Source organism: Miniimonas sp. S16, assembly GCF_057748195.1.
This window is the reverse complement of sequence record NZ_CM173242.1, coordinates 2,992,736-3,106,147: the sequence shown is the minus strand read 5'-3', so window position 1 is coordinate 3,106,147 and position 113,412 is coordinate 2,992,736. Positions and strand designations below refer to the sequence as shown.

98 protein-coding genes, 1 tRNA gene, 2 pseudogenes and 1 riboswitch (2 of these 102 only partly in view) are annotated in these 113,412 nt (G+C 74.2%); of the genes and pseudogenes, 65 read left to right on the top strand and 36 right to left on the bottom strand.

Annotated features, from left to right (window positions below):
• From AC3AQ1_RS13615 to AC3AQ1_RS13595, 5 genes are all read left to right on the top strand, one after another.
• Positions 1 to 280, top strand: the 3' portion of a protein-coding gene (locus AC3AQ1_RS13615; RefSeq protein WP_159096558.1) for a matrixin family metalloprotease. Its footprint begins 206 nt before the window's first position; the window shows 280 of its 486 coding nt (coding positions 207–486); its start codon lies beyond the left edge, outside the window; the stop codon is at positions 278 to 280.
• Between the two features lie 13 nt (positions 281 to 293).
• Positions 294 to 890, top strand: coding sequence for a hypothetical protein (locus AC3AQ1_RS13610; RefSeq protein WP_139987958.1), 597 nt, complete (start codon positions 294 to 296; stop codon positions 888 to 890).
• A 379-nt stretch (positions 891 to 1,269) separates the two neighbouring features.
• Positions 1,270 to 2,877 carry an IS1634 family transposase gene (locus AC3AQ1_RS13605; protein WP_234417972.1) on the top strand — a complete coding sequence of 536 codons (1,608 nt, stop codon included), beginning with the start codon at positions 1,270 to 1,272 and terminating at the stop codon, positions 2,875 to 2,877.
• An 84-nt stretch (positions 2,878 to 2,961) separates the two neighbouring features.
• Positions 2,962 to 4,386 carry an IS1380 family transposase gene (locus AC3AQ1_RS13600; RefSeq protein ID WP_108719423.1) on the top strand — a complete coding sequence of 475 codons (1,425 nt, stop codon included), beginning with the start codon at positions 2,962 to 2,964 and terminating at the stop codon, positions 4,384 to 4,386.
• Positions 4,387 to 4,929: 543 nt separating this feature from the next.
• Positions 4,930 to 5,442: a hypothetical protein gene (locus AC3AQ1_RS13595; RefSeq protein ID WP_159096557.1), complete on the top strand. Its 513-nt coding sequence runs from the start codon at positions 4,930 to 4,932 to the stop codon at positions 5,440 to 5,442.
• A 144-nt stretch (positions 5,443 to 5,586) separates the two neighbouring features.
• Here the strand turns inward: AC3AQ1_RS13595 and AC3AQ1_RS13590 are convergent, their stop codons facing one another.
• Together AC3AQ1_RS13590 and AC3AQ1_RS13585 are read right to left on the bottom strand one after the other, a co-directional pair.
• Positions 5,587 to 6,699 (bottom strand): toprim domain-containing protein, encoded by a 1,113-nt coding sequence (locus AC3AQ1_RS13590; protein ID WP_159096556.1) that lies wholly within the window; start codon positions 6,697 to 6,699, stop codon positions 5,587 to 5,589.
• The gene (locus AC3AQ1_RS13585) at positions 6,609 to 7,169 is read right to left on the bottom strand and encodes a hypothetical protein (protein WP_159096555.1); all 561 of its coding nucleotides are present in this window, start codon (positions 7,167 to 7,169) and stop codon (positions 6,609 to 6,611) included. Before AC3AQ1_RS13585 ends, AC3AQ1_RS13590 begins: the two co-directional genes overlap by 91 nt.
• A gap of 1,071 nt (positions 7,170 to 8,240) precedes the next feature.
• Between AC3AQ1_RS13585 and AC3AQ1_RS13580 the strand changes: the two genes are divergently transcribed.
• From AC3AQ1_RS13580 to AC3AQ1_RS13570, 3 genes are read left to right on the top strand one after another with little or no spacing between them, the layout of a single operon-like run.
• Complete coding sequence (locus AC3AQ1_RS13580) at positions 8,241 to 8,465, top strand: FeoA family protein (RefSeq protein ID WP_139986465.1); 225 nt, start codon at positions 8,241 to 8,243, stop codon at positions 8,463 to 8,465.
• Between the two features lie 22 nt (positions 8,466 to 8,487).
• Complete coding sequence (gene feoB, locus AC3AQ1_RS13575) at positions 8,488 to 10,488, top strand: ferrous iron transport protein B (protein WP_108719418.1); 2,001 nt, start codon at positions 8,488 to 8,490, stop codon at positions 10,486 to 10,488.
• Positions 10,485 to 10,763 (top strand): hypothetical protein, encoded by a 279-nt coding sequence (locus tag AC3AQ1_RS13570; protein ID WP_108719417.1) that lies wholly within the window; start codon positions 10,485 to 10,487, stop codon positions 10,761 to 10,763. Before feoB ends, AC3AQ1_RS13570 begins: the two co-directional genes overlap by 4 nt.
• Positions 10,764 to 10,999: 236 nt before the next feature.
• On the opposite strand, the gene AC3AQ1_RS13565 is transcribed toward AC3AQ1_RS13570, so the two are convergent.
• Together AC3AQ1_RS13565 and AC3AQ1_RS13560 are read right to left on the bottom strand one after the other, a co-directional pair.
• Positions 11,000 to 12,166 carry a pyridoxal phosphate-dependent aminotransferase gene (locus AC3AQ1_RS13565; protein ID WP_234417522.1) on the bottom strand — a complete coding sequence of 389 codons (1,167 nt, stop codon included), beginning with the start codon at positions 12,164 to 12,166 and terminating at the stop codon, positions 11,000 to 11,002.
• Positions 12,167 to 12,175: 9 nt separating this feature from the next.
• On the bottom strand, positions 12,176 to 13,126 hold the full coding sequence (locus AC3AQ1_RS13560; RefSeq protein WP_108719416.1) for a DUF808 domain-containing protein: 951 nt from the start codon (positions 13,124 to 13,126) through the stop codon (positions 12,176 to 12,178).
• A gap of 130 nt (positions 13,127 to 13,256) precedes the next feature.
• On the opposite strand from AC3AQ1_RS13560, the gene AC3AQ1_RS13555 reads away from it, so the two are divergent.
• The 8 genes from AC3AQ1_RS13555 (at position 13,257) to AC3AQ1_RS13520 (ending at position 19,479) form a co-directional block, all read left to right on the top strand.
• The gene (locus AC3AQ1_RS13555) at positions 13,257 to 14,294 is read left to right on the top strand and encodes a hypothetical protein (RefSeq protein WP_108719415.1); all 1,038 of its coding nucleotides are present in this window, start codon (positions 13,257 to 13,259) and stop codon (positions 14,292 to 14,294) included.
• A gap of 269 nt (positions 14,295 to 14,563) precedes the next feature.
• The gene (locus tag AC3AQ1_RS13550; RefSeq protein ID WP_108719414.1) at positions 14,564 to 15,820 is read left to right on the top strand and encodes a TadA family conjugal transfer-associated ATPase; all 1,257 of its coding nucleotides are present in this window, start codon (positions 14,564 to 14,566) and stop codon (positions 15,818 to 15,820) included.
• 29 nt (positions 15,821 to 15,849) lie between these two features.
• The gene (locus AC3AQ1_RS13545) at positions 15,850 to 16,713 is read left to right on the top strand and encodes a type II secretion system F family protein (protein WP_108719413.1); all 864 of its coding nucleotides are present in this window, start codon (positions 15,850 to 15,852) and stop codon (positions 16,711 to 16,713) included.
• A 10-nt stretch (positions 16,714 to 16,723) separates the two neighbouring features.
• Positions 16,724 to 17,647 carry a type II secretion system F family protein gene (locus AC3AQ1_RS13540; RefSeq protein ID WP_108719412.1) on the top strand — a complete coding sequence of 308 codons (924 nt, stop codon included), beginning with the start codon at positions 16,724 to 16,726 and terminating at the stop codon, positions 17,645 to 17,647.
• Between the two features lie 107 nt (positions 17,648 to 17,754).
• Complete coding sequence (locus AC3AQ1_RS13535; RefSeq protein ID WP_108719411.1) at positions 17,755 to 17,982, top strand: hypothetical protein; 228 nt, start codon at positions 17,755 to 17,757, stop codon at positions 17,980 to 17,982.
• A gap of 101 nt (positions 17,983 to 18,083) precedes the next feature.
• Positions 18,084 to 18,431, top strand: a complete 348-nt coding sequence (locus AC3AQ1_RS13530) for a TadE/TadG family type IV pilus assembly protein (RefSeq protein ID WP_234417521.1) — start codon at positions 18,084 to 18,086, stop codon at positions 18,429 to 18,431.
• Positions 18,428 to 18,970, top strand: a complete 543-nt coding sequence (locus AC3AQ1_RS13525; RefSeq protein WP_234417520.1) for a pilus assembly protein — start codon at positions 18,428 to 18,430, stop codon at positions 18,968 to 18,970. The genes AC3AQ1_RS13530 and AC3AQ1_RS13525 overlap by 4 nt, the downstream gene beginning before the upstream one ends.
• Positions 18,967 to 19,479: a glycosyltransferase gene (locus tag AC3AQ1_RS13520; protein WP_108719410.1), complete on the top strand. Its 513-nt coding sequence runs from the start codon at positions 18,967 to 18,969 to the stop codon at positions 19,477 to 19,479. Before AC3AQ1_RS13525 ends, AC3AQ1_RS13520 begins: the two co-directional genes overlap by 4 nt.
• 91 nt (positions 19,480 to 19,570) lie before the next feature.
• On the opposite strand, the gene AC3AQ1_RS13515 is transcribed toward AC3AQ1_RS13520, so the two are convergent.
• Positions 19,571 to 20,326: an SDR family NAD(P)-dependent oxidoreductase gene (locus tag AC3AQ1_RS13515; protein ID WP_108719409.1), complete on the bottom strand. Its 756-nt coding sequence runs from the start codon at positions 20,324 to 20,326 to the stop codon at positions 19,571 to 19,573.
• Between the two features lie 482 nt (positions 20,327 to 20,808).
• On the opposite strand from AC3AQ1_RS13515, the gene AC3AQ1_RS13510 reads away from it, so the two are divergent.
• Both AC3AQ1_RS13510 and AC3AQ1_RS13505 read left to right on the top strand, forming a co-directional pair.
• Complete coding sequence (locus tag AC3AQ1_RS13510) at positions 20,809 to 22,788, top strand: phosphatase PAP2 family protein (RefSeq protein WP_108719408.1); 1,980 nt, start codon at positions 20,809 to 20,811, stop codon at positions 22,786 to 22,788.
• A gap of 90 nt (positions 22,789 to 22,878) precedes the next feature.
• Entirely contained in the window at positions 22,879 to 23,343 is a 465-nt protein-coding gene (locus tag AC3AQ1_RS13505) for a hypothetical protein (RefSeq protein ID WP_108719407.1), read from the top strand.
• Between the two features lie 40 nt (positions 23,344 to 23,383).
• On the opposite strand, the gene AC3AQ1_RS13500 is transcribed toward AC3AQ1_RS13505, so the two are convergent.
• Complete coding sequence (locus AC3AQ1_RS13500) at positions 23,384 to 23,815, bottom strand: WapI family immunity protein (protein ID WP_108719406.1); 432 nt, start codon at positions 23,813 to 23,815, stop codon at positions 23,384 to 23,386.
• A gap of 12 nt (positions 23,816 to 23,827) precedes the next feature.
• Complete coding sequence (locus tag AC3AQ1_RS13495; RefSeq protein ID WP_108719405.1) at positions 23,828 to 24,265, bottom strand: DUF4258 domain-containing protein; 438 nt, start codon at positions 24,263 to 24,265, stop codon at positions 23,828 to 23,830.
• Positions 24,266 to 24,500: 235 nt separating this feature from the next.
• Between AC3AQ1_RS13495 and AC3AQ1_RS13490 the strand changes: the two genes are divergently transcribed.
• Complete coding sequence (locus tag AC3AQ1_RS13490; protein WP_159096554.1) at positions 24,501 to 26,144, top strand: phytoene desaturase family protein; 1,644 nt, start codon at positions 24,501 to 24,503, stop codon at positions 26,142 to 26,144.
• Positions 26,145 to 26,168: 24 nt separating this feature from the next.
• Here AC3AQ1_RS13490 and AC3AQ1_RS13485 read toward each other — a convergent pair whose 3' ends face one another.
• Positions 26,169 to 26,951: an esterase/lipase family protein gene (locus AC3AQ1_RS13485; protein WP_108719403.1), complete on the bottom strand. Its 783-nt coding sequence runs from the start codon at positions 26,949 to 26,951 to the stop codon at positions 26,169 to 26,171.
• A gap of 274 nt (positions 26,952 to 27,225) precedes the next feature.
• Between AC3AQ1_RS13485 and AC3AQ1_RS13480 the strand changes: the two genes are divergently transcribed.
• From AC3AQ1_RS13480 to AC3AQ1_RS13455, 6 genes are all read left to right on the top strand, one after another.
• Positions 27,226 to 27,966 (top strand): ester cyclase, encoded by a 741-nt coding sequence (locus tag AC3AQ1_RS13480; RefSeq protein WP_159096553.1) that lies wholly within the window; start codon positions 27,226 to 27,228, stop codon positions 27,964 to 27,966.
• On the top strand, positions 27,963 to 28,352 hold the full coding sequence (locus AC3AQ1_RS13475) for a hypothetical protein (protein ID WP_108719400.1): 390 nt from the start codon (positions 27,963 to 27,965) through the stop codon (positions 28,350 to 28,352). Before AC3AQ1_RS13480 ends, AC3AQ1_RS13475 begins: the two co-directional genes overlap by 4 nt.
• A gap of 92 nt (positions 28,353 to 28,444) precedes the next feature.
• Complete coding sequence (locus AC3AQ1_RS13470) at positions 28,445 to 29,701, top strand: acyl-CoA dehydrogenase family protein (RefSeq protein WP_108719399.1); 1,257 nt, start codon at positions 28,445 to 28,447, stop codon at positions 29,699 to 29,701.
• 125 nt (positions 29,702 to 29,826) lie between these two features.
• Positions 29,827 to 30,816 (top strand): hypothetical protein, encoded by a 990-nt coding sequence (locus tag AC3AQ1_RS13465; RefSeq protein ID WP_108719398.1) that lies wholly within the window; start codon positions 29,827 to 29,829, stop codon positions 30,814 to 30,816.
• A gap of 56 nt (positions 30,817 to 30,872) precedes the next feature.
• Positions 30,873 to 31,919, top strand: a complete 1,047-nt coding sequence (locus AC3AQ1_RS13460; protein WP_108719397.1) for a HesA/MoeB/ThiF family protein — start codon at positions 30,873 to 30,875, stop codon at positions 31,917 to 31,919.
• Positions 31,916 to 34,246: an MMPL family transporter gene (locus tag AC3AQ1_RS13455; protein ID WP_108719396.1), complete on the top strand. Its 2,331-nt coding sequence runs from the start codon at positions 31,916 to 31,918 to the stop codon at positions 34,244 to 34,246. Before AC3AQ1_RS13460 ends, AC3AQ1_RS13455 begins: the two co-directional genes overlap by 4 nt.
• Here AC3AQ1_RS13455 and AC3AQ1_RS13450 read toward each other — a convergent pair.
• The 4 genes from AC3AQ1_RS13450 to AC3AQ1_RS13435 form a co-directional block, all read right to left on the bottom strand.
• The gene (locus AC3AQ1_RS13450; RefSeq protein WP_108719395.1) at positions 34,239 to 34,988 is read right to left on the bottom strand and encodes an energy-coupling factor transporter transmembrane component T family protein; all 750 of its coding nucleotides are present in this window, start codon (positions 34,986 to 34,988) and stop codon (positions 34,239 to 34,241) included. The genes AC3AQ1_RS13455 and AC3AQ1_RS13450 overlap by 8 nt on opposite strands.
• Positions 34,985 to 36,670: an ABC transporter ATP-binding protein gene (locus AC3AQ1_RS13445; protein WP_108719394.1), complete on the bottom strand. Its 1,686-nt coding sequence runs from the start codon at positions 36,668 to 36,670 to the stop codon at positions 34,985 to 34,987. Before AC3AQ1_RS13445 ends, AC3AQ1_RS13450 begins: the two co-directional genes overlap by 4 nt.
• Positions 36,639 to 37,265: an ECF transporter S component gene (locus AC3AQ1_RS13440; RefSeq protein ID WP_234417519.1), complete on the bottom strand. Its 627-nt coding sequence runs from the start codon at positions 37,263 to 37,265 to the stop codon at positions 36,639 to 36,641. The genes AC3AQ1_RS13445 and AC3AQ1_RS13440 overlap by 32 nt, the downstream gene beginning before the upstream one ends.
• Before the next feature lie 83 nt (positions 37,266 to 37,348).
• Positions 37,349 to 38,131 (bottom strand): YkoF family thiamine/hydroxymethylpyrimidine-binding protein, encoded by a 783-nt coding sequence (locus AC3AQ1_RS13435; protein WP_108719392.1) that lies wholly within the window; start codon positions 38,129 to 38,131, stop codon positions 37,349 to 37,351.
• 35 nt (positions 38,132 to 38,166) lie between these two features.
• A riboswitch (TPP riboswitch) is annotated at positions 38,167 to 38,275 on the bottom strand.
• A gap of 50 nt (positions 38,276 to 38,325) precedes the next feature.
• Between AC3AQ1_RS13435 and AC3AQ1_RS13430 the strand changes: the two genes are divergently transcribed.
• The 5 genes from AC3AQ1_RS13430 to AC3AQ1_RS13410 all read left to right on the top strand — a co-directional run bounded on the left by AC3AQ1_RS13430 (position 38,326) and on the right by AC3AQ1_RS13410 (position 45,966).
• Positions 38,326 to 39,642: an aminotransferase class I/II-fold pyridoxal phosphate-dependent enzyme gene (locus AC3AQ1_RS13430; protein WP_108719391.1), complete on the top strand. Its 1,317-nt coding sequence runs from the start codon at positions 38,326 to 38,328 to the stop codon at positions 39,640 to 39,642.
• Between the two features lie 10 nt (positions 39,643 to 39,652).
• On the top strand, positions 39,653 to 40,417 hold the full coding sequence (locus tag AC3AQ1_RS13425) for an SOS response-associated peptidase (RefSeq protein WP_108719390.1): 765 nt from the start codon (positions 39,653 to 39,655) through the stop codon (positions 40,415 to 40,417).
• A gap of 52 nt (positions 40,418 to 40,469) precedes the next feature.
• Entirely contained in the window at positions 40,470 to 41,780 is a 1,311-nt protein-coding gene (locus AC3AQ1_RS13420) for a sensor histidine kinase (protein ID WP_234417518.1), read from the top strand.
• On the top strand, positions 41,777 to 42,478 hold the full coding sequence (locus AC3AQ1_RS13415; protein ID WP_108719389.1) for a response regulator: 702 nt from the start codon (positions 41,777 to 41,779) through the stop codon (positions 42,476 to 42,478). Before AC3AQ1_RS13420 ends, AC3AQ1_RS13415 begins: the two co-directional genes overlap by 4 nt.
• A 191-nt stretch (positions 42,479 to 42,669) precedes the next feature.
• Entirely contained in the window at positions 42,670 to 45,966 is a 3,297-nt protein-coding gene (locus AC3AQ1_RS13410) for an FtsK/SpoIIIE domain-containing protein (protein ID WP_159096552.1), read from the top strand.
• 13 nt (positions 45,967 to 45,979) lie between these two features.
• On the opposite strand, the gene AC3AQ1_RS13405 is transcribed toward AC3AQ1_RS13410, so the two are convergent.
• Positions 45,980 to 46,426, bottom strand: coding sequence for a hypothetical protein (locus AC3AQ1_RS13405; protein WP_139986443.1), 447 nt, complete (start codon positions 46,424 to 46,426; stop codon positions 45,980 to 45,982).
• Between the two features lie 470 nt (positions 46,427 to 46,896).
• On the opposite strand from AC3AQ1_RS13405, the gene AC3AQ1_RS13400 reads away from it, so the two are divergent.
• The gene (locus AC3AQ1_RS13400; RefSeq protein ID WP_108719386.1) at positions 46,897 to 47,145 is read left to right on the top strand and encodes a WhiB family transcriptional regulator; all 249 of its coding nucleotides are present in this window, start codon (positions 46,897 to 46,899) and stop codon (positions 47,143 to 47,145) included.
• 202 nt (positions 47,146 to 47,347) lie between these two features.
• On the opposite strand, the gene AC3AQ1_RS13395 is transcribed toward AC3AQ1_RS13400, so the two are convergent.
• A complete protein-coding gene (locus AC3AQ1_RS13395; RefSeq protein WP_108720227.1) occupies positions 47,348 to 48,829 on the bottom strand; it encodes a sensor histidine kinase in 1,482 nt (493 codons plus the stop codon).
• Between the two features lie 127 nt (positions 48,830 to 48,956).
• Here AC3AQ1_RS13395 and AC3AQ1_RS13390 point away from each other — a divergent pair, with 127 nt between their 5' ends.
• Positions 48,957 to 49,730: a glycerophosphodiester phosphodiesterase gene (locus AC3AQ1_RS13390; RefSeq protein WP_159096551.1), complete on the top strand. Its 774-nt coding sequence runs from the start codon at positions 48,957 to 48,959 to the stop codon at positions 49,728 to 49,730.
• Between the two features lie 81 nt (positions 49,731 to 49,811).
• Here the strand turns inward: AC3AQ1_RS13390 and AC3AQ1_RS13385 are convergent, their stop codons facing one another.
• Positions 49,812 to 53,174, bottom strand: coding sequence for a bifunctional proline dehydrogenase/L-glutamate gamma-semialdehyde dehydrogenase (locus tag AC3AQ1_RS13385; RefSeq protein WP_108720226.1), 3,363 nt, complete (start codon positions 53,172 to 53,174; stop codon positions 49,812 to 49,814).
• Between the two features lie 135 nt (positions 53,175 to 53,309).
• On the opposite strand from AC3AQ1_RS13385, the gene AC3AQ1_RS13380 reads away from it, so the two are divergent.
• The 14 genes from AC3AQ1_RS13380 to AC3AQ1_RS13315 all read left to right on the top strand — a co-directional run bounded on the left by AC3AQ1_RS13380 (position 53,310) and on the right by AC3AQ1_RS13315 (position 64,484).
• Positions 53,310 to 54,089, top strand: a complete 780-nt coding sequence (locus AC3AQ1_RS13380) for a helix-turn-helix domain-containing protein (protein WP_234417517.1) — start codon at positions 53,310 to 53,312, stop codon at positions 54,087 to 54,089.
• Between the two features lie 175 nt (positions 54,090 to 54,264).
• Positions 54,265 to 54,789, top strand: coding sequence for a GNAT family N-acetyltransferase (locus AC3AQ1_RS13375; protein WP_108720224.1), 525 nt, complete (start codon positions 54,265 to 54,267; stop codon positions 54,787 to 54,789).
• Positions 54,790 to 55,115: 326 nt separating this feature from the next.
• On the top strand, positions 55,116 to 55,637 hold the full coding sequence (locus AC3AQ1_RS13370) for an OsmC family protein (RefSeq protein ID WP_108719384.1): 522 nt from the start codon (positions 55,116 to 55,118) through the stop codon (positions 55,635 to 55,637).
• A gap of 38 nt (positions 55,638 to 55,675) precedes the next feature.
• Positions 55,676 to 55,849, top strand: a complete 174-nt coding sequence (locus AC3AQ1_RS13365; RefSeq protein ID WP_159096550.1) for a hypothetical protein — start codon at positions 55,676 to 55,678, stop codon at positions 55,847 to 55,849.
• 65 nt (positions 55,850 to 55,914) lie between these two features.
• Positions 55,915 to 56,724: a thymidylate synthase gene (locus AC3AQ1_RS13360; RefSeq protein WP_199916479.1), complete on the top strand. Its 810-nt coding sequence runs from the start codon at positions 55,915 to 55,917 to the stop codon at positions 56,722 to 56,724.
• 19 nt (positions 56,725 to 56,743) lie between these two features.
• A complete protein-coding gene (locus AC3AQ1_RS13355) occupies positions 56,744 to 57,247 on the top strand; it encodes a dihydrofolate reductase (RefSeq protein WP_139986439.1) in 504 nt (167 codons plus the stop codon).
• 6 nt (positions 57,248 to 57,253) lie between these two features.
• Positions 57,254 to 58,012 carry a DUF4129 domain-containing protein gene (locus tag AC3AQ1_RS13350; protein ID WP_108719381.1) on the top strand — a complete coding sequence of 253 codons (759 nt, stop codon included), beginning with the start codon at positions 57,254 to 57,256 and terminating at the stop codon, positions 58,010 to 58,012.
• Entirely contained in the window at positions 58,009 to 58,467 is a 459-nt protein-coding gene (locus AC3AQ1_RS13345; protein ID WP_108719380.1) for a hypothetical protein, read from the top strand. Before AC3AQ1_RS13350 ends, AC3AQ1_RS13345 begins: the two co-directional genes overlap by 4 nt.
• Positions 58,464 to 59,573 carry an AAA family ATPase gene (locus AC3AQ1_RS13340; RefSeq protein WP_108719379.1) on the top strand — a complete coding sequence of 370 codons (1,110 nt, stop codon included), beginning with the start codon at positions 58,464 to 58,466 and terminating at the stop codon, positions 59,571 to 59,573. Before AC3AQ1_RS13345 ends, AC3AQ1_RS13340 begins: the two co-directional genes overlap by 4 nt.
• Before the next feature lie 4 nt (positions 59,574 to 59,577).
• Positions 59,578 to 60,906 (top strand): DUF58 domain-containing protein, encoded by a 1,329-nt coding sequence (locus tag AC3AQ1_RS13335; protein ID WP_108719378.1) that lies wholly within the window; start codon positions 59,578 to 59,580, stop codon positions 60,904 to 60,906.
• Positions 60,903 to 61,616 (top strand): hypothetical protein, encoded by a 714-nt coding sequence (locus AC3AQ1_RS13330; RefSeq protein WP_108719377.1) that lies wholly within the window; start codon positions 60,903 to 60,905, stop codon positions 61,614 to 61,616. Before AC3AQ1_RS13335 ends, AC3AQ1_RS13330 begins: the two co-directional genes overlap by 4 nt.
• Before the next feature lie 56 nt (positions 61,617 to 61,672).
• Positions 61,673 to 62,593: a DNA-formamidopyrimidine glycosylase family protein gene (locus AC3AQ1_RS13325; RefSeq protein ID WP_108719376.1), complete on the top strand. Its 921-nt coding sequence runs from the start codon at positions 61,673 to 61,675 to the stop codon at positions 62,591 to 62,593.
• A 203-nt stretch (positions 62,594 to 62,796) separates the two neighbouring features.
• The gene (locus AC3AQ1_RS13320) at positions 62,797 to 64,077 is read left to right on the top strand and encodes a S1 family peptidase (RefSeq protein WP_108719375.1); all 1,281 of its coding nucleotides are present in this window, start codon (positions 62,797 to 62,799) and stop codon (positions 64,075 to 64,077) included.
• On the top strand, positions 64,077 to 64,484 hold the full coding sequence (locus AC3AQ1_RS13315; RefSeq protein ID WP_108719374.1) for a hypothetical protein: 408 nt from the start codon (positions 64,077 to 64,079) through the stop codon (positions 64,482 to 64,484). The genes AC3AQ1_RS13320 and AC3AQ1_RS13315 overlap by 1 nt, the downstream gene beginning before the upstream one ends.
• A gap of 227 nt (positions 64,485 to 64,711) precedes the next feature.
• On the opposite strand, the gene AC3AQ1_RS13310 is transcribed toward AC3AQ1_RS13315, so the two are convergent.
• Positions 64,712 to 64,960, bottom strand: coding sequence for a type I restriction-modification system subunit M N-terminal domain-containing protein (locus AC3AQ1_RS13310; protein WP_108720223.1), 249 nt, complete (start codon positions 64,958 to 64,960; stop codon positions 64,712 to 64,714).
• Between the two features lie 486 nt (positions 64,961 to 65,446).
• Here AC3AQ1_RS13310 and AC3AQ1_RS13305 point away from each other — a divergent pair, with 486 nt between their 5' ends.
• From AC3AQ1_RS13305 to AC3AQ1_RS13295, 3 genes are all read left to right on the top strand, one after another.
• Complete coding sequence (locus tag AC3AQ1_RS13305) at positions 65,447 to 66,739, top strand: FAD-binding protein (protein WP_108720222.1); 1,293 nt, start codon at positions 65,447 to 65,449, stop codon at positions 66,737 to 66,739.
• Positions 66,740 to 66,746: 7 nt separating this feature from the next.
• Positions 66,747 to 68,054: an AI-2E family transporter gene (locus AC3AQ1_RS13300; RefSeq protein ID WP_234417515.1), complete on the top strand. Its 1,308-nt coding sequence runs from the start codon at positions 66,747 to 66,749 to the stop codon at positions 68,052 to 68,054.
• Between the two features lie 145 nt (positions 68,055 to 68,199).
• Positions 68,200 to 70,794 (top strand): MMPL family transporter, encoded by a 2,595-nt coding sequence (locus AC3AQ1_RS13295; protein ID WP_108719373.1) that lies wholly within the window; start codon positions 68,200 to 68,202, stop codon positions 70,792 to 70,794.
• A gap of 114 nt (positions 70,795 to 70,908) precedes the next feature.
• Here the strand turns inward: AC3AQ1_RS13295 and AC3AQ1_RS13290 are convergent, their stop codons facing one another.
• The 5 genes from AC3AQ1_RS13290 to AC3AQ1_RS13270 all read right to left on the bottom strand — a co-directional run bounded on the left by AC3AQ1_RS13290 (position 70,909) and on the right by AC3AQ1_RS13270 (position 76,416).
• Positions 70,909 to 71,682, bottom strand: coding sequence for a TetR/AcrR family transcriptional regulator (locus AC3AQ1_RS13290; RefSeq protein ID WP_108719372.1), 774 nt, complete (start codon positions 71,680 to 71,682; stop codon positions 70,909 to 70,911).
• Positions 71,683 to 71,689: 7 nt separating this feature from the next.
• On the bottom strand, positions 71,690 to 73,159 hold the full coding sequence (locus AC3AQ1_RS13285) for a glutamate synthase subunit beta (protein WP_108719371.1): 1,470 nt from the start codon (positions 73,157 to 73,159) through the stop codon (positions 71,690 to 71,692).
• A 143-nt stretch (positions 73,160 to 73,302) separates the two neighbouring features.
• Entirely contained in the window at positions 73,303 to 74,112 is an 810-nt protein-coding gene (locus AC3AQ1_RS13280; RefSeq protein WP_159096549.1) for a GDSL-type esterase/lipase family protein, read from the bottom strand.
• Positions 74,113 to 74,116: 4 nt separating this feature from the next.
• A complete protein-coding gene (locus AC3AQ1_RS13275) occupies positions 74,117 to 75,247 on the bottom strand; it encodes a glycosyltransferase family 4 protein (protein WP_108719369.1) in 1,131 nt (376 codons plus the stop codon).
• The gene (locus tag AC3AQ1_RS13270; RefSeq protein ID WP_108719368.1) at positions 75,244 to 76,416 is read right to left on the bottom strand and encodes a glycosyltransferase; all 1,173 of its coding nucleotides are present in this window, start codon (positions 76,414 to 76,416) and stop codon (positions 75,244 to 75,246) included. The genes AC3AQ1_RS13275 and AC3AQ1_RS13270 overlap by 4 nt, the downstream gene beginning before the upstream one ends.
• A 224-nt stretch (positions 76,417 to 76,640) precedes the next feature.
• Between AC3AQ1_RS13270 and fucO the strand changes: the two genes are divergently transcribed.
• Positions 76,641 to 77,792, top strand: coding sequence for a lactaldehyde reductase (gene fucO / locus AC3AQ1_RS13265; RefSeq protein ID WP_108719367.1), 1,152 nt, complete (start codon positions 76,641 to 76,643; stop codon positions 77,790 to 77,792).
• Positions 77,793 to 77,896: 104 nt separating this feature from the next.
• Here the strand turns inward: fucO and AC3AQ1_RS13260 are convergent, their stop codons facing one another.
• The 3 genes from AC3AQ1_RS13260 to AC3AQ1_RS13250 all read right to left on the bottom strand — a co-directional run bounded on the left by AC3AQ1_RS13260 (position 77,897) and on the right by AC3AQ1_RS13250 (position 82,416).
• Positions 77,897 to 78,778, bottom strand: coding sequence for a fumarylacetoacetate hydrolase family protein (locus AC3AQ1_RS13260; RefSeq protein WP_234417514.1), 882 nt, complete (start codon positions 78,776 to 78,778; stop codon positions 77,897 to 77,899).
• Positions 78,779 to 78,964: 186 nt separating this feature from the next.
• Positions 78,965 to 79,038 (bottom strand) — tRNA-Met (locus AC3AQ1_RS13255).
• A gap of 390 nt (positions 79,039 to 79,428) precedes the next feature.
• Positions 79,429 to 82,416, bottom strand: coding sequence for a UPF0182 family membrane protein (locus AC3AQ1_RS13250; protein ID WP_108719366.1), 2,988 nt, complete (start codon positions 82,414 to 82,416; stop codon positions 79,429 to 79,431).
• Between the two features lie 164 nt (positions 82,417 to 82,580).
• Between AC3AQ1_RS13250 and AC3AQ1_RS13245 the strand changes: the two genes are divergently transcribed.
• Complete coding sequence (locus AC3AQ1_RS13245; RefSeq protein WP_108720219.1) at positions 82,581 to 83,234, top strand: PPA1309 family protein; 654 nt, start codon at positions 82,581 to 82,583, stop codon at positions 83,232 to 83,234.
• Positions 83,235 to 83,272: 38 nt separating this feature from the next.
• Here the strand turns inward: AC3AQ1_RS13245 and AC3AQ1_RS13240 are convergent, their stop codons facing one another.
• Positions 83,273 to 84,403 (bottom strand): YlbL family protein, encoded by a 1,131-nt coding sequence (locus AC3AQ1_RS13240; protein ID WP_234417513.1) that lies wholly within the window; start codon positions 84,401 to 84,403, stop codon positions 83,273 to 83,275.
• Between the two features lie 117 nt (positions 84,404 to 84,520).
• On the opposite strand from AC3AQ1_RS13240, the gene AC3AQ1_RS13235 reads away from it, so the two are divergent.
• Both AC3AQ1_RS13235 and AC3AQ1_RS13230 read left to right on the top strand, forming a co-directional pair.
• Positions 84,521 to 85,891: a zinc-dependent metalloprotease gene (locus tag AC3AQ1_RS13235; protein ID WP_108719365.1), complete on the top strand. Its 1,371-nt coding sequence runs from the start codon at positions 84,521 to 84,523 to the stop codon at positions 85,889 to 85,891.
• 90 nt (positions 85,892 to 85,981) lie between these two features.
• Complete coding sequence (locus AC3AQ1_RS13230; RefSeq protein WP_108719364.1) at positions 85,982 to 87,028, top strand: ThiF family adenylyltransferase; 1,047 nt, start codon at positions 85,982 to 85,984, stop codon at positions 87,026 to 87,028.
• Between the two features lie 63 nt (positions 87,029 to 87,091).
• On the opposite strand, the gene AC3AQ1_RS13225 is transcribed toward AC3AQ1_RS13230, so the two are convergent.
• The 5 genes from AC3AQ1_RS13225 to AC3AQ1_RS13205 form a co-directional block, all read right to left on the bottom strand.
• Positions 87,092 to 87,496 (bottom strand): WhiB family transcriptional regulator, encoded by a 405-nt coding sequence (locus tag AC3AQ1_RS13225; protein ID WP_108719363.1) that lies wholly within the window; start codon positions 87,494 to 87,496, stop codon positions 87,092 to 87,094.
• A gap of 111 nt (positions 87,497 to 87,607) precedes the next feature.
• Positions 87,608 to 87,733, bottom strand: a complete 126-nt coding sequence (locus tag AC3AQ1_RS13220; protein ID WP_255421199.1) for a hypothetical protein — start codon at positions 87,731 to 87,733, stop codon at positions 87,608 to 87,610.
• Between the two features lie 137 nt (positions 87,734 to 87,870).
• Positions 87,871 to 89,505: a UxaA family hydrolase gene (locus AC3AQ1_RS13215; protein WP_108719362.1), complete on the bottom strand. Its 1,635-nt coding sequence runs from the start codon at positions 89,503 to 89,505 to the stop codon at positions 87,871 to 87,873.
• Between the two features lie 252 nt (positions 89,506 to 89,757).
• On the bottom strand, positions 89,758 to 90,822 hold the full coding sequence (locus tag AC3AQ1_RS13210) for a LacI family DNA-binding transcriptional regulator (protein WP_108719361.1): 1,065 nt from the start codon (positions 90,820 to 90,822) through the stop codon (positions 89,758 to 89,760).
• 39 nt (positions 90,823 to 90,861) lie between these two features.
• A complete protein-coding gene (locus AC3AQ1_RS13205) occupies positions 90,862 to 92,376 on the bottom strand; it encodes a Gfo/Idh/MocA family protein (protein ID WP_108720217.1) in 1,515 nt (504 codons plus the stop codon).
• Between the two features lie 266 nt (positions 92,377 to 92,642).
• Between AC3AQ1_RS13205 and AC3AQ1_RS13200 the strand changes: the two genes are divergently transcribed.
• Positions 92,643 to 93,590, top strand: coding sequence for a carbohydrate ABC transporter permease (locus AC3AQ1_RS13200; protein WP_108719360.1), 948 nt, complete (start codon positions 92,643 to 92,645; stop codon positions 93,588 to 93,590).
• Between the two features lie 16 nt (positions 93,591 to 93,606).
• Positions 93,607 to 94,527 carry a carbohydrate ABC transporter permease gene (locus AC3AQ1_RS13195; protein ID WP_108719359.1) on the top strand — a complete coding sequence of 307 codons (921 nt, stop codon included), beginning with the start codon at positions 93,607 to 93,609 and terminating at the stop codon, positions 94,525 to 94,527.
• A gap of 40 nt (positions 94,528 to 94,567) precedes the next feature.
• On the opposite strand, the gene AC3AQ1_RS13190 is transcribed toward AC3AQ1_RS13195, so the two are convergent.
• Positions 94,568 to 94,888 (bottom strand): hypothetical protein, encoded by a 321-nt coding sequence (locus AC3AQ1_RS13190; protein ID WP_234418005.1) that lies wholly within the window; start codon positions 94,886 to 94,888, stop codon positions 94,568 to 94,570.
• On the opposite strand from AC3AQ1_RS13190, the pseudogene AC3AQ1_RS13185 reads away from it, so the two are divergent.
• The 6 genes and pseudogenes from AC3AQ1_RS13185 to AC3AQ1_RS13160 form a co-directional block, all read left to right on the top strand.
• A pseudogene (locus tag AC3AQ1_RS13185) lies at positions 94,833 to 94,988 on the top strand (carbohydrate ABC transporter substrate-binding protein); the annotation flags it as partial. The gene AC3AQ1_RS13190 and the pseudogene AC3AQ1_RS13185 sit on opposite strands and share 56 nt — an antisense overlap.
• Positions 94,989 to 95,101: 113 nt before the next feature.
• Positions 95,102 to 96,007, top strand: a complete 906-nt coding sequence (locus AC3AQ1_RS13180; protein WP_255421198.1) for an ABC transporter substrate-binding protein — start codon at positions 95,102 to 95,104, stop codon at positions 96,005 to 96,007.
• A 97-nt stretch (positions 96,008 to 96,104) separates the two neighbouring features.
• A pseudogene (locus AC3AQ1_RS13175) lies at positions 96,105 to 96,869 on the top strand (glycoside hydrolase family 88/105 protein); the annotation flags it as partial.
• 91 nt (positions 96,870 to 96,960) lie between these two features.
• Positions 96,961 to 97,452, top strand: a complete 492-nt coding sequence (locus AC3AQ1_RS13170; RefSeq protein ID WP_370445358.1) for a glycoside hydrolase family 88 protein — start codon at positions 96,961 to 96,963, stop codon at positions 97,450 to 97,452.
• Positions 97,452 to 98,933, top strand: a complete 1,482-nt coding sequence (uxaC, locus tag AC3AQ1_RS13165; protein WP_108719358.1) for a glucuronate isomerase — start codon at positions 97,452 to 97,454, stop codon at positions 98,931 to 98,933. The genes AC3AQ1_RS13170 and uxaC overlap by 1 nt, the downstream gene beginning before the upstream one ends.
• Complete coding sequence (locus tag AC3AQ1_RS13160; RefSeq protein ID WP_108719357.1) at positions 98,930 to 100,387, top strand: tagaturonate reductase; 1,458 nt, start codon at positions 98,930 to 98,932, stop codon at positions 100,385 to 100,387. Before uxaC ends, AC3AQ1_RS13160 begins: the two co-directional genes overlap by 4 nt.
• Before the next feature lie 13 nt (positions 100,388 to 100,400).
• Here the strand turns inward: AC3AQ1_RS13160 and AC3AQ1_RS13155 are convergent, their stop codons facing one another.
• Positions 100,401 to 102,422, bottom strand: coding sequence for an ATP-dependent helicase (locus tag AC3AQ1_RS13155; RefSeq protein ID WP_108719356.1), 2,022 nt, complete (start codon positions 102,420 to 102,422; stop codon positions 100,401 to 100,403).
• Between the two features lie 132 nt (positions 102,423 to 102,554).
• On the opposite strand from AC3AQ1_RS13155, the gene AC3AQ1_RS13150 reads away from it, so the two are divergent.
• On the top strand, positions 102,555 to 102,821 hold the full coding sequence (locus tag AC3AQ1_RS13150) for a mycoredoxin (protein ID WP_108719355.1): 267 nt from the start codon (positions 102,555 to 102,557) through the stop codon (positions 102,819 to 102,821).
• Positions 102,822 to 103,066: 245 nt separating this feature from the next.
• Here AC3AQ1_RS13150 and nudC read toward each other — a convergent pair whose 3' ends face one another.
• Positions 103,067 to 104,068: an NAD(+) diphosphatase gene (gene nudC / locus AC3AQ1_RS13145; protein WP_234417512.1), complete on the bottom strand. Its 1,002-nt coding sequence runs from the start codon at positions 104,066 to 104,068 to the stop codon at positions 103,067 to 103,069.
• A 96-nt stretch (positions 104,069 to 104,164) separates the two neighbouring features.
• Here nudC and AC3AQ1_RS13140 point away from each other — a divergent pair, with 96 nt between their 5' ends.
• On the top strand, positions 104,165 to 105,091 hold the full coding sequence (locus tag AC3AQ1_RS13140) for a phosphotransferase (protein ID WP_108719353.1): 927 nt from the start codon (positions 104,165 to 104,167) through the stop codon (positions 105,089 to 105,091).
• Here AC3AQ1_RS13140 and AC3AQ1_RS13135 read toward each other — a convergent pair.
• Positions 105,088 to 108,378: an ATP-dependent DNA helicase gene (locus tag AC3AQ1_RS13135; RefSeq protein WP_159096547.1), complete on the bottom strand. Its 3,291-nt coding sequence runs from the start codon at positions 108,376 to 108,378 to the stop codon at positions 105,088 to 105,090. The genes AC3AQ1_RS13140 and AC3AQ1_RS13135 overlap by 4 nt on opposite strands.
• A complete protein-coding gene (locus AC3AQ1_RS13130) occupies positions 108,375 to 111,782 on the bottom strand; it encodes an ATP-dependent helicase (RefSeq protein ID WP_234417511.1) in 3,408 nt (1,135 codons plus the stop codon). Before AC3AQ1_RS13130 ends, AC3AQ1_RS13135 begins: the two co-directional genes overlap by 4 nt.
• A gap of 109 nt (positions 111,783 to 111,891) precedes the next feature.
• Here AC3AQ1_RS13130 and AC3AQ1_RS13125 point away from each other — a divergent pair, with 109 nt between their 5' ends.
• On the top strand, positions 111,892 to 112,113 hold the full coding sequence (locus tag AC3AQ1_RS13125) for a DUF3107 domain-containing protein (RefSeq protein ID WP_108719350.1): 222 nt from the start codon (positions 111,892 to 111,894) through the stop codon (positions 112,111 to 112,113).
• 23 nt (positions 112,114 to 112,136) lie between these two features.
• Here AC3AQ1_RS13125 and AC3AQ1_RS13120 read toward each other — a convergent pair whose 3' ends face one another.
• Complete coding sequence (locus AC3AQ1_RS13120) at positions 112,137 to 112,844, bottom strand: ferritin-like fold-containing protein (RefSeq protein WP_108719349.1); 708 nt, start codon at positions 112,842 to 112,844, stop codon at positions 112,137 to 112,139.
• Between the two features lie 303 nt (positions 112,845 to 113,147).
• Between AC3AQ1_RS13120 and AC3AQ1_RS13115 the strand changes: the two genes are divergently transcribed.
• On the top strand, positions 113,148 to 113,412 hold the 5' portion of the coding sequence (locus AC3AQ1_RS13115) for a DEAD/DEAH box helicase (RefSeq protein WP_108719348.1). It continues 1,721 nt past the right edge of the window; 265 of the gene's 1,986 nt are visible here — the first part of the coding sequence; its start codon is at positions 113,148 to 113,150; its stop codon lies beyond the right edge, outside the window.

The following is a 113,412-nucleotide window of genomic DNA, read 5'->3' as shown; positions in this document are numbered from 1 at the left end:
CTACAGCGCGACTGATGGTCTAAACGGCAAAGCGCAGTGGACTACCTCGAACGGCTACTTCACCGGCTGCTACGCATCGGTAAACCGCTCCAACGTCGCCAGTTGGGCCGTAAACAAAATCCGGGCGGTTTGGACCCATGAGTTCGGACACTGCCTGGGCCTCGGTCATACCACCAGCATCGCCATCATGACCGGCAGTGGTACGAACGTCCAGTACGACGCGTATGGAATATACACCCCCCAGACAGATGACCGCAACGGAATCAATGCTCGCTACTAAGGGGTTGACAACCATGAGGAACTTCGGGACCGCTGCTGTTGGTTCAATAAGCGTCTCACTACTCCTAACCGCGTGCGCATCTCCCACTGTGGAGTACGGCATCACCGGAGATCGCGCCGAGTTCTATCAGAGCATTGACGAGCTCGTCGCTGCCTCAACGAGTGTCGCCACTGTTCACGTTACCGCGCGCGAAGAGGTCGGTGACGAAATCAAAGACACCATTGTGACCGCCTCCGTAGACTCCGTCTATGAGCCACAGAACCTGGGATCGGGAATAGAGTGGGCGCTCACCCCTCTCGCGCCTGGGGAAGAAGTCCGTATCTACCAGTATGGAACAGCCGACACAGCGTCACTCGCCCCCATTCTAGAGCCGGGCCAGCATTACCTGCTGTTTCTGGTGAGAGCATCAGACGAGGAGAACGGCTACAAGGCCGACAACCCTCGCGCCGGCACCTTCGACATTGTGGGCGTAGAAGCCGGAATCTACGAAGCAAGCTCCGATCTCGCGCGCAGCGCGCCCCAAGCGGAAGACTCTGCCTACACGCGAGCAAACTCGGAAAGTGGTGACAACCTCCCGGAGGAGCTGAACCCGGCAGAGGACCTCGACTAGAGCAGGCCGGGGGATGAGAACTCCGCGATCATCGTGATCGCCCGGCCTCAGCCGTGGCGAAGACTCCGGACTGGTCAGGTGCGGATGACGGGTCGTGAGAGCCGGGCGCTCCCGTGACCAGCGAGCATGGGGCTTCCGGATCTCTGACGCAACAGGAGCACCCCTGGTACCCCGAACCGGCACTCCTCCTGACGTCTTGCCCGGTGTGCGCCCAGTCCGGGCAGCCTGCACCAGGTCGCGCCGCACGTGCAGCAGGGGTAGACCCGACTTCGCCCAGTGTGGTTGGCTGAGTCGGGTTGTAGGGCTGTGACCTGCGGGTTCGTGTGCTGGGTGTTGTCGGGGACGGCACTAAGTATTCGGCGGGTAGCGTCGTGGGGTGGTGTCGCGGCGGATCCGGGAGGTGCGCACGGCCTCGGGTGCGGTCGCCGTTCAGGTGGTCACGTCGCGCGGGGACGTGGTCGTGGAGATCGAGCACGTCGGCTCGGCGCACACCGATGCGGAGCTGGAGCTGTTGTGGTCCGTGGCCCGCGAACGCCTCCACCCCGGGCAGCAGGCGTTCGACCTGGGTGAGGTGCCGCGCGTGGCGGCACGGGTGGACCGGATCGCTGACTGGACGAGCTCTGGCAAGTCCGAGCGGTCGGCGACGGGTGAGCGGGGCAGGCCCCGTCATCACGCCGGTGATGCTCATACGGTCGCCACCACCGCGCAGGTGTTGTGGGACGCCCTGGGCTGGGTCTACACGCATCTCGGGTTCGACCAGGTCGCCGACGAGGCGTTCCGGGTGATGGTCCTGGCCCGGTTGATCGAGCCGACGAGCAAGGCCGACACGATCCGCGTCGTGAGGTCGCTGGGGGTGAAGCCGCCCGGGCTGAACACGCTCTACCGATCGTTGAAGCGCTGTCAGGCGCGTGACTACCGCGACCGGCTCGCGAAGGCGTGTCTGGCGTACTCCGCGCGCACCAGTGGGCGGGCGTGCCTGGTCTTGTACGACGTGACGACCCTGCACTTCGAGAACGAGCACGAGGACGAGCTGCGCAAGGTCGGGATGAGCAAGGAGCACCGCGTCGACCCGCAGATCCAGGTCGGGCTCCTGGTCGACCCGGCCGGCTTCCCCCTCGAGGTCCACCTGTTCGAGGGGAACAAGGCCGAGACCACCACGATCGTGCCCGTCCTCCAAGCGTTCCAGGCCCGCCACGGCGTCACGGACATGGTCGTCGTGGCCGACGCGGGGATGCTGTCGGCGGGGAACCTGAACGCCCTCGAGGACGCCGGGTTCTCCTTCATCGTCGGCTCCCGCCTGACGAAGGCGCCCTACGACCTGGCCGAGCACTTCGAACGCAAGGGCGACTACTTCACCGACGGGCAGATCCTGGAGTCGGTGCGGACCATGGGCACCGGGCGGCACGCCCGGGCGCGGCGGATCGTCTACCAGTGGTCGTTCAAGCGGAGCAAGCGTGATGACCGCACGATCAACGCGCAGATCGCGAAGGCCGAACGCGTCGCCGAAGGCACCGCCCCTCTGAAGCGGACCCGGTTCCTGAAGGTCACCGGTGCGACCAAGACCCTGGACGAGGCCACGATCGCCCGGGCCCGTCAGCTCGCCGGCCTGAAGGGGTACGTCACGAACCTGCCCCTCGAGACCATGACCAGCGCCGCGGTGATCACCGCGTATCACGACCTGTGGCAGGTCGAGGCCTCGTTCCGGATGACGAAGAACGACCTACGAGCCCGGCCCGTGTTCCACCACCAACGCGAGGCGATCGAAGCGCACCTGACCATCGTTTTCGCCGCCCTCGCCATGACGCGCTACCTCACCCGCGCGACCGGCCAATCCCTCAAGACGATCGTGAACCAGCTCCGCGAGACCCGCACCTCAATCATCGAGATCAACGGCGCCACCACCACAATCCCACCCAAGCTCACCCCCCAGACCACAGACCTGCTCGCCGCCATCCACGGCACTAACCTCGTGATTTCACCGGGGTAGCGCGTCTGGGACGGCGAAAGTGCTCCTGACCTGGGATGATGTGTCTTGCGACGGACAGATCAGACCAGAACGAGGAGCACCTTCGTGGTGAACGCTACCCGCCCGTATCCGAGTGTTCGAGTCGATGCAGCGCCCGTTTCGGCGGTGGGGTCGGCGGGCGGGGTGCTGCTGACCGAGGTCCTCGCGGTCAGCGGCCTGTCGACGATGTTGTCGGTGGGGTTGGAGCGGTGGCGCAAGTCGACCGCCAGGCATGACCCGGCCAAGGTCCTGACCGATCTCGCCCTGACGCTCGCCCTGGGCGGGGACTGCCTCGCGGATGCTGCTCTCCTGCGCAACGAGCCGGAGCTGTTCGGCCCGGTGGCCTCGGAGGCGACGGTCTCACGCACGATCACGGCCCTGGCCGCTGATGCTGGCCGTGTGGTGCGCCAGATCGCCAGGGCACGCAAGCAGGTCCGGGCCCGGGTCTGGGAGCTGGCTGGCCAGGCCTCCCCGCTCCACGGGATCAGCGAGATGAACCCGTTGATCATCGATCTGGACGCCACGATCGTCATCTCCCACAGCGAGAAGGAAGCGGCCGCGCCGACGTTCAAACGCACCTTCGGCCACCATCCCCTGCTCGCCTTCCTCGACCACGGCCAGGGCGGGAGTGGCGAGCTCCTCGCCGCCCTGCTGCGGCCCGGGAACGCCGGGTCGAACACCGCCGCCGATCACATCGAGGTGACCCGGGCTGCGTTGGCCGCGGTGCCGGGGATCAACGCCTCCCGGCCCGGGCGGAAGGTCATGATCCGAACCGACGGCGCCGGCGCGAGCAAGGCATTCGTGGACTTCCTGACTCGTCGGGGGGTGTCCTTCTCGATCGGGTGGACCCTGCCCTGGGCCGAGATGGGCGAGATCTACGACACCGTGACGACCGGTGGCGGGTGGAGCCCGGCATTGACCGCGACCGGTGAGGTCAACGAGCACGCCGACGTCGCCGACATCACCATCCTGCTCACCCAGCGGGGGCACCTGACGGGCTGGCCGACCGGGATGCGCGTCATCGTGCGTCGCGAGCGGCCCCACCCCGGCGCGAGGGTGGCCCAGGACCGGCTCGATGACGCCGAGGGCTACCGCCTCACCGCGTTCGCCACGAACGCCCGCCGCGGACAGCTTCAAGTCCTCGAGCTACGCCACCGCCGCAGGGCGCGCTGCGAGGACCTGATCCGCTGCGCGAAGGACACCGGGCTACGCAACCTCCCCTTGAAGACCCTCGCGCAGAACGAGCTCTGGCTCCAGATCGTCGCTCTCGCCACTGATCTCCTGGCCTGGCTCGCCCTCCTCGGACTCGACGAGAAGAGCGCCCGGGTCTGGGAGCCCAAGCGACTCCGGCTACGCCTGTTCACCGCCCCGGCCGCGATCGCACGTCACGCCCGCCGCGTCATCCTGCACATCAAGGAGACCCACGCCTGGGCAGACGTCGTCATCGCCGCGCACCAGCGCCTCAGGGCCCTGGCGGCAGCACCGACCTGACCCCCGCGCCTCTACCCACCCACGACCCCAGGAACCCCACCGGCCGGAACCCGCGCCCACCGCGACGACACGCGGCACGACGTCACACCCCGATGCCACACTCACTCCGCGAGACCGGCAACGACGCCGACAACCTCGCCAACCCCGCCCGACGAAACATCGAGGCTAAGCCCACTGGGTGAAGTCAGGAGCATGGGGCTCCCGGATCTCTGACGCAACAGGAGCACCCCTGGTACCCCGAACCGGCACTCCTCCTGACGTCTTGCCCGGTGTGCGCCCAGTCCGGGCAGCCTGCACCAGGTCGCGCCGCACGTGCAGCAGGGGTAGACGACGCCGACGAAACCCTCCGGCCTGGTGAGCACACGCCCGTCTCCTCGCCCAATGCCGGCGTAGCTGGCAGGTTCGGTGCGGCCATGCGCTTTGGAGGACTCCGCCGTCGTCGACCACTCGACAACACTCACATCTGCACGTCGACGAGACGAGCGCGATTCGAGGGAGACGATGCAGCAGCTCGGTGTCACCCCTGCATGGCAGAGTGACAACATGAGACTCTCAGACATACGCGACACGATCATCAACAGCGAGACGGAGGACTGGCACAGCATCCCTGCCGGTGCCTACTTCACCGACGCACCTAACATCGACACCGACTCGTTCGAGCAGCACGACTCGCTGCTCGTCTACCGCGATGACGTGAGTCTGACCGTCCAGTGGGGCATGAGGGCTCGCGGCTACGACCACGTTCAAGAAGTGCAACAGATCTGGCCCTCTGCCGCGTACCCCGACCCATCCGTACGTGTCTTTCACATCGACGTGTTTTGGTGTGGCGTTCTTGTCGACCGAGAGAGCCTCGTTTCTGTCGACGGGGGTCGTGCGTACCTGCCGATCGGCAGCAAACGATGCACGAACTGGCAGGGCTTCGGCCACCCTAAGCCGGAGACGTACGAGTTCGATTACACCGCCACGGCGTGGCAGACGGGACTCGCCCGCCTCATCGCGAGCAATAGCGAACTCGACTCCTATATGGCGCGGGCGCACGTAATTATCCGCGACTAGACCTACCACGACCGTCCGAAGACGTTCACTCGGGCCTTCCGCGGGCGGTCAGTGACCAAGGTTGTGGGTATAGCTGCGGTGTATCCGACGGCTTGCCCGCCGCGTGCAGTACCGCAGCACGATGGGGGTCGGACGAGCCGTGCGCTAGACCCCGATCTCGGGTCCCGATGGGTGAGGGTCCTGCGGGTAGATCGGGCGTTCGGTCGGCCTCGTGCGTGTCGTTTGCTCGTGGGTTCGGCGTGCGGCCTCGAGTGCTCGGGCGGCTTGGGTACGTGCGAGCCCGCGTCGACGGTGCAGGGCATCGAGTGCGGAGTCGTCCGCGGTGGAGGGTCCAGAGGTAGGCGGCGGTGTGATTCGGGAGAGAGCGGCCGCGGCGACGCGGTGGGCGCGTTCTTGCACGCCTGCGTCCCGGTCGGAGTCGGGCCCGAGGGGGTCGGTGCCGGTGATGGCGTAGCGGTCACGGTAGGCCGCAACGTCTCGCACGCTGGCCCGCCACACGGCGAGGGTCTTGGCGTCTGGGGGTGGCCGGTACAGGCGACGCGCCCACAGGGGCGGGGTGGGTCCTTCCACGTCGGCCACGAGGGCGTCGAGTCGGTCGCTGATGAGGTCGGCCTGCCGCTCGAGCCATACCTGGACGTCACCGTTGACGAACGGCGCGCGCGGTGCCAACTCGCGCGTCGGCGCGTCAGCGGTCGACGCGTCCTCAGCCATCGACGGGGCGGGGGTGCGCGCCTCGGCGAGGATCTCCCGCACGGTCTCCTCGGCGAGGTGACGGCTCAGGACAGCGGCGAGGTACCCGCGCGTGTCGGGGTCTTCGGGCAGCCGCGTGACCGCGCCAGCCAGGCGCCGGGCCAGTGCGACCGCCAGCGCGGGCGTGACGTCGCCATGGGTGTTGGAGGCTACGACGTGGTCGATCACGTCATAGGTGAGGGGCCCAGGGTAGCGAAGCGCGCGGTTGAGCTCCTCCGCACGCCCGACCTCGACCAGCTCGCCAGGGTCCTTGACCCCGGGCAGGCGGGCGCCGGCCGCCGACGCAGCCTCGCGGGGAGTAAGGCGCTCCCAGGCGCGAACTGTCGCTTCGCGGCCGCTGGTGTCGGAGTCGAACAGGAACACCGCGTGGCCCAGGTCGCCGCCGGCGGTGCGGACGAGCTCGAGCTGCTCCTCGGTCAGGGCCGTGCCACATGGTGCGAGGGGGACGAGGTCCTCGCGCTCGAGTGAGGCGACTGCGGCGACGTCGAGGGGGCCTTCGACGAACACCGGTCGGGCCCGCCGGCCAGGCGGGCGGCGGCTTCGGTGCTCCAGCCGTGCAGGACCTGGCGCTTGTGGAACGTGTCTCGTTCGGGGGTGTTGAGGTACTTCGGTGCCCGTTCGTCGACGACGCTCGGGTTGGCGCGGGCGGTGAAGCCGACGACCGCGCCGCCGTGGTCGCGGATTGGCATGACGAGCCGGTCGCGGAACAGGTCGATCGTGCGCCCGTTTCTGGTCCTGGCCGCGACGCCGGCAGCGATCATGTCCTCGTCGCGGTGACCGAGCTCGCGCAGGTGCGTGCTCAGCGCGTCCCAGGACGAGGGCGCGTACCCGTGCTCGCACGCTCCCGCCAGGCCACGACGGGTCAGGTACTCCCCCGCCCACGACCCCTCCGCCTGCTGTTGCCACCACCGCCAGGACTCCTCCGCGATCGCCACCGCGCGCTCGCGCACCGCGTCGGCCGCTGCTGCGGCCGGCACCCCCTGAACCCCCACGTCGTCGCCACCGTTCGCCTCGGTGGTGATCGAGACGAGCGGGTCGTCGACGCGCGCGGGCGCCTCGCCGCGCTCCTCGACCGCGTCGAGGTTGCCGGGGTGGGCGGACGTGGGCGGGGCGGTGGTGGGGTCGGGGTCGATCTCGGGGGGTTGGGTGATCCAGTCCGGCAGACGGGACTCGGCTGCGGCCGGTTCACCCAGACGGGCGCGGAGAGCGCGGGCTGGCCACTTGGCCTGCTCGATCGGGCGCTCGTCGGAGGCGATCGCCTCAGCCAGCGCGGCGGCGACATCGCGGTGCTCGGTGCGCTCGACCTCGAGCAGGCGTGCACGCAGCTGGGGGTAGGCGGGTCGGCCAGGACAGCGGCCGCAGCCGGGTCGGGGAGCACCTGGCGCACGATGTGGTCCAGGCGTTCGTGGACGGCGGGCTCGAGCAGGCGCTCGTAGGCGTCCTCGTAGGCGGGGACGAGCTGAGCGAGGGAGTGGGCCTGGTCCCACTCGGTGACCATGGCTTGCAGCGCCGCGGGCGCCTCGTCGACCCTCGCCAAGACCCGTTCCAGGGCCTGGCGTACGGCGCGCGCCGGGTCGGGCTGGTGATGCAGGTCGACGTCGAGGACAGCTTCGGTGACCGTGTACAGCCGGTTCATGTACCGGCCGCGGGTGGCGCCGGTGTACAGGTGGTTGCGCGTCATGGACTCATCGACCAGGACGTGTCCGGCGTCCACGGTCATGCCCTGGACCCGGTGGACCGTCGCGGCGTACCCGAGCTCGACCCACTCGGCCACGTACGCGGCGGGCAGCCGCACCCTCGCCTTGGTCTCCCGGTGGGTCACGCTGAGGGACCCCCCGGACTGGACCCCCGAACACGCCGCCGAAGCCGGCCTCCGCCTGCTCGCCCAGAGCGGCCTCGACGAGATCCCCCACCACGCCAGCGCCTGACGCGAGCGTGGGTGCCCGTGTCGACCGGCCCGTACCAGGGACGGAATCGCCTCGCGGGCGCCCCCGCTCGGGACGTAGGGCCCATGAGGTTTGGCTGTCCTGACTTCTAGCGTGACGAGCGTGAACCTCGACGAGTGGCCGGTGGGCAGGGACGCGCTGATCCGGAACGTCGAGGGGCCGCCGCGGCTGGCCGAGCTCGGCGTCCGCCCGGGCGGCGCCATCCGCGTGGTCCAGGCCGCCGCGCACGGGGCGAAGGTCGTGGCGCTCGGCGCCGACCGGTTCGCCCTCGACGGCGCCACGTGCCGCGGCATCGAGGTCGCCGCCGCCGGCCAGGTGACGCCGTGACCCCGCGCGTCGGGGTCCCGCGATGAGCTGTCACGGCGACCCCTCGGCTGCCTCCACCGCACCAGCCGCCACCGCGACGCTGACCCGGTCGCCGCACGTCGCGCTGCTGGGCAGCCCGAACGTCGGCAAGTCCACGCTGTTCAACGCCCTCACGGGTGCGCGCCAGCGGGTCATGAACGCGCCGGGCACCACCGTGGAGCTGCAGACCGGGACGTGGCGCCTGACCCGGCGTACGGCCGCCACCACCGCCACCCTCGTCGACCTGCCGGGCACGTACAGCCTCCTTGCTCGCTCCGCCGACGAGCAGGTCGCCGCCGACGTCGTCACCGGCGCCAGCACCCTGCCCGCCCCCGACGTCGTCATCGTCGTGCTCGAGGCCGGTGCGCTCCCGCGCTCGCTCTACCTCCTCGGGCAGGTGCTGGCCGCCGAGACTGCGCACGGCGAGTCCGCACACGCAACCCGGCCGCGCGTCGTCGTCGCCCTCACGATGGTCGACGTCGCCGACGCCCGCGGTATCCGGCCGGAGGCCGCGCAGCTCGCCGCGACCCTGCGGGTCCCGGTCGTGGCGACCGACCCCCGAACGGGCGCCGGCCTCGAGGAGCTGGCGCTCGCCGTCGTGCACGCTCTCGACGGCGAGCAGCACCCCCACGCCCCGGCCGACGCCGAGGCGGAGGCCGTCTTCGCCTGGGTCGAGGACGTGCTCGCCTCGCTCGGCGCGCTGCGCGCCGACCACGCGGCGGCGGCGACCCGGGTGACGCGGTCGGACCGGATCGACCGTGTGCTGCTCAACCCGTGGGTGGGCATCCCCGTGTTCCTTGCGGTCATGTGGGGCCTGTTCCAGCTGGCGACGGCGGTCGCCGCGCCCGTCATGGACGCGGCGGACTCGCTGGTCTCCGGCGGCCTCGCCCCCTGGGTGGCGAGCGCGCTGGAGGCGGTGGGCTCGCCGTCGTGGCTGGTCTCGTTCGTGGTGGACGGCGTGCTCGCCGGGTTCGCGACGGTCCTGTCGTTCGTGCCGCTGCTCGCGATCGTGTTCGGCGCGATCGCGCTGCTGGAGGACTCCGGCTACCTCGCGCGGGCCGCCGTCGTCGCCGACCGCGCGATGGCCGCGCTCGGCCTGGACGGGCGGGCGATGCTGCCGCTGGTCATCGGGTTCGGGTGCAACGTCCCCGCGCTCACCGCGACGCGGACGCTGACCCGCGCGCGCTCGCGGCTGCTGGTGGGACTGCTCATCCCGTTCACCTCGTGCCCCGCGCGGCTGACGGTGTACCTGCTCATCGCCTCGGCGGTGTTCCCCGACCAGGCCGGCACCGCGGTGTTCCTCATGTACGTCCTCAGCATCGCGCTCGTGGTGCTCGGCGGGCTCGTGCTGCGGCACACGCTGTTCCGCGACGTGCGACGCGAGGGCCTCGTGCTCGCGCTGCCGGCCTACCAACGGCCGCGGGTCGGGATGCTCGCGCGCTCGGTGTGGAGCCGGTGCGCGTCGTTCGTGCGCAAGGCGGGGGTCATCATCGTCGGGACGCTGTCGGTGGTCTGGGTGCTCATGGCCGTGCCGGTGACGCCGGGCCACGCGGTGGCCGACGTGCCGGTGGCGGACTCGCTGTACGGGGCGGCCGCGCACGCCGTCGCGCCCGTGTTCGAGCCTGCGGGCTTCGCGGACTGGCACCTCTCCGCGGCGCTCGCGACCGGGTTCGTGGCCAAGGAGGTGGTGGTCGGCTCGTTCGCGCAGACGTACGCGGTCGCCGAGCCGGAGGACCCGAGCGCACCCGGCGACCTCGGGGCGCAGATCGTGGCGACGCTGGAGCGCACGTCGGGTGGTTTCCCGGCGTTGGCGGGCGCCGCGTTCATGGTCTTCGTGCTCGCCTACACGCCCTGCCTGGCGACGCTCGGCGAGCAGCGCCGGCTGTTCGGCTGGCGGTGGACGCTCGGGGCGACGGCGGCGCAGCTCGCGCTCGCGTGGGTGCTCGCCGTCGCGGTGTTCCGCGTGGGTGTGCTGGTGGCCGGGCTGCTCGGGGGCGGGTCGTGAGCCTGCTCGGGGCGGTGCTGGACTCGACGCGGTCCGGGCTCACGCCGGCGCGGACGGCCGACGCGCTCGGCGTGCCGGTGGGGCTGGTGGAGGCGGCGCTCGATCACTGGGTCCGGCTCGGCGTCGTCACTCCCGCGGGGACGCTCGTGGGGCTGTGCGCGGGGTGCGGCGTGGTTGCCGTCGGTGGCTCGGAGGGCGGTGCGAGTGCGGCGGGCGCGGGCGGCGCTGACGCGGCATCCGGCGCGGTCTGCGCCACCTGCCCCTTCGCGAGGTGATCTTCGTCCTTTCGCGAGAGGAAGTCCGTCCCTTCGCGAGAGGAAGTCCGTCGTCGCGAGAGGAAGTCCGTCCCTTCGCGAGAGGAAGTCCGTCCCTTCGCGAGAGGAAGTCCGTCGTCGCGAGACGACGGACATCGCCTCATCAAAGGACGGGGATCCTCTCGAGAAAGGACGAAGATCACCTCGCGAAAGGACGAAGATCACCTCGCGAACGGGGGGCGGAGCGGGCGCAGTCCCTAGAACGTCGCGAGCGCGTCGATCCCCGTCGTGATCGCCTCGGGCGACGCCGCCACGCACAGCCGCGCCCAGCCCTCGCCCGACGCACCGAACGCGCTTCCGGGTGCGACCGAGACCCGTCGCTGCACGAGCAGCTCCCGGGCCCACGCGGCCACGGAGCCCAGCCCCGACGCCGCGACCCGCTCGCGCACGTCGACCCACACGTAGAAACCGCCCTTCGGCGGCAGCCACTCGAACCCGCGCTCGGCGAGCAGCCCCGTCGCCAGGCGGAGGTTCTCGGCGTAGTGCGCCCGAGCCCGCGCGACGCCCTCCTGCGGCCCGGTCAGCGCCGAGAGCGCCGCGTGCTGGTCGGGCGGCGCGACGCAGCTGACCATCGCCTCCTGCACGGCGTTCAGCACGTCCGACCATCCCGGCGGCGTCACGAGGTACCCCACCCGCGCCCCGGTGAGCGCGTACGTCTTGGACACCGAGTGCACGGACAGGACCCGACCCTCGGCCCCCGGGAGCGACGCGATCGACACGTGCTCGCCGTCGTGCACGAGACCCGAGTAGACCTCGTCGCTGATGATCCACAGGTCGGACGCGGAGGCGATGTCGACGATCTGCTGCAGCCGCCCGCGCGAGAGCACCGTGCCCAGCGGGTTCGACGGCGAGTTCACCACGATCGCGCGGGTGCGGCGGGTCAGGAGCGGCGCGATGTCGGCCAGGCTCGGCGCGAACCCGCGTTCGGGCCGCAGCGGGTAGGGCACCGGTCGCGCGCCGAGGGCGGCGGGCGCCATGGTGAACGTCGTGTAGCCCGGGTCGGGCACGAGCACCTTGTCGCGTCGGCCGAGCACGAGCGTGAACGCGAGGTACAGCGCCTGCGTCCCGCCGATCGTGATCCAGATCTGGTCGGGCGTGACCTCGGTGCCGCGCTGCGCCGTCGTCACCTGGGCGAGGTGCTCGCGCAGCGCCGGCAGCCCACCGTTCGGCGCGTACCGCACCTCCCCGCGCGCCCAGGCTGCGCGCGCCGCCTCGACCACGTGAGGCTCGGGCGCGAGGTCGGGCTCGCCGACGGCGAGGTGCGTCACCCGCTCGCCCGCCGCGCTCATCGCGAGGGCGGTGTTGAAGATCGCGCGGACGCCCGACGGCGGAACTTCCGTGATGTGGTCGGCGAGCGAAGGCACGGGGGCAGGTTAGTGCGCCGCGTGGCCCGCGTGGCGCCGCCGGCGGATCGTCTCGACCACGGCGACGGCCGCAGCGCCGACGACGAGGCCGGCGAGCGCGGACCCGAGCGTGTTGACGAGCCAGCCGAGCACGCCGCCGACGGCGCCGGTGGCGTCGTGCACCGCGACCTCGAGGTGGTGCACGAGTCCGTACGGCCCGTGCCAGCCGAGCTCGTCGGCGCCGACCAGCAGGATGTGCCCGCCGACCCAGAGCATCGCGATCATCCCGATCAGCGAGAGCGCCGCGAGCACCTTCGGCATCGCCCGCACGAGGGCGTGCCCGATGCGCTGGACGCGTGGCGAGTCGCGCTGGGTGAGGTGCAGCCCGATGTCGTCCATCTTCACGATGAGCGCCACGACGCCGTAGACGAGCGCCGTCACGAGCACCGCGACGACGACGAGCACGAGCGCGCGGGTCAGCAGCCCCTCGTCGGCGACGTCGTTGAGCGCGATGACCATGATCTCGGCCGACAGGATGAGGTCGGTCCGGATCGCTCCCGAGACCACCTTCTTCTCCGCCTCCGGTCCCTCGATCGCCGCGGGCTCGGCGTTGGCCATCTCGTGGTGGGCGACCTTCTCCCACAGCTTCTCGGCGCCCTCGAAGCACAGGTAGAACCCGCCGAGCATGAGGATCGGGGTGAGCAGCCACGGCAGGAACTCGCTGAGCACGAGCGCCACCGGCAGGATGATGAGGAGCTTGTTGCGGATGGAGCCGACGGCGATCTTCCGCACGATCGGCAGCTCGCGCTTGGCCAGGACGCCGTTGAGGTAGCGCGGGGTGACGGCGGTGTCGTCGACCACCACGCCGGCCGCTTTCGCGCTGGCGCGGGCTGCGGCGGCGCCGACGTCGTCGACGGAGGCGGCGGCGAGCTTCGCGAGCGCCGCGACGTCGTCGAGCAGGGCGGCGAGGCCGGACGGCATCGGGGATCCTCCAGGGGCTGGTGTGGAAGGGCTCGCTCAGGCTAACCGTTCGGGCAAGGACGGACGTGGACGGGTGTCGCGCGGCTGGAGGTGCGCGAGCAGCTCCGGCAGGAGCCCGCCCGGACCAGGCGTGCCCGCCGTCGACCACGTCCTCGAGCAGCCGGTCGGCGGCGTCGAACGCCGCGTACGCGCGCCGCACGACGTCGAGCGCCGCCCGCGTGCCCTGGATCGGGAAGATCGGGTCGCGCAGCCCCGCCTCGACCAGCAGGGGTCGCGGCGCGACGAGCGCGGCGAGGTCGGGCATGTCGAGCTCGACGGCGAGCCCCGGCGCCGCGTTGCACGGGCAGTGCTCCATCGCCAGCACGCTCGTGGCGAAGGTGTTGAGGTAGCAGCTCACGCCGACGACGGCGATCCGCAGGTCCACCGCGCCCGTCCAGAGCGCGAGCTGGCCGCCGCCGGAGATGCCGACGAGCCCGATCCGTTCCGGATCGGCGCCGAGGGCGGGCAGCAGGTCGACGGCGCGACGCAGGTCGTTGACCCGCAGCGCCGGCAGGCTCGTGCCGAGCATGCTCGCCAGCAGCGAGCCGGCCGCGCACTCGCTCGCGTCGTCGTCGGGCGTCCCGGCCGCCTGGTCGCGGCGCACGCCGAACCCGAGCGGCTCGACCACGAGCGTCGGCACGCCGAGACGCACCGCGCGCAGCGCGTAGTCCTGCTGGTAGCCCTCGCCCTCGGTCCGCGGATGCCCGACGGCGTCCATCGCCAGCAGGTCGCGCGCGCCGATGCCATGGCCGGGAGTGGCGAGCAGGGCGGGCGTGCCACCGGGCTGCTCGGCCGGATCCACGCCGTCGGGCACGACCCACCAGGCGATCGCCGACATCCCGGGCGCCGTGTCGAACGCGAGCATCGTGCGGCGGTACCCGTCGAGCTGGACGGTCTCGAGCGCGCGCGGGTCGAGCGGCACGGGGTCGAACGGGACGGCGAGCAGCGCGGCGAGGCGGGCGCGGGCGCGGTGCTGCCACGCGAGGGCGTCGGCCCGATTCACCTCACCCGAAGTGAGGGCGTGCCGCGGCGTGCTCAGCCAGGAGAGCAGCGTCGGACGCAGGCCCGCCTGGGGAACGGGGGGTGTCGGCACCGGTGTCACCACGGTCCGCACGCTAGTCGCGTCTGATCGCGATGCGGCGGGCGACGCCCATCGTTGGCGACGGTTTCGGAGCCCTGCGCTCCGCAACCGTCGCCAGTGACGGGGAGGGCGACGGTTCACATCGACGCACGGCCGTCGGCGGCGACGCATGACGGCGAGGGTCCGAGCTCTCGAGCCCCGCAAGCCGGGTAGGCACGGTGCGCGACGCAGGCTGTCCACAGATCCAGTCCGCCGCACCTTTCGCTCCTCCGTGGCTGGCCCGTACGCTGCCGGGATTCCACGAGGGCGGAGACGAAGTGAGCGGAAGCGACGACGGTGCGCGGCGGCTCGAGTCCGAGGTGCGCGAGCTCGTCCGGCTGCGCGGCGTCGACCCCGTCGGGCAGCCCGAGGAGTTTCGGCGCCTGGTCGCCGAGGCCGTCGTCGACTACGAGGAGCGAGCGCTCGCCGGCCGCCTGGTCCCACTGCCCGACCCGGAGTTGGCCGCCAAGGCCGTCACGGACGCCGTCGCCGGCCTCGGCCCGCTGCAGCCCTACCTCGAGGACCCGCAGGTCGAGGAGATCTGGATCAACGGCCCGGGCCGCGTCTTCGTGGCCCGGCGTGGCGTGCCCGAGCTGACCACGCTGCTGCTCGGCGAGGAGGCGGTGCGCGACCTGGTCGAGCGGATGCTCCGTCCCAGCGGACGGCGGCTGGACCTGAGCCAGCCGTTCGTCGACGCGACACTGCCGTCGGGTGAGCGCGTGCACGTCGTGATCCCCGACGTCACCCGGCGGCACATGGCCGTCAACATCCGCAAGTACGTGACGCGCGCGAAGCATCTGGACGATCTCGTCGCCGTCGGGTCTCTCCCCCAGAACGTGGCGACGTTCCTCGACGCCTCCGTCGCCGTCGGGCTGAACATCCTCGTGAGCGGGGGAACGCAGGCGGGGAAAACCACGACGTTGGGAGCGCTGACAGGCTCGATCCCGCCCACACAGCGACTCGTCACGTGCGAGGAGGTGTTCGAGCTCCAGCCCGCGACGCGCGACCACGTGGGCCTGCAGTGCCGCCAGCCCAACCTCGAGGGCACCGGCGAGATCACGCTGCGGCGCCTCGTCAAGGAGGCGTTGCGGATGCGGCCGGACCGGCTCGTCGTGGGCGAGGTGAGAGAGGCCGAGAGCCTCGACCTGCTCATCGCGCTCAACGCCGGGGTTCCGGGCATGGGCACCGTCCACGCCAACAGCGCGCGCGACGCGATCGCGAAGCTGTGCATCCTGCCGCTCCTCGCGGGCGAGAACGTCACGCCGGCGTTCGTGGTCCCCACCGTCGCGACGGCCCTGCACCTCGTGGTCCACGTCGACCTCGACCGCAGCGGGCGACGGTCCGTGCGGGAGGTCGTCGCCGTCACGGGTCGCAGCGAGGGCGGCGTCGTCGAGACCGCGGACCTCTTCCACCGGCCCGACGGCGCACCGCCCGGCACCCTCGTGCGCGGCAACGGCTACCCGCCCCAGCCGGAACGCTTCGAGGCGATGGGCTACGACCTGCCCCGGCTGCTGCACGCCGGCTGGGCTGCCTGAGGCACGCGGGACACGGAAGCGACGACGCGATGGGAACCGTGGCGGGGCTGCTGCTGGGCGCGGGGCTGCTGCTCGTGTGGTCCTCGACCTGGGCACCGGCGCCCCCGCGGCCCACCTCCCGGCTGGTCCGCGGATGGCAGGACCTCACGGCGCAGGCCGGGCTCCACCGCCTCGGACTCGGGCCGTTCGCCGCGGCGTCGGCCGGGCTCGCGCTCGTCGTCGGGCTGGTCGCGCTCGGGCTCGGCACCGCCGTGTCGGTCGCCGTCGCCTTCGCCCTCCTCGCCTCCGCCGTGCCGCTGCTCTACCTGCGCAGCCGCGCCCAGCGCAGGCGGGTGGAGCTGCGCACGCTGTGGCCCGACGTCGTGGACGACCTCACCTCCGCCGTCCGCGCCGGTCTCACGCTTCCCGAGGCGCTCATCGCGCAGGCAGAGCGCGGCCCGGTCGAGCTGCGGGCCGACATGGCCGCCTTCGCCGCCGAGTACCGCGCGACCGGCCGCTTCGTGGGCGCGCTCGAGGTGTGGCAGACCCGCCTGGCCGACCCCGTCGCGGACCGGCTCGCCGTCACGCTCCGCCTGGCCACCGAGGTCGGCGGCACCGACCTGGGCCGCACGCTGCGGACGCTGTCCGAGTTCCTCCGGGCCGACCTGCGCACGCGCGGGGAGCTCGAGGCTCGGCAGAGCTGGACCGTCAACGGCGCGCGCCTCGCCGTCGCCGCCCCCTGGGTCGTGCTCCTGCTGATGAGCGGACGCGGGTCGACCTCCGCCGCGTTCGACACCCCCGCGGGGGTCGCGGTCCTCGTGCTCGGGGCCGTGCTGTCCGCGATCGCGTACGCCGCGATGCTGCGCATCGGCCGGCTGCCCGAGGAGCCCCGCGTGCTGAGGGCCGGACCATGAGGACGACACGATGAACGCCGTCGGCGCTCTCACCGGTCTCGTCGCGGCGAGCGGGCTGCTCGTCATCGCGTCGGCGTGGCGAGCTGCCCGGCCCTCCCTCGTCGACCGCGTCGCGCCCTACGTCACCGCGCGCGCCTCGACGTCGACCCTGCTCGGCGCCCCCGACAACCGGACCGCCACGGGCCTGCACCGCCTCCTCGTCCCGCTCGTTCAGGACGCCTCGCGCGCGCTCGAGCATCTCGGCAGCTCCGCCAGCACCGTGCGCCGACGCCTCCAGCGTCTGGGCGGCACCACGACCCTCGAGCAGTTCCGGCTCGAGCAGCTGGGCTGGGCGGCGATCGGGCTCGGCGTCGGCGTCGCCGTCGGGACACTGCTCGCCACGACACGCGGGGTCGCGATCGGACCGCTCGCCGTGCTCGTCGCCGTCGCGGCGGTGGGCGGCGCGCTGGCGCGGGACCGCGCCCTCACGCACGCCGTCGAGAGCCGCGAACGGCGCATCGCCGCGGAGCTGCCGACCGTCGCAGAGCTCCTGGCCCTCGCCGTCGGCGCCGGGGAGTCGCCGGCAGCCGCGCTCGACCGCATCGCCCGCAGCACCGACGGCGACCTCTCGCGCGAGATCGCGCGCACCCTCGCCGACGTCCGCGCCGGGGCCACGGTGACGGCCGCGTTCGACGCGCTGGCGCGTCGCGTCGACCTGCCCGCCCTCACGCGGTTCGCCGACGGCGTGGCCGTGGCCGTGGAGCGCGGCTCGCCCCTCGGTGAGGTGCTGCGCGCCCAGGCCGCCGACGCCCGCGAGAGCGCGAAGCGCGAGCTCATGGAGTCCGGTGGGCGGCGCGAGATCGGGATGCTCGTGCCCGTCGTGTTCGTTCTTCTTCCCCTGACCGTCCTGTTCGCCCTCTTCCCCGGGATCGCGATGCTGCAGCTCGGACCCTGACCTCGCGACCACCGCCCGGGATGGCGCCGCGCCCTGACCAGCCCGCCCGCCCCCGTCCGCTCGACACCGACCCCCACGAGCCCCACCGCTCGACCGAGAGGAACCCCATGTGGCAGGACACCCTGACCCCCCTGCTCGCGTTCGCCGTCCGCGTCCTGGCCTGGACGCAGCGCCGACTGCTGACGATCACCGCCCAGCCCCAGCGCGGCGACGTGCCCGGCTGGGTGATGGTGACGCTGATGTCGGCCGGACTGGTCGCCGTCGTCTGGGTGCTCGCCGACGACTGGTTGCGCCAGCTCTTCCAGCAGGCCGTCGACCGGGTGAGCGGGCCGTAGCCGCGACCGTCCTGGGCGCGTCGCACCCGCCGCGGGCGGCGATCGACCGCCCACCTGCCGGCCGCGACGGCGATGTTCGAGACGGCGAGCGAGGCTCCGCCGTGGCCGAGGTCGTCATGGTGGGGGCGCTCGTCGTCGTGCTCGTGCTCGGCCTCGTCCAGCTCGCGCTCGCGCTGTGGGTACGCACGGCGCTGATCGACGCCGCGGCGGAGGGCGCACGGACGGCCGCGATGTACGACGGCGACCTCGCCGCCGGCACGGACCGCGCCCTCGAGGTGGTCGGGATGAGCCTGACGCCGGGCTACGCCGAGTCGGCGACGGCGCGGGTCGAGTCGGGCGCCGGGTACGACGTCGTGGTCGTCGAGGTCCGGGCACCCCTCCCGGTGATCGGGCTGCTCGGGCCGTCCGGCTCGCTCACCGCGACCGGTCGTGCGGTGGCGGAGCGATGACCCACCTGGCGAAGTCCCGGAGCGGTGGGCTTGCGCGGCTGCTGCGGGACGGTCCGCACGCCCTTCGGACCCGCCGTCCGCGCGCCACACCGCACTCCCCCGGCGGCATCGACGCCCGTACCGACGACGCCGCCGACCGCGAGCGTGGCTCCGCCGTGGTGGAGTTCCTCGGCGGCGCGGTCGTGCTCCTGGTGCCGCTCGTCTACCTCGTCCTCACGCTGGCGCAGCTGCAGGCAGGCACTTTCGCCGCGCAGGCCGCCGCGCGCGACGCCGGCCGTCTCGTCGCGACGGCGGACCCCGAGCAGGCGGGCGACCTCGCCGCGAGCGCCGTGACGCTCGCGTTCGCCGACCACGGACTCCAGGTCGACGGCGCCGCGGCGCTCGCCGTCGCGTGCGAGACCACGTGCGAGCCCGGGGAGCGAGTGCACGTCAGCGTGGACGTGGACGTGCCCCTGCCGTACGTGCCCGGCGGCGGGATCACCGTGCCGGTCCACGCCGAGACGTGGACGACGATCGACCCCTTCCGGGACCGGCCGTGAGCGCGCCTGTTCGGTCCCGCGGCCACGCGTCCGACCACCACGCGGACGACCAGCACGCGCCCGACGAGCAGCACACGCCCGACGGCGAGCGCGGCGGCATCCTCGTCCTCACCCTCGGCGCGCTCGCCGTCGCCGCCGCGCTCATCGTGACGATCGCCGTCGCGAGCGCGGTCTATCTCGACCGCCGCGACCTCCTGGCCCTCGCCGACGCGACCGCGGCCGACGCCGCCGCGGCCATCGACACCGACTCCTACTACGGCGGCGAGATCACCCTCACCGACGACGCCGTCCGCGCCGCCGCACGCGACTTCCTCGCGTCCGCCCCGGCGGGCGTCACGGACGCGCCCGGGCTCGCCGTCGCCGACCCGACCGGCGCGATCGACGCCACGACGGCGGAGGTCACCCTCGTCGCCTTCTCCCGTCCCGCGTGGCTGCCCTGGGCGCTGGCACCGTGGTCCGACGGCATCGCGCTGCGCGTCACCGTCACCGCACGCGGCGGCGGGGGCTGACCGGCGAGGCGCGAGCGCGGGCGGGCCGCCCCACCCGGCCCGCTCGCGCTCGCCTCTCGCTCAGCGCGTCACCGCTCGCTCAGCGCGTCACCTACTGCGCGGTGTAACCGCCGTCCACCACGTAGTAGCCGCCGGTGATGAAGCTCGCCGCGTCCGAGGCGAGGAACGCGACGAGCGCCGCGACCTCCTCGGGCTCGCCGAGCCGGCCGAGCGCGTGCTTGCCCTCGAGGAACGTGAGCGTGGCCTCGTCGAGCGCGGCGGACACCATCGGCGTGCGGATGAAGCCGGGACCGACGGCGTTCACGCGCACTCCCTGCGAGGCGTACTCGAGCGCCGCGGTCCGGGTGATCCCGACGACACCGTGCTTGGCGGCCACGTAGGCGACCGAGCCCGCGAACCCGACCGAACCGAGGATCGACGACGTCGAGACGATCGACCCGCCGCCTGCCTTCGCCATCGCGGGCGCCTGCGCGCGGATCCCGTACATCACCGCGGACAGGTTGATGCCGAGCACCTTCTGCCAGCCCTCGACCGGATACTCCCCCGTGGGCGCGATGGGCCCGCCGATCCCCGCGTTGTTCACCGCGACGCGCAGCGGCGCGAGCGCCGAGGCCGCCTCGACGCACGCCTGGGCGTCCGCCGGGTCGGTCACGTCGCCGACGTGCGCGACGGCGGAGCCGCCCGCGGCCTCGATCTCACCGACGACCGCCTCGGCGGCCTCGCCGTTCACGTCGGCGACCACCACTGCGGCACCGTTCGCCGCGAGCAGCAGCGCCACCGCCTTCCCGATCCCGGACCCGGCACCCGTGACGATCGCGGACCGGTCGGAGACGTCGTACGTGGCCATGACAGGCTCCTCTCTCGTGCGGAACCGCGTCCGCGCGGCATCGATGCCGCGGGCGGAACGCCGTCGTTCCTGCGCCTTGGCCGACTCGTGTCGGCTGTTCTCGAGGCTACGCCGGGACCGGCGCTGCGGCAGCGAAACGGACCGCTGCTCGCGTCAGATCTCGACGCGCTCGCGAGCATCCCTCTCAGCAGTGCTTGTCCAGACATTTGATACTCTGCACGAGTCCCCGGCGCTCGTCTCCTGCTGACGCGCGCCTGCTCAGAGCTGAGGAGAGACATGACTGCAGGACTGCCGACGGCACGCCACCGGATCCCCCACCATCACGCGCGGCGCGGCGTCGCGCTCGCCCTGACCACCGTCCTCGCGACGGGCGGCGCCGCCGTGCCGCCGCTGCCGCACCCTCGGACGCGTCGCCGATCGCCCCTCGCGAGGCGGCGTACGGCTTCTTCGTCGACGCCTACTCGGGCAACACCGCCGCCAACATGACGGTCGAGTCGAATCCCGCGATCGGCGTGCTCACCGGGATGCTGGACCTGTGGCAGCCGGGCGCTACGTGGGACACGGGCGTCAAGCTCGACGCCGACGTGCTGGACGCGAACATCGCGCGGAACGTGCAGATCGCCGCCGATCGGACCGAGGCGGAGTCCACCTACGCCTACCTCATCGACCGTCGCAACCAGAGCTACTCGGCGATCGACGGACTCGGGGAGAACGCCGCCGCGTTCCGCGCCGCGATGCAGGCGGGCACCACGATCCCGGACGAGGTGCCGGCGGACGCGAGCACGGTCGTCTACAACGACCTCGGCAACGCGAACGGGCAGTGGGCGGACACGACGACGCCGCTCGGCAGCCTGGTCCAGCTCGTGAACACCGTCCGAGGCGACTTCACGACGAGCAACAACGCCAAGAACTTCTACAGCTACCCGCGGCCGTTCCGGTGGGTCGACGACTCCGTCCTCATCCCCTCCCTCCTGCCGCGCCGGTCGCCCGACTCCCAGGCGGCCACCGACGGCGGGTTCCCCAGCGGGCACACCAACGCCGCGTTCATGGCGTCCCTCGCCCTCGCGGACGCCGTGCCGTCGGACTACTCCTCGCTCGTGGAGAACGCTGCCGCCATGGGGCACAGCCGGATCGTCGCCGGCTTCCACTCCTCGCTCGACGTCATCAGCGGGCGCATGCTCGGCACCGCCCTGGCCGCTGGCGTGCTCAACAACCCCGCGTCCGCAGACGTGCGCACGCAGGCGCACGCGGACACCGACGCCTTCGTCGCGACTCTCGGGAACCAGGCACCCGAGTTCGCGAGCCAGGCGGAGTACGAGGCGCGAGCGGCGGCCTACGAGCAAGGCATCGTCGAGGGCTTCGCGCCGATCGGCGACACCACGGTCCCGGCCGTCGTGCCCAAGGGCGCCGAGGTGCTGCTCGAGACGCGCCTGCCCTACCTCGACGCGGACCAGCGGCGGTGGGTCCTGCAGTCCACCGCGCTTCCCTCGGGCTACCCCGTGATGGACGACGTCGAGGGCTGGGGGCGCCTCAACCTCTTCGCCGCGGCGAACGGCTTCGGCGCGCTCGACACCGACGTCGCGGTGACCATGTCCGCCGAGGCGGGCGGCTTCAGCGCGGCAGACACCTGGCGCAACGACATCTCAGGGTCGGGGTCGCTCACGCTCTCGGGCACCGGGGTGCTCACGCTCGCGGGCGCCAACTCCTACACGGGCGGCACTCACGTCGACGGCGGGAACCTCGTCGCCGAGTCGGCCACCGCGCTCGGCGGCGGGGACGTCACCGTGTCCGACGGCGAGCTCGCCGAGACCTCGACCTCGCCTCTGCACGTCGCAGGAGACCTCGAGCTCACCTCCGAGGCCGGCCTGCGGCTCACGCTCGAGGTCCCGGCGGCCGACCCCGCGCCTGCCGCCGACATCGCCACCGCAGCGGTCGACGCCTCGGGAGCGCTCGCCGTCGACGGCGCAGCCTCCCTCGGCGGGACGCTCACCGTCGACGGTGCGGCGGACCTTCCCGTCGGCACCGAGGTGCCGCTCGTGTCCTCCGCGGCATCGATTGGGACGCTATCCGACGTCGTGGTCCCCGGTCTGCCCGCCGACCGCGTCGCGGAGCTGCGCTACGCCGCCGACGGCGTGACGCTCGCGATCGTGGCCGCTGCGGTCGAGCCGACGCCGACCGCGGAGCCCAGTGCGAGCCCGACGCAGGAGCCGACACAGGCGCCGAGCGAGCAGCCCACGAGCACCGCCACGGCGAGCGCCGGTGCGGTGGCCACCGACCCGACCGCCGCTGACCGGGCCGATCCGACCATCGCTGCGGCGGCGTCCGGCTCGCTCGCGTCGACGGGCGCGTCCGGCACCCCGGCGCTCCTGCTCTCCGCCCTCGTGGCACTGGGACTGGGAGCCGCCCTGCTGACAGCCCGGCGTCGGCGGAGCCGGACCGCCCCGACGACGCCCTCGTCCTGACCCACCTGAACCGACTGACGACGACCCCGGTGCGCCCGCGCCGGGGTCGTCGTCGTTCGAGCGAGCGGACCACCGCGTACCGTGGCGCGCATGGCTACCCCGTGGCAGCAGGTGCTCGAGCAGGTCCCCACGCTCAACGATCCGCAGGCTCCGTTCAGCTACTCGGTCACCCCCGACGGCGTGATCGTGGGCTTCTGGGACGTCGCGAAGATCCAGATGCTCGGCCTCACCGGCGCGAGCTCGTTCGACAAGGAGTTCCGCATCGACGTCCGTCCCACCGGCGACGGCGAGATCGACTACACCGAGACCGGTACCGAGTCCTCGGGCTCGATCGGCGCCACCGGTGGGTCGTTCTCGAAGTCCACCTTCAAGGGCAAGTCCTCCCAGAAGTCCTTCGGCTTCCAGGCGGGGATCGGTGGCAGCAGCCACGGCGAGGCCACCAACGCCGCCGGCTGGTCGTTCGACACCGACGCGATCAAGAAGCCGCTGCTCGGCTTCCTCGAGCAGCACGGCTGGAAGCAGAAGAAGGGGTTCTTCGGCAGGCTGTTCGGCTAAGTCCGTCAGCTCGGGCGGGGCCGGACGTCACCGGCTCGGGTCAGCCGGCGCCCTCGGCCTCCAGCGCGTCCGCGAACGCGCGCAGCACGGCGGCGTCCACCCGGAGCAGCACGCCCGCGCCGGTCCCGGTCGAGTAGGTGGAGTCGCGCATGCCCTCGTCGACGAACCAGGCGAGCTCGACGTCGTCCGCAGCGACACTGCGGCCGTGGACAAGGAAGGACGGCTCGAGCGGCTCGAACTCGACGAGTCCCTCGTCGGCGTCGGCGAGGGATCGCAACGCCGCGACGAGGCGGTCGAGGTCGCGCTCGTAGAGTGCCGCCTCGCACTCGATCGATGCGGCAGGTGCGTCTCCGACCGCCTCACGGACGAGGCGCAGGCTGCCCGCCCGCCAGCCCTCGGCGTCGGGGGCGGAGGTCCGCAGGGTCACCCGCCACGGGTTCTCGGCATACCGTCGGTTGTCCAGGTCAGCCACCGCGCACTCCTCTCACGCCTTCTCCCACCGGGGACTGAGGGTCTCTCGAACGTACTTCGTGAGCACGGTGCCGTCTTGCGCTACGCAGACGCACTCGCCCGTGTCGGACCGATAGACGTAGTTGTCGTGCAGGGGGTCGTAGTACTTCGTGCCCGTGCGGATGATCTCGCGAGCCCTGGTGTTCGAGATGCCCCGCTCCTTTCCGCGCTCTGCCGCGTGCTCACTGAACTTGCCACGCTGCACCACCACGTCCGACGTGGCGAGTCGTTGCACCGTGCGCTCGTTTCCCACGAGGGCCTGGAGCCGCTGGACAGCGGCGACGTCGGGCGCGCGGTGAGCGACGAGCGCGGTGGCGCCAATCGTCCGCTCGGGTACGGCGCTCGGGCGAAGTCGGCCGCCGAGGGCGTGCTCCTCGACGTGCTCGCTGTCTCCCGCGCGCGCATGTGCCATGCACCCATCGTTCTCGCCGCGGGTCGAGGGCATGTTGCCCGACATGTCTGCCCGAGTGGGCAGCGCCGCGAGCCGAGACGGAGCGCCCTCCTGACGTATCACCGCCCACCCTCACGGGTCATCTCTGGTGGACCCACCACCGTCGAGAGGCCACGCGATGTCCAGCACCCGTACGCCGTCCCCCGTCTCCCGGCCGGCGCCGCGAGCATCCGACGCCGCGCGAACGGCCCGCCCCTTGTCCGACGAGCACGCCGGCGTGTCCGACGGCGAGCACCACCTCGGCGGCACCCACCACGACGCCGTCGTCGTCGGCGGTGGGATCGCGGGCCTCACCTCGGCGGCGACGCTCGCCCGGGCGGGACTCGACGTCGTGCTGCTGGAGAAGCAGCCCGTCGCGGGCGGCTACTCCGACGGCCACGACGCGCACGGGTTCCACTGGGACCACGGCGGCCACATCTTCCTGGCCTACCGCCTCGGCGGGCAGGCGCGCGAGGTGTTCAAGCGGCTGGGCCTGGACGAGAAGGTCGTCATGGAGCCGCACACCCACGACTACCGGTGCGTGCTGCCCGAGGACTCCGTCGCCGTGCCGGCCGACCTGAGCGCCGCCGCCGAGGAGTTCACCCGCCGGTTCCCCCGCGAACGCGAGGGCATCGAGGCGGTCTTCCTCGCGATGGAGCAGATGGTCGCCGACCTCGACGTGTTCGTGCCGTCCTTCCGTGTGCAGGCCCACCCCGGCGAGCGCCGCCTCCTCGACCCCGTCTTCGAGCAGTTCCAGCGCCCGTGGGTGAGCCGCGCGCTCGCGCCGGCGATGAACGCGCTGCACCTGCCGGGCGCGACGCTCGCGAGGTACCAGGGCCGCACGCTGCAGGACCTCCTCGACGAGCACCTCGTCGACCCGACCCTCAAGGCGTACTTCTCCATGCTGTGCGTCGGCATCGCGTCGGCGCCCTCGGAGCTGTCCGCGGTGATCGCCGGGGTCTTCTTCACGCACGCGCTGCGCACGCAGTGGATGCCCCGCGGTGGCTTCTCCGCGCTGCGCGACGCGCTGCTGAGCACGATCGCGGAGGCGGGCGGCGCCGTCGTGCGCGACGCTGAGGTGACCCGCATCCTCACCACCGACGGCCGCGCGACCGGCGTGCGCACCGCGGACGGGCGGACGTTCACGGCCGACGCCGTGGTCTCGGCGGGCGACGCCCGCCGCACGTTCACCGAGCTGCTGCCGCCCCTGCGCAGCACGGCGGCGCTGCGTCGCAGGCTCCCGACGATGGCGACGACGCCGTCGTTCTTCCAGGTGCAGCTCGGGGTGGACATGGACCTCGAGCCCTACCGCGACGCCGTCAAGCGCCTCACGTTCGTCTACCCCGAGGTCGACATCGACGCGTCGATGGCGCGCTTCCCGGCCGGCGACGTGGAGCACGCCGCCTTCTACGTCTACGTCGCCACGTTCCACCAGCCGGAGATGGCGCCGCCCGGCATGCACTCGATCAAGCTCGAGTGCCCCACCCGCCTCGCCTCGGCGGGCATCGACTGGGAGCGCGACGCCGAGCACATCGCCGACGTGTTCGTCCGCCGCGCGGAGGCGCTCATCCCGGGCCTGTCGGAGCACGTGGTGGTGCGGCAGGTGCGCACGCCGGCCGACCTCGCACGCGACACCGGCAACGCCGAGGGCGCGTTCGCCGGCTGGGCGTTCAGCCCCGAGCTGCTCTCCCGCGAACGGCCCGCGCAGCGCACGCCCGTGCCGGGCCTCTACCTCGCGGGGCACTGGTCGCAGCCGACCGCCGGCGTGCCGTGGGTGATGCTCTCGGGGTACAACACCGCCGGCATGGTCATCGCCGACCGGGCGCGCAGCCGGCGAGGCGCGGGGCGCACGACGGCGTGACTCACCGCCGCAGACCGGCCTGACTCACGCGGCGGCCGCGTCCTCGGCGTCGGCGACCAGCAGCTCGCCGAGCAGGCTCACCGCGAGCGCCCGCGAGCGCAGGATCGCGGTGTGCCCGACCCCGGGCACGCGCACCCGCGTGACGCGCAGCCCGGGGACCTCCAGCCGCGCCGACGCCGGCTCGACCACGCGGTCGAGGTCGGACCAGTACGCGAGCCAGCGCACGCCGTCGGGCGCCTGCGTGCTCGCGAGCAGCGCGAGCTCCGGCGAGCCGGGCCGGATCGCCGCGACCGCGGCGCCGAGGCCGAGCCGCGCCACCCGGGTGCCGCGGTGCGGCGCCGCCACGGTCGCGGCGACGCCGACCGTCGCGTCGAGGCCGAGGCGCTGCACGGCGTAGCGCACCGCGACGCCGCCGAGGCTGTGCCCCACGACGTGCACCCGTGGCGACCCGGCGCGCTCCCGCGCCCGCTCGCAGCGCTCGACCAGGGCCGCGGCGATGCTCGGCACGTCGTGGCGCACCCAGTCGTAGGCCATCGCGTCGCGGTGCACGTAGCCGCCCGCCGCGAGGACGCGCGCCAGCGGCGCGAAGTCGCGCGGATCGCCGCCGTAGCCGTGCAGCAGCACGACCGGGGTGAGCGACACCGGCGTCACCCGAACCCCCGACGGCGGGCAGCAGACCGCGGTGCGGCTCGGCTCCCGCAGCGGCGACGCGAGCAGCCGGACCGAGCCGCGCACCACCGAGCCCGCCACGGCGCCGAGCTCGCGGGCGCGGGCGAGGCGCTCGACGGCGGCGCTCGGCTCGGTCACGTCTCCCCCGGACGGTTGTGGGCGCGCCGCGCACCAGCGGGGTGCGCACGCGGCCTCAGCACGTGCCGCGCAGACGTGCGCGGCTGTTGCCGGTGAACGAGCGCGCGCCGTACCGGCTGATACCGCGTGCGCCGGACGTATCAGCAGCGCCGGCTCGTGCTCACGAGGGGTACGCGCTCGGTGCGACCGAGCGAGAACGAGCGTGACCCAGCAGGACACAGCCAGACCGACGCGGCGCTGAGCAGCCCTCAGCGGCCCCGACCCGGGAGACGAGATGACCACGACGGCCACCACCGCCGCGCAGCCCGACCGAGGCCGCACCAGCGGTCCCGGTCCCGTTGCCCGCACCGTCGGCTCCGTCGCCTCCGTCGCCCCCGATCAGACGCCCGACGGCGCAGCCGCCTGGGGTCCCTCGGCGCACCTCCTCGAGGGCGAGCGCGCCAACATGGCCGCGTTCGCGCTGGTCGTGCCGCGCTGGAACGCGCACGACGTGCCCGGGATCCTCGCGCACTACGACGACGAGATCGTGTGGCACGACGTCGCGGCCGGGCGTCGCTACCGCGGCAAGGCCGAGGTCGGGGCGTACCTGGAGCGGCTCATGGCCGGCCTGCCGGACCTCACGCTCGAGGTCACGCAGCGCCTGCCCCGCGGGCGGTTCGTCGCCGAGGAGTACGTCATCCGCGGCACCCACGCCGGCACCCTCTTCGGGCTCCCGCCGACCGGCCGGCGCCTGGAGATCCGCTGCCTCAGCGTCGTGGAGTTCCGCGACGGGAAGCTGCTCGAGGACCACTTCTCCTTCGACGTCGCGTCCGTCCTGCACCAGGCCGGCCTCCTGCCGCCCCTCACCGTCGCGGACACCGCGCTCGGCGGTGCGGCGCTGCGCCTCGCGGTCGGGGCCACGCGCGCCGCCGACATCGCCCGCCGTTCGTTCGGCGAGCTGCTCGCCCTGCTCGGGACGGCGCACCTGCGCCGCTCCACCCACCCACGCCAGACCACACCCAAGGAGCACCGATGAGCACGTACACCACCCGGGAGCAGGCCGTCGCCGTGTTCTCCCACCTGTTCGAGATCATGCTGCAGGACGAGACCTTCACGTCCACGATGCGCCGCGACGGCCTGTCCGTCCGGTTCGTCCACACCGCACCCGAGTTCGAGATGTACGTCGACCCGGACGGCGTCCGGATCGACGACTCGCCCGCCTCCGCGGCGCTCGCGATCAAGATGTCGTGCGACACCGCGCACGCCCTCTGGTCCGGCCGCCTGCTCATGCCGGTCGCGGTCGCGATGGGCCGGATCCGCATCAAGGGCAGCGTCGCCAAGGTCATCGAGTTCGCCCCGCTGCTGCAGCCGGCGTTCGACCGCTACCCGGCGATCGCCCGCGAGGCCGGTGTCGCGGCCTGAGCCGCGCCGCCGCTGCCGCTGTTCACCACCAGCCCGCACCTCGATCAGCACCTCGATCCCGCATCTCGATCCGCCAGAGCCAGGAGAGCGCCATGACCGCCGTCGACGTCCACGCCTTCGCCGACACCTCACTCGCCGAGCCGACGCTCACCGAGCCGACCTTCACCACGCTGCCCGCGCACGCCGAGGACCTGCGCCAGCTCGTCCGCGAGTTTGCCCAGACCCGACTGCGCCCGGCCGTGCGCCGCCTCGACGAGGCCGACGCCGCGGACTTCGACTGGGAGCTCGTCACCGAGGCCCACCAGCTCGGCCTCACCCGGCTCGTCATCCCCCGCCACCTGGGCGGCCTCGGCTACGGGGAGCTCGGCGTCGCCGTCGCGCTCGAGGAGCTGGCCGCCGTCGACGCGGGCTTCGCGCTCATCTTCGGCGCCACGATGCTCGGCCAGGCGCCGCTGCTGCTCTCGGGCGACGCCGGTGTGCAGGCGCGGTTCCTGCCCCTCTTCGCGGGCGACGACCCCGTGCTCGCGTGCAACGCGATCACCGAGGAGCGCGCCGGCTGCGACCTGCTCATCCCCGAGGCCGCCGAGCACGCGATCGGGGTCACCCGGGCGCGGCGCGAGGGCGACCACTACGTGGTCGACGGCGCGAAGATGTTCATCACCAACGGCAAGGTCGCCCACTACGGCACCGTCTTCGCCAACCTCGAGGGCCACCCCGGCGCGAGCGGGCTGACCTGCTTCGTCATCCCGCTGGACGCCCCGGGCGTCACCCGCGGCGCCGTCGCCGACAAGATGGGCTACCGCGCGTGCCTCGGCACCGAGCTGCAGTTCGACGGCGTGCGCGTGCCCGCCGAGAACATGATCGGCGGCGAGGGCGGCGGCGTCTTCATCAACATCGCGCAGATGAACATGGCCAGGGCCGCCGTCGCGGCCATCGCGACCGGCGTCGCACGCGGCGCCCTCGACCTCGCGATCGCGTGGTGCGACGAGCGCGTCCAGGGCGGCAAGCGCCTGCGCGAGCACCAGTTCACCGCGCGCAAGCTCGCCGAGATGGCCGCGAAGGTCGAGGCCGCGCGCCTGATGTACCTGCGCGCCGCGCACCTCGCGGACACCCGGGTGCCCGCACCCGTCTTCGAGACCGCGACCGCAAAGCTCTTCGCCGACCGCATCGCGATCGAGGTCGCCGAGGAGGGCATGTCCCTCATGGGCGCTCGCGGCTACGTGCGCGACTGGGGCATGGAGAAGTACCTGCGCGAGGCCCTCGGGTCGCGCATCTACGAGGGCACCCCCGAGGTGCTCGCGCTCGCCGTCACCGACGCGATCTACACCGAGGACGACGGCGACTTCTGAGTCGGGCGTGCGGCTCACGTCCGCCGTCGCCCGCCTCGAGCCCGCCACTGCCGCCGCAGCGCACCACCGCAGCCGCCACCGCCGGCCGACCAGACACCCAGTCCGACCACCACACGGAGACCGCCATGTGCCACCCGACTCTCGCCGCGACCGACCCGTCCGCCGCTGCCGACGTGCCCCGCGGCGGGCTCGGCGTCGACCGCGCGGACGCGATGCTCGCCGTCGGCGCCACCGAGCGCTTCACGCGTGACATCATCGGGCTGCACGGCTCGCTCAGCTGCCGGCGGCTGCTGGACCACGTGCCGCCCGACGCGCTGGACCACCTCGCGGTGCGCGGCGACGGGCTGACCACGCTGGCGATCCGCACGCGGGACCTCCCGCACCGCTACGCGCTGGCGATGCAGGGCTTCCGGCTCGCGCAGTACCTCCAGCTCGGCTGGGCGTGCGGCGACGTGGTGCGCTCGTCGGGCTGGTTCTGCGAGCCGGTCTCCGCGCTCGGCCCGAACGACGTGCACGTGCTCACGCTCGACGGCGCCACGGGCCGGATCCTCGGCTACGTCTGCCTGGCCTCCTCACGGGACGAGGCCCCGCGCCCGCTCCTCGACCCCGCACGGGCGCCCTTCCCGGTGGAGACCGCGCACGGGCTCAACGTGTTCGAGAAGGTGGCGCCGCTGCCCGGCACGACGAGCCACGAGGTCCGCGAGCTCAAGCGGTTCGTCCGCGCCCGCACCGTGACCGACAAGGCGCAGCGACTGCGGATCACCCTCGAGCTGCTCCTTGGGGTGGCGCAGGCCGTGCTCGCGAGCGACCCGCCCGTCCGCACGCTCGTGGGCGACGTCGAGGAGAAGGTCGCGCTGCGCCACCTGCTGCTCGCCGGGCTCGAGGTGCAGCTCGTGGAGCACACCACGCCCGTCCTGCCCGGCACCGACCTCATGCACCTGGCCTACACCGCGCGCGGTGAGGTGAAGCCGTTCGTCTCGCACCTGCCCTCCCGCGCCGACCTGCAGCTGCGCGCGGACCTGCTCACGCAGACCCTCGCCTCGCCCGACCTGTTCGCCGCCACCACCGGGCTCGGCGAGCACCTGCACGGCGCGACCAACCGCGTCGCCGCCTGACCCGCCCCGGACCAGCACCACCTGACCCGCCCCTGACCAGCACCGGAGCAGAACCCATGACCACCGCGTCCGCGCCCCCCACCGCACGGCCCTCGGCCGAGAGCCGCCCGTCCCCCGCCCCCCGTCGCGGGCACGACGGCGAGCACCGCCTCTCCCCCAGCGCCGACTACGTGGAGCTCACCCGCCGCAACCGCGGGTTCGTCCCGGCGCGCACGCAGCGGCGGCTGGCCGAGGCGGTCGTCCTGGTCGCGGGCTGCGGCTCGACCGGCGGCGCCGTGATCGAGCCGCTCGCCCGGCTCGGCGTGCAGCACCTCGTGCTCGCCGACAACGGCAGCTACGAGCTCAACAACCTCAACCGCCAGCACGCCGTCCGCGGCGACCTCGGCCGGAACAAGGCCGTGGTCGGGGCCGAGCGGGTCCTCGCGATCAACCCGGCGGCCGCCGTCGCCGTCCACGAGCGCGGCATCACCCGCACCGGCGTGACCGCGCTGGTGCAGGGGTGCGACATCGTGATCGACGGCGTCGACGTCACCGAGCGCGCGGGCTGGCTCGCCAAGTACGCGCTGCACGAGGCGGCCGCGCGCCTGGGTCGTCCGGTCGTCTCGGGCTACGACATGGCCGGTACGCAGTACGTCCGCGTCTACGACTATGCGCCCGGCGACGCCCCGTTCGACGGCCGGCTCACCCGCGCCCAGGTGCAGCACGAGCCCACCTGGACGCTGCTGCGCCGGATCGTCCCGCTGCGCACGGTGCCCGTCGAGATGTTCGTGAGCGCGCGCGCCTCGCTCGCCGACCCCGACGCGCCGCTGTCCCAGCTCGTCTACACCTCGTTGCTGTTCGGGGCGCTCGCCTCGCGCATCGTCGTCGACCTGCTCGCCGGCGAGCGCGTGCGGCGGCACACCGTCATCGACGCGCACCACGCGGTCCGCACCGCGGGCCGGCGGATGTCGGCCCAGTGGGGCCGACCGGTGCAGGCGCTGCTCGCGCTGCGCGACCTCGCGCGGTCCCAGCGATCCGTGCCACCACCCGCCCCGGCGTCGCCACCCGCTCCCCTCGCCCGCGCAGCGCAGGCCGCGCCATCGACTACGGGAGCCGCGCGATGAGGCTGCACGCGATCGCGGTGGCCGCCCGCCGGTGGCGCTGGGTGGGGGTGGTCGCCTGGGTGGCGCTGCTCGCCGTCGCCGGCCTGCTCGCCTCCGGACTGCCGGCGCGACTGAGCGGCGGCGGCTGGGCGGTGCCGGACTCGGCGTCGCAGCGCGTGGAGGAGGCCGTGGCGCAGGGCTTCCTGGGACGAGGACCCACGTCGCTCACGCTCGTCGTGCACGACACCGCGCACACCGCCACCGACGCCGCGTTCGAGACGCGCGTCGCCGAGGCGTTCGACGCCGTCATGACCGACCCGGTGCTGCAGGCCACGAGCGCGTACGGCTGGTCGACGCTGTCGCCCGAGGCGCGCGGAGCGTTCCTCGGCGAGGACGGCCGGACGGTGGTGAACGCCGTCGCGCTCGCGCTGCCCGACGGCGAGGCGCGCCAGCTGCTCACGGGCGTCCAGCACCACCTCACCGAACGGTTCGCGCCGGACGCGCTCGAGGTCTCGCTGGTGGGCGCCGCGCCGTTCTGGGGCGAGGTCAACCACCTCAGCGAGACGAGCCTGTTCCGCGCCGAGCTCATCGCGCTGCCGCTCATCGTGCTCGTCGTGGTGCTGCTCTTCGGCGGCGCGCTCGCCGCCCTGGCCGCACTCGCCGTCGGGGTCACGGCGATCCTGCTCACGTTCGCGGTGCTCTCGCTGATCGCGGGACAGGTGGAGCTGTCGGTCTTCGTGCAGAACGCCGCGACGATGCTGGGGCTCGGCGTCGGCATCGACTACTCCCTCTTCCTCATCACCCGGTTCCGTGAGGAGCTGGCCGCCGGGCGCGACCAGGATGAGGCGCTCGCGACCACGCTGCGCACCTCCGGTGAGACCGTGCTGTTCTCCGGGATCACGGTGGTCGCGGCGATGTGCACGCTCGTGCTCGTCCCGCTCGGCGTCATCCGGTCGATCGCGCTCGGGGCCGTCCTCGTGGTCGCGTCCGCGGTGCTCGTGAGCCTCCTGCTGCTGCCGATGCTGCTCGCGCTGCTCGGTCCGCGGCTGCAGCGCAGCATGCGTGCCGGGCGCTCGAGCCACCCACGCGCCGGGTCGCGGCGGTGGGACGCCTTCGCGCGCACGGTGATGCGCCGCCCGGTGGCGTTCCTCGCCGGGGCGGTGGCGCTGCTGCTCGCCCTCGCCGTCCCCGCCGCCGGGATGAGCACCTTCACCCCGGACGCCCGGATCATCCCGACGTCCTCACCGGTGCGCGCCGGGTTCGACCTCGTGGCGAACGAGTTCGGCCCGGGTGCGACGGCACCGATCCGGGTGGTGGTCACGGCCACGACCCCGCTGTCCGACGGCGCCGCCACGCCCGCCGTGCTCGCCCTCGCCGAGGACCTGCGTGCGCTCGACGGCGTGGCCGGCCTGGACTCCGCGCTCGACGTGCTCACGCTCGTGTCGCCGGGCGACCCGCTCGCGGCGACCGCGCCCGACGTGCGCGAGGCACTGCCGGGCGACGTGCGCCAGACCGTGGACCACTTCGTGGCCGCGGACGACCTGCGGCTCGTGCTCGACGTCGTGCCGGAGGCCACCGCCGCGGACCCCGCGACGCAGGAGCTGCTCGCGCAGGTGCGCGATGCTGCGACGCAGGCCGTCGCGGGGTCGGGGACGGGGGCCGGAGTCGCGACGCTCTCGATCGACGTGGGCGGCGAGACCGCGCAGGGCGTGGACAGCAACGAGGTCATCGCCGACACGCTGCCCACCGTGGTCCTCGCGATGCTCGCCGTGATCTTCGTGCTCCTGCTCGTGACGTTCCGCTCGGTGCTGCTGCCGCTCAAGGCGATCGCGGTGAACCTGCTGTCGGTGGGCGCCACGTACGGCGTGCTCGTGCTCGTCTTCCAGGACGGGATCGGGGCGTCGCTCTTCGGGTTCGAGTCCTCCGACTACATCCAGAACTTCGTGCCGGTGCTGCTGCTCACGCTGCTGTTCAGCCTCAGCACCGACTACGAGGTGTTCCTGCTCAACCGGGTCCGGGAGGACTACGTGCGCACGGGCGACGACGTGGGTTCCGTGGCACGCGGGCTCGCCCTGACCGCGCCGCTCATCTCGGGCGCCGCGCTGCTCATGGTGGTGGTGTTCGGGGCGTTCGCGTTCGCGGGCATCCTGCCGATCCAACAGCTCGGGTTCGGGCTCGCGATCGGGATCGCGCTGGACGCGACGGTGGTGCGGCTCGTGGTGGTGCCGGCATCGATGCGGCTCCTCGGGCGGTGGAACTGGTGGCTGCCCGGGCGCGGGGTGCCGGGGCGGACGTCGGCGGCCGGTGCCGCTGCGGGCACCGGTGAGGAGTCGCGCGCACTCAGCTGAGGCCGATCGCGACCCCGAGCGCGCCGAGCACCACGCCGACGAGCGCGACGTCGCGCACCCCGAGCGACGTCGGCCGCCAGATCGTGCGCGGCCCGTCGGCGAGCCCGCGGGACTCCAGCGCGAACGCGACCCGCTCACCGGCCCGGATCGACGTCACGAGCAGCGCGAACGCGCACCGGGCGTACTCGCGCGGGCCGAACCGCGGGCGGCCGTCGCGGCGCAGCGGCGCCCGGACCGCGTGGGCCCGCCGGATCGTCGTCCACTGCTCCGGCAGCGTCTGCAGCATCCGGTGCCCGGCGAGCAGCGCGAACGCCACCCGCGGCGGCACCCGCGCGTGCTCGACGAGGCTCGTGAGCAGCCGCTGCGGCGGCGTGGTGGCGGCGAACACCACCGCCGTCGTGCCGATCACGAGTGTGCGCAGCGCGAGCATCGCGCCGATCCGGACGCCCTCGGCCGTCACCCGCACCGGCAGGTCGGGCCAGAGCAGCGTGCCGGGGCGCGCGAGCGCGTTGACGAGCAGCGTGCCGACGCCGAACGCGAGGAACGGGACCATCGCCCGCGCCAGGTCGCGCGGCGGGACACGGCCCGCGAGCACGACGGCGAGCAGCAGCGCCGCACAGAGCGCCGCCAGCACCGCGGGGTCGGTGAGGAACAGGACCCCAGCCGAGCACAGCGTGAGCACCGCGAGCTTGACCGCCGGGTTGCAGGCGCCGAGGAAGGACGCGCTCACGGCGCGGGTCATCGCGCGGCCTCCGGGAGCGGCGCGGGCACCGCGGCGTCGAGCGAGCGCAGCGCATGCCGCACCACCGCGTCGCCGTGCCTCGCCAGGTGCCCGAGCCACGGCGTGGCCCGCATGCCGACGGCGGCGAGCAGATCGGGTCGCTGCAGAAGCGCCGCGGGCGTGGTCTCGGCCAGCACGCCGCCGTCGGCGATCAGCACCACCCGATCGGCCCACGCGGCGACCTGGCGCAGGTCGTGCGACGTGAACGCGACGGCGCGACGCTCGCCGTCGGCCGCCTCCCGCAGTGCCCGCAGCGCTCGGTGCGCGCCGTCCCGGTCCAGGCCAAAGGTCGGCTCGTCGGCGAGCAGCACGGGGCGATCGTGAGCGCGCATGGCCGCGAGCGAGAGCCGACGCTGCTGCCCGCCCGACAGCGTCCACGGCGAGCGGTCCGCCCACGGCTCGAGGTCGAGCTCGCGCAGCCGCGCCCGAACGACCGCCTCGCGCCGCGCCGCGGGCAGCCCGAACCCGATCTCGGCCGTGACCGTGTGCGCGGCGAACTGGTGCTCGGGGTGCTGGAACACCAGCCCCGCACGCGGCCCCGCGACCCGCCCCGCCGCCGGCGGCACGAGCCCGGCGAGCACGGCCAGCAGCGTCGACTTTCCGGCGCCGTTCGCGCCGAGCAGCGCGACGACCTCGCCGGCCCGCAGGTCCAGGTCGACGTCCCGCAGCAGGGCGCGGCCGCCGACGTCGACGCCGAGCCCGCGCGCGGTGAGCACCGCGGCGGGCGATGCGTCCGCGCACGGGGCGAGCGACGCCGTCGGGCACGGTGGGGCGGGTTCGGCGTCGGTCGCACGCAGCGCGTCGAGGGTGCGGCGCGCCAGCGTGGCGACGTCGAGACCGAGCACGTCGAGCTCCACCTCGACCGGAAGCCAGCAGCCCTGCGCGAGGAGCGCCGCGCCGTGCCGGGCGAGGACCTGCGCCGTGGGGCCGTCGCCGAGCACCCGGCCGCCGCGGTCGAGAGCGATCGTGCGCGGCGGGAGCGCCGCCAGGCCGTCCTCGCCCGCGTACTCCGCGAGACGGTGCTCGACGAGCAGCACCGTCGCGCGACCCGCCACGCGCCCGACGGCGGCGCGCACCGCCGCGACGCCCGGCGCGTCCAGCATCGCGGTGGGCTCGTCCAGGAGCAGCACGTCGGGCCGGGCGACGGTCGCGGCCGCGAGCGCGAGCCGCTGCAGCTCCCCGCCGGACAGGCCCTGCGTGCCGCGCCCGGCGTACGCCCCGAGCTCGACGCCCGCGAGTGCCGCCGCCACGCGCGGGCCGATGTCCGCGCGCGGCACGGCCCTGTTCTCCAGGGGCAGCGCGACCTCGTCGAGGACGTCGGGCAGGCAGACCCCGCTCGTCGGGTCCTGCGCCACGACCCCGACGTGCGCGGCGGTGACGACCACGCCCGCCACGACCGGGTCGAGGCCGCAGACCCGCGCCTCGCCGGCGACCCGCGCGCCGACCGTCTGCGGGATCGCGCCCGCGAGCGTGCGCAGCAGCGTGGACTTGCCGGAGCCGGACGGCCCGAGCAGCAGCACCGCCTCCCCGGGGGCGAGCGACGCGGTCAGCGGACCGACGCCGTCGCCCCCGGGGAGCACGATCTCGAGGTCGCGAGCCTCGATCGCCGGCTCAGCGCTCACGCCGTACCAGGTCGGGGTCACCGGCGCCGCCGCCCCGCGCCGTCGAGCCTGCTGACGCGGCAGACCGCGACGCGGCCGCGATCGGGAAGCTCGCGAGCACCCCGGTGCGCAGCAGTGCGTCCACGATGACCTTGGCGACCAGGCCGCCGAGCAGCACGCCGGACAGCACCTGGATCCCGAACCGCAGGAGCAGCAGGTCCTGGCCGTACCAGCCGAACCGGAACGCCGACCAGAAGAACACGAGACTCGCGCCCAGCAGCCCCGAGACCGCGAACCGCACCCAGCCGAACGAGCGGTACCGCCCGAGCGCGAACGGCAGCTCGCTGCCCAGGCCCTGGAGGAGGCCGGCGAGCAGGAGCAGCGGGCCGACCGGACTGCCGAGGAACACGACCTCGATCACCGCGGCCAGCAGCTCGGCGAGGATCCCCACGCCCGGGCGGCGCAGGATCGCGACGGCGAGCGGGGCCACCAGCAGCCAGCCGCCGAACAGGACGTGCTGCGCGAGGTCTCCGGCCGGCCCCATCGCGATCGACAGCGCGGTCCACGCCTGCACGAGCACCCAGTAGAGGAACCCGAACACCACGCCGAGCACCACGAGGAGCACGAGGTCGCGCATCGCCAGCGGGCGACGGCGAGCGGCGCCTCGGGCCGTCGGCGCACCATCCGGGCGGGTCGGGCGGGGCGATCCGCCGGCCGCGCTCATGCTGCGTCCCCGGCGCGCGCCGACGTGGGCGCGATCGAGGGCTCGCCGTCGCGCGCGGCGTGGCTCGGGCTGTTGATCGACACCGTGAGGTGGCTCGTCACGTGCTGCACGGTGCGGCCCGCGAGCAGCCAGCCGGCGAACGCCGTGGCGAGGACGTCGGCGAGGTCGCCCTCGAGGCGGGTGACGAAGTGCTCGCTGCCGCGGAACGTGCCGAGGTCGCGGGCGTGGGCGATGGCGGCCTCGATGTCGCGCATGTGGTCCGGCTGCTGATCCGACGCAGCGGCCGCGCCGGCGGCTGGGCCGACGCCGCCACCGGCACCGACGCCGTCGGCGAGCGGGTAGAGCGCCCACTCCGCGGCGGCCCAGGCGCCGGTGCGGTCGGTCGTCGGGGGCGCCACGACGCGCGGGCCGGCGCCGCCCGGCAGCGCGCAGACGACCTCGCCCGGGCAGCCGCGGGACAGGTGGACGACGAGCGTGACGTGATGACCGGTCGCCGCCAGCGTGGCACCCAGGTCGGTGACGTAGCGCAGCAGGTCGTCCTCGGCGCCGCCGACGTAGGTGGAGACGTCGCCCGTGACGACGACGAGGTCACCGGTCGGGGTCGCCGCGAGCGCGCGGGTGAGGACGTCGACGTGGTCCGCGGCCATGACGGCGGCCGTGATCCGGGCGCCGACGCCGAACGTGAGGGGGTCGGCCGTCGGGCTTGGGGCGGCGTCGGGATGCCGCACGGCGGCGGGATCGTCGAGCTGCGAGGCGGTGGCGAGCGAGGTCTGGCTCATGCGTACCCTCTCGGGACCAGCACGGGCTCAGACGACGTTCGCCTGGCGGAGCTCCCTGCGCCGGCATGATCCGGATCAGGTTCAACGGTCGGAGTTGGAGTACTCCCTCTCAGCCCGGCTCACCGGACTCCCGTGCTGGCTCGAGGCTAGCGGGTGGCGGCGGCCGATGTGCGACCCGCCCTACGCTCGTCCGCATGACGAGCACCCCGCGCTGGCTCGCCGTCGCGCGCGCGTCCGGTCTCCTCGCGCCCGACGGCGCCGTCCGTCCCACGATCTTCGCGGAGATGTCCGCCCTGGCCACGGCCACCGGCTCGGCCAACCTCGGCCAGGGCTTCCCGGACACCGACGGCCCCGAGTGGGTGCGCGAGGCCGCGGTCGAGGCGCTGCGCACCGGCGCGAACCAGTACCCGCCGGGGCCCGGCATCCCGGCGCTGCGCCGTGCGGTCGCCGCGCACCAGCGCCGGCACTACGGGCTGGCTCTCGATCCCGACTCCGACATCCTCGTGACCGCGGGCGGCACCGAGGCGATCGCCGCCGCTGTGCTCGCCCTCGCCGGACCGGGCGACGAGGTGCTCACGCTCGAGCCGTACTACGACTCCTACGCCGCGACGATCGCGATGGCCGGCGCGACCCACACCACCGCCCCCCTACGCCCGACCCCCGAGGGCTGGCGCCTCGACGTCGAGGCGTTCGCGTCGGCCGTGACGCCGCGCACGCGCGTGGTCCTCCTCAACACCCCGCACAACCCGACCGGAACAGTCCTCACCCGGGCCGAGCTCGCCGTCGTCGCCGCGCACGCCGCGCGGGTGGACGCGGTCGTGGTCACCGACGAGGTGTACGAGCACCTCACGTTCGACGGTGCGACGCACGTCCCGTTCGCGACGCTGCCCGGGATGCGCGAGCGCACCCTGACGATCTCCTCGGTCGGCAAGTCGTTCTCCCTGACGGGCTGGAAGGTCGGCTGGATCAGCGGGCCGGCGGAGCTGGTCACGGCCGTGCGCACCGTCAAGCAGTTCCTCACCTACGTGAGCGCCGCGCCGCTGCAGCCGGCGGTCGCCCGCGCGCTCGAGGAGGGCGACGCCGACGTCGCCGCGCTCGCGGCCTCGCTCGCCGAGCGCCGCGACGCCCTGGTGAGCGGGCTGCGCGAGGCGGGGTTCGCCGTCGTGGTCCCGCAGGGGACGTACTTCGTCTGCGCGGACGCCGCGCCCTTCCTCTCGCCCACCGTGCCCGACGGCGACGCTCTCGCCCGCGCGCTGCCGCACCTCGTGGGCGTGGCGTGCGTGCCGCTCACCGCCTTCTGCCGGGCGGGATCGGCGACGGCGCGGGCGCTGTCCTCGTGGCTGCGGTTCACGTTCGTGAAGGACGAGGCGACGCTCGATGTCGCGCTGGCGCGGCTCGCGGGGCTGCGGGGGGCGCTCGCAGCGGCCGATCCGGTCGATCGGGTCGATCGGGTCGATCCGGCCGGCTCGGGCGGATCGGTCGGCGGCGGCGATGGGGGTGGCGCGACGTAGGGTCGGCGGCATGTGCGGGAGGTACGCGGCCGTCCGGGCGGCCGACGAGCTGGCGGCGGAGTTCGACGTCGACGTGGTGAGCGAGGACGCCGCGGACCGCGCGGCGTCCTGGAACGTCGCGCCCACCGATGGCGCGCGGGTCGTGCTCGACCGCCCACGCCTCGTGGGCAGCGAGGACGCACGCGAGTCCGCTGCGGACGGTGCCGGCACGGGGGTGCTCCGCGAGCTGCACCTGGCGCGCTGGGGACTGCTGCCCGCGTGGTCGTCGGGACCGGGCGCCAAGGGCGCCCCGATGTTCAACGCCCGCCTGGAGACCGTGGCGGACAAGCCCGCGTTCGCCAAGTCGCTCGTCACGCGACGCTGCCTCGTGCCGGCGGACGGGTACTACGAGTGGCGCAAGAACCCCGAGGGCTCGGGGCTGCCCGCGAAGACCCCGTTCTACATTCACCCGGCCGACGGCTCCTCGCTCGCCTTCGCGGGCCTGTACGCGTGGTGGCGCGACCCCACGCGCGAGGAGGACGATCCGGCGCGGTGGCTGCTGTCGACGACGATCGTCACCCAGGCGGCGCGGGACGGCCTCGAGGCGATCCACGACCGTGAGCCCGTCGCGCTCCCGCACGCGCGCGTCGACGAGTGGCTCGACCCCGCGATGACCGACGCCGACGCCGCGCTGGCGATCCTCGCCGGTCCTCCGCCCGAGCTCGTCTGGCACGAGGTCTCCGCGCGCGTGGGCTCCGTGCGCAACGACGACGCCGGTCTGATCGAGCCCGTCTAGGTCAGACCCTCGGCGGACCGCGCCGCCGACGGCCGCGGCCTACCCTCGGACGGTGACCTCTCCTGCCTCCCCCGCCAGCGGTGCGCCTCTCGGCGCTCCCGTGGCCGGAGGCGGCGTCGGGTCCCGCGACGTCGCGGCCGGCGGGCCGGTCCTCCAGCTCGACGCCTGGCTCAGCCGCAACGGAGCCTGGCTGGACGGCGTGCTCGCCGCCGCCGCGTTCCTCCTGCTCGGCAGCCTCTCGATCCTCACGGGCACGGGGTCGACCGCGTCGCCGGTCGCGGTGCTGACCATGTGGACCGCGTCGATCGGGATGCCGGTCGCGATCGCCTGCCGTCGCCGCTGGCCGATCGGGTCGGCCGTGGCGGTCAACGCTCTCGCGCTCGGGCACTTCCTCGCCGGCACGGGTCTGCTCCCGATCGACCTGCTCATCTACGTCTCCGTCTACTCCACGACCGTGCACGCCCCGATCTGGGCGCGCCGGGTCAGCCTGGGCTCGGCCGTACTCGGCAGCGCGCTCATCGCCGTCTCCATGTCGCTCGACATGGGCCGCGACGGCTTGCTGACTGCCACGTTCCTGTTCGTCGCGGCCGCCGTCCCCGCCCTGCTCGCGTGGGTCGCCGGACTCCTGCGCCGCTCCAGCTCGCAGCGCTGGGAGTCGCTGCGCGAGCGCGCGGCCCGCCTGGAGTACGAGCGCGACCAGCAGGCGCGGCTCGCCGTCGCCGCGGAGCGCACCCGGATCGCGCGCGAGATGCACGACGTCGTGGCGCACTCCCTCGCCGTCGTCGTCGCTCAGGCCGACGGCGGGCGGTATGCCGCGCGGTCCGACCCGGCGCTCGCCGCACAGGCCCTCGACACGATCGCGACGACGGCGCGCGCGGCGCTGGCAGACACCCGGCGGATCCTCGGGGTGCTCCGGGAGGACGGCTCGGTGCCGCACCGCCCGCAAGAGGGCCTCGCCGACCTGCCGGACCTCGTGGCCCGCGTGCGCGCGTCCGGGCCCGCCGTCGAGCTGGTCACCTGGGGCGAGCCGCGCGACCTGCCCGCGGCCACCGACCTCGCGGCGTTCCGGATCTGCCAGGAGGCGCTCACCAACGTCCTCAAGCACGCCGGCGAGCCCGGCACCGTGCACGCCCGCGTGGACGTCGCGTGGCACCCGACCGCCCTCGTGCTCCAGGTGGACGACGACGGTCGCGGCGCCGCCGCGGCACCCGACGGCGCCGGGAACGGCCTGACCGGCATGCGCGAGCGCGCCGCGCTCTTCGGGGGCGCGCTGCACGCGGGGCCTCGGCCCGGTGGTGGTTTCCGTGTGCACGCCACGTTCCCGCTGCCACCCTCCCCGATCCTCCAGGAGTCCGCACGATGACCCAGCCCGCGACCGCGAGCCACCAGATCCGCGTCGCCCTCGTCGACGACCAGCAGCTGGTCCGCGCCGGCTTCTCCATGGTGATCTCGAGCCAGCCGGACATGGCCGTCGTCGCCGAGGCGGGCGACGGCGCGCAGGCGCTGCGCCTGCTGCCGGGGTTCGACGTCGACGTCGTGCTCATGGACGTGCGCATGCCGGGCCTGGACGGCATCGAGGCGACCCGCCGGCTGCTCGCCGCGCCGCGCCCGCCGGGCCGCCCCGTCCCCCGGATCATCATCCTCACGACGTTCGACCTCGACGAGTACGTGTTCGCCGCGATCCGCGCCGGCGCGAGCGGGTTCCTGCTCAAGGACGCCCAGCCGGAGGAGATGCTCGCCGCGATCCGCACGGTCCACGCGGGCGACGCCGTGATCGCGCCGTCCTCCACGCGGCGCCTCATCGAGCACGTCGCGACGCGCATGCCGCTGGAGAACCGCACGCCGCCCGACTCGCTCGCGGACCTCACCGAGCGCGAGCGCGAGGTGCTCGAGCTCATCGCCCGGGGCCGGACGAACACCGAGATCGCCTCGGACCTGTTCGTGGCCGAGGCGACCGTGAAGACGCACGTCGGCCGCATCCTCGCCAAGCTCGGGGCCCGGGACCGGGTGCAGCTCGTGGTGCTCGCGTACGAGACGGGGCTGGTCTCGCCGGGGACCTGAGCCGCGCGGCACCTCGGGGCACTCGAGGCGCGGTGGACGCGGCACTCGGCGCGCGATCGGCCGCTCGCGGCCCGGACGGTCGGGGTCGGCCTGGTGCGCACGTTGTCCCCAGATCCGTGCGGCGACACCCGCCCGTGCGGCATCCACAGGTCCGCTCGCCGCTGTCGGTGCCCGGGCGCAGGCTCGGCGGCGTGGACACCGACCCGGCCGCCGTCGTCGCACGCTGGCGCGCCTGCTGGCACGCGCCGGCGCACCTCGCCGTCGTGCACGGTCCGGATGCGGGCTGGGCCGTGCCGCTCACGTCCGCGCGGGTGAGCGTGGGCCGCGCGCCGTCGGCCGACCTCACGCTCGCGGACCCGTCGGTCTCCCGGCTGCACGCCTGCGTCGCACCGATGCCCGACGGCGAGCGCTACCTCGTGCGCGTCGCCGCGCCTTCCGCCGTGGTGCGGCCGAGGCGCCGCGGCCGTCGCCGACCCGGCGGCCCTGGTGACACCGGAGGCACTGGCAGCACCGGCGGCCGCGAGCGCGTGCGACGGGTCCGCCGCCGCGCCCTGCTGCGCGTGGGTGACGCGCTGCTCCTGGGGTCCACCCGGCTCGAGGTGCGCGGGACGCCGGAGCCCGACGACGCCGGTGCGCCGCGGTTCACGGCGCCGCGCCGACCGCCGCGGCGGTCACGTCCCTCACCTCCCCCGGCGCCCACCGCAGCCGGGGAGCCCGCCGGCCGCGCGACGTCGTCGGGCGCTGGTCGGTGGCGCTCGCTCCTCGCCCTGCTGCCGATGCTCGGCATGCTCCCGCTGCTGCTCGCGGGCCACGCGTCGCGCTGGTGGCTGGTGGGCGCGATCGGGGTCGGCGCCGTGGGGGCCGTCGTCGTCGCACTGGTCGGGCGCCGTCGCCGGCCGCCCTCCCCGCCGGGCACGGACCCGCCGGATCCCGCGGCAGCAGCGGTCTGGGCGGCAGGGGTCGGCGCCCTTCCTGCGCTTGCGCACGCCGTGGCGGCGGTCGCCCGACCCGGCGGCTCCGTGCCGCCGGGAGCTGCCGAGGGCGCGGGCGTCCTGGTGCACGGCGGCGCGGCGGGTGCACCGCTGCGGATCGGGACCGAGGGCGTCGCGGTGGTCGGGCCGGACGAGCAGGGGCTGGCGCGCTGGCTCGAGGTGCAACAGCCGGGGGTCGTGCGGCGCGCAGCGCCCACTCGCGGCGCGCTGGAGCCGGGGCCGTGGCCGGTCATCGGCGCGCGGGGGCGCCTCGGCGTCTCACCCGCCTGGGTGGCCGCCGTGTGCCACGCCGTCGGGGACGCCCTCCCCGACGGCGCGCTCGTGCGTGTCCTCGACCCGGACCCGGCGCGGGTCGCGCGCGCGTGGCTGGACCCCGCGGCCGGACTGCCGGTGCACCTCGGCCCCGGTCCGGCGAGCGGTCTCGACCTGGCCGAGCACGGTCCGCACGCCCTGGTCGCCGGTACCACCGGGTCCGGCAAGTCGGAGCTCCTGCAGTCCTGGGTGCTCGCCCTGGCGCTCGGGCACGCACCACGCGACCTCACGATGCTGCTCGTCGACTACAAGGGCGGCGCCACGTTCGGCGTGGCCGCCGGCCTGCCGCACTGCGTGGGTCTGCTCACCGACCTCGACGCCGCCGCGAGCGCCCGGGCCCTCACCGCGCTGCGGCACGAGCTGCGCCGCCGCGAGCGGCTGCTCGCCGCGGCGGGCGCGCGCGACCGCGCCGACCTGCTCGCCCGCGGCGGCCACCTGGGCCGGCTCGTGGTCGTGGTCGACGAGGTCCGCGCGCTCGTGGAGGACGACGCCGCCCGGCTCGCCGACCTCACGGCGGTCGCGACGCTCGGCCGCTCGCTCGGGCTGCACCTCGTGCTCGCGACCCAGCGTCCGGCGGGCGTGCTGGAGCCGCAGCTGCGCGCCAACCTGCCGCTGCGGGTGTGCCTGCGGGTGCTGGACGCGACGGACTCGCTCGACGTCGTCGGCCGCGGCGACGCGAGCACGTTCACGCGACCGGGCCAGGCGGTGGTGACCGGAACGGCGCACGACGGCGTCACACAGCTCGGCAGACTGACGGCGCCCGACGCGGCCCGCGTGGTGGCCGCCGTGCGGGAGGCCGCCGAGCGCGTGCGACGTGCGCGACGCGGTGACCTGCTCACCGTGCACCGGCCGTGGACGCCCGCGCTGCCCGCGCAGGTCGGGCGCAGCGCGGTCCGGGCCCCGCTGCTGCTCGACGTCCCCGAGGAGACGAGGCACGCTCCGTGGCGCTGGGCGGGCGGACGCCTGCTCGTCAGCGGGCCGCCCCGCAGCGGGCGCAGCACCGCGTTGCGCGCCCTCGTCGGCGACGCGCTGCGCGCCGGACGCCCGTGCCACGTGATCTCCCGCGAGCCGTGGCCCCGCTGGACCGCCACCGGCCGCGACTCCGGACATGTGATCCACCCGGGCCTCGGCACCACGGTGACGACGGCCGAACCCGATCGGCTGGTCCGACTGCTCATGCTGCTGGCGCAGGGCAGCGACCCGGGAGCCAAGCTCGTGCTCGACGACACTGAGGCGGTGCTCGACGCCGTCGACGGCGCGACGCGCCTCGGCACCGGGCAGGACCTGATCGCCACGCTGCTGCAGGTGCGAGACGACATGGCCTTCGTCGTCGGGACCGCGCACCGCTGGGCGCCATCGGTCGCCACGCACCTCACCCTGCACGTCCGCGACGCCGGAACCGCGGCCATGCTCGGGATCCCCCGCGCCCTCGTCGACCCGCAGGCCCCACCCGGGCGCGGCGTGCTGCTCGATCGCGGCGTCGCACGGCTCGCCCAGGTGGTCGTCGACGACCTCCCGCTGGGGACGGCGGCGGAGTCGGCCGGCACCGAGCCGTTGCTTCGGCTGGCTCCCGTTCCCGCCCACGTCCGTGGGCCGGTGACCGGAGCACCCGCCGGTGTGCTCGCCGTCGGACGCGGCGGTGACGACGCCGGTCCGGTGGGCGCCGTGCTCGAGCCGAGTCGGCCGTGGCTCGTGGTGGGTCCGCCCGGGTCGGGCCGCACCACGGCGCTCGGCGCCGTCGCGGACGCGGCACGGGCGGCGGGGCTGCGGGTGGTCCGTGTCGACGGCGACGGGAGGCACCACGCCGACCGCTCCGGCCCGCACGACCACCCCGGGCCGACCGGGGACCCCCGCCCGACCGACGACGCCCGCCCGACCGACGACGCCGAGGAGGTCCTGCTCGTCGATGACGCCGACCAGCTCGATACCGCGGAGTCGGTGGCACTCGTCCCGCGGCTGCGGGGCCGGGTCGTCGTCGCGACGACCCCCGCCGCGCTGCTCACGGCCTTCCAGGGCGTCCTCGGTGGGGTACGCGAGGCGCGCACGGTGCTCGCGCTCGGCGGTCACGTTCCCTCGCACGCGCACCCCGGCACGCCTCGGCTCCCTCTGCCCGTGCCGCCGGGCCGCGCCCTGCTGGTCACGCCGCGCGGCACGCTCGCGCTCCAGGTCGCGCAGCCGCCGTGACGCGAGGGTCGGGTCAGCCGTGGGGCTGGTCGTCCTCGCCGGACCCGAGGGCGAGGCGCGTCGCCGGGGCGACCGCGGCCGCCGCCGTCGCGAGTCCCAGGACGGCGAGGCCGACCGCGACGGGGGCGTTCACGCTCAGCTGGGACAGGCCCGTGAGCACGAGCAGGAGCGACCACGCGACGGCGGCCCCGCGCGCCCATCGGCGCCGGCGCCACAGGGACCTGCCCACCGCCGCGACCGCGACCGCGGCGAGCAGCGCGAAGGCGAGCACCGGGAGGCTGGCGACGCGCTCGTCACCGGCGGTGGTGACGAGGACGCCGACCGCGAGCGCCGCGAACCCGATCGCCTGGAGCAGGAGCAGCACGACGGCCAGGACCAACGTGCGTGGCCGGGCTGTCCTCGTCCGGATCCCCCCGACGCGGCCAGGGTCCGGCTCCTCCGGCGTGGGGACAGCAGGCATCCCGCCACTGTAGAGGTGCCACGCAGTCCGCTGGCGGCGCTTCCGAGCGGGCGGACGCGCACCGGTGCGGGCTTCCCGGCGGCGCTGGTGCTCCTCGGTTCCGCTCGGTGTCCCTCGGTGCCCCTTGGTGCCCGTCGGTGTTTCGAGACGGTCCTTCGTGTCGCGGGAGCCGTCGAGCCGACCGCGCGCCGAGCCGGAAGCGCCCACGCCGTGAACGCTCACACGCGTGACCTGCCCGTTTGCCGCACCGTCACCCTCTGGTCACCGCCCGCGTGGCGACACGCGAGGATTTGCGTGGAACTGCTCCTGTGTGCTGCTGTGACGTTCACCTCACGGCGAAGCGGATGCAACGTCTCCGTAACCCTTGTGCGCGCGCGCATCCCGTGTGACAGTTGTCCACAGGAACTGTTCGACATGCGGTCCCTCCCCCACTACGGATGGGGACCCTCTGCGCCCAAGGAGCCGCCACCATGGACTGGCGTCACGATGCTGCCTGCCTCACCGAGGACCCGGAGCTGTTCTTCCCGATCGGGAACACCGGCCCCGCCCTCGCTCAGATCGAGGAGGCGAAGGCCGTGTGCAACCGGTGCGACGTCGTGAGCTCCTGCCTCAAGTGGGCCATCGAGACCGGTCAGGACTCGGGCGTCTGGGGCGGCCTGTCGGAGGACGAGCGCCGCGCGCTCAAGCGCCGCACCGCCCGCGCTCGCCGGGCCGGCTGAGTCCCGCACCACGCTGACGACGGCCGTCGCACCCTCGGGTGCGGCGGCCGTCTCGCGTCTGCGCCCGGCTCGCCGCGCTCTCACCGACCCCTCGCGCACCCGCGCCCGCGCACCGCGGCGCGTCGCACCGCACGCCGCACACGCACGCACGCCGCGCCCACGGCCGGCCCACGCCTGGCGCACGCCCCGCCCCGCGCGGGACTCAGAACGTGTCGACCTCGCCGTCGGACGGCGGGCCGAAGCCGAGCCGCGCCTGGATCCGCACCTCGGTGCCACCCTCGGCGCGCGGGCGCCACTCCATGCTCCCGTGCAGCTCCCCCGCCACGAGCGTGCGGACGATCTGCATCCCCAGCCCCGTCCCGGTGGGCGGCGCCGAGGGGTCGATGCCCACGCCGTCGTCCTCCACCACGACCACGAGGTCACGACCCCGACGCTCCGACCGGATCGCCACCGTGCCGCCCATCTTGGCGAGCCCGTGCTCGACGGCGTTGGAGACCAGCTCGGTGAGCACCACCGCGAGCGCCGTCGCCTCCGTGGCGGCGACGCGGCCGAACGAGCCCTCGCGGACCATCCGGACCGGCTGCTCGGCGGCCGCGACGTCCACCGCGAGCCGGAGCGTCCGGCCGAACACGGCGTCGAAGTCGACGATCTCGTCGATGGTCTGCGAGAGCGCCTCGTGCACCGACGCGATCGTCGCCACCCGCCGCATCGCCTCGTCCAGCGCCGAACGCGCGTCGCTCGAGGTGGTCCGCCGCGCCTGCAGCCGCAGCAGCGCGGCCACGGTCTGCAGGTTGTTCTTCACGCGGTGGTGGATCTCGCGGATCGTGGCGTCCTTGGTGATGAGCTCCTGCTCGCGCCGGCGCAGCTCCGACACGTCGCGGCAGAGCACCACCGCCCCGATGCGCTCGCCCTCGTTCGTCATGGGAATCGCGCGCAACGACACGCACACGCCGCGGCTCTCCACGTCGGTGCGCCACGCCGCGCGCCCCATCGCCACCAGCGGTAGCGCCTCGTCGACGGCCTCGCCGTCCTCGACGTGGTCGGCGATCACCTGCGCGAGGGACCGGCCCACCATGTCCCCGAGGACACCGAGGCGGTGGAAGCAGGACATCGCGTTGGGGCTGGAGTACAGGACCTCGCCCTCCGCGTTGAGCCGCACCAGGCCGTCGCCCACGCGCGGGGCGCCGCGCAACCGCCCCGTCGCGGCGTTCGGCGACGGGTACTCCCCGCGCGCGATCATGCCGCAGAGCTCGTCCGCAGCCTCGATGTAGTTGATCTCGAGCCGCCCGGGTGTGCGCGCCTCGCCGAGGTTGGTCTCCCGGCCGAGCACCGCCAGCGCCTTGCCGTCGCGAACCACGGGAACGGCCTCCTCGCGGATCGCGTACGACCCGTTCCACCGCGGCACGCGCGAGCGGCGGATCTCCTTACGCGCGAGCGCGGCGGCGAGGGCAGGGACCTGCCCCTCCGGCGCCGGCTTGCCGACGATGTCGTCGTAGTGGACGGTGCCGCCCGTCGAGGGGCGGCAGTGCGCGACGGCGACGAAGCGCCCCTCCTCGTCCGGCAGCCACAGCACGAGGTCGGCGAACGCGAGGTCGGAGAGCACCTGCCAGTCCCCCACCAGCAGGTGCAGCCAGTCGACCTCCGCAGCGCTGAGGCGGCCGTGGGACGCGACGAGGTCGCTCATCGTGGACACCACAGCAGGGTAGTCGCGCCGCCGGTCTCGTCGGCGGTTGCGTCGGCACGACCGGACCCGCCCGCGCCCGACGGCGAACCGGTCGACCCCGCGCACGCTCCCCTCTAGCGTGGGTCGGGTGAGCACCCCCCTCGTCGTCGGTCACCGGGGCGCACCCGCCGTCGCCCCCGAGAACACGCTCGCCTCCTTCCGCGCCGCGTTCGACGCCGGCGCGCGCTGGGTGGAGACCGACGTCCACCTCAGCGCCGACGGCGTGCCGTTCCTCCTGCACGACGACTCCCTCGCCCGCACCACAAACGCCGCGGACGCCGGGGTGGACGCCGAGGCCGACGTCGAGTCGCTGCCCTGGTCGCAGATCCGTCGCGTGGACGCCGGGGCCCGCCGGGGTGCGGCCTTCGCTGGCGAGCGGGTGCCGCACCTGGACGAGCTCGGCGCCCTGCTCCAGGCGACCGGGGGCAGCCTCGACCTCGAGGTGAAGGCCCCCAGCCGGCCGGCCGCCCAGGTGGTGGCCGCGCTCGGGGAGACGCTGTCGTCGCAGGTGTGGCACGACGTCGTCGCGCAGGGACGCATCGTCGTCACCTCGTTCGACCCGTTCGTCGTCGCCGAGTCGCTCGAGGTCCTCGCGCCGATGGGCGTGCCGATCGGTCTGCTCGTCGAGGACGTGCCGGACGCCGACGACCTCGCCGAGCTCGCGGCGTCGGGCGTCGCGGTGCTCGCCACGAACCACGTGACGCTGACGGAGGAGGGGGCGCTCGCCGTCGGGCGCGCGGGACTGCGCCTGTGGGTGTACACCGCGAACCGGCCCGAGGACTGGGCGCGGCTGACGCGCCTCGGCGTCGAGGCCGTGTGCACCGACAACCCGGCCGCGATGCTCGCGTTCCTGCGGGCCTGAGGCGAACGCGGAGCACGAGCCCCCGAACGTCTGCGCCGCGGACGCCTCGGCGGCGCGCGACGGGCAGGGGACGGGCAGACGTCAGGCGTGCACGTGGCCGAACCGGTGCCTGGTCCGCGAGATCGCCTGCTCGCGCAGCATCGTGAGCAGCTCCCGGCGGCCGTCCGCGCGCACGGGGTCGTCGAGCACCGAGACGCCGGCCTCGATCGCGGCCCGCCACACCTCCTCGGGCGCCCCGGCGGGACCGACCCAGCGCACGCGGTCGGCCGTGCGCCCGGCGGCGATGTCGGCGGCGAGCGCGGCGCCGTCGCCGTGCGTGACGACGACCGTCGGCACGCCCGCGGCGTCCGCCGCATCGCGAGCGCGGTCGGCCGAGCCGGCGGGTGCGTCGGGCGCGACGTGCACCGTGACGGCCGGGACCGGGACGAGGCGCAGCGTGTTCTCCTCGCACGCCAGCGCCGAGGGATCCGCGCCCGTGCGCCACTGCGCGGCGAGCGCGCGGTCCGCCTCGCGCCGCGCCGCGCCGGCGTCGGCCGCCCCAGCGTCGGCCGCATGGTCGGCAGCCGGCGCGTCCTCGACCCACCGCCCCAGCTGCGCCACGTAGTGCGGACCGCCGGCCTTGGCGCCGGGCCCCATGACGGAGCCCTTCCAGCCGCCGAACGGCTGCCGCTGCACGACCGCACCGGTGATGTGCCGGTTGACGTACGCGTTGCCGACCTCGACCCGCTCGCGCCAGAGCGCGATCTCGTCGGGGTCGAGCGAGTGCAGGCCGCCGGTGAGCCCGTACGCCGTGGCGTTCTGCCAGTCGATCGCCTCCTCGAGCGTGTCGGCCCGCATGATCCCGAGCACGGGTCCGAAGCACTCGGTGCGGTGGAACCACGAGCCCGGCACGACCCCCGCGCGGACGCCCGGGCTCCACAGCCGCCCGGCCCAGCGCTCCCCGCCCGGCGGCGGGGTGAGCTCGCGCGGCGCGAGGACCCAGCGCTCGCCGGGTTCCAGGGTGGTGAGCCCGCGCAGCAGCTTGCCGCTCGGCACCTCCACGACCGGACCCATGCCGGTGCCGAGGTCGTCGGGCACGCCGACGCGCAGCGAGCGCACGGCGTCGACGAGCTGGTCGTGGAACCGCCGCGAGCGCCCGATCGACCCCACGAGGATGACGAGCGAGGCGGCCGAGCACTTCTGGCCGGCGTGCCCGAAGGCCGAGCGCACCACGTCGGCGACGGCGAGGTCGAGGTCGGCGCTCGGCGTCACGACGATCGCGTTCTTTCCGGACGTCTCGGCGAAGACCCGCGGTCCGCCGGGGTGCCCGGCGCGCCAGGACGCGAACAGGCGCGCGGTCTCGAGCGAGCCGGTGAGCACGACCTGGTCCACGCCGTCGTGCGCCACGAGGTGTGCCCCGACCTCGTCCTCGTCGACCGCGACGACCTGCACGAGGTCGGCGTCGAACCCGGCCGCGGTGAGCGCCTCGCGGACCAGGCCCGCGACGACCTCGCCGCACCGCGTGGCGCTCGGCGAGGGCTTCATCACGACGGCGGATCCCGCGGCGAGCGCCGCGAGCACGCCACCGACGGCGATGGCCACCGGGAAGTTCCACGGCGGGGTGACGAGCGTGACGGGGACGGGGACGAACCGGGCGCCCGCCCCGTCGTGCTCCGTCGCCGCCGTGTCTTCGGGATCCGCGGCCAGCGCGAGCGCCGACCCCGCGTACCAGCGCGCGAAGTCGACCGCCTCGCTCACCTCCGGGTCGGCCTCGCCGGCGGTCTTGCCCGCCTCGTGCGCCATCACCGCGATCAGCTCGAACCGGGCCGCCTCGATGCGCTCGGCGACGTCCGCGAGCACCGCGGCCCGGCGCGCGACGTCGGTCGCCCCCCACGCCGGTGCGAGCGCGCGCGCCCGGGCCACGACGTCGTCGACCTCGCCCGTGCTGCCCAGGTGCGGCGCGCGCGGGGTGAGGTCGGGCGCGACGGCGAGCGCCGCCGTCGTGCGCTCGCGCACCCAGGCGACAGCCGGGTCGGCGTCCGCGGCGTTCTCGAACGTCGCGTGCGTCGGGACGCCCGCGACCTCGATCGGCGCTGAGGTGCGGCGTGGCTGCGTGGTCACCGTGGCGGCGTCACGCACCGAGGCGAGGAAACGCGTCCGGGCCTCGGCCTGGCCGCCGTCGGCGACGCTCTGGTGCAGGTAGTTCTCCGGCGCGGCGTTCTCCTCGAGGCGCCGCACGAGGTAGGAGACGGCGACGTCGAAGTCGGCGCGCGCGATGACCGGGGTGTACAGGAGCACCGAGCCGACGGTGTCGCGCACCGCGCGGGCCTGCGCCGGCGCCATGCCCTGCAGCATCTCGACGTCCATCGCCTCGGCGACGCCGCGCTCGGTGGCAAGCAGGTGCGCGAGCGCCAGGTGGTAGAGGTTGTGGCCTGCGACGCCGAGCCGCAGCACGCCCGCGACCTCCGGGGTGAGCGCGCGGTCCAGGATCCGCACGTAGGTCGCGTCGGTCTCCGCCTTGGACGTGTGCGGGGCCTGCGGCCAGCCGTGCAGCTGCGACTCCACGCGCTCCATCGCGAGGTTCGCGCCCTTGACCAGGCGCACCTTGATCCGCGTGCCGCCCGCGGCGACCCGCCGGGTCGCGAGGGCGACGAGCCGCTCGAACGCCGCGGGGGCGTCCGGCAGGTAGGCCTGGAGCACGATGCCGGCCTCGAGCCGCTCGAACGCCGGCTCGGCCAGGATCGCCTCGAACACCTCGAGGGTGAGGTCGAGGTCGCGGTACTCCTCCATGTCGAGGTTGACGAAGGAGCCGGTCTCCAGCGCGGCGCGGTACAGCGGGCGCAGCCGCTCGAGCACGCGCGCCACGGTGCCGGGGGTGTCCCACGTCGAGATCTGCGAGACGAGCGAGGACACCTTGATCGAGACGTAGTCGACGTCCGGCCGCCGCACAAGCGCGATCGTGCGCTCCACCCGCGAGGCGGCCTCGGCCTCGCCGAGCACGGCCTCGCCGAGGAGGTTGACGTTGAGCCGGTAGCCCGCGGCGCGTGCCCGCGCCATGTGCCCGGCGAGGCCGCGGTCGGCGTCGACGACGAGGTGGCCCACCAGCTGGCGCAGCCGCGCCCGCGCGAGCGGCACCACGAGCGAGGGGGCGAGAGGCGCGACGCGCTGCCCGACGGCGAACATCGCCCGGTCCACCGGCGTGAGGAACGCCGACGCTGCCGCGGCGTCGAGGTCGGCCAGGGCCCGCGCGGCGACCGTCGTGTCCTCGGGCCGCGCGACCTCGTCCACGAAGGCGACGGCGAGGTCGAGCCCGGCGCGGTTCGCCACGAGCTGGCCGAGGCGGTCCGACGCCGCCTGCTCGGCCCGCGAGGCGCCGTCGCCGGAGGCGCGCTGCCACTCCTCGGCGAGCGCCAGGGCGGAGTTCACGAGGGAGTCCGGGGCGAGCAGGCTGGGTGTGGCCGTCATACCGAGCAGTGTGCGCGCGGGTCGCGGCGCGCGTCTTGTCACCCGGCGCCTCCGGTCGCGTCCGTTCGCGACACGACGGCGCCATCGCGCGGCGTCCGTGCGGCCGGCGCCCGCGCCGTGCGCGACGATGGCCAGGTGGCCACGCCCGAGCATCCCGACGCGCAGCGCCCCGAGGTGCGCCTCGACCCGGCCCACCTCGCACCCGTCCTCCTCACGCTGCTCGACGAGCTGCGCACCACCATGTTCTGCGTCAAGGACGCGCAGGGCCGCTACGTCACGGTCAACCCCACGTTCGTGCGCCGGGCCGGTCGCACGTCGCGCCGCGACGTCCTGGGTCGGCGCGCCGAGGACCTCTTCGTGCCCGACCTCGCGGAGCGCTACGCCGAGCAGGACGCGCGCGTGCTCGCAGGCACCGAGCTGCGCCACGAGCTCGAGCTGATCCGCGCGCTCGGGCCGGGCGAGGCCGCCGCGGCCACGTGGCACCTCACCACCAAGCTGCCGGTGCGCGACGGCGAGGGCCGGGTCGTCGGCGTCGTCTCCGTCTCGCAGGACCTCGGCGAGCAGCGCGACGCGGCGACGTTCCCCGCCGTCGCGCGCGTGATCGACCACATCGCGGCGCACGTCGCGGACCCGCCCTCGGCCGCCGACCTCGCCGCGATCGCAGGCACGAGCACGACGGCGCTGTCCCGGCGGCTGCGCCGCGTCACCGGGCTCAGCACCACGCAGCTTGTGCTGCGCACGCGCATCGACGCCGCGGCGCGACTGCTCGCGACGACCGCGACGCCGATCGCCGACATCGCCCACGCGACCGGGTTCTACGACCAGGCCGCGTTCTCCCGGCAGTTCGCCCGGCTCGCGGGCGAGACGCCGGCCCAGTTCCGCCGTCGGGAGCGGCGCACGGCGCCCACGGACTGACCGCCCCGGACATCCGGGAGGACGCGACGCGGCCCCGCGAACCTGCCCGACACCGGCGCGACACAGCAGCGGGCCTCCGGCCGCGCGTCAGGACCAACGGTGGGCGTTGCCCGTGTCACAGGAACGTAACGATCCGGGAGCGAGCACGACACGCCACCCCGGCACCCTCGTGCTCATGTCCGCCACGACGGCCGGTGTCCGCCTCGCTCCGCTCAACGCCACGCACTGGGACCAGGTGCACGCGATCTACGCGGCGGGCATCGCCACCGGCCACGCGACGTTCTCCGACACCCCGCCGACCTGGCAGAAGTTCGACACCGACAAGCTCCCGCTGCTGCGCACCGTCGCCCTGGACGACGCGGAGCGAGTGATCGGCTGGCTCGCCTGCACGCCGCACTCGCGCCGACTGGTGTTCGTCGGCGTGCTCGAGGTGTCGGTGTACGTCCACCCGGACCACCGCCGCCAGGGTGTCGGCCGTGCGCTGCTGCAGAACCTCGTCGTGGAGAGTGAGCAGGCGGGGTTCTGGACGCTGCAGTCCTCGGTGTTCCCGGAGAACACCGCGAGCATCCGGCTGCACGAGGAGGCCGGGTTCCGGACCGTCGGGGTGCGCGAGCGCGTGGGCAAGATGACGCACGGCCCGATGGCAGGCGTCTGGCGCGACCTCGTGCTGCTGGAGCGCCGCTCGGACGTCGTCGACTGACGGCCGCCCGCGGCGCGACCACGGCCTTCCACCGCAGCGACTCCCTGTTCCGTCACAGCGACTCTCCCTCACGCCACAGCGACTGCCCGTAACGCCACGGCGACTCAGCTCGGACGCTGCCCTCGGCTCGGCGCTCTGACCTGCACCGTCGCTCGACCGGCGGCCGGCGAGCCCCCGGCGAGTCGCTCTCCCATCACGCGCAGTCGCTCTCCCGTCACAGACAGTCGCTCTCCCGTCACGCGCAGTCGCTCCTGTCACGAGGCTCCCGCGCGGACGTTCACCACGAACTGGTGTCCTCCGCGTCGCAGGTAGGTCAAGATGTCCCCATGAGCGACGACGGCGACGACGACACGCCCCGCGACGACGAGCACACGGTGGCCTCGACCGACAGCACAGCCGACGCCCCGGCCCCGTTCCTCGTCGCCGAGCGCGTCGGCAAGGCCACCTACGTGGGCCGCAACGAGCGCGGCGCCACCGTCCGGATCGGCCCCGAGGGTGACGACGGCGTGTTCTCCCCCGGCGAGCTGCTCGCCGTCGCCGTCGCCGCGTGCACCGGCATGAGCGCGGACTCGCGCGTGTCCTGGGAGCTCGGCGACGACGTGCCGATCTCCGTCGGCGTGAGCCGGGTCAAGGCGGAGGGCGAGAACCGGTACGAGCGCTTCGCCGTCGAGCTGGTGGTCACCGCCCCGCACCAGGACGTCGCGCGTCAGCAGCGCATGCTCGCCACGGCGCGCAAGGCGATCGAGCAGTACTGCACGGTGAGCCGCACGCTCGAGGCGAGCGCCGCCGTCGCGCTCTCGCTCACCGCCGAGGGCGGAACCGCCGCACCGTCCGCCCCACCCGCCTGACCAGCACCATCACCCGCACCACCACCAGGAGGTTCGCGATGCAGTTCACCAACGAGATGGGCCCGGTGGCCCTTCCGATGCAGACCGTCCCGTTCGACCTCGACCAGGATGCCGTCGCGGACGACCTCGAGTCCGGCGACCGGATCGTGAGCCACCTCGACGACCCCGAGGTCGCCCAGGCGATCGAGGCGCTCAAGCCGCGCAAGGCCTGAGGCGCCTCGCCACCCACCCGGCCGGCGTCCACGGAGCACCGGCAGGCCCCGTCCCGCCACCTACGATGGCTGCCATGCCCGTCGACACCCAGTACGAGGCGCTGCTCACCGACGTGCTCGCCACCGGCGCCCGCAAGGGCGACCGCACCGGCACCGGGACCCGCAGCGTCTTCGGCCGTCAGCTGCGCTACGACCTGAGCCAGGGCTTCCCGCTCGTCACCACCAAGCGGGTGCACGTGAGGTCGGTCGTGCACGAGCTGCTGTGGTTCCTGCGCGGCGAGAGCAACGTGCGCTACCTCCAGGAGCACGGCGTGCGGATCTGGAACGAGTGGGCCGACGCCGACGGCGAGCTCGGCCCGGTCTACGGCGTCCAGTGGCGCTCGTGGCCGACGCCCGACGGCGGGCACATCGACCAGATCAGCAAGCTCCTCGCGGACCTGCGCAGCAACCCTGACAGCCGCCGGCACCTCGTCTCCGCCTGGAACGTCGCCGCGCTGGACGACATGGCGCTCGCGCCCTGCCACGCGCTCTTCCAGTTCTACGTGGCCGAGGGCCGGCTGTCCTGCCAGCTCTACCAGCGCAGCGCCGACCTCTTCCTCGGCGTCCCCTTCAACATCGCGAGCTACTCGCTGCTCACCCACATGGTCGCGCAGCAGGTCGGGCTCGAGGTCGGCGACTTCGTCTGGACCGGCGGCGACTGCCACATCTACGACAACCACGTCGACCAGGTGCGCGAGCAGCTCACGCGCGAGCCGTACCCGTTCCCGACGCTCGAGCTCACTCCGGCCCCCTCGATCTTCGACTACACCGGCGAGAGTGTGCAGATCGTGGACTACCGCCACCACCCGGCCATCGCGGCCCCGATCGCGGTCTGAGGCGCGGCGCGTGATCGGGATGGTGTGGGCGCAGACGCCCGGCGGGGTCATCGCGGCCGACGGCGAGCTGCCCTGGGACGTGCCCGAGGACCTCCAGCACTTCCGCGAGATCGTGAGCGGGCGCCCCGTCATCGTGGGCCGCCCGACGTGGGAGTCGATGCCGCCCGCGTGGCGCCGCAAGCGCGCCGCCCGGTCCGTGGTCCTCACCCGGTCCGCGGACTGGCGCCCCGAGGCCGACGAGGACGCCGAGCGCGCCTCCTCCATGGCCGACGCCCTCGCGCTTCTCGCCGAGGAGGAGGCCACCGGCGACGTCTGGATCATGGGCGGCGGCGAGGTCTACGTGCTCGGCGCCGAGGTCGCCGACCTCCTCGTCATCAGCGAGATCGACGTGCCCGAGCCCGACGGCGAGCTCACCCTCGGCCCCGACGTCACCACCGGGTGGGTCGAGGAGGGCTCGGAGTCGGGCTGGCGCTGGTCGAGCACCGGGACGCGCTGGCGCGTGCGGCGTCTGCGGCGGCGCTGAGCGGTGGTGTCCGACAGAGCCACCCGCGGGTCGGCCGGCCCCGCGGACGAGGTGCCGCAGGCGCCACGGCCCGCACGGACGGGCCGCGCCCTGCCGTGGGTGACGGCGGGACTGCTCGCGCTCGCCGTCGTGGGTGCCGCCGTCCGCGGGCCGCTGGAGGCCGAGCCGCGCTGGACGGGAAGCGACGGCGGGGAGAACCCGACGAGCCTGAGCACCGTGCAGCTCACGTTCCCGCCCCAGGACCCGAGCGACCAGCCCACGCTGCCGCCGTTCGAGCCGTTCGAGGTGCCCGCCGTGGTGGGCCAGGTGCTGATGTGGGTCGCGATCGCCGTCGCCGCGCTCGTGCTGGCCCTGGTGCTGCGCAGGCTGCTCAGCCAGCTGCAGCGCGAGCCGGCGATCGAGGGCCCGGACGTGGCCGGCGGGGTCAGCGTGGTGCAGGACGCCGTGCCCGACCTCACCGACGCGTTGGCCGAGGCACAGGCGCGGCTGCGCGAGCGCTCGGCGCCGCGCGACGCCGTGATCGCGGCCTGGGTCGCGCTGGAGGAGGCCGCCGCCGACCACGGCATCGTCCGCGCGGCCAGCCAGACGCCCACCGAGTTCGCCGTCGGTGTGCTGCGCCGAGGCGCCGACGCCGAGGCGGTGACGCAGCTGCGTGACGTGTACCTCGCCGCGCGGTTCTCCGAGCACCCCGTCACCCACGACGACGTGGCGCGTGCCCAGGTCGCGCTGGACGCGATCGCGCGCGCCTGGCAGGACGCGCGATGACCCGCCGACTGCTCGGCGAGGCGGCGGCCGTCGTCGCCGCCGGCGTGCTCGCCTTCGCGCTGGGCTCCCCCGCGCCCGGGGTCGTCGTCACGGTCCTCGCCGTCGCCGCGCTCGTCGCGCTCGGGCACCTGATCCCCGACTCCGACGAGACCGCCTGGCCGCGGCTGCCCGCGCCCGAGCGCGGCGGCCGCCGCGCCGAGGTGTACCGCCTGTCCTGGCAGACGGGCCGCGACGGCGCGGCCGCGAGCGGCGCGGTGCTCCGGCTGCGGCAGGCGATCGCGCTGCGGCGCCGGTCGGCGGCCCCGGAGGAGGCCGAGGAGCTGGACCGGCTCGCCGGACAGCTGGACCGGCGCGAGGGCGCCGCCGTCCAGCGGGTCCTCGAGGACCTCGAAGCCATGGCGCGCCGCGACGGCGCGTCCCCCCGACCCGACGGCCCGAGAGGGAGCGCACGATGACCGAGCACGACGCCGGACACCCGCCCACGCACCACCACGAGGACGTCGAGGCGGACGGACCCGGCGAGCACGCCAAGCCCACCAGGCCCACCGCGCCCACCGGGCCCAGCTCGTCCGCCGCCCCGCGGCCGGCCGCCTCGCAGCCCGCCACCGCGGACGAGATCGCCCACGCGAGCGAGGCCGTCCTCGCGGAGGTGCGCACCGCCGTCGTCGGCATGCCCGCCCTGAGCACGGCGCTCGCGTGCGTGCTCGCGGGCGGCCACCTCCTGCTCGAGGACGTGCCGGGCACCGGTAAGACGCTCGCCGCGCGCAGCCTCGCCACGGCGCTCGGGCTCGACTTCGCGCGCGTGCAGTGCACGCCCGACCTGCTGCCCTCCGACGTCACCGGCTCGATGGTCTTCGACCCGGCCCGCACGGCGTTCGAGTTCCGCCCCGGCCCGGTGTTCACGGGCATGCTGCTCGCCGACGAGATCAACCGGACGCCCCCGAAGACGCAGTCGGCCCTGCTCGAGGCGATGGCCGAGCGCCAGGTCACGGTCGAGGGCGTGACCCGTCCGCTGCCGCACCCGTTCCACGTCATCGCGACGTCGAACCCGGTCGAGCACGAGGGCACCTACCCCCTGCCCGAGGCGCAGCTGGACCGCTTCATGGCGCGCCTCGCCGTCGGGTACCTCGACGGCGAGGGCGAGACCGCGCTGCTCGAGCGGCGTCTCGCGCGGCGGCAGGAGGCGGCGCCCGTGCGCACGGTCCTGCGTCCGGGCGAGCTCGCCGCGCTGCAGGCGGGGGTCGAGCAGGTCGCCGTGGAGCGCGACGTGCTGCGCTACTGCGTCGACCTCACGGCCGCGACCCGGTCGGCGCGCTCGGTCGAGGTCGGCGCGTCGCCGCGCGGCACGCAGGCCCTCGTGCTGCTCGCCCGGGCGTGCGCCGTGATGGCGGGGCGCGACTACACCACGCCCGAGGACGTGAAGTCGGTCGCCGTGCCCGCCCTCGCGCACCGGCTCGTGCTCACGCCGCAGGCGTGGGCCGCGGGGACGTCGCCGGTCGCCGTCGTCGCCGACCTGCTCGACCACGTGCCCACCCCGGGCGCGACCGCCTCGCTGCGGTGACGACGTGATCGGGCCGACCGGGCCGACCTGGCCTCGGGAGCCGCTCGGGCGTCCGCCCGAGCGGGTCGCCCCGCGTGGGCGACCCGTCGGCCTCCTGCCGGAGGACGGCCGCGCCCGACGGCGAGCGGTCACCACGCGCAGCGGCGTCGCCGTCGCCGTGGTCGCCCTGGTCCTCGTCCTCGCGGGGGTCGCACTTGCGCGGCCCGACCTCGTCGTCGTGGCGGCCCCGCTCGTGCTGGCGGCGGCGATGCGAGCACGCAGCTGGCGACCGGACCCGACGCCGCCGCGCACCGAGGCGGTCGGCCAGCCCGAGCCCGGGCGGCACGTCACGGCGGTCACCCTCGCCGCGGGCGAGCGAGGTGCGGTGCGCGTGCGCGCCGTCGTGCCCGGCTACCAGGAGGCGCGCGCCCTCGCCGTGCCGGGCGTGGTCGAGGTCGCGATCGAGTCCGCCCGCACCGGCGTGCTGCCGCCCCTGCGGGTGGACTGGGCCGAGGTCACCCCGGACGGCGCCCAGGAGAGCGAGCCGGGCACCGTCACCGCACCGGCCCTCGTGGTCGAGCCGGTCGCGGCACCGACCGCGGCGCTGCCCGTGCCCGCGCACCTCGTCGGCCTCACGGGCACCCACCGGTCCCGGCGCCACGGCGAGGGTGAGGACCTGCACGACATCGCGCCGTTCGCACCCGGGGACCGGCTGCGCTCGGTGGACTGGCGCGTCACCGCCCGCCGCGGCACCACCGATCCTCGGCTCGGCACGCGCCTGTGGGTGCGCCGGAGGTACGCGGACGCCGAGGCCGTCGCCGTCGTGGTGCTCGACTCGCGCGACGACGTCGGGCCCGACGTGCGCACCTGGGCCGGCGGGACGGCGGTGCTGCCGACGCAGGCGACCTCGCTCGACGTGGCACGCCAGGCGGCCGCGTCCTACGCCCGCGCCTACGTGGAGGCGGGCGACCGCGTGGCGTTCACCGACCTCGCGGCCCGCGGCCTGCCGGTGCCGCCCGGCGCCGGACGGCGGCACCTGCGCCGGGTCGTGCAGGCGATCAGCACGTCGGCGCCGCTCGGCGAGCCCGCCCCGCTGGTCCGGGCACCGCGGGTCACCTCGGGCGCGCTCGTGGTGGTGGTCTCGACCTTCCTCGACGACGACGCGGCCGCCGCGGCGCGCGGCTGGGCCCAGCAGGGGCATCCCGTCGTGGCCGTGGACGTGCTGCCCGACCTCGCGCTGCACCGCCTCTCGCCCGAGGAGCTGCTGGCCGCCCGCGTCGTGCTCGTCCAGCGCGACGCGCGACTGGCGGACCTGCGCGGGTCCGGTGTGGAGCTGCGGAGGTGGCTGCCATGAGCGCGGGGGCCGCCCGGACCCGCTCCAGGTCCAGCGCCGGCGGGCACCTCGGCCGCCGGATCCGGTCGTGGTGGCCGGCGCGCTGGCGGGCCGAGCCCGGTACGCCGCGAGCGCGCGGCGGCGTGATCGCGCCGCGCGTCGCGCTCGAGGTGGGTCCCGCGGTGCCGGCCTGGCTGCTGTGGGGCGTGGCCGCCGTCGCCGGCGTGCTCGTCCTGGTCTGCGCCCCGACGGGCATCCTCGGCCGGGTCGTGCTGGGCGCCGCGCTCGTCGCCCTCCTCGTGCGGCCGCGGGGCGTCGCCGCCGGCTTCTGGGTCGGGGTGGTCGGGCTCATCACGCTGGCCGGTGTCCCGCTCAGCGGGGTCACGGAGGCGACCGCCGGATCGTCGGGAACGGCGGTGCTGACGTCCTCGACCGGCACGGGCGACGCGCTCGCCCTGGCCGGCCTCGTGCTCGGCGTGCATCTGAGCGTCGTCGCCGCCCGGCTCGTGGAGCTGCTGCGGCCGCGCTCCCCGATCGCGCTCGGCGTGCTCCGGGGTCGACTCGCGGCGTTCTGGCCACCCCAGCTGCTCGGCCAGCTCCTCGCGCTCGTGGTCTGGCGCCCGTGGGGCGGGTCGGCGCCGTGGGTGACGGTCGCGGCCCTCGTGGGCGCGGCGGTGCTCGTGTGGCTCGTGCTGCGACCCCGGCCGGGGGCGGTGCGGCCCGAGGCGTAGATGCCGAGCTCCAGAGCCGAGCCGTCGATGTCGGCGCGGGGTGGCAGGCTGGGCGCATGCCGGAGCTGCCGGAGGTCGAGGCGTTAGGCGCGTTCCTGCGCGAGCGCGCCGTGGGGCACGTCGTGGTCGCCACCCACGTGGCGCAGATCGGCGCGCTCAAGACCTACGCGCCGCCGCTCGAGGACGCGGTGGGCCGCGCCGTCGTCGGCGTCGCCCGGTACGGCAAGTGGCTCGCCCTGGGGCTCGGCCCGCGCGGCGAGCTCGACGCCCGCCCCGAGGGCGCGCAGCTGTACCTCGTGTTCCACCTGTCGAAGGCGGGCTGGCTGCGCTGGCGCGAGGACATGCCCCCGTCCGCCAGTCCCAAGGGCAGGCCGATGGGCCGCAGCGCCGGACCGGTCGCGCTGCGGGTGTGGCTCGACGACGGCGGCTTCGACCTCACCGAGGCCGGCACCCGCAAACGCCTCGCGGTCCACCTGGTCGCGGACCCCGCCGAGGTGCCGCTCGTCGCGTCGCTGGGTTTCGACCCGATCCGCGCCGCGGCCGACGGCGAGCTGACCGACCTCCTCGGCGCGGCGCTGCGCACGCGCAACCAGCAGGTCAAGGGCGCGCTGCGGGACCAGCACCTCGTCGCTGGCATCGGCAACGCCTACAGCGACGAGATCCTGCACGCCGCGCGCATGTCGCCCTTCGCGCTGACCCGCTCGTTCACCGACGACGACGTGGCCCGCCTGGCCGACGCCGTCACCTCGGTGCTGGCCGCCGGCCTCGCGCAGGCGAGCGGCCGACCCGCCGCCGAGCTCAAGGACGCCAAGCGCCGCGGCATGGCGGTGCACGGGCGGACCGGCCAGGCCTGCCCGGTCTGCGGCGACGTGGTGCGCGAGGTGTCGTTCGCCGACTCCTCGCTGCAGTACTGCGCCACCTGCCAGACCGGCGGCACGCCGCTCGCCGACCGGCGGATGTCCCGCCTGCTGAAGTAGGCCGGCGGCTGTCGAGAAGTCGTCGTGACGCCCTTCGCGGGGCGCGATCGTGGCTTGCGCGAACGCCGCGACGACGCCGCACACCGACTCGGTTGCACAGTCGACCCGCGACCGGGATCCGCAGCGACGTCGTTCCACAGGACCGTTGACTCCCGAGTTCTGGCTGAGTACTCTCGCCGAGCTGGATATATGACGAAGGAGTCATGATGAGTTGCTTCCAGACATTCCGAGCCCTTGCGACGTGCATCGCCGCCGGGAGTCTGGTGCTTCTGGGTTCCATCGCTCACGCCGAGGGCGCTGCGAGACCCGTCGTCGGAGCTCAGCCTGCGGATGTCCCGAATGTTCCCGCGCTACGGATCGACGACTCGATCAGCGCGGCCGAGATGCAGGACTTGAGGTTGGTGGCGGAGCAGAACGGCATCTCGCTGGACGAGGCGATCACCCGCTACGCCTGGAACGACAACTTCGCGTTGGTGGTCGACACGATGAGGAGAGCGCATCCCGAGTCGTTCACAAGCGCGGAGATCGTCGATGCGTTCCACGCCTGGATCTCGTTCAAGGGCCCCGCACCAGACGTAGGCGTCGTGCTGGACGCGTTCGAGAGGACGGCGCCCGCCGTCGAGGTCGAGCTCCGCGCTGACGAGGGCTACTCGGAGCGTGAGCTGGAGAGGTCGATCGAGAATGTCCACTACGCGATCTACGGTTCTCCCGGCGTCCTCCAAGCTGCCACGTCGTTTGATGCCGACACGCGCACGATCGTGAGCACCGTCGTCCTGGCCGATCCGCAGAAGGTGTCGCTGGCCCTCGATCTGGAGGAGGCGGCCCAGGGTGCCCTCGCTGCGGTGTCGACAGGCGACTCCGACATCGCCGCTGCGGTGACCATCACGCAGGGCGCAACCCTCGGCGGCGACGACAGCGCGGGCTATCACTACGGAGGTGAGGTGCTCTCGGGCTGCACCTCCGGCTTCGGGACCAGGGCATCGAGCGCTACGAGCGGGACGCGAGGCGTCGCAACTGCTGGTCACTGCGGCAACTCCCAGAGTGACAACGGGTACGCACTCACCTATCAGGGCGGGCACCAGGGCACCTATGGTGACTTCCAGTGGCACACTGGAGGGGTTGCCCACGCGGACGACTTCTACGCAGGCTCTGCGACCGTGACCGAGACGACCCTTCGAGACGTTTCCGGCATTGGAGCACCGACGGTCGGTCAGACCCTGTGCAAGAACGGGGCGACCAACCACGCGAGCTGCCAGGAGGTGCGCCTGCTCGGTGACTGCCGGGACAGCATGTGCAACCTGGTGCAGATGGGCGCGCGCCTTGCGGGGCCAGGTGACAGTGGCGGCCCGATCTACTGGGGCAACACCGCTTACGGTCTGCACTCGGGTTGGAGGTACGACCCGTTCGCGCCGTTCGACCGAGATCAGTTCGCGCGTGCCGATCGGATCGATGACGCCCTTGGCATCTACATCGCCACCAACTGATGTCCTCGAAGGTCCCACGCAGCAAGGCTGGCTCGACTCGCCGGCGACGCCTGCTGAGGTGGGGTGTTGCCATCCTGATGGTCTTGGCCGTGGTGGCCACCGCGGTGCTCTTCCTGACCCGGGGGGTCTCCTGGCGCGACCGGGTACCCGTTAGCCAGGCAGTACTTCTCCAGTCGGACGTGTTGGCCCTGGCGGTCGGTTCATGCGGCGATGAGCCCGAGGTCGATCTCCTTGACGAGCAGGAGGACGCGGTGGAGGTAGCGGTTGTCTCCACCCGCACCATCGGCGGTCCGGGCAGCGGAGATTGTATGGACATGGTCGAGGTTCGACTGCAGGCCCCCTTGGGTGAGCGGACCCTGCTCGACGTGACGTCGGGAGACGAGATTACCGTTGACTCGGATTGGTGACGGCGTTCGAGTCACGTGTGGGCGCCGCGGCCGCGTCGTTCCCGTGGACGACGCCCGCGGCGGGCGTCGCAGCTGGGCAATCTCCTGAAGCGCCCCGGGCTCGGTGCTAGTTGTCGCGCGAGTCAACGTGGCTGCACGTCGACAAGAACGTCAGCCCCGTCTGCTTCGTGATCATCGCCTCGCGCAGTTCCTCGCGAAGGTCGCGCTCAGCGCGGTCCCAGGTGATCTCACGGGTCGTGAGCCAGGATGCAGTCCAACCGGCGCGGGATCGTCATCGGCACGATCACGTCGCCGTACTCGTTCGGCTCGAACGGGCCGCGAGGCTGATCGACGGTCGCCCAGACGTCGTTGGCGAGCTTGCTCGTGCGGGAGTACTGCCTGGCCGTGTGGACCGCGCGTGAGAGCGTCGAGGGTCCGAGGAGATGGTTGCCCGTCCATTCTCCCCAGCCGCCGGCTCGGTACCGCCCGGCGCGCAGAGGTGCTGACTACTGCCGCCGCGATCGGACGACCGGAGGCGGATCAACTTGTTGCACGGTCATGTCATGTGAACGGGACTCCACGAGGCGCTCAAGTCAGGAGCACGGAGGGCCAGTTCGAACTGTGTTCGAACACCCACGTGACTCAACCAGGTCAACTACCTGTCCCACGAGTCAACGCGGGTGCATGTCGACGGCGGCGCGCGCAGGGCGCGCGCTCGCGCAAGGCCGGCGGCACGCGCAGGGCGCCCGCTCGCGCAAGGCCGGCGCCACGCGTACCCTCCCGCACCACGCCTGTCTCGCACCACGCCCCCACTCCTCACGCCTCCGCCCACCCACGCCGCCACACCCCGTGGCAGGCTGACCGGCGTGACCCACGACCCCGCCGCCCTCGTGCCCGACTCGCTCGCCCCCGCCGCCGAGCCGCCCGCGCCCGGCGACCACGGCCGGGTGACCGGGCCCACGGCGGCGGACGAGGTCGACGTCCTGCCCGTCCCGCGCGCCTGGGCGGGGCACCGCACCTACGGGGGCCGCGCGCTGCTCGCGCCGCGCACGCTCGAGGCGCTCGCGCGCCTGGTCACCAGCGGCGAGCCGGTCCGCGCGGTGGGCAGCCGGCACTCCTTCAACGACCTGGTCGACTCCGACGGCGCCCTCGTCACGCTGACCCACCTCGAGCGCGAGCCGGTGCTCGCCGTCGCGCCCGACGGCGCGGCCACCGTCACCGTGTCCGCCGGCACCACCTACGGTCGCCTCGGGCCGTGGCTGCACGAGCGCGGCTACGCCCTCGCGGCGCTCGCCTCGCTCCCCCACATCAGCGTCGTCGGCGCCGTCACGACGGCGACCCACGGCTCGGGCGACGCGATCCGCACGCTCGCGGGCGCCGTCGTCGGCCTCGAGCTGCTCACCGCCCAGGGCGACGTGCGCGCCCTGCACCGCGGCGATCCCGACTTCGCCGGCGCGGTGGTCGCCCTCGGCGGGCTCGGCCTCGTGCTCACGGTGACGCTCGCCGTCGAGCCCACGTACGAGGTCGCCCAGACCGTGCGCGACGACGTGGCGCTCGACGGCGTGCTCGCCCACCTCGACGCGGTGTTCGCCGGCGCGACGAGCGTGAGCGTGTTCACCCGGTGGGACGGCCGCGCCGCGGTGTGGCGCAAGCAGCGGACCGATGCCGATCCGGGCGCGGCGGCCCGCGACCTCGGCGACCGCACCTCGCTGGACGACCTCAGCGGCCTCGGCGGCCGGGACGCGGACGGACCGCGCCACCCGCTGCCCGACGGCGACCCGGTGGCGTGCACGCCCCAGCTCGGTGAGCCCGGACCCTGGTTCGCCCGCCTGCCGCACTTCCGGCTCGAGTTCACCCCGTCGGCGGGCGCCGAGCTGCAGAGCGAGTACCTGCTGCCCCGCGAGGCCGCAGCCGACGCGATCCGCGCCGCGGCGCCGGTCCTCGCCGAGGCCCGCGACCTCGTGCTGGTGAGCGAGCTGCGCAGCATGGCGGCGGACGACCTGTGGCTCTCGGGCGCCTACGGGCGCGACACCGTCGGGCTGCACACCACGTGGCGTCAGGACTCCCGCGTCCCCGGCGTCCTGCCGCGCCTGGAGGAGGCGCTCGCCCCGTACGCGCCACGTCCGCACTGGGGCAAGCTCTTCGCCGACCCCGACCCTGCCGGCCTCGCCGCGCACTACCCGCGGTGGGCCGACCAGGTGGACCTGTTCCTGAGGTACGACCCCGACGGCGTGTTCGCCGGACCCCTCCTGCGCCGGGTCGGCCTTCGGGCATGATGGCCGCATGAGCGGCGCGGACGGCGACGGCACGAACGACCGGGTCGAGCGCGCCGTCGCCGAGGACCTCGAGGCCCGCCGCCACCTGTGGCCGGCGCGGACGCGACGGGCGGGCAGGGCCGAGCGCGACACGGCCGCCACCGAGAAGGGCACGCGCGCGCTGCCACCCCACGAGCTGCCCGCGGAGGAGCCCGCGCGGCACGCCGACCCCACCGCGAACCGCCCGCCCCGCTGGCTGCCGCGCGCGCTGGCGATGGCGGCCCTGACGGTCTTCGTCGCGATCGGCGTCTGGAACGCCATGTCCTCGCTGAGCGGGCTCCTGGTGAACCTGCTCATCGCCTTCTTCGTCGCCCTCGCGCTCGAGCCGATGGTGCTCGGCCTGGTGCGGCACGGCTGGCGCCGGGGTGCCGCGGCCGCGGTCGCGCTGCTCGGCACGATCGTCGTGGTGATCGTCGTCATGGCGCTCTTCGGCAACCTGTTCGTGCAACAGCTCATTGAGCTCTTCGGTGCGATCCCCGAGGCCTACGCGAGCGTCACGGCCTGGATCGAGGGTCACTTCGACGTCGTCGTGCCGGGCTCGGACGAGGTGCTCGACGAGATCGTGTCGCAGTGGGGCCAGGACGTCGCCTCCGGCGCCCTGCTCGTCGGGGTCACGCTCGTCAGCGGTGTCTTCGCCGCCCTGACGATCGGCCTCGTGACCTACTACCTGCTCGCCGCCGGGCCGCGGTTCCGCGCCGCGATCTGCCGCTACCTCACACCGAACCGGCAGACCGAGGTGCTGCGGCTGTGGGAGATCACCCAGGCGAAGGTGTCCGACTTCATCAGCTCCCGCGTCGTGCTCGCGGCGTTCTGCACGGTCGCGACCGGGATCTTCCTGCTCATCGCCCGCGTGCCCTACGCACTGCCGCTCGCCCTGTTCACCGGCCTGGTCTCCCAGTTCGTCCCGACCATCGGGACCTACCTCGGCGGGGCGCTGCCCGCCGTCGTCGCCCTGACCTCGAACGGCCTGACGACGGCGCTCGTCGTCGTCGCGTTCGTCATCGCCTACCAGCAGGTGGAGAACCTCTACCTCTCCCCCAAGGTGTCCGCCCAGGCGCTCGAGATGAACCCCGCGGTGAGCTTCGTGGCCGTGCTCGCGTTCGGGGCCGTTTTCGGAGCGCTCGGCGCGTTCCTCGCCCTGCCGGTCGCCGCCACGATCCAGGCGGTCGGCAACACCTACCTGCGGCGCCACGAGCTGGTCGCCTCCCCCATGCTCGCGGACCCCGGACACGGCGGTCGTGCCGACCACGGCGGCGAGGGCACCCCCGCGGGCTGAGCGGACGTGTTGTGACGCGCGCCACCGCAGCCCGATCTCGAAGCACCGCGCGAGTCGACGTAGACTGAATACGGATACTGTTAATCCGCTTCTGTCCGGCGCGTGAGTCCCCCGCGCCGCGGCCCCCGACGCGAGGAGCACACATATGGCCGAGCTGTTGTACCGCCTGGGCAAGGGTTCGTCCCTGCACCCGTGGCGCGCGATCGTCGCGTGGCTGCTGGCGCTCCTCGTCGCGGGAGGGTCCTATCTCGCGTTCGGCGGCACGCTCAGCTCCTCCGTCACCATCCCGGGGACGGCGACGGCGGAGGTCACCGACCGCCTGCAGGCGGAGTTCCCCGACGCCTCCGGCGGCACGGGCACGATCCTCTTCCACACCGCCGACGGCAGCGCGCTCACCGACGACCAGCGCGCGGACATCAGCGCCGCGCTCGCCGACGTCGCGGCGCTCGACGGCGTGCAGCGCGTCGTCGACCCGTTCCAGGCCGAGGCCGACCGCGAAGCGCAGGCCGCCGACCTGCAGAGCAAGCAGGCGCAGGCCGACGACGGCCGCACCCAGGCCGAGGCGGGCCAGGCCCAGCTCGACGCCGGGCGGGCCGATGCCGAGGCCGGCCAGGCCGCGCTCGACGCCGCCCGGGCCGCTGCCGAGGCGGACGGCACCATCGTCACGATGCAGGCCGCGTTCGACGCGCAGCAGGCCGTCCTCGACGCCGGTGCGGCGGAGCTGGACAGCCAGCAGCAGGTGCTCGACGCCACGTTCGCCCAGCTCGACGCCGCGCAGCCGGCGCTGACGGCCGGGCAGCAGCTCATCGACGCCGCGAGCGGTCTGCGCACCGTCTCCGAGGACGGCTCCGCCGCGGTCGCGTCGGTCCAGTTCACCCTCCCGGCGATCGAGGTGGACCCGGACACCAAGGGCGCCGTGGTCGACGCCGTCGAGGCCGCCGACCTGCCCGCGTCCGGGGTCGAGGCCGACTTCTCCAACGAGCTCACCCAGACCCTCCCGGCCCTCGGCGGCGCCTCGGAGGTCATCGGCGTCGCGATCGCCGGCATCGTCCTGTTCGTCATGCTCGGCACGCTGATCGGCGCGGGCCTGCCGCTCGTCACCGCGCTCGTCGGGGTCGGTGTCGGCGCGGCCGGCGCGCTGGCGCTGTCCGGTGTGGTCGACATGATGTCGGTGACGCCGATCCTCGGCGTGATGCTCGGCCTCGCGGTCGGGATCGACTACGCGCTCTTCATCCTCAACCGGCACCGGCGCCAGCTGCGCGAGGGCGCCGACGTGCACGAGTCGATCGGGCTCGCGAACGGCACGTCCGGCAACGCCGTGGTGTTCGCCGGCTCGACCGTGGTCATCGCGCTGCTCGCCCTCAACCTCACGGGGATCCCGTTCCTCGGCCTGATGGGCACCGTCGCGGCGGCGTGCGTCGTCATCGCGGTGCTCGTGGCCGTGACCCTCACGCCCGCGCTGCTGGGCCTGGCGGGCCTGCGCCTGCTGCCCAGGAAGCAGCGCGCCGACCGGCACGCGCACGTGCACGGCGAGGTCGCCCCGATGAGCACTCCCCGCGCGTGGCTGCGCGTCGTCGCGGGCATCGCCGTGCTCGGCATCGTCGCGATCCCGGCCGCGTCCATGCGGCTCGGCCTGCCCGACGGCACGTCCGAGGCGACCGACTCCACGCAGTATCGCTCCTACACGCTCACCGCGCAGGAGTTCGGCGAGGGCGTGAACGGCCCGCTCGTCGTCGTCGCGGACATCCCGACGGGGCTGGACGAGGCCGGGCTGACCGTGCTCCAGGCGGACATCGTCGGCGACCTCATGGCCCAGGACGACGTCGTGGCCGTGGCGCCCGGTGGCGTCTCCGAGGACGGCTCGCTCGCGATCTTCCAGGTGATCCCGCAGGAGGGCCCGAACAGCGAGTCGACCGAGGTCCTCGTGCACACCCTGCGCGACCTCTCGATCGACGGGCACGACGACGTCACGCTCAGCGTCGCGGGCTTCGCGAGCGGCAACATCGACGTCTCGGAGAAGCTCTCCGCGGCGCTCCCCCTCTACCTCGTCGTGGTCGTCGGGCTGTCGGTGCTCATCCTCATGGTGGTGTTCCGGTCCCTCGTGGTGCCGCTCATCGCCACGGGCGGGTTCGTGCTCTCGGTGCTCGCCGCGTTCGGCGGCGTCACGGCGATCTACCAGTGGGGCTGGCTCGGGGACGTGTTCGGCGTCCACGACCCGGCGCCGATCCTCAGCTTCCTGCCGATCCTGCTCGTCGGGATCCTCTTCGGTCTGGCGATGGACTACCAGCTGTTCCTCACGTCGGGCATGCGTGAGGCGTACGTGCACGGCTCCCCCGCGCGGCGCGCCGTCGCCGAGGGCTTCCACGCGGGTCGGCACGTCGTCACCGCCGCCGCGATCATCATGATCTCGGTGTTCGGCGGGTTCATCTTCTCCCACACCGCGATCATCCGGCCGATCGGCTTCGGCCTCGCGTTCGGGGTGCTCGTGGACGCGTTCGTCGTGCGCATGCTCGTGATGCCGGCGATCATGCACCTCGTCGGGGAGAAGGCGTGGTGGCTGCCGCGCTGGCTGGACCGGCTGCTGCCGGACGTCGACGTCGAGGGCGCGTCGCTCGAGCGGCGCCACCACGCGCCCGACCACACGCCCGAGGGCGAGCGGTCGCCGGCCGGCAAGCACGCCGCGGGCGGCGACACCGCAACGGCGGACGACGGCGTGCAGCCGGCCACGTCGCGGGCCTGAGACCCGCTCGGCGCGCCGGGGCGGACGGGGTCGATCCCGTCCGCCCCGGCGCGTCTCGGGCGCGACGGCGGAAGGTTCCAAGGCGAAAGGCGCGACGGCGAACGACCGGCGCGGTCAGCCCCGTGCGCCCCAGCGGCGGCCGATCTCCAGCGCCTGCTCGGGCGTCACGGGGTCGCCCAGGTCGCCCCGGCCGGGTCCGGAGCGAATGCCGTCCAGCACGATGCGCAGGTAGCGGCGGTAGGCGTCGGGCCGCACGTCGGAGGAGTTCTCCGCGACCTCGCTCACCATCCAGAGCAGCAGCAGCACGTCCTCGCCCGTGACACCGGCCCGCAGGTCGCCCTCGGCGAGGGCGCGCTCCTGGAGCCGCTCCCCGACCGCGGCGAGCGCGTCCACGCCGTCCGAGAGCACCTCGACGCGGCGCTCGGGTGCCAGCGCGACGTCGCGCAGCCCCAGGTTCGCGGCGAGCAGGTCGGCGCCACGGTCCAGCAGCATCACGAGGCCGTCCCAGGCGCGCTCGGCCTGCGAGGCCTCCTCCGCGACGGCGACGATCTCGGCCAGCGGGGCTGCGAGGGCCTCCCGCACGAGCGACTCCTTGTCGGCGAACCGGCGGTAGACCGTCCCGACGCCGACGCCCGCGTGGTGTGCGACCTCGTTGAACCCGACGCCGAGCCCCCGCTGGGCGAACAGCTCCCGCGCCGCGGCGACGATCAGCTCGCGGCTGCGGCGCGCGTCCCGCCGCACGACCCGCGCGGGGCGCTCGGCGCCGTCGGACGCGAGGCCGGGTTCGCCGTCGGGACGCGGCGAGGGCCGGCCGTCGTCCGCGAGGCGTGGCTCGCCGTCGGGGTCGACGCGCCCCGCCGGAGCCGGCCGATCGGTCTCGCTCGTCATCCGCGGGTCACACCTGGAGGGAGAGCTGCTCCGCGTGCACGGGGGCGGGGAGCGCGGTCGATCCGGTGAGGTAGGCGTCCACCGCGGCCGCGGTCGCGCGGCCCTCGGCGATGGCCCACACGATGAGCGACTGGCCGCGGCCGGCGTCGCCGGTGACGAAGACGCCGTCCTGGGCGGTCGCGAAGTCGCGGGTGCGCACGGCGCTCCCCCGCGGCGTGGTGTCCAGCCCGAGCTGGCTGAGCAGGTCGGTCTCGGCGCCGACGAAGCCCATGGCGAGCAGCACGAGCTGGGCCGGGATCTCGAACTCGCTGCCCTCGACGGGCGTGAACCGGCCGTCGACGAGCGCGACCTCGACGAGCCGCAACGCGGCGATCCGACCCTCGTCGTCGCCCACCATCTCCGTGGTGGAGACGGCGTAGCGCCGCTCACCGCCCTCCTCGTGCGCGCTGGAGACGCGGTAGAGCATCGGGTACGTCGGCCACGGCTGGTGCTCGGGGCGGCCGTCCGAGGGGCGGGGCATGATCTCGAGCTGTGTGACCGACGTGGCGCCCTGGCGCAGCGCCGTGCCGAGGCAGTCGGCGCCCGTGTCGCCGCCGCCGATGACGACGACGTGCTTGCCGGTCGCGACGACCTGGCCCTCGACCTCCTCGCCCAGCGCGACCCGGTTCGCGGGCACGAGGTACTCCATGGCCTGGAGCACGCCGTCGAGCTGACGACCGGGGACGGGCAGGTCGCGCGGGATGGTGGAGCCCGTGGCGACCACGACCGCGTCGTACTGCGCGCGCAGCTCCGCGCCCGTGATGTCGACGCCGACGGTGGTGCTCGGGTAGAACCGGGTCCCCTCGGCCTCCATCTGCGCGAGCCGGCGGTCGATGACCCACTTCTCCATCTTGAACTCGGGGATGCCGTACCGCATGAGGCCGCCGATCTTGTCGGCACGCTCGTACACCGCGACCGTGTGGCCGACGCGGGTGAGCTGCTGCGCGACGGCGAGCCCGGCGGGGCCCGAACCGATCACCGCGACCGTGCTGCCGGTCAGCCACTGCGGCGGCTGGGGCTCGAGCAGACCGCGTTCGAACGCCTCCTCCGCGATGTGCACCTCGATGTTCTTGATCGTGACGGGTTCCTGGTTGATGCCGAGGACGCACGCCGTCTCGCAGGGGGCAGGGCAGAGGCGACCGGTGAACTCCGGGAAGTTGTTCGTGGCGTGCAGGCGGTCGGAGGCGTCGGCCCACTGGTCGCGCCAGGTGAGGTCGTTCCACTCCGGGATGAGGTTGCCCAGCGGACAACCCATGTGGCAGAACGGCACGCCGCAGTCCATGCAGCGCCCGGACTGGCGGTGCAGCGTCGCCGACTCCTCGGGCGTCTGGGCGCGGTGGGCGTGCACCTCCTGCCAGTCCATGATGCGCACGGGCACGGGACGGTTGGCGGGCAGCTCGCGCTGTCGCACCTTGAGGAAGCCGCGTGGGTCGGCCACGTCTCCACCTCCCTGGACGTGGGGGGCGCACGCGGGTCGGGCTCGGTGCGCGGGTCCCCGCCAGGGTAAGGCAGGACGGGCACCCTCGCGCACGACCTACGTCCCGTGAGACGGCGCCCCCGAGCCCCTACGCCCCACCTCGTCTACGTCGCGCGGGAGGCGGGCTCGCCGTCGGGAGCCGTGCCCGCCCCGAGGCGCCCGGCCGAGGCGGCGATCGCGCGGCGCGCCGCGTACACCGCGCCGCTCGTCGTGGCCCATGCGGCGCGGTCCGCCGGGGTCCAGGCCCGCCCGGGCACGAGGGCGGCGTCGGCCGGGACGAGCTGTGGTTCCGGGCCCATGACCAGCCCCGGGACCAGCCCTGGGACCAGCCCCGCCCGCTCGAGCAGGTCGAGGTAGCCGTGGGCCACGAGCGCGTGCCCGTACGGGCTCAGGTGCACGCCGTCGGGCCCGAACGCGGTGGCGCGACGTCCGCGCACCAGCGCCCCGAGGTCCAGCACGACGGCGCCGCGAGCCGCACCCGCCGCGAGCACCTGCTCGTTGAGCGCCTCGACCCGTGCGCCGATCCGCCGCCCGGACCACCCCGGGATGCCGAGCACCTCACCCGGCCGCGGCATCGTCGCGGTGAGCGGCCGCGCGCCGGCGGCGCGCACGACGTCGAGCACCTCCTCGAGCGCGTCGCGCACCGCGCAGGCGTCGAACGTCCAGCGCAGCACGTCGTTGAGCCCCACCCAGACGATCGCGACGCTCGGGCGGAACGCCCGCAGCTCCGCGGCCTGGCGCCGACGGGCGTCCGCGAGCGTGGCCGAGGGCCGGGCGGCGTTCGCCGTCGTGACGGCGGTCCCGCGGGCGCGCACGAGGTCGGCCAGGAGGTCGGGGAACGGCCGCTGTCGCTGCGGGCTGCCGACCTCGAGCACGCCGGCGGCGAGGGAGTCGCCGATCGTGAACAGGCGCACGGCGTCAGCGGGCGGCCTGATCGGGCGCCGCCGTGCGCGCCCGCTCCGCCACCGCGGCGTGGATCGCGAGCATCCGCCGGGCCGACGCGCGCCACGTGTACGGGACGGCGTGCCGCCGGGCCCGCTCGCGCGCCGCCGGGTCGCGCGCGAGGCGGAGCGCGGCGTCGGCGAAGGCGTCCGCGTCGCGCACCGCGACGCGACCACCCATGCCCACGACCTCGGGCAGCGCGCCGGTCGCGGCGCACACCACGGGCGTGCCGCAGGCCAGGCCCTCGAGCGCCGCCAGGCCGAACGTCTCGGCGGGCGCGGGTGCGAGCAGCACGTCGCTGTCCCCCACCAGCCGGGCCACCTCGTGCGGCGCGCGGTGGCCGACGAGCTCGACCGGCAGCGCGGCGGCGGCGCGGGCGATCGCCCCGCGCATCGGACCGTCGCCCACGACCGTGAGCTCGGCGTCGACCCCGCGCCGCACGAGCGCGGCCAGCGTCGCCACGGACAGCATCGGGTCCTTCTCCCGCGACAGCCGGCCCACGTGCACGAGCGCGAGCGTGCGGTCCTCGCGCCAGGGCGCGACCGGCTCGGGGCGCGGGCGGAACACCGTGTGGTCGACGGCGAGCGGCACCACCTGCACGGCGGCGCCGTGCCGGGCGACCTCGCGCGCCGCGTACCGGCTCGGTGCGACCACCGCGTGGTGGTCCAGCCCGGCCGTGCGGTTCACCGAGTCCGCGACGCCGCGCGCGAGCGGCCCCGGCACGCCCGCGGCGCGCACGACGTCGCCGACGTGCTCGTGCGCGACCAGGACGCAGCCGATCCCTGCGGCCTGGGCCCACGGTCCGAGCCAGCGCAGCGTGGTCCGGTCGCTCAGCTCGATGACGTCGGGTCGCACGTCGCGGATGACGTCGAGCACGCTCCCCCGCCCGACCACCACCCGGTAGCCGGGCGCGGCCGCCGCGATCCCCGGCACCGTGCGCGGGTCGGGGTGAGCCGGCCACCACGAGGCGACGGGCTCGGCGGCCTCCGGCACGAGCGCGGTGACCTCGTGGCCCGCGGCGACGTACTCGGTGGCCCAGGCGGCGAGCGCCGTGCGGATGCCGCCCGACGTGGGTGCGACGAAGTTGGCGACCTGAAGGATTCTCATGCGGCTGCTCCCGTTCTCCTCGTCCGGCTCGTCGGCACGCCCGACGGCTCGGCCGTCCCGGTGGGCCCGGCCGTCCGCTGCGCCGCGTGATCTGCGACGGCGCCGGCCCAGTGCTGCTCCAGCGCCCGCAGCGACGCCGCGAGGCCGCGGCCCTGCGAGAGCTCGCGAGCCCGCTCACCCAGCCGGTCGCGGTCGCGGAGCACCGCGTCGACGGCGTCGGCGAGGTCGGCCGCGCTGCCCGGTGTGAACCGGCGCCCGGCGGAGTCGGGCACCAGCTCGGCCACCCCGCCGGCGGCCGGGACGACGGCCGGAACGCCCGCGGCCATCGCCTGCATCGCCCCCTGGCACAGCGTCTCGTGCCGTCCGGGGTGGACGAAGACGTCCAGGCTCGCCGTCGCCCTGGCCAGGTCCTCGCCCCCGAGGAACCCGGTGAACGTCGCCCGCGGGAGGCGCTGCTGGAGGAGCTCGCGGCTCGGGCCGTCGCCGATCACGGCGAGCGCCAGGTCGTCCCGCTCCGCGAGCGCCTCGAGCAGGTGGAGCTCCTTCTCGGGGGCGAGCCGCCCGAGGTAGCCCACCACCGGGACGTCGCGACCGCCGGCGAGCCGGCGCCGCTCGGCGTGGCTGCGCCGGCCCGGGTCGAACAGCTCCAGGTCCACGCCGCGCTGCCAGTGGTGCACGCGCGGTACGCCCCGCACCCGCAGCGCCCGCACGGCGTCCTGCGTGCACGCGAGCGTCCGGGTGGCGCCGCGGTGCGTGCGCACGATCCAGCGCCAGGCCGAGGCGCTCGCGACGGCGAACCCGTGCGCGGCCGCGAACGCGGCGACGTCGGTCTGGTAGACCGCGACGGTCGGCACGCCGAGCTCGGCGCCGGCCCGGATCGCCTGCGCACCGAGCAGGAACGGCGAGGCGACGTGCACGACGTCGGGCCGGTGCCGCCGCACGAACCGTTCCAGCCCGGGCGTCGGGACGCTCGCGGCGTACCCGAGGCGCGCGAGCGGGACGCACGGCGTGGCGAGGACGTTCGTGACGCCGTCGGGCACGCTCGCCTGCGTCGCGCCGGGCGCGACGAGGCTGACGTCGGCGCCCCGGTCCACCAGGTGTGCGAGCACCTGCTGCACGGAGCGGACGACACCGTTGGTCGAGGGAAGCCAGGACTCGGTCACCACCATGACCCGCACGGCTTCGACGGTAGGCACCGCGCACGACGGCGGGTTGGCCGTGGCCTGTCGGGTTCCGGCAGGCGGGGCGAACGGGGGGTGAACGCGCGCGTCGGCGGGACGTTCGGCCCTGCCGTGGGCCGCCGCCCGATGGTTCGCTAGACCCTGAAACGATTCACGCCACCGACGGCGTGACCAGGACGCGGCGCCCACATGCCGCAGGAGGGTGGTGCCGGATGGCACAGCGGATGATCTGGAACCAGACCGCGTACTTCGGCGCCGGGAGCATCTCGGTGATCCCCGAGGAGCTCCAGCGGCGCGGCTTCCGCAAGGCGTTCGTGGTGAGCGACAAGGTGCTCGTGGACTCGGGCGTCGTCGCCCGCGTCACCGACCTGCTGGACGCGGCGGGCATCCCGTTCGAGGTCTACAGCGACGTGCAGCCGAACCCGCCCATCGGATGCGTCAAGGCCGGCGTGGCCGCGTTCGCGGCGTCGGGTGCGGACGTGCTCGTCGCCGTCGGCGGCGGCTCGCCGCAGGACACCTGCAAGGCGATCGGCATCATCACGACCAACCCGCAGTTCTCCGACGTCCGTTCCCTCGAGGGCGTCGCGGCCACGACCAGCCCGTCGGTGCCGATCGTGGCCGTGCCCACGACGGCGGGCACCGCCTCGGAGACGACGATCAACTACGTCATCACCGACGTCGAGCGCCAGCGCAAGTTCGTCTGCGTGGACCCGCACGACATCCCGGTGCTCGCCGTCGTCGACCCCGAGATGATGGCGACCGCGCCGCGCGCGCTCAAGGTGGCCACCGGGCTGGACGCGCTCACGCACGCGATCGAGGGCTACACCACGCTCGGCGCGTGGGAGCTGTCGGACCTGTTCCACCTCAAGGCGATCCAGACGATCGCCGCCTCGCTGCCGGCCGCCGCCGACGGCGACGCCGCCGCCATGGAGCGCATGGCGCTCGGTCAGTACGTGGCGGGCATGGGCTACTCCAACGTCGGCCTCGGCCTCGTGCACGCGATGGCCCACCCGCTCGGCGCGTTCTACTCCGCCCCGCACGGCGTGGCCAACGGCATCCTGCTCGCGCCGGTGATGGCGTTCAACGCGCCCGAGACCGGCGAGAAGCTGCGCGACGTCGCGCTCGCGTTCGGCGTCGCCCGTGCGGCCGAGATGGACGTCGAGACGGTGCGCAAGGCCGCCGTCGAGGCCGTCGCCGACCTCACCCGCGCGCTCGGCAACCCCACCACGCTGCGCGAGATCGGCGCCCGCGAGGAGGACCTGCCGGCGCTGGCCCAGGCCGCGTTCGACGACGTGTGCGCCGGCGGCAACCCGCGCCCCGCCTCGGTCGCGCAGATCGAGGACCTGTACCGCTCGATCTTCTGAGCGACCCGAGCGAACGAGAAGGCGCCCGACGGCGAGGAGCGAGTCCTCGCCGTCGGGCGCCTTTCGTCTGGGCTTGCTGGGCTGATCGCGCTGAGTGCGCCGAGCTACGCCGGCTGCTCGGCGACGAAGCGGGTGGTGAGCTCGCCCAGGCCGGTGACCCGGACCGTGACGACGTCGCCGTCGGTGATCGGGGTGTGCACGGCCTGCGCCTCGTCGGAGCGCGCGGGCGTGCCGGTCGAGATGATGTCCCCCGGCTCCAGGGTGATGATCTGGGACAGGTGGTGCACGAGGAACGCGACGCCGAACACCATCGCGTCGGTGCTCGAGCGGACCGTGACCACGCCGTTGCGCTCGACCTCGACGTCGCGCCCGGCCAGGTCGGAGACCTCGTCGGTGGTGACGATCCACGGGCCGAGCGGGCCGAAGCCGTCCACGCTCTTGCCGAGCGCCCACTGGTTGGTGCGGCTCTGCCAGTCGCGGTCGGAGACGTCGTTGAACAGCGCGTAGCCCGCGACGTGCGCGAGCGCGTCCGCCTCGCTCACCCGCCACGCGCGTCGCCCGATCACGACGGCGATCTCGCCCTCGTAGTCGACCTGCGGCGTGCTGGACCAGATCGTCACCGGGTCCTGCGGCGAGGCGATGACGCCGGGCGTCTTGACGAAGACGTTGGGGTGCTCGGGGTCGGTCTCGCCGCCCTCGAGGTGGCCGCGGTAGTTGTAGCCGAGGCACAGGATCGTGCGCGGGCGCACCGGCGGGGCCAGGTGCACGGAGTCGAGCGTGGGCAGGGTCGCGGTGTCGGCGTCCGCCTCGGCCTTCGTCACGGCCTCGCGGACGACGGCGAGCCTCGCCTCGTCCGCGAGGACCTCCACCAGCGTGGTCGCGTCCGCGACCTCCCGCAGGTCCAGGACGCGATCGACGCCGTCCGGCGCCGTGACCACGGCTGCGGGGATCTCCGACCCGTCCACGTCGATGCTGACCAGTCTCACGCGGTGCGCTCCTTCGTCCGTGGCCGGCACGCGTTGCCGGCCCTCGGGCAGGCTATCGGGCGGCGGTGGGGTCGGGCGGGTTGTTCGGCCGCAGACCCCGCGAGGGTCGACCGTGGGCTGTCGCCCTGCAGCAGCGCAGGAACGACGAAGGCCCGGACCTTGTCGGTCCGGGCCTTCGGCACTGTGTAGCGGGGGCAGGATTTGAACCTGCGACCTCCGGGTTATGAGCCCGGCGAGCTACCGAGCTGCTCCACCCCGCGTCGGCTCCTCTACCTTACGCGACCTCGGCCGGAGGGCCAAATCGGCGGTTCGACCGGTCCGCGAAGGGCCCTCGTGCGGCCGCGCGGAGCCGCTCGGCGCGCGCGCCGACCGGGCGCCCCGACACATTGACTGGCGGCCCCGCCGCTTTGACTGGTCGGGCCGCCCAGGCGACGTCCGGGCCAGGCAAAGGTGCAGGTCACGGGGATGCGGGTCCGACGCTCGGCGATCCGACCAGTCAAAGCGTCGGGGCCTCCAGTCAAAGCGCACCGCGCCGCCGCACGCGCAGCCGTCCGCCACGGCCAAGCGGCCCCCGAGACGCCGGAGGCGCCGGCACCGGGCCACCCCCGGTCCCGGCACCTCCGCGAGCGCGAGACGACTCCAGTCGAACCTCAGCCGGCCGAACCCTCGATCTCCTCCTGCGCGTCGATGGCCCGCTGGATCGCGTCGTCGAGCGCGTCCTGCGCCTCGCCGTACGCGGCCCAGTCGCCGTCGACCTGTGCCTGGCGCCCGGCGGCGAGCGCCGACTGAGCGTCCTGCAGCGCCTGGTTGAGGCGGCCCTGAGGGGTCGAGGTGTCCGTGCCGGTGCCCGACGTCGGCGCCTGGGTCGGTTCCGCGCTGGCCGTGGGGCTCGGCGTCGGCGTCGTGCCGGGGTCGACCGGCGGCACCTCGACGTCGGGATCGGTGCCCGCGTCGCCCGCGTTCGCGCCGGAGTCGCCGCCGAACACCTGGTCCAGCGCCTCGTCAAGCGTCGTGGCGAAGCCGACCTTGTCGCCGAACGCCGCGAGCACGTACCGCAGCAGCGGGTACTGGGTGCCCGAGGACGCCTGCGCGTACACCGGCTGCACGTAGAGGAACCCGCCACCCACCGGCAGCGTCAGCAGGTTGCCGCGCACGGCCTCGGAGCCCTGGCTGTTGAGGATGTTGAGGGTGTTGGCGGCGGCCTGGTCGGAGTCGAAGTTGTTCTGCACCTGCCCCGGGCCGGGCACCGCGGAGCCGGCGGGCAGCTCGAGCAGCCGGATCGTGCCGTACCCCTCGCCCTTCACGCCGGCCTCCGAGCCGGCGTCACCGTCCACGGCCGCGAACGCACGGAGCACGTTCCGGTCGTTGGCATTGAGGATGAACGAGGTCGTCAGCGAGAACGACGCCGTGTCCTGGTCGGGCATCCGCAGCGTGAGGTAGTACGGCGGCTGCGAGACGCCGCTGCTCTTCGTCGGGTCCTCCGGCGTGCGCCAGAAGTCCGACCCGGCGAAGAACTGCCCGGCGTCGGTCACGTGGTAGGTGTTGAGAATCGTGCGCTGGACCTTGAACTGGTCCTCCGGGTAGCGCACGTGGCTCATGAGGTCGCCGGTCATCTCGGTCAGCGGCTGCACCAGGCCCGGGTAGACGTTCTCCCACGCCTTGAGCAGTGGGTCGGACTCGTCCCACGCGTACAGCGTGACGGAGCCGTCGTAGGCGTTCACCACGGCCTTGACCGAGTTGCGGATGTAGTTGATCGACTCGGGCAGCTGCGCCACGGTGAGCGGCTGGCCGTCCGCGCCGACGAGGCGGGAGTCGATCGTCGCCTCCTGCAGCTGCTGCCGCTTGGAGTAGGGGTAGTCGTTCGACGTGGTGTACGCGTCGACGATCCACGCCACCTCCTTCGTCCCGTCGCCGTCGGTGTCGATGACGGCCGGGTACGCGGAGGAGTCCACCGTGAGGAACGGCGCGACCTTCTCCACCCGGGTGCGCGGGTCGCGGTCCCAGAGCACCTGCGACTCGTTGGTCACGCGGTCGGAGAACAGGATCTCCTGACTGCCGAACTTGAGCGCGAACAGCGTCCGCACGAACGGGTTGGAGATCGTCGGGCCACCGTCGCCCGTGTACGTGGACAGCACCTCGCCGTCGGAGTCGTCGGAGGGGTAGTCGACCTCCCAGGGCGTGGTGCCCTCGGGGGCACCCACGATCGAGTACTCCGGGGACTCCTGGCCGAAGTAGATCCGCGGCTCGTAGTCGCCGAGCCGGCCGGTGGAGGGGATGTCGCCCTCGAAGAAGTCCGGCTGGCCGCCGGCGCCGGGCACGTTGCCGTACGCGGCCACCACGCCGAAGCCGTGGGTGTACACCGTGTGGTCGTTCGTCCAGTTGCGCTGGCCCGAGCCGAGACCGTCGAGGTCGAGCTCGCGCACGGAGATCACGGTGTCGGCCGTGCCGTCGTCCAGCGCGTAGCGGTCCACCGACAGGTCGTCCGGGAACGTGTAGTACTGCCGGATCTGCTGGAGCTGGCGGAAGGTCGGCGAGATGATCGTCGGGTCCATGAGGCGGATGCTCGCCGTCGCGTCGGCGTCCTCGCGCAGCGCGCCCTGCTCGGGGTTCGTGGTCGCCGCGTAGTCCTCGCGCTCGACGTTCTCCAGCCCGTACGCCTTGAGCGTGGAGTCGATGTTGCGCTGGATGTAGGGCGTCTCGAGGTCCTGCTCGTTCGGCGCCACCTGGAAGCGCTGCACGAGCGCCGGGTAGATCCCCGCGAGCACGATCGCCGAGACGACCATGAGCGCGACGGCGACGGCCGGCAGCTTCCACGTGCCCCGCACGCTCGCGACGACGAACATCACCGCGACCACGACGGCGATCCCCGCGAGGATCTCCCGGCCCGGCAGCACCGCGTTGATGTCGGTGTACGCCGCGCCGTCGAACCGGGTGCCCTCCTGGGACAGCAGCGAGTAGCGGTCGAGCCAGTAGGAGGCGGCGATGAGCAGCGCGAACACCGCGGCGATCACGCCCAGGTGGACGCGCGCGGCCGGGCTGACGTGGGGCGCCTGGCCGACCTGCAGCCCGCCGTAGAGGTAGTGCGTCACGACGGCGGCCACGCCAGAGATGAACACGGTGGCCATGAGGAACGAGACGACGAACCGCAGCCCCGGCAGCACGAAGACGAAGAACGAGATGTCCAGCCCGAACTGGGGGTCGGCCTCACCGAACGACGTGCCGTTCGCCCACAGCAGGACGGTCTGCCACTGGCTGCTCGCGGCGAGCCCGCCGAAGAGCCCCAGCACCGCGGGCGCCGCGATGAGCACCGCGCGCCGCAGCGGCTCGACGGCCTCCCGGTACCGGTCCAGGTTGCGCTGCTCGGGCGTGGCCGGCGCGTAGACGGGCCGGGTCCGGTAGGCGATGTGCAGGTTGAGGTACGTCGCCCCGCCGAGGAGCAGCGCACCCGCCACGAACAGGCCGCCACGCACGAGCCACTGCGTGCGCAGCACCTGCTCGGCGTCCAGCTGGGCGAACCACAGCCACTCGGTCACGAGGCCCGACGCGATGAACGTCAGGACGAGCAGGGCGGCGACGATGAGGACGGTGGGTCCGAGGGCGGACCGGCGGTGGGGCCTGGCCGGAGCGGCGGAGGTCACGGGCGGGAACCTTTGGGTCGGGAACGCGTGGGTCGCGAGCCACACCCGGGAAGCCGCGGCTCCCAGGGACAACGGCCGCGCGGCCCGACAAGTTTCCCACGGCTTTCCCACGGCCTGGCATCGCCTTCCCCGCGGTCGACCCGGCGGTGGGCGAGACTGGGTCCGTGACCGACGCCTCTCCCGACCCGACCGCCGCCTCCCCCGACCGCACGCCGTCGCTCGCGCGCTGCGTGCACGAGACCGAGGCACACGTCGCCGCCGACGGCTGGGACGGCCCGGCGCGGGTCTTCGCCCTCGTGGACAGCCACCGCGCGCTGGCCGCGGACCCCTCCCTCGCGGGCGTCTTCCCGGAGTCGCCCGACCCCTACCAGCTCGTCGCGGTCGAGCAGGAGGGCCTGCCCGCCGCGGACACGCTCGAGGAGCTGCTCGCGCAGCTCGGCTGGCCCGAGACGGTCGACGGCGTGGCGCTCACCGTCGAGCGCGTCGTCCTGCCGCCCGAGGCGGAGGCCGAGCTCGAGGCGCACCTCTCCGACCCGATCGAGCCGGACGAGGCGCACGCGCCCGACGGCGAACCCGCCACCGGCGATCGGCTCGCCTCGGGCGCGGCTCGCCAGCGGGCGGCCGACCGTGAGGCGGCGCTCGCCGCGCTCGCGGCGCACCCGAAGGCGCAGGACGTGCGCCTCGCCGTCGGGGTGCTGCGCACGGGTGAGTCCTGGTGCGCGGTCCGCACCCGCGCGCACGACACCGACCAGGACGTCGCCGGCTCCCCCGACGCCGTGCCGGGCCTCGTGGAGGCGCTCGCCGCGACGCTGGGCTGAGTCTCGCGGGAGCGACGCGCCCCAGGACCGATCGACGCTCAGGAGCAGGTCGGCAGGTCCTCGGCGGTGCCGGCCCCGATGGCCTGGACGGCGGTCCACGCATCCTCGAGCGTCGCCACGCTCACGACCTGCAGCCCGTCCGGCACGTTGCCCACCACGTCGGCGCAGTTGGACTCCGGCGCGAGGAAGTAGTGCGCGCCGTCGCGCACCGACCCGTACATCTTCTGCACGATGCCGCCGATCGCCCCGACGTCGCCCGTCATGTCGATGGTGCCGGTGCCCGCGATCACCTGACCGCCGGTCTGGTCACCCTCGGTGAGCTTCTCCATGATCCCGAGGGCGAACATCGTGCCCGCGCTGGGTCCGCCGATGTTGGCGATCTCGATGTCCACCTCCACCGGGAAGTCGAACGTGGGGTCGACCAGGACCCCCAGGACGCTGCCGCCCTCGCCGTCGTCCCCGGTCGTGATCGCCAGGTCGGTGCTGGTGCCGTCCCGGTCCACGACGAGCGTCACGTCCGTCCCGGGCGGCGTCGCCTCGAGCAGGTCCGAGAGGGCGGTGAACGAGTCGATGGCGTGCGCCTCGCCGTCGACCGTGAGACCGGTGATGACGTCGCCCTCCTGCGCGACGCTGGCCGAGGCGCCGCCGTCGATGACGCCGGCGATCTCCAGCGTCGCGGTGACGTCGTAGCCCAGCGCCTCGAGCGCCGCGGCGGTCGCGTTCTCCTGCGAGGAGGTCATCTGCGCCTGGGACTGCTCGGCGCTCTCCTCCTGCGTCTGGTCGGGCGGGAACACGCTCTCGCGCGGCACCACCGTCGTGCGCGGGTCCAGCCAGCCCTGCACCACCTGCGTGAGTCCGACCGGGTAGCCCGGTCCGCCGGCGACCGACACCGTCGTGAGGCGCAGCTCGCCGGCGGTCGGGAAGGTCTCGGCGTCGGGGATGGAGATGAGCGGCGTGTCACCGGACTCGCCGAGCGTGTCCACCGTCGGGCCGGGCTGGCGCACCGCGTACGGGACCGGGATCAGCAGGCAGAGCGTGAGCAGGCCGAGCGTGAGCGTCGCCAGCGTGACGACCGGCGCCGGGATGCGCTCCCACCACGCGACGGGGCGCGGCATCGGGGCGAACGTCCGCGGCGCGGGGTCGGTCACGGGCGTGGGCGGGTTCGACACGGAGCCCATTGTGGGGCCCGCGGCTGGGAGTGCGCCGTGAGCGAAAGCGAGCCGCCAGGCCGTGGAGCGGTGAGCGCGCCGCGGATAGCGTGAGACCACCGAACGAAAGGGGCGGCCATGCCCGACAGCGAGGACGCCCGGCGCAGCTGGGAGCTGCTCCTGCGGCAGATGCTGGGCGAGGAGGGTGCCCGGGAGGCGCTCGAGGCGCTCGAGGCCGGGGGGTTCGACCCCGCCGGGATGGCGGAGGCCACGGGCCTGCCGATGGACCCCGCCTCCCTGCAGGCGATGATGCTGCAGATGCAGCGCCTCATGGCGACCGGGGGCGACGACGTCGTGAACTGGGACCTGGCGCGCGACATCGCCCGCCAGACGGCCCACACGGGCGGCGACCCCTCGCTCACCACGGCGCAGGCCAGCCGCGCGGTCTCCGCGCTCCAGGTCGCCGACCTGTGGCTCGACGCCGCCACCGACCTGCCGCCCGCCGGCGGGGGCCGATCGGCGTGGAGCCGCGCGCAGTGGGTCGAGGGCACGATGGAGGTCTGGAAGCGGCTCACGTCGCCGGTCGCGACGTCGGTCGCGGACGCCCTGGCGGGTGTCATCGCCGCCCAGCAGGCCGACCTCCCGATCCAGGAGGGCGGCGGCGAGATGCTGCGCCGCCTCGGCGGCTCGGTGTTCGGCATGCAGGTCGGGCAGGCCGCCGGGACCCTGGCCCGCGAGGTGTTCGGCACCTCCGACACCGGCCTGCCGCTCGTCGAGGGGCACGGCACCGCACTCGTGGTGAGCAACGTCGAGGCCTACGCCGAGGGTCTGGACGCCGGACCCGAGGAGGTCCTGCAGCTGCTCGCGGTGCGCGAGGCCGCGCACGCGCGCCTGTACGCGCACGTCCCGTGGCTGCGCCCGCACATCCTCGGCCTCGTCGAGGAGTACGCCCGCGGCATCTCCATCGACGTCGACCGGATGGAGGAGGCGGTCCGGAGCATCGACGTCACCGACCCGGACGCCCTGCGGTCCGCGCTGTCGGGCGGCGTGTTCGCGATGGAGGTCTCCCCCGAGCAGGCCGCAGCACTCGAACGCCTCGAGACCGCGCTCGCCCTCGTCGAGGGCTGGGTCGAGGACGTCGCGGGACGCGCCGTCGCCCCGCACCTGCCGCACGCCGTGCCGCTGCGGGAGATGCTGCGCCGTCGCCGGGCCGCGGGTGGCCCGGCCGAGCACGTCTTCGCGACCCTGGTGGGCCTGCAGCTGCGCCCGCGCAAGCTCCGCGAGGCTGCGGCCCTGTGGGGCTCGCTCGTCGCCGCCGGCGGGCCGGAGCAGCGCGACGCCCTGTGGGAGCACCCCGACCTCCTGCCGCAGGCCGACGACCTCGACGACGGCGCCGCGTTCCTCGCGCGCCGGCGCTTCGCCGAGGAGTCCGAGGCCGAGCTCGACGCCGCCCTCGCCGAGATCCTCGGGGGCGAGCAGCCCGACGGCGAGCAGCCCCCCTCGAGCTGACGCGCGCGGACGCCCTGTCGACGAGCGCGTCCACAGGGCAGCCGTCCACAGGGGGCGCGCCCGGACGCCTGGCCCTGGCACGCTCGGGCGATGCGACTGCACCCGTGCCTCCCGCCGCTGTGGCGGGGCGACGGCGAGCTCCAGCTCGGCCTCGACCCCCGGCTCGCGCTCGTGCTGACCGACCTCTCGCGCGAGGAGCAGCGGTTCGTCGAGTCCCTCGCGCGCCCGGTCCCCCGATCACGCACGCGACGCAGCGACCTGGTGGAGCTGGCCCGTCGGCACCGCGTGGGAGCCACCCGGGCCGAGGCGATCGTCGAGCACCTGCGCACGCACGGCGCGCTCGAGCAGCGGGGCGATGCGCGCGGCGCGGTTGAACCCCCGAGCCGCACGGTCGACCTGCCGGGTGCGACGAGCGGTGACGAGGAGCAGCCGGCGGCGGCAGACGCGGTCGGGCTGCTGACCGGTTCCGACGTGCGCGCCGTGAGAGCGGCGGCCGACGTCGTGGTGATCGGTGGCGCCGGACCGGGGCTCGCCGTCGGGCTCCTGCTCGCGAGCGCCGGCATCGGCGGGGTCGCGGTGGTGGACGAGGCCCTGGTGGGACCGACCGACGTCGCCGCGGGCGGGTACCGGCCGGACCAGGTCGGTCAGCCGCGCGGGACCGCGGCCGTCGCGGCGCTGCGCGCCCGTGTTCCGCGCCTGCGCACTCGCGTCGCGCGACCGGACGTGGCGGTGCTCGTGGAGCCGCACGTCGCCGTGCCGTTCCGGTCCTCGGCGCTCGTGCGCGAGGACGTCACGCACCTGTCGGTCGTGGCGCGGCAGCTCGACGTCGTCGTCGGCCCGCTCGTGCGACCGGGGCGCGGGGCGTGCCTGCGCTGCCTGGACCTGCACCGCTGCGACGCCGACCCGGCCTGGCCGTCGATCGCGACGCAGCTCGCCACGGTGCCGTGGCCGCAGCACGAGGAGGCCACGTGGGCCGCGGCCACCGGGCTCGCGGCGAGTGCGGTGCTCGCCGTCGTCGACGGGCGGGGCGAGACGCTGGAGGGGACGTCGCTCGCCGTCGGCGGCGGCTCCGCGGCGGCGACGGCCTGGACCCCGCACCCGGAGTGCGGGTGCGGGGCCGGGCCGATGGGCCGCTGACTCCCCGCGGATGCCGGCGTGCGCCGGTCATGCGGGTCATGCGGGTCATGCGGGTCATGCGGGTCATGCGGCGATCTTGCGGGGACGGCCGCGGCCGCGCTTGCGCGCCACCACGACACCGTCCACGAAGACCTCTCCGCCCCACACGCCCCACGGCTCGTGCCGCCGGATCGCGCCGTCGAGGCACTCGGCCCTCAGGGGGCACTCGCGGCACATCGCCTTGGCGCGCTCGACGTCGTCGCCGCGCTCGGCGAACCACAGGTCGAGCGTCGCGCTGACCTGGCAGGGCAGCTCGGCGTCGACCTGAGGCAGCTCGACGCCGAGGACGTCGGACAGGGTCGGGGTGGACGGGGTCGGATCGGTCGGGACGAGCGGGTCGCCCGTCTCGTCGCGGCGAAGCGGGTAGCTGTGGCGACCGATCGAGAGATCGGTCGTGGGTGCGCCGTCGATGGCGTAGGTGCTGGACATGAGGGGTTCCTCGAAGGTCGTGCCGGTTCGTGTCGTGAGGCCTCGAGGGGCCGGAGGTGACGTGTGCGCCGGTGTCGGCGAGCCACGCGCAGGTGGTGCGCGGGTGCTACGTCAGGCGAGGAAGGACTCGGCGCCGCTCCGCAGGGCAGAGGGCATGGGTGTCCCCTGGAACCGCGGACGCGGAGAAACGAGCAGGTACGCCTGGACCGATGCCACGGCGCTGATGGTGAGCTTCATCTCGGGAAACACCTCCCCTCGCTGCGGACCCCTCATGCTGGTGAGGCGGGGCCGGGTCGAACACGAACAGGTGCGAGCCTACGCCAGGACCGCCACGGCGAGGCAAGTGCTTTTTCGAAGGAGTTCTCGGACGGCGCTCAGGTGACGGTGCCGACGTGCCACGGGATGAACTCCTCGACGCCGATGCCGAGCTCCTCGCTCACCGTCTGCTCGCCCGAGGCGACCGCGAGGATCAGGTCGAAGATCTCCTGGCCCACCTGCTCGAGCGTGGCGGTCCCGTCCACGATGCGCCCGGCGTTGACGTCCATGTCCTCGGCCATCCGCGTGTACATCTCGGTGTTCGTGGCGACCTTGATCGACGGCGCGGGACGGCACCCGAAGACGGACCCGCGCCCGGTCGTGAACACCACGACGGTGGAGCCGCCGGCCACCAGGCCGGTCACCGACACCGGGTCGTAGCCCGGGGTGTCCATGAACACGAAGCCCTCGTGCGGCGCCATCGGCTCGGCGTACTCGTAGACCTGCGCGAGGTCGGCCTGGCCGCCCTTGGCGACGGCGCCGAGCGACTTCTCGAGGATCGTCGTCAGCCCGCCGGCCTTGTTGCCGGGCGAGGGGTTGTTGTCGAGCGAGCCGTTGCCGGCCGCCGCGTACGCCTTCCACCACTCGAGGCGGTCGAGGAGCTTCTGCGCGACCTCGGGCCGCGTCGCGCGGCGCGTGAGCAGGTGCTCCGCGCCGAACACCTCGGGCGTCTCGGCGAGGGCCGAGGTGCCGCCGTACGCCACGAGTCGGTCCGAGGCCCAGCCGAGCGCCGGGTTGGCCGTGATCCCGGAGTAGCCGTCCGAGCCGCCGCAGTTGAGGGCGAGCACGAGCTCGCTCACGTCGACGTCCTCGCGGGTGCGCTGGTTCACCACGGGCAGCATCGCGCGAACCGCCTCGACGCCGGCCCGGACCGTGGCACGCACGCCGCCGGTCTCCTGGATCGTGAGGCTCTGCACCAGCGTGTCCGCGGGGATGTCGGCCAGCACGCCCATCCGTTCCGCGGCGTCGGGTGCGCCCGGCGCCCCGACGCTCGGCATGCCGAGGAAGGCACCCCCGCCGTCGCGCGTGGTGAGCTGGGAGGTGAGCACCATCTCGCAGCCGAGCCCGAGCACGAGCACCGCGGAGATGTTCGGGTGGGCGGCGTAGCCGCGCAGCGTGCGCAGCAGCATCGCGCCGCCCTCGCTGTCCGGCACGAGGCCGCAGCCGGACTGGTGCGTGAGCGGGATGACGCCGTCGACGTTCTCGAACTCCACCAGGACCGAGGAGGGGAACTGCGCGGCGATCATCTTCGCCGTCGAGGCCGAGCAGTTGACGCTCGTGAGGATCGCGATGAAGTTGCGGGTGCCGACCCGGCCGTCGGCGCGGCGGTAGCCGCGGAACGTGGGCCGCGGGCCGTCGGGCACGGCGAGCTCGGTGTGGGTCCCGCCGAGCTCGTGCTCCCGGCGGCCCTCCTCGTAGCCGAGGTTGTGCGCGTGGACGTGGCTGCCGGCCGTGATGTCCGTGGTGGCGACGCCGATCACCTGGCCGTACTTGTGCACCCCGGCGCCCCGCGGGACGTCGCGCAGCGCCACCTTGTGCCCGCGCGGGACGGCGTCGACGGCGACCAGGGGGGCCGCGTCCACGCCCGGCAGGGTGTCGCCCGGGGCGATGTCACGCGTGGCGACGCCGACGTCGTCGCCGTCGCGCAGCACGAGCACCTCGGCTGCGCGGCCGGTCGTGACCCCTGCACTCATGTGGAACCTCCTGGTTCACCGTCGGAGCGTTCGCGCACCCGTGCGCGAGCGTGCACTGCCGTGGGACGTTCCTCGTCGCGGCACCGGTGCCCGCCCGCGCAGGTTCGCCGGTCGGCGTGGGCGGCGGGGTGGGCGGCGGCGTCGAGGAAGAGTCGGAACGGCGCGTGTCCTACCCCGCGATCGTACGCGAGAAACCGATTTCTCGCCACCGGCGAGCGGTCGTCGGGACCGCGGGAGACGGGGCGGTACGGGTCAGACCGTCGCGGCGTCGGAGGTGACGTCGGCGCGGGCGGAGGGCTCGCCGTCGGGCGCCGCCAACCGGCGCGTGGACAGCCGCTCGACGAAGTGCACGGGCAGGATCTCGGTGCCCCCCGTCTCCGCGGCTGCGTCGGCCGGACGCGGTGCGACCCGCTCGTGCAGGCGCTCCCAGGCGCGCCGCCCGATCGCCTCGTACGGCACGTGCACGGTGGTCAGCGCCGGGGTCGCGTAGCTCGCCAGCTCGATGTCGTCGAACCCCACGACCGAGAGCTCCGCGGGGACGTCGACGCCGAGCTCGTGCAGGTGCGCGAGGAGCCCGAAGGCGACCTGGTCGTTGTAGGCGACCACCGCCGTCGCGCGCGTGGCGAGCACGGCGTGCGCGAGCCGGTAGCCGTCGGACAGGTCGGCGCCGCACGGCAGCGTCGTGATCCGCACGTCGCCAACCGCGCGCGCCACCCTGCCGAGACCGTCGAGCCGCGCGATGTTCGACGGGCTGCGCTCCGGCCCGGTGAGGTAGACGACCTGCCGGTGCCCGAGCCCGACGAGGTGCTCGAGCACCGTGACCATCCCCGAGGAGTAGTCCACGCTCACGGCGGGGATGTCCGACCCGGGCAGCGAACGGTTGACCATGACCACCGGCTCGATGTCGGCGAGCAGCTCCCCGAGCTCGTCCGCGCCCACGCGCGGTGAGACGAGCACGAGCGCGTCCGTGCGGGCCCGGGTGCTCCGGGCGATCTCCGCCTCACGGTCGAACCGCCCCGCGGACTCCGCGACGACGACGCTGTACCCGCTGTCGTAGGCACCGGCCGCGACCGAGCGCAGCACGGTCTGGAACATCGGGTTCGTGAGGTCGGGCACCACGATGCCGACGGCGGCCGTGCGGCCCAGCGACAGCGACCGCGCGGTCACCGAGGGCCGGTAGCTCAACCGCGCGGCCGCGGCCCGCACCCGGCGCGTGAGCTCGGGGTCGACCTTCCCCCCGTTCATCACGCGCGAGACCGTGGCGCGCGAGACCCCCGCGGCGTCCGCCACGTCGCTGATCGTCGCCCCACTCCGCATCGTCGACTCCGTGTTCTCTCGGTGCCTCCGGCCCCCGGGTCAGACCCTAGACGCCGCGGCCGGGGCTGTGGGCTCAGCAGGCTCGGCGGGCTCGGCGCGGCGGCTGATGTCGACGCCGAGCCCGAGGTCGTCGACGAGGACGGCCTGGCCCGTGCGCAGCGACTCGTTCGCCGCGATGCCGACCGCCACGGCGCGCACACCGTCGATCGAGTCCGCCGCACGGCCCAGCGGGTCCGCCTCGAGGCGCAGGTCGCGCCGGAAGACGTCCATGAGCAGGATCGCGTCGCCGCCGCCGTGACCACCGATGCCGCGCGGGATGGGCACCTCCCGCGCTGCCTCCCAGTGCCGCTGCACCACGAGCCGCTCCCCCTCGGGCCGCGACTCGGCGGCCGGCGAGGCGTCCGGCGTGGCCGACGGGTCGAGGACGCCGCGCCCCTCCTCGTCGAGAACGATCGCTCCACGCTCGACCACCGTGAGCTCGGCGCGACCCTCGGTCCCGTTGACGCTCACCGTGTAGCCCTCCCACGGCGCGTGGGCGTTGAGCGAGTACGTCATCGAGACGCCGGAGCGGTAGTCGACGACGAGGGACATGTTGTCCTCGATCGTGATGCCGCCCGAGAAGACGTCGCGGTCGCGCAGGTAGCCGTCGTGGTGCTCGGCGTCGAGGTAGAGGCCCTTGAGGCGGCGGTCGGCGGCCAGGTCGAGCGCCCACGGGTCGCCACTCGTGCCCGTGCCGCGCTCGGGGCGCTCACCCAGGCCACGCGCGGCGGCGTTCTCCGCCCCGTAGAACCGCAGGCCGGCGGAGGCGAAGACGCGGGCCGGGGCGTCGTCGAGCCACCAGTTCACGAGGTCGAAGTGGTGGCTGGACTTGTGGATGAGCAGGCTGCCGGAGTTCTCCCGCTCCCGGTGCCAGCGGCGGAAGTAGTCCGCGCCGTGCACCGTGTCGAGCACCCACTCGAAGTGCACGCTCGTGGGCCGGCCGATCGCGCCCGACGCGATGACCTCGCGCAGGGTGGAGTTGCGCGGGGCGTAGCGGTAGTTGAACGTCATGACCACCTCGCGCCCGGTCCGTGCCACCGAGTCCGCGATCGTCCGGCAGCCCTCGGCGGTCGTGGTGAGGGGCTTCTCCACGACGGCGTCGGCGCCCGCGGCCTGGACGCGCGCCACACACTCGGCGTGCAGCCGGTCGGGCGTGGTCACGACGACGACGTCGACGCGCTGCTCGGCAATCATCCGCTCGAGGTCGGCGGGCGCGTACTGCGGGAGACCCGCTGGACCGTCGAGGCCGAGCGCCGCGCCGACCTCGGCGTCGTAGAACGCCATCCGCCCGGGGTTGGCGTCGCACAGCGCGACGAGCTCGGCGACGTCGGCGTGGTCACCCGTGATGGCGCTGACGTACATGCCGGCGCGGTGGCCGGTCCCGAGGACGGCGTAGCGCGTGCGCGGACGGGAGGGGTCCGGCTGCGCGAACCGGGGAACCACGGTCGGGTCGGCGCTCGTCGACGAGGACGCGTCGGGTCGCGGAGCGGTGGGGTTCTGGTCGAGCTGCGTCATCGTCGACACCTATCCGTGAATCGGGCGCGAGGGCCCGAGAAGATGTGAGGAACGGGTTTCTCAGAAGCGTACCGAGCCCAGGCTGGGCGCGGTCACCAGCACCGCACAGCGACGCGCTACGAAATCGTTGTCGCTCCATCATCGCAGGTGAGCGGCCCTTCAGCCGTGGTGGGACAACGCGGGGTAGCGGGCACCGCGCACCGTGTGTGCTCTCAGGAACCGGTTCCTGGAACCGTGTCACAGCAGAGACCACGAGGAAGTGTGTCATGACAGCCTTCAACGAGCTTCGAGAGATGCGCCGCCAACGCGGCGGCCCCAAGAACGTCGCCAAGACCAACCTGCGCAAGGCGGACGGGCGCGCTGCGCTCGTGTTCCTCGCACCGTGGTTCCTGGGTCTCTTCGCGATCACGCTCTTCCCGCTGGGCGCTTCTGCGTACTTCTCGCTCACGGACTACGACCTGCTCACCCCGCCGACGTTCATCGGCTTCGAGTACTTCGTCGAGCTGTTCCACGACACCCGGCTGCACCAGGCGCTCAAGGTGACGCTCACGTACGTCGTCACCGGCGTCCCGCTGCAGCTGATCGTCGCGCTCTTGCTCGCCATGCTGCTCAACCAGGGCATGCGAGGCATGGCGTTCTACCGCTCGGTCTTCTACCTGCCCTCGCTCATGGGCGGATCGGTCGCCATCGCCATCCTGTGGCGCCAGGTCTTCGGGGTGGACGGCATCTTCAACCGATTCCTGGCGATCTTCGGCATCGAGGGCATCGGGTGGGTCTCCAACCCGGACACCGCCCTGTGGACCATCGTGCTGCTGCACGTGTGGACCTTCGGCTCTCCGATGATCATCTTCCTCGCCGGCCTGCGGCAGATCCCGGAGATGTACTACGAGGCCGCGTCTCTGGACGGCGCGAGCAAGGTGCGTCAGTTCCTCTCGGTCACGCTCCCGCTGCTCAGCCCGATCATCTTCTTCAACCTCGTGATGCAGGTGATCACCGCGTTCCAGGCGTTCACGCAGGCGTACGTCGTCTCCGGCGGCACCGGCGGCCCGTCCGACTCGACGCTTTTCTACACGCTGTACCTGTACCAGGAGGGGTTCAGCAACCTTCATATGGGCTACGCCTCGGCGATGGCCTGGCTCATGGTCGTCATCATCCTCGGGCTGACCGCAGTCAACTTCTGGCTGTCGAAGTTCTGGGTCTTCTACGGGGACTGAAAGGAGCACCACGACGATGTCGACGACGACCTCGCCCAGCTCCGATCTGGGTACGCGCATCACCACGCTCGCCGCGCAGGCGCCGCACCGTGCTCGGGCCGGCGCATGGCGCGGGACCACCCGCTCGGTGGTCCGCCACGTGCTCATGATCGCCGCAGCGCTGATCATGGTCTATCCGCTGCTGTGGCTGCTCGGCTCCTCGTTCAAGCCGACGGAGATCATCTTCCGGGAGCTGTCGGTCATCCCGACCGAGTGGGACTTCAGCAACTACACGACCGGCTGGCAGGCGCTCACGGAGCCGTTCGGGCACTACATGCTGAACTCGATGGTCATCGTGGCCGACTCCTTGCTCGGCAACCTCGTGACCTGCTCGATGGCCGCGTACGCGTTCGCCCGCCTGAAGTTCCGCGGCCGCAACGTGTGGTTCGCCATCATGCTCGTGACGATCATGCTTCCGATCCACGTCCTGATCGTCCCTCAGTACGTCATGTTCCAGCAGGTCGGCTGGATCAACACGTTCTGGCCGCTGATCGTTCCGAAGCTGCTCGCCACCGACGCGTTCTTCGTGTTCCTCATGGTGCAGTTCTTCCGGGGCATCCCCAACGAGCTCGAGGAGGCGGCCCGCCTGGACGGATGCGGGCACCCGCGGATCTTCCTGCGGATCATGCTCCCGCTGGCGACGCCTGCGTTGGCGACCACGGCGATCTTCACCTTCATCTGGACGTGGAACGACTTCTTCGCCCAGCTCATCTTCCTCACCAAGGACTCGATGAAGACCGCACCCGTGGCCCTTCGCCTGTTCCTGGACTCCTCGTCCGGGAGCTCGTGGGGCCCGATGTTCGCCATGTCGATCGTGACGATCATCCCGATCTTCCTGGTCTTCCTCGTCGGCCAGAAGTACCTCGTGAAGGGCATCGCGACGACCGGAATCAAGTAGCACCCGCACCACCCACGCTGCAGCACCCCGCAGCACCCCCTCAGCAGGACCGCCGGGAACCACCGGTGACCCCGTTGACCGCACGCAACGACGCGGTCGGACCGAAGGAGAAGAGAATGACCATCCCCCACACCTCGCGGCGCGTCGTCGGAGCGGTCGCCGCCGCCCTCGCTCTCACGCTGGGCCTGTCGGCCTGCGGCAGCAGCGACACCGGCGGCGACTCGAGCGCCGACGCCACGGGTGACGCCGCCGGCGGCGACTCGAGCGCCGACGCCAGCGCCGACGCCGACAACGAGCCGGTCACGATCCGGTTCGCCTGGTGGGGCTCGGACACCCGCCACGAGGTCACCCAGAAGGTCATCGAGGCGTTCGAGGCGGAGTACCCCTACATCACCGTCGAGCCCGACTACACGAGCTGGGACAACTACTTCGAGAAGCTCCACGTGGCGGCGGCGGGCAACGACCTGCCCGACGTCATCACGCAGGAGGAGCGCTTCCTCACCGAGTACGCCGACCGCGGCTCCTCGCCAACCTCGACGAGCTCGGCCTGGACACCGCAAACATCGACGAGAGCGTGCTCCATGCGGGGACGATCGACGACGCGCTCTACGGCATCGCGACGGGGATCAACGTGCACGCGATCATCGCCGACCCGCAGGCGTTCGCGGACGCCGGGGTCGAGATGCCCGACGACACGACGTGGACGTGGGACGACTACGAGCAGATCGCCACCGACATCTCCGCCGGTTCGGCCGACGGCGGGTACGGCGTGCAGAACTACAGCTTCATCGAGCCCGTCCTGAAGATCATCGCCCGCCAGAAGGGCGAGGAGGTCTTCACGGCGGACGGCGAGGTGGGCGTCTCGGCCGCGACGGTCGAGGAGTTCTTCCAGCGCTCGGTCGACCTCCAGTCGGCCGGCGGTGAGCCCGACGCCTCGGTCTCCACCGAGATCCAGGCAGCCGGCGTCGAGGGCTCGCTGCCCGCGACCAACAAGGGCGCCATGGCGTGGTTCTGGTCCAACCAGCTCAACGCCGTCCAGACGGCATCCGGCCGCGACCTCGTCCTCCTGCGCGCGCCCGGCGAGTCGGAGTTCGAGCGGACGGGTGAGTACTTCAAGCCGAGCATGTACTACTCCGTCTCCGCCAAGAGCGAGCACCCGGAGGAGTCCCAGCTCCTGGTCGACTTCCCCATCAACTCGAACGCGGCGGGCGAGCTGATCCTCAGCGACCGCGGCCTGCCGGCCAACACCGAGGTGCGCGCGCACGTGCTGCCGATGCTGTCGGACGCCGACAAGCTCTCGGCCGAGTTCGTGGAGAACCTCCAGGACGTCGTGGAGGACGGCACGCCGGTCCCGCCGGTCGGCGCCGGCGAGGTCCCCGACATCACCTCGCGGATCAACTCCGACGTCCTGTTCGGCAAGATCACGCCGGCCCAAGCGGCCGAGCAGTGGATCGACGAGGTCACCAAGGCGATCTCCTGACCGCCCGTCGGGGCCGGGCCCGCACGGGTCCGGCCCCGACACACGTGTCCCCCTCCCCCTCGCGTCCGCTGACGCGTCCATCGAGAGCGAGCCAGACATGAGCACGACGGCGAGCACCACCTCCGCCCGCACTCCCACCACATGCGCCGACCACCGTTACGGCGACCCCTCGACGCGATGGGCGCTGCTCGGGGCGGAGACGATGCTGAGCCGCGAGCCGCGGATCAACACGCGCCAGCGGTGGGAGTACGAGGACGGCCTGGTGCTCAACGGCATCTACGGCATGTACTGCGACACGCGGGATGCGAGGCTCCTCGACTATGTCCGTACCAACATCGACGAGTTCGTGCAGCCGGACGGGACCATTCGGCATTACGCGTACGAGGAGTTGAACCTCGACCACGTGAACAACGGCAAGGCGATTCTCGACCTGCTCGAGGAGACCGGCGACGAGCGGTACCGCGCGGCGGCGGACACGCTCTTCGACCAGCTGCAGCACCAGCCGCGCACGAACGAGGGCAGCTTCTGGCACAAGCGGATCTACCCCGACCAGGTGTGGCTGGACGGGCTCTACATGGGATCGGTGTTCTACGCGCGCTACTGCGCGCTCGCCGGCCGGAGCGACCTCCTGGACGACGTGGTGCGCCAGTTCACCAACGCGTACGACCTCCTCACCCTCGACCCGGCCACGGGCCTGTGCCGGCACGCGTACGACGCCACCCGGTCGATGTACTGGGCCGACGCCGAGACCGGGCTCTCGCCGCACGTCTGGCTGCGCGCGCTCGGCTGGTTCGCCATGGCCATGGTCGACGTGCAGGCCTACCTGCCCCAGGACCATCCCGGTCGCGCGCAGATCCGCACCAACCTCACTGCGCTCCTGACCGCGCTGCAGCGGTCCCGCGGATCCGGGCACCAACCTCTGGTTCCAGATCCCGGACCAGGCCGGACGACCCATGAACTACCTCGAGTCCTCGGGGTCCCTCATGGTGCTCTCGGCGATCGCGACCTCGTTGCGCCTGGGCTACCTCGCCGGTCCCCCGTGGGACGAGGCGCTGGAACGAGGCTGGACCCACGCGCGCGAGCAGTTCCTCAGCATCACCGCGGAGGGCTGGGTGAACGTGCACAAGATGTGCCAGGTCGCCGGGCTCGGCGGCGCCACGCGCCGCGACGGCTCCTTCGCGTACTACATGTCCGAGCCGATCGTCACGAACGACCACAAGGGCTATGGTCCGTTCTGCTGCTTGCCACCGAGATGGAGCGCCGCCGCTGAGCCCGGCCCGGGTCTCGCCGTCGTGCGCTGTTCGCGCGTTCCGCCTCGTGGGGCTCGTGCCTCTCGTCCGTTCCACCCGTCAGCCAGTCGATCCGTCCGTCCGTCAGCCAGTCAGTTCTGTCCAGGGCCCGCCGCCGCAGCGGCGCGCGGACCCGCCCTCTCGTGGAGTGTGTGATGTCGCCGTCTGATCAGGTCCTGGGTACCTCCGTCGAGGCCGGTGGAGCCACCGGCGGGGACTGGGTGCTGCACCCGGACCGCGCGCTGCCGGCGGAGCCGGGTGTGCGGGCGCTGGCCCGGGAGATCCTGTCCGCGGTGAGCGACCTGCCGATCGTCTCGATGCACGGGCACGTCCCCGTGGAGTGGTTCGTGGAGAACGGGTCGTTCGGGAACCCCGCCGAGCTGCTCGTCGTGCCGGACCACTACCTGGTGCGGATGCTGGTGTCGCAGGGCGCGACGCCCGCCGAGCTCGGCGTGCCCACCCGGACCGGGTCCGGCGTGACCGCCGAGGCCGACCCGCGGGAGATCTGGCGTCGGTTCTGCGCGGGCTGGCACCTCTTTCGCGGCACGCCGACCCGGTTCTGGATGGAGACCGAGCTCGTCGACATCTTCGGCGTCACGCAGCGCCCGAGCGCGGAGACGGCCGACGCGATCTACGACCGGATCCAGGCCGTCGTCGACTCCCCCGACTTCCGCCCCCGCGCGCTGCTGGACACGTTCGGCATCGAGGTCGTCTCGACCACGGATCCGGCGTGGTCCGACCTCGCGCAGCACCACCGCCTCGCCGCCGAGGGCCTCGGGGACCGCGTCCTGCCGACGTTCCGGCCGGACGCCGTCCTCACCCTCACCTCACCGACCTGGATCGCGGACGTCGCGCGCCTCGGCGAGGCCGCCGGCGTCGACACCGGCTCGTACGCCGGCTACCTGGAGGCCCTGCGGCTCCAGCGCGAGCGTTTCAAGGCCGCCGGCGCACGCGCCACCGACCACGGACTCGCCACCACGGACACCACACCCCTGTCCGACGCCGAGGCGACCAGGCTCTACGCCGACGCCCTCGCCGGGAGGGTCACGCCCGAGGGCTCGACCGCGTTCGCCGGGCACATGATGTTCCAGATGGCCGCGATGGCCGCCGAGGACCACCTCGTCATGCAGATCCACCCCGGCGTCCTGCGCGACCACGACCCCGCGATCGCTGCCGCCTACGGCCCCGACAAGGGCTACGACATCCCGCTGGCGATCGAGTTCGCCCACGGGCTGCGCCCCCTGCTCAACGCGTTCGGGCACCACCCCGGCTTCCGGGCGATCGCGTTCACCATCGACGAGGACACCTACTCGCGCGAGCTCGCCCCGCTCGCGGGGGTCTACCCGGGCCTCAAGCTCGGTGCGCCGTGGTGGTTCCTCGACGCGCCCGACGCCATGCGTCGCTACCGGGAGGCCGTCACCGAGACCGCAGGGTTCTTCAACACCACCGGGTTCGTCGACGACACGCGCGCGTTCTGCTCGATCCCCGCCCGGCACGACCTGGCTCGCCGGATCGACGCAGGCTACCTCGCCCGCCTCGTGACCGAGCACCGCCTCGACCTCGACGAGGCCGTCGACACCGCGACCTACCTCGCCTACCGCGGCCCGCTCGAGGCCTACGCGGAGCTCGCCTCGTGAGCACCAGCACGCTGCCTCGTCCCGGCGCGGCTGCCGACGGGCGCGAACCGCTGCCGATCACGATCCTGCAGTTCGGCGCCGGCAACTTCCTGCGCGCGTTCGTCGACCTCATGGTCCAGCAGGCGAACGACGCCGGCGTGCTGCACGACGCGGTCGCGGCCGTGCAGTCCACGCCGTGGCCCGACCCCGCGCTCGCGCACCTCGAGGCGCAGGACGGGATCTACCACGTGCTGCTGGAGGGTGTGCGCGACGGCGCCCCCGTGCGCGAGTTCACCCGGGTCACGGCGGTGCAGCGGATCGTCCGCGCGCACGAGGACTTCGAGGCCTACCGCGCGCTCTACCTCTCGCCCGAGCTGCGCACGATCGTGTCCAACACGACGGAGGCTGGCATCGCCTGGGTGCCGGGTGACGACCTCACCGCCACCCCGCCGCTGTCCTTCCCGGCGAAGATCACCGCGCTCCTGCTCGACCGCTTCCGGCACTTCGACGGCGACCCCGCCGCCGGCCTGCACGTCGTGTGCTGCGAGCTCATCGAGGACAACGCCACCACGCTGCGCGAGTACGTCCTGGGGCACGCCGCCGAGAACGCGCTGCCCGAGGCGTTCACGCAGTGGGTGCGCACCGCGTGCACCTTCCACGACACCCTCGTGGACCGCATCGTGCCCGGGTTCCCGCGGGAGGAGATCGACGCCATCCACGCCGAGCTCGGGGTCGCCGACCTGTCCGTCGTCAAGGGCGAGTACTTCGGCCTCTGGGTGATCGGCGGCGATCCCGTGATCCGCGACGTCCTGCCCCTGGACCGCGCCGGCCTGCCGGTCGAGTTCGTCCCGGACGTGCGCCCGGTGCGCGAGAAGAAGGTCCGCATCCTCAACGGGCTGCACACGGCGATGTCCGCCGTCGGGCTCCTGCTCGGTGCCACCTCGGTGCGCGAGGCGGACGCGCGACCCGACGTCGCCGCCTACCTGCGCGCGCTGCTCGAGCGGGAGGTGCTGCCGACGATCCCGGGCGACCCGGACGCGCTGCGCGCCTTCGCGGCCTCGATCGTCGAGCGGTTCGCCAACCCCTACCTCCACCACCTGCTCGGCGACATCGCGCTCAACGCGCTGTCGAAGTACCGCGCGCGCAACCTGCCCGTGCTGCTGGACGGCCGGGCGGCCGGGCGCGAGGCGCCGCGGACCGCGTTCGCGCTCGCCGCGCTCCTCGTACTCGACTCCGGCCGGCTCGGACCGGAGGACTTCACGCCGCGGGACGACGCCGAGCCGCTCGCCGTCGTGCGGGACACCTTCGACGCTCACGACGTCGAGGCCTGGGTCCGGCGCAGCGTCCTCGCCGCCGCGTACCTCGAGCCGGGCGACGCCCGCCTGGACCGGCTCGTGCGCGAGGTGACCGGGCACGCCCGGGCGTTGCTCGCCGTCGGGCCCGAGGCGGCCCTCGCCGCGCTCGTCGACGGCTGAGGCGCGACCGGCGTCAGTCGGTGCGGGCGTCGGCGACGATCGCGAGGACCGCGCCGCCGTAGGCCTCGATCTTGGCCGCGCCGATGCCGCGCAGCAGCGCGAGCTGGCGCAGGTTGCGCGGCTTGGCCGTCGCGATGGCCACGAGCGTGGTGTCGTGCATGATCGTGTAGGCGGGCTTGCTCGTCTCCTTCGCGAGCTCGCCGCGCCAGGTCCGCAGCGCCTCGAAGACGGCGGGGTCGGCGTCGCCCATCGCGTCCTGGACGGCCTGCGCGCGCACCCGGCGGCGCTGGCGCTGGGTGAGGTGCACGCCGTCGGCGGGCCAGATGCCGTCGAGGAAGCGCGACGGCTTGCGGCTCGCCCGGCCGCCCGCGGTGCGGGCCCGGGCGTAGGAGATCGCAAGGTGCTCGCGGGCGCGCGTGACGCCCACGTAGAGGAGCCGGCGCTCCTCGGCGATCTCCTCGTCCTCCTCGGCGAACGAGATGGGCAGCAGGCCCTCGCTCACGCCGACGAGGAACACCGCGTCCCACTCCAGGCCCTTGGCGGAGTGCAGGGAGGCGAGGGTCACGCCGTCGACCGTCGGAGCGTGCTGCTCGGCGGCGCGCTCGGTGAGCTCGGTGAGGTAGGCGTCGAGGTCGGCGCCGCGCCGCTGCGCGAGGTCGTCCGCGAGCGCGACGAGCGCGTCCAGGGACTCCCACCGCTCGCGCACCGCGCCGCGCGCCTCGGGCGCGGTGGGCGACCAGCCCGCGCCCGTCAGCACGTCCCGCACGGTCTGCGGCATCGGCGTGTCCGGGTCGGCCCCGCGGGCGGCGCCGCGCAGCAGCGCCACCGCCTCGCGGACCTCGCGCCGGGAGAAGAACCGCTCGCCGCCGCGCACGACGTAGCCGACCCCCGCGGCCGCCAGGGCCTGCTCGAACGCCTCGCCCTGCGCGTTCGTCCGGTAGAGCACCGCCATCTCGCTGGCCGGCACGCCGCGCGCCACCAGCGCCGCGACCCGCTCGGCGACGCCACGCGCCTCGTGCTCGTCGTCGTCGTACGTCTCGAACGCGACCGGCGGGCCCGAGGGACGCTGCGCGACGAGGCGCACGGCGGCGTCGTTGCGGTCCCGACCCGCCCGGGCGAGCACGTCGTTGGCGAGGCCGACGACCTCGGGGGTGGAGCGGTAGTCGCGGACGAGCCGCACGACGACGGCGCCCGGGTGTGCCTTCGGGAAGTCGGTGAGGTAGCGCGGGCTCGCGCCCGTGAAGGAGTAGATGGTCTGGGAGACGTCGCCCACCACGCAGAGGTCGTGCCGATCCCCGAGCCAGAGGTCGAGCAGCCGCTGCTGGAGCGGGGAGACGTCCTGGTACTCGTCCACCACGAAGTGGCGGTACTGGTCGCGCACCGTGCGCGCGATGTCCTCGCGCTCGGCGAGGATGCCGACCGTCAGCAGCAGCACGTCCTCGAAGTCGATGACGCCGCGCTCGGTCTTGACCTCCTCGTAGACGCCGAGGAGCCGGGCGATCGTGGTGAGATCGTGGCCCGCGGCGCCCGTCCGGCCCGCCCGCGTCGCGGAGCGCACGTAGTCGTCCGCCGTGACGAGGCTGACCTTGGACCACTCGATCTCGGCCGCGAGGTCGCGGATCGCGAGCCGGTCGGCGCCGAGCCCGAGGCGCCCCGACGCCTCCGCGACGAGCGGCGCCTTGTGCTCGGCGAGCCGCGGCAGCGCGCCGCCCACGACCTGCGGCCAGAAGTAGGAGAGCTGCCGCAGCGCCGCGGCGTGGAACGTCCGCGCCTGGACGCCGGAGACGCCGAGGTCGCGCAGGCGGGTACGCATCTCCGACGCCGCGCGCGCGGTGAAGGTTACGGCGAGCACGCGGGTCGGCGCGAACGCGCCGGTCGCGACGCCGTGCGCGATCCGGTAGGTGATCGCGCGGGTCTTGCCCGTGCCGGCGCCGGCGAGCACGCACAGCGGACCGGACAGGTGCTGGGCGACCTCGCGCTGGTCGGGGTCGAGGTCGGCGAGCAGCTGCTCGGGGGTGCGGGGTTCGGCGGACATCGCTGCCATCCTCGCAGGTGGGTGCGACACGCGGCGGCGACGCTGTGGATGCCCCACGTGGCGCGGACGCGACGTCCGGCCGACACGCGCGCACCGCGGAATAGCGCGCCGCGCGGCGCGGTTGAGCCACGCATGAGCACCCCCACGCTGCCCGACGCCGGCACCATCACGATGTTCTCCACCACGTGGTGCGGCTACTGCCGCCGCCTCAAGACGCAGCTCGACAAGGAGGGCATCGCCTACACCGAGGTCAACATCGAGCAGGAGCCGGGTGCCGCCGAATTCGTCGAGAACGTCAACGGCGGGAACCAGACCGTTCCCACGGTGCTCTTCCCCGACGGCTCGGCCCTCACGAACCCCTCGCTCGCGCAGGTGCGCTCGCAGCTCGCCGACGCCTGACGCTCGCGGGTCCGCGTCACGCCGGAGCGACTCACCGTGACGTCACAGCGACTGGTCGTCACGCCAGAGCGACTCACCGTGACGTCACAGCGACCGAGACGGGCCGCGGCCTCAGGCGCAAGTCTCTGACCAGCGCCGATGCATGGTTCCTGCCGTATGGGGGGCGGTGAGTCGCTCTCCCGTCACGACCAGTCGCTCTCCCGTCACGACCAGTCGCTCTCCCGTCACGACCAGTCGCGGTGGCGTCAGTCGGGAAGCTCGCTCCCGTACCAGGCCTCGATGAGCGCCCGCGCGATCGACGTCCGCATCGGGAGCCCGACGGCGCCGCTCGCCACCGCGTCGCGCAGCTCCTGGCGGGAGTACCACTCCGCGTGGGTGATCTCCACGCCGTCGGGCGTCGGGGCGTCGGCGGGCTCGCCGTCGGGCCCGACGACCCACGCGTGGAACCCGACCATGAGCGAGGCGGGGAACGGCCACGGCTGCGCGCCCGCGTAGGCGACCGGTCCGACGTCGAGGCCGACCTCCTCGGCCACCTCCCGCCGAACCGCGGCCTCCAGGCCCTCCCCCGCCTCGACGAACCCGGCCAGCACCGAGCGACGCCGCTCGGGCCACGCCACCGAGCGGGCGAGCAGGAGCCGGTCCGCGGCGTCGTGCACCGCCATGATCACCGCGGGATCCGTGCGCGGGTAGTGCGAGGAGCCGTCCGCCGGGCACCGCGTGGACCAGCCCGCCTCGGCCACCTCGACCTCCGCACCGCACCGCGGGCAGTGCGTGTGGGTGCGGCGCCACTGCGCGAGCGCGACGGCGCAGGTCGCCAGCCCGGCGTCGCGCGCGTCCAGGAGATGGCCGGCGTCGCGCAGGGTCACGATCTCGGCGTCGGCGTCGGCCGCGGGCTCGTGGTCGTCGTCGGCCAGCGCCGCGACCGCGGTAGCGAGCGAGACGCCGTCGGGCGGGGTCCACGAGACGTAGCCCGCGTCGCCGTCACGCCCCAGGTAGGCCAGCTCGCCCTGCGGGTCCAGCCGTGCGGGCGGCACGAGCAGCAGCGCGGGCTCGCCGCCGGGGCGGACCGCGAGCTCCGGCCCCGAGACCAGCAGCGCTCGCGCGGCGGGGTCCGCCCGCAGCCGTTCGAGCAGCCCCGCCTCGGCTCGTGACGCCGCGTCCCGGTCGACGACGGCGCGGCCCAGCGGGAGCGGGTCGGGCAGCGGATCGGGCATGCGGAGCGTCGGGGTGGGACTGGGAGACGGCACGACGTCACGCTACGCCGCGCGCCCGCCGGCCCGACCCCGCCGGCGGAGCGGCGCGCCCCCGAGACCCCCGGTGGCGTGGACGCGTAGCGTGTCCGCGTGTCCACCCCCACCCCGCGCTGGTCGACGTCCTACCTCGCGGCCCTCGCCGTCGCGGCCGTCCCCGGCCTGGACGCGGTGGCGACCCGGCACCCGCGAACGGTCACCGAGCACCTCGAGGTGACGGGCGTGCTCGACTCCGCCGGCCGCGCGTGGGTCGTGCGCGCCCCCCGCGACGACGCGACGGGCGCCGCGCTCGCCCTCGAGTCGGCGCTGCTCGCCGCGCTGGAGCGCGAGGACCTGCCCTTCGACCTCGCGCGCACCGCGGGCTGGGTCGAGCTCGACGACGGCGGGCGGGCCGTCGTGCAGACCGCGCTGCCCGGTCGGCCGCTCGTGCTGGCGGCCCTGCACGCCGGGCCGGGCGTCGCGGCCGACCTGGGTGCGGCGCTGGCCGCGCTGCACCGCGTGCCGCTCGACACCGTCTCCGACCTCGTCCCCGTGTACGACGCCGAGGCGTGCCGCACCCGTCTGCTCGCCGAGCTGGACGCGCTGGCCGCAACGGGCCGCGTGCCGGCCGTGCTGCTGCGCCGCTGGGAGCACGCGCTCGAGGACGTCGCGCTGTGGCGGTTCTCGACGACCTTCGTGCACGGCGACCTCGCCTCCGACCGCGTGCTCGTCGAGGGCGAGGAGGTGGTCGCGCTCGAGGACTTCGCGCAGGCCCACGTCGGCGACCCCGCCGTCGACCTCGCGTGGCTCGTGGCGGCGGCGCCGGAGGACGCGCTGGAGTCGGTGCTGGAGGCGTACGCGCTGGGCGCGCCCGAGGGCGATGCGCACGCGCTCGACCGCGCGCAGCTCCTCAGCGAGCTCGCACTCGGTCGCTGGCTGCAGCACGGGCTCCGGGTCTCGGAGCCGCAGGTGGTGGCCGAGGCCGAGGAGATGCTCGCCGACCTCGCCGAGGCGGTCACCGCCGTTCCCGACGAGGACTAGCCTCCGCCCGGACCGGACCCCGTCAGCGCACCGAGCTCGGCCTCAAGCAGCGCGACCACCTCCTCCTCGGCCAGCACGGGCGCGTCGTGGGTCTCACCCGAGCCCACGAAGTGGAACGACGCCGCGACGCGCTCGATCGGCACGTCGTGCAGGCGTGACCAGCCGAGTCGGTAGGCGGCGAGCTGCAGCTCGCGTGCCCGGCGCGCCTCGCTGCCGCGGGCCGGTGCGCCGGTCTTCCAGTCCACGATGTGCACGTCGAACGGCTCCCCCGGCGCGGGCGGGAACACCGCGTCGATCCGGCACCGCAGCGCGGTCCCCGCGACCGGGGTCTCGACGTCGGCCTCGATCGCCAGCGGCACCCGGTCGGCCCACGGCGAGGAGAGGAAGGCCTGCTGCAGCGCGGAGAGCTCGTCGTCGTCCACCGTCGGCTCGTCGCCGAGGTCGTCGACGTCGAGCAGCGCCGCCCGGGCGTAGTGCTGCTCGACCCACGTGTGGAACCGCGTCCCCCGCCGCGCGTACGGGCTCGGCTGGGCCGGCACCGGACGGCGCAGGTCGCGGACGTAGCCCTCCGCGTCGGACGCGAGCGCGACGACCGCCGACGCCGACAGGTGCGGCGGGGCGCGCAGGGGCTCCGGCGCGAGGGCGGCCTCCCGCTCGGCGAGCAGCGCCTGCACCTGCCAGCGCCACTCCGCGACGTCGGCGTCGTCAGCCGCGTCGAGATGCTCGACGGCGAGCCCCCCTGCGCGAGGGACGTCGCCGGACGGCGCCGGTTCCCTCGAGCAGCCCGGCACGAGCGACCGGGCGTGCGCGAGCGCGGCCTCGAGCCGCGGCTCCTGCGTGGGTGGCCAGGGCGCCTGCGGCGGCGGGGTCGGCTCGGTCTGCTCGGGCGCGCGGTCGAGCGCGTCCGCGGCGGTCCCGGCCAGCGGCTGAGCGACGCCGGCACGGACCAGCTCCGTGAGGAACCGGCTCGGGGTGTTCGGTGACTTGCGCGAGCCCCACCAGGCACCGCTGAGCAGGAGGCTGTGCCGCGCCCTCGTGAAGGCCACGTACGCGAGGCGACGCTCCTCGCGCAGGGCGCGCTCGCCGTCGGCCGCGCGCAGGGCGAGGAGCGCGTCGCGCACGTCGACGTGGGTCGCGCCCGCCCCGATCTCGAGGTCGGGCAGGTGGTCGGCGTCGCCGCGCAGCTCGTACGGCAGCGCGTCCCGGGCGGTGGTCCAGGCCGGGCTCGTGGGCGCCTCGGGCTTCCCGCCGAGCCCCGGGAAGTCCTCCTCGGCGAGGCCGACCACGGCCACGACGTCCCACTCCAGGCCCTTCGCGGCGTGCGCCGTGAGGATCTGCACGCAGCCGGGGTCGGGCTCGGTCGAGGCCGCATCCAGGCCGCGCTCGTACTCCTCGGCCGCGTCGAGGTAGGCGAGGAACGCGCCGAGCGTGGGCGCCGTCGAGCCCGCCTCGAACTCGGCCGCCGCGATCTCGAACTGGTCCAGGTCGGCCCGGCCGCGCTCGACGCCGCCGCCGTGCGCGGCCACCTCCAGGTCGAGGCCGAGCGCCTGCTCGACGGCGATGACGAGCTCCGGCAGTCCGAGGTGGGTGAGCGAGCGGACCTCGCGCAGCAGCAGCTGCGCCCGGGCCAGGCGGCGCCGCCCCACGTCGCTGGGAACGCGGCCGTCGGCCAGCGGCCAGCCCTCGGCGGGCAGCAGGTCCAGCGCCTCGACGATGCTGCGCCCGTCGGAGTCCTCCCGGCGTTGGCCCTCGCCCGCCCGGCGGCTCGTGCGCGCCCGGGCGAGGTCGCCGAGCGCCATGAGGTCGTACGCGCCGAGCCGGAAGGCCGGTCCGGTGAGCAGCCGGACGAGCGCGTCACCCCGGGAGGGGTCGAAGGCCGCCGTGAGCGCGGCCCGCACGTCGGCGACCGCCGGGGTGTGCAGGAGGCCGGCAAGGCCGACCACCTGGCACGGCAGCCCCGCGTCCGTGAGCGCCACGCGGACCGCCTCGAACCAGTCCCGCTTGCGGCACAGCACCGCCGCGGTGCCGCGGCCGGGGGCCCAGCGATCCCCGATCGCGCGAGCGACGGCCCGCGCCTGTGCCTGCTCGTCGACCTCGAACGTCCAGCGCACCTCCCCCGGCCCGGCGTCCGGCCGGGCCTCGAGCGCGGGCACCGCGAGGCTCGCGTGGGCGCGCAGCGGTGCCGCCGTGACGTTCGCGGCCGCGAGCACGGCGACGTCGTTGCGCCAGGAGGTGGTGAGGCTCGCGACCGAGGCGGGCTCGCCGTCGTGGCGTGGGAAGTGCTCGGGGAACGAGAGGAGCGCACCGGCGGACGCGCCCCGCCATCCGTAGATGCCCTGGTGGGGGTCGCCCACGGCCGTGACCGGGTGCCCGTCGCCGAACAGCGCGCGCAGCATCTCGAGCTGGGCGACCGAGGTGTCCTGGTACTCGTCGAGCAGCACGACCCGAGCCGTGGCGCGCTCCCGCTCGGCGACCGCCGGGAAGGTGCGGGCGAGCCGGGCCGCGGCCGCGACCTGGTCGGGGAAGTCCATCGCGCCCCGCTCCCGCTTGGCCGCAGCGAACGCGGCGACGAGCGGCATGAGCGCGGCGCGGTCGCGCAGGCTCACGACGACCTTCTCGACCTCGGCGTGGGGCGTGGTGCGGGACCGGCCGTTCCCGTCGACGCCGGGCAGCGCGTCCTCGAGCCCGTCGGCGATGGCTCGCAGCCTCGCCGCGGCCCCCTCGGGGGTGAGCAGGTGCTCGGCGAGCTCGCCCGCGAGCGTGACGACGGAGCGCGCCACGGTGACCGGCTGGAACCGCATCTCGAGGTCGCCCGGCCACTGCTCGACGAGCCGCGCCGCCACCTGGAAGCGGCCCGCCTCGGTCAGCAGCACCTGGTCGGCCTCGAGCCCGAGCCGCAGGCCGTGATCGGTGACGAGGCCCGCGGCGTAGGAGTTGTAGGTCGCGATCCGGGGACGCTCGGTGAGCCAGTCGGTTGGGGCCTCGCCGGCGTCGTCCCGGGCACGGGTGACCCGGGCGAGGGCACGCAGCTGCCGCTCGACGCGCGTCGCGAGCTCGGAGGCGGCCTTGCGCGTGAACGTCAGGCCGAGCACCTCCGAGGGCGCCACCACCTCGTTGGCGACGAGCCACACGACCCGGTCGGTCATCGTGGACGTCTTGCCCGAGCCCGCCCCGGCCACCACGAGCATCGGCTCCGGGTCGGCCTCGATCACGCGGACCTGCTCCGGGGTCGGGCGCGGTCGGCCCAGCAGGTCGGCGAGCGCGACGGCGGACCAGCGGCGGTTCATCGGCCCACCACCCGCTCCCCGGTGGGCCGCGCGGGGCAGCTCGTGCGCACGGGGCACATGCGGCAGTGCGAGCCCGCGCGCGCGAGGAACGTCGCGGCCGCCATCTCCTCGGCCGACTCGGTGACGAGCGTCGTGGCCCAGTCGTCCGTCGGCGACGGCTGGTCGCGGAGCGCCGGGTTCCGTCCGGGGGTGCCGAGGTAGACCAGGCGCGCACCCGACGGCGCCGCCCCGTCGAAGCCGCCCGCCAGGGCGGCCGCCTGGTAGGCCGCGAGCTGCGGGTGCCGAGCGGCGTCGTCGACCGAGACGGGCGAGGCGGACGTCTTGAGGTCGACGATCCGCACAGTGTCCTGCCCGGTGACCTCGACCCGGTCGACCCGGCCCACGAGGTCCGCCCGGCCGATCGCCACCGCGAACTCCTGCTCGGTGCGCACCTCGCCCGGTACGCCCGCCACGTACGCGGCGAGCAGCGCGATCATCGACTCCGCCCGACGGCGCTGCACCACCGCGCCCCAGCCCTCACCCAGCCCGATGGTCGCCCAGCGCTCGTCCAGGAGGCGCAGCATCTCCTCCGCGCTGCCGTGCGGCAGCTCGTCGGCGATGCCGTGCACGAGCGTCCCGACCTCCGCCGAGGTCGAGGATCCCACCTCGCCGCCCGCCGTGGTGAGCGCCCAGCGCAGCGCGCACTGGCCCAGCGTGGTGAGGGACGACGGCGAGACCTTGACGCGTTCGTCGGCGCCCCAGAGCGGGGCGGCCGTCGACACGGCCGGCCCCCACCACTCCTGCGGGGAGGCGCCGGGCACCCCGGCGGCCGCGAGCGTGCCGAGCAGCCCGCCCGCCGCCTCGGCGCGGGCGCGCTGCGCGGGACGCTCGCCGCCGCCGGTCCAGCCCCGCTCCCCCGCGTCGCCGAGCACCTCGCGCCGCAGCGCCCCGACGAGCCCGCGCAGGTCCAGGGCCGGCGGCACCACCCGGATCGGGCGGGGCTCGTCGTCGGCCGGCGGGTCGACGAGGTCGAGGAAGTGCGAGGGCCGGGTGTCGGCGTCCTGCACCGCCGTGACGAGCAGGTGCGCTCGCGCGCGGCTGACGGCGGCGACGAGCACGCGCTGCTCGTCGGCCAGCACCGCGCGGCGGGCGTCCACGGGACGTTGCGGCTCGGCGCCGCGGCCGGCCGCGAGGTCGGAGATCGCCACGGGGTCCAGGAGCCGCGCACGCAGCCGCAGGTCCGGCCACACATCCTCCTGCACGCCCGCGACGGCCACCACGTCCCACTCGCGTCCCGCCGCGGCGGCGGCCGTCATGACCTCGACGGCGCGGCGCTGCCCGGTGCGCGCGAGCGTGTCCGCCGCGAACTGCTGGCCCGTGAGGTAGCGCAGGAAGTCGGCCGGGCGGGCGCCCTCCTGCTGCACGGCGAACGCCTCCGCGGCCCGGAACAGCGCGATCACCGCGTCCAGGTCGGCGTCGGCCCGCTCGGCGCCCGCGCCGGTGCCGAGCGCGCGCTGGCGCCACACCGCGGCGAGTCCGCTGGTCTGCCACAGGGCCCACAGCACCTGCTCGAGCCCCTCGGCCCGGGTGAGCGCCAGCCGCCCGGCGGCCAGCACGCGTCCGACCCGACGCACCGCACCCGCCGCGCGGGGCGCCCGACGCATCGCCTCGAGCTCACCCGCGGCGCGCACCGCCTCGACGAGCAGCGCGTCGCTTCCCCGCGTCCCGCCGTCCGCCGCCTCGGCCGACCGCAGCGCGCGGCGCAGGGCGCGAAGTCCCACCGGGTCGAGGCCACCGAGGGGCGAGAGCAGGAGCTCGACGAGCGCCGCCGCCTCGCCCTCGAGCAGCGCGTCGCCCTCGAGCAGCGCCTGGCCCTCGTGCTCGGCACCCTCCTCGAGATCCGCACCCGCCTCGCGATCCGCACCCGCCTCGCGCTCCTGCCGCTCGACCTGCGCGCTCACGACCTCGAGCGCGCGCAGCAGCGGCCGCACCGCCGGCTCGGCGGCCAGCGGGACCTCGCCCTGTGCCGTCGCGACCGGCACGCCCGCGGCTCGCAGGCCACGGCGCAGGGCACCGAGCTGTCCGGTCGAGCGCGCGAGAACGGCCATCTCGTCCCACGGCGTGCCCTCGCGCAGGTGGTGCTCGCGCAGGCCCCGGGCGATGGCGCGCGCCTCCTCCGGCACGCTGCGCAGCACGGCCACGTCGACGCTCGAGCCGGCGTCGGCCTCGACGGCCTCGGCCCGCCGCCGGCGCACGTCCCCGAGCGCCGGCAGGCCCGCGCCGGCCGCCCGGACGACCTCGCGCAGCCGCGCGTCACCCCGGTGCACGGCGCCGAGCACGTGCACCTGAGCGCCGAACTCCCCCACCGCCGCACCGGTCCGCGGCCCGGGCCACGCGACGCCGGGCAGCAGGGGCCCGGCCGACGCCGCGCGCTCCAGCAGCGCGGGCACCGCGCCGCGGAACGTCTGCACAGCCGTGTCGGGGTCGCCGAGCAGCACGAGCGCCGCACCCTCGTCGGCCAGGGCGCCGAGCAGGCGCGCCGTGGCGAGCGTGGCGTCCTGGTAGTCGTCGTGCACCACGACGCGCGGCTGCGGCGGCTCGTGCCCGGGCAGGTCGCGCCGCCACGTGCGCAGGGCCGCGACCGCCTCGTCCAGGATCGTGGCGACGTCGTAGCGCCGGCCGCGGTCCGGGGTCGTCTCGCCGAGCCGGGTGATCTCCTCGTACTCCTGCAGCACGCGCCCGCAGGCGACCCACGCGGGCCGCCCGTGCTCGACGCCGGCCCGCTGCAGCTCCGGCCCGTCCCAGCCGGCCTCGGCGGCGCGCATGAGGACGTCCCGCAGCTCGTGCCGGAACGTCGCGAGGGTGAGCGCCTCGGCGGGCACGTCGCCGGGCCAGCCCGGGTCGCGTCCGACACCCTCGGCGTGCCCCTGCAGCATCTCCGCGAGCGTCGCGTCCTGGTCGGCACCGGTCAGCAGGCTCGGCGCGGGCTGGCCGAGCAGGGTCGCGCGGCGACGCAGGGCCGAGAAGGCGAACGACGCCGGGGTCCGCACCAGCACCGTGCCGACCGTCGCACCCAGGCGCCGCGCGAGCGCGTCGCGCAGCACGTCGGCCGCGCGCCGGGTCGGCGCGAGCAGGAGCACGTGCTCGCTGCCCCACCGCGCCGCCGCGGCCGCAGCGATCTCGACGGCCAGCGTGCTGCGCCCGCTCCCGGGCGCGCCGAGGACGAGGTGGTGCCCGCCGTCCGTCGCGGCGGCGAGGGCGCGCGACTGGTCCGCGTCGAGCACGAGGCGAGGCTCGCCGTCGTCCGCGGTGGGGTGCCCGACGGCGGACTCCCCGTCACGACGCTCGGTGCCGTTCGCGGGGGCGTGGGCACGGCGAGGCGCGCCGGTGCCCCGGCGCCGCGCGCGTTCCCCCACCTGTGTCACTCCCCGATCCCACCACGGCCCACCGACATCTCGGCGCGCTCGTGCGCCGCTGGCGAACACGGCGCCCGGGCGCCGGGGGCGGTGCGCGCCGGTGCCTACGATGACCGACATGGAGATCACGATCGGGATCCGGCAGGTCGCGCGCGAGCTGACCTTCGAGACCAACCTCACGGGCGACGAGGTCGCCGCCGCCGTCGAGAAGGCGCTGTCCGGCTCGGTGCTGGACCTCGTGGACGCCCGCGGCCGCCGCGTGATCGTGCCCTCCGAGGCGATCGGCTACGTGGAGATCGGCGCCGAGGAGCAGCGCCGGGTCGGCTTCGGCACCGTCTGACGGCCGCCTGAGCCGCCGGCGGCTCAGGCGGTGAGCTCGAGCCGCTTCATCCGGCGCGCGTGCCCCGCCGTGAGGCGCGACATGAACGCGGCGTGCTGCTCGGGCGAGAGCCCCGCGCCCGACTCGGCGATCCCGGCGACGGCCGCGAGGCTCGGCCGGGTCGTGATGAGCCGGGAGGCGATTCCCAGCGCCTCGCCCACCACGCGGCGCCCCCACAGCGCGAGCCGGGCGCCGAGCTGCGGCTCGGCCTGGATGACGGGGCCGAGGGTCGCGACGACGAAGTCCGCGAGCCCGTTGTCCGCGAGCGACTCCGAGGCCAGCTCGGCCGCCTCGCCGTCGAGCCCGTCGGCCACGAGGCGCTGCACGTCGACGACGACGCCGTAGCCCACGTACGTCCGCACGAGCCGCTCCCACCAGTCCCGGGGGGTGGTCCGGGTGTCGTACTCGGCGAGCAGCTCGCGGAACTGCCAGATCCGGTCGTCCACCTCCTCGGCCGGCGTCCCGAGACCCGCGAGCGCCTGCTCGATGCGGTCCAGGGGCGCGAGGTCGCCCGCGGCCATGCGGGACAGCACGATGCGGGTGCGCAGCTCGGGGGCGTGCGCCGCGTCGGTGGCGAGCCGCGCGAAGGAGGCGAGCTCACCCGCCGCGAGGAGGGCGAGGGCGTCGACGACGCCGTCCGCTCCGGCCGTGGGCGCCGCGGGCACCGAGGACGCTGGGGGGACGGCCGTCATGAGTCGCGATCCTAGTGCGCCGACCTGTCGACGCCGTCCGCACGCCGGCTGCCGGACCGATGCCGATCCTCGTTGCCACGCGGCCGTGGGCCAGGTCACGCGAGCCGTCCGGGCGCTGCCCTGTCCGCCGTCGCGGCCCGGCGTCTAGACTGGCCGGGACACAGGTTGCCCGGTCGCCTCGTTACCCGCCGCACCGGCACGCTTCTTCGCGATCGGCTACCTCCACCGTGGTGCGCTGGTCGCGCCGGCCCGAGGCCGCGCAGACCGCCGTCCCGAACGCGCGAAGCAGAGTTGACAACACCTATGACGCAGATCGACACGCCCGAGGACGCCGTGGCGCCCGAGAACCTCGACGACACCGAGAACACCGAGACCGAGACGACCGGCACCGAGACGACGGAGACGGCCACTCGGACCCAGACCACGCAGGCCGCCCCCGAGGTCGTCGACGAGGAGGCCGCTGAGGTCCTCGAGGCGCTCAGCGAGGAGACCATCGACGCTCCCGTCGGCGACCCGCACACCGAGACCCCGCAGACCTTCGCCGACTTCGGCGTCAGCGAGGCGATCG

Coding starts and splice junctions, on each gene's coding strand:
- AC3AQ1_RS13395 (WP_108720227.1), bottom strand. CDS start 48,829: ATGAGCGACCTCGTCGCGTCCCACGGCCGCCTCAGCGCTGCGGAGGTC.
- AC3AQ1_RS13225 (WP_108719363.1), bottom strand. CDS start 87,496: ATGTCCAGCACCTACGCCATCGACGGCGCACCCACGACCGATCTCTCG.
- AC3AQ1_RS13200 (WP_108719360.1), top strand. CDS start 92,643: ATGACAGCCTTCAACGAGCTTCGAGAGATGCGCCGCCAACGCGGCGGC.
- AC3AQ1_RS13210 (WP_108719361.1), bottom strand. CDS start 90,822: ATGCGGAGTGGGGCGACGATCAGCGACGTGGCGGACGCCGCGGGGGTC.
- AC3AQ1_RS13355 (WP_139986439.1), top strand. CDS start 56,744: ATGGTGTGGGCGCAGACGCCCGGCGGGGTCATCGCGGCCGACGGCGAG.
- uxaC (WP_108719358.1), top strand. CDS start 97,452: ATGTCGCCGTCTGATCAGGTCCTGGGTACCTCCGTCGAGGCCGGTGGA.
- AC3AQ1_RS13560 (WP_108719416.1), bottom strand. CDS start 13,126: ATGCCGTCCGGCCTCGCCGCCCTGCTCGACGACGTCGCGGCGCTCGCG.
- AC3AQ1_RS13425 (WP_108719390.1), top strand. CDS start 39,653: ATGTGCGGGAGGTACGCGGCCGTCCGGGCGGCCGACGAGCTGGCGGCG.
- AC3AQ1_RS13230 (WP_108719364.1), top strand. CDS start 85,982: ATGCGACTGCACCCGTGCCTCCCGCCGCTGTGGCGGGGCGACGGCGAG.
- AC3AQ1_RS13215 (WP_108719362.1), bottom strand. CDS start 89,505: ATGAGTGCAGGGGTCACGACCGGCCGCGCAGCCGAGGTGCTCGTGCTG.
- AC3AQ1_RS13330 (WP_108719377.1), top strand. CDS start 60,903: ATGAGCGCGGGGGCCGCCCGGACCCGCTCCAGGTCCAGCGCCGGCGGG.
- AC3AQ1_RS13340 (WP_108719379.1), top strand. CDS start 58,464: ATGACCGAGCACGACGCCGGACACCCGCCCACGCACCACCACGAGGAC.
- AC3AQ1_RS13275 (WP_108719369.1), bottom strand. CDS start 75,247: ATGAGAATCCTTCAGGTCGCCAACTTCGTCGCACCCACGTCGGGCGGC.
- AC3AQ1_RS13205 (WP_108720217.1), bottom strand. CDS start 92,376: ATGACGCAGCTCGACCAGAACCCCACCGCTCCGCGACCCGACGCGTCC.
- AC3AQ1_RS13370 (WP_108719384.1), top strand. CDS start 55,116: ATGAGCGACGACGGCGACGACGACACGCCCCGCGACGACGAGCACACG.
- AC3AQ1_RS13430 (WP_108719391.1), top strand. CDS start 38,326: ATGACGAGCACCCCGCGCTGGCTCGCCGTCGCGCGCGCGTCCGGTCTC.
- AC3AQ1_RS13510 (WP_108719408.1), top strand. CDS start 20,809: ATGACGGTCGAGTCGAATCCCGCGATCGGCGTGCTCACCGGGATGCTG.
- AC3AQ1_RS13300 (WP_234417515.1), top strand. CDS start 66,747: ATGAGCGGCGCGGACGGCGACGGCACGAACGACCGGGTCGAGCGCGCC.
- AC3AQ1_RS13435 (WP_108719392.1), bottom strand. CDS start 38,131: ATGAGCCAGACCTCGCTCGCCACCGCCTCGCAGCTCGACGATCCCGCC.
- AC3AQ1_RS13475 (WP_108719400.1), top strand. CDS start 27,963: ATGAGCACGTACACCACCCGGGAGCAGGCCGTCGCCGTGTTCTCCCAC.
- AC3AQ1_RS13125 (WP_108719350.1), top strand. CDS start 111,892: ATGGAGATCACGATCGGGATCCGGCAGGTCGCGCGCGAGCTGACCTTC.
- AC3AQ1_RS13495 (WP_108719405.1), bottom strand. CDS start 24,265: ATGGCACATGCGCGCGCGGGAGACAGCGAGCACGTCGAGGAGCACGCC.
- AC3AQ1_RS13480 (WP_159096553.1), top strand. CDS start 27,226: ATGACCACGACGGCCACCACCGCCGCGCAGCCCGACCGAGGCCGCACC.
- AC3AQ1_RS13360 (WP_199916479.1), top strand. CDS start 55,915: ATGGCTGCCATGCCCGTCGACACCCAGTACGAGGCGCTGCTCACCGAC.
- fucO (WP_108719367.1), top strand. CDS start 76,641: ATGGCACAGCGGATGATCTGGAACCAGACCGCGTACTTCGGCGCCGGG.
- AC3AQ1_RS13450 (WP_108719395.1), bottom strand. CDS start 34,988: ATGACCCGCGCCGTGAGCGCGTCCTTCCTCGGCGCCTGCAACCCGGCG.
- AC3AQ1_RS13470 (WP_108719399.1), top strand. CDS start 28,445: ATGACCGCCGTCGACGTCCACGCCTTCGCCGACACCTCACTCGCCGAG.
- AC3AQ1_RS13415 (WP_108719389.1), top strand. CDS start 41,777: ATGACCCAGCCCGCGACCGCGAGCCACCAGATCCGCGTCGCCCTCGTC.
- AC3AQ1_RS13595 (WP_159096557.1), top strand. CDS start 4,930: ATGAGACTCTCAGACATACGCGACACGATCATCAACAGCGAGACGGAG.
- feoB (WP_108719418.1), top strand. CDS start 8,488: ATGAGCTGTCACGGCGACCCCTCGGCTGCCTCCACCGCACCAGCCGCC.
- AC3AQ1_RS13545 (WP_108719413.1), top strand. CDS start 15,850: ATGGGAACCGTGGCGGGGCTGCTGCTGGGCGCGGGGCTGCTGCTCGTG.
- AC3AQ1_RS13365 (WP_159096550.1), top strand. CDS start 55,676: ATGCAGTTCACCAACGAGATGGGCCCGGTGGCCCTTCCGATGCAGACC.
- AC3AQ1_RS13155 (WP_108719356.1), bottom strand. CDS start 102,422: ATGTCCGCCGAACCCCGCACCCCCGAGCAGCTGCTCGCCGACCTCGAC.
- AC3AQ1_RS13540 (WP_108719412.1), top strand. CDS start 16,724: ATGAACGCCGTCGGCGCTCTCACCGGTCTCGTCGCGGCGAGCGGGCTG.
- AC3AQ1_RS13375 (WP_108720224.1), top strand. CDS start 54,265: ATGTCCGCCACGACGGCCGGTGTCCGCCTCGCTCCGCTCAACGCCACG.
- AC3AQ1_RS13525 (WP_234417520.1), top strand. CDS start 18,428: ATGACCCACCTGGCGAAGTCCCGGAGCGGTGGGCTTGCGCGGCTGCTG.
- AC3AQ1_RS13385 (WP_108720226.1), bottom strand. CDS start 53,174: ATGACGGCCACACCCAGCCTGCTCGCCCCGGACTCCCTCGTGAACTCC.
- AC3AQ1_RS13405 (WP_139986443.1), bottom strand. CDS start 46,426: ATGCCTGCTGTCCCCACGCCGGAGGAGCCGGACCCTGGCCGCGTCGGG.
- AC3AQ1_RS13190 (WP_234418005.1), bottom strand. CDS start 94,888: ATGACCTTCTGGGTGACCTCGTGGCGGGTGTCCGAGCCCCACCAGGCG.
- AC3AQ1_RS13610 (WP_139987958.1), top strand. CDS start 294: ATGAGGAACTTCGGGACCGCTGCTGTTGGTTCAATAAGCGTCTCACTA.
- AC3AQ1_RS13170 (WP_370445358.1), top strand. CDS start 96,961: ATGAACTACCTCGAGTCCTCGGGGTCCCTCATGGTGCTCTCGGCGATC.
- AC3AQ1_RS13150 (WP_108719355.1), top strand. CDS start 102,555: ATGAGCACCCCCACGCTGCCCGACGCCGGCACCATCACGATGTTCTCC.
- AC3AQ1_RS13135 (WP_159096547.1), bottom strand. CDS start 108,378: ATGAACCGCCGCTGGTCCGCCGTCGCGCTCGCCGACCTGCTGGGCCGA.
- AC3AQ1_RS13515 (WP_108719409.1), bottom strand. CDS start 20,326: ATGGCCACGTACGACGTCTCCGACCGGTCCGCGATCGTCACGGGTGCC.
- AC3AQ1_RS13270 (WP_108719368.1), bottom strand. CDS start 76,416: ATGGTGGTGACCGAGTCCTGGCTTCCCTCGACCAACGGTGTCGTCCGC.
- AC3AQ1_RS13325 (WP_108719376.1), top strand. CDS start 61,673: ATGCCGGAGCTGCCGGAGGTCGAGGCGTTAGGCGCGTTCCTGCGCGAG.
- AC3AQ1_RS13455 (WP_108719396.1), top strand. CDS start 31,916: ATGAGGCTGCACGCGATCGCGGTGGCCGCCCGCCGGTGGCGCTGGGTG.
- AC3AQ1_RS13235 (WP_108719365.1), top strand. CDS start 84,521: ATGCCCGACAGCGAGGACGCCCGGCGCAGCTGGGAGCTGCTCCTGCGG.
- AC3AQ1_RS13440 (WP_234417519.1), bottom strand. CDS start 37,265: ATGCGCGACCTCGTGCTCCTCGTGGTGCTCGGCGTGGTGTTCGGGTTC.
- AC3AQ1_RS13220 (WP_255421199.1), bottom strand. CDS start 87,733: ATGAAGCTCACCATCAGCGCCGTGGCATCGGTCCAGGCGTACCTGCTC.
- AC3AQ1_RS13290 (WP_108719372.1), bottom strand. CDS start 71,682: ATGACGAGCGAGACCGATCGGCCGGCTCCGGCGGGGCGCGTCGACCCC.
- AC3AQ1_RS13345 (WP_108719380.1), top strand. CDS start 58,009: ATGACCCGCCGACTGCTCGGCGAGGCGGCGGCCGTCGTCGCCGCCGGC.
- AC3AQ1_RS13535 (WP_108719411.1), top strand. CDS start 17,755: ATGTGGCAGGACACCCTGACCCCCCTGCTCGCGTTCGCCGTCCGCGTC.
- AC3AQ1_RS13315 (WP_108719374.1), top strand. CDS start 64,077: ATGTCCTCGAAGGTCCCACGCAGCAAGGCTGGCTCGACTCGCCGGCGA.
- AC3AQ1_RS13120 (WP_108719349.1), bottom strand. CDS start 112,844: ATGACGGCCGTCCCCCCAGCGTCCTCGGTGCCCGCGGCGCCCACGGCC.
- AC3AQ1_RS13505 (WP_108719407.1), top strand. CDS start 22,879: ATGGCTACCCCGTGGCAGCAGGTGCTCGAGCAGGTCCCCACGCTCAAC.
- AC3AQ1_RS13295 (WP_108719373.1), top strand. CDS start 68,200: ATGGCCGAGCTGTTGTACCGCCTGGGCAAGGGTTCGTCCCTGCACCCG.
- AC3AQ1_RS13465 (WP_108719398.1), top strand. CDS start 29,827: ATGTGCCACCCGACTCTCGCCGCGACCGACCCGTCCGCCGCTGCCGAC.
- AC3AQ1_RS13460 (WP_108719397.1), top strand. CDS start 30,873: ATGACCACCGCGTCCGCGCCCCCCACCGCACGGCCCTCGGCCGAGAGC.
- AC3AQ1_RS13320 (WP_108719375.1), top strand. CDS start 62,797: ATGATGAGTTGCTTCCAGACATTCCGAGCCCTTGCGACGTGCATCGCC.
- AC3AQ1_RS13400 (WP_108719386.1), top strand. CDS start 46,897: ATGGACTGGCGTCACGATGCTGCCTGCCTCACCGAGGACCCGGAGCTG.
- AC3AQ1_RS13195 (WP_108719359.1), top strand. CDS start 93,607: ATGTCGACGACGACCTCGCCCAGCTCCGATCTGGGTACGCGCATCACC.